General features: G+C 64.5%; 107 protein-coding genes, 1 tRNA gene and 1 riboswitch (2 of these 109 running past the window's edge). Of the genes, 52 read left to right on the top strand and 56 right to left on the bottom strand.

What is annotated here, in order from left to right; genetic code table 11:
• Positions 1-1,516 carry the 5' portion of an alkaline phosphatase family protein gene (locus NDK18_RS09455; RefSeq protein ID WP_250627599.1) on the bottom strand. Its footprint begins 419 nt before the window's first position, so the window shows 1,516 of its 1,935 coding nt (coding positions 1-1,516); it begins with the start codon at positions 1,514-1,516; its stop codon lies off the left edge, out of view.
• Positions 1,517-1,623: 107 nt separating this feature from the next.
• Between NDK18_RS09455 and NDK18_RS09450 the strand changes: the two genes are divergently transcribed.
• The 8 genes from NDK18_RS09450 to NDK18_RS09415 all read left to right on the top strand — a co-directional run bounded on the left by NDK18_RS09450 (position 1,624) and on the right by NDK18_RS09415 (position 10,394).
• The gene (locus NDK18_RS09450) at positions 1,624-3,393 is read left to right on the top strand and encodes an alkaline phosphatase family protein (RefSeq protein WP_250624524.1); all 1,770 of its coding nucleotides are present in this window, start codon (positions 1,624-1,626) and stop codon (positions 3,391-3,393) included.
• Between the two features lie 58 nt (positions 3,394-3,451).
• Complete coding sequence (locus tag NDK18_RS09445) at positions 3,452-4,507, top strand: glycerophosphodiester phosphodiesterase (RefSeq protein WP_250627598.1); 1,056 nt, start codon at positions 3,452-3,454, stop codon at positions 4,505-4,507.
• Entirely contained in the window at positions 4,504-5,745 is a 1,242-nt protein-coding gene (locus tag NDK18_RS09440; protein ID WP_250627597.1) for a sterol desaturase family protein, read from the top strand. Before NDK18_RS09445 ends, NDK18_RS09440 begins: the two co-directional genes overlap by 4 nt.
• A gap of 89 nt (positions 5,746-5,834) precedes the next feature.
• Positions 5,835-7,346: an amino acid permease gene (locus NDK18_RS09435; protein ID WP_250624528.1), complete on the top strand. Its 1,512-nt coding sequence runs from the start codon at positions 5,835-5,837 to the stop codon at positions 7,344-7,346.
• A gap of 264 nt (positions 7,347-7,610) precedes the next feature.
• Positions 7,611-9,497: a M61 family metallopeptidase gene (locus NDK18_RS09430; RefSeq protein WP_425600631.1), complete on the top strand. Its 1,887-nt coding sequence runs from the start codon at positions 7,611-7,613 to the stop codon at positions 9,495-9,497.
• Positions 9,498-9,622: 125 nt separating this feature from the next.
• Complete coding sequence (locus tag NDK18_RS09425; protein ID WP_250624529.1) at positions 9,623-9,964, top strand: type II toxin-antitoxin system RelE/ParE family toxin; 342 nt, start codon at positions 9,623-9,625, stop codon at positions 9,962-9,964.
• A gap of 16 nt (positions 9,965-9,980) precedes the next feature.
• Positions 9,981-10,280, top strand: coding sequence for a helix-turn-helix domain-containing transcriptional regulator (locus tag NDK18_RS09420; protein WP_250624530.1), 300 nt, complete (start codon positions 9,981-9,983; stop codon positions 10,278-10,280).
• Between the two features lie 37 nt (positions 10,281-10,317).
• A tRNA-Arg gene (locus tag NDK18_RS09415) sits at positions 10,318-10,394 on the top strand.
• Positions 10,395-10,449: 55 nt separating this feature from the next.
• Here the strand turns inward: NDK18_RS09415 and NDK18_RS09410 are convergent.
• From NDK18_RS09410 to NDK18_RS09390, 5 genes are all read right to left on the bottom strand, one after another.
• The gene (locus tag NDK18_RS09410; RefSeq protein WP_250627596.1) at positions 10,450-10,998 is read right to left on the bottom strand and encodes a DUF4142 domain-containing protein; all 549 of its coding nucleotides are present in this window, start codon (positions 10,996-10,998) and stop codon (positions 10,450-10,452) included.
• 175 nt (positions 10,999-11,173) lie between these two features.
• Entirely contained in the window at positions 11,174-11,347 is a 174-nt protein-coding gene (locus NDK18_RS09405; RefSeq protein ID WP_250624532.1) for a DUF1328 domain-containing protein, read from the bottom strand.
• A 253-nt stretch (positions 11,348-11,600) separates the two neighbouring features.
• The gene (locus tag NDK18_RS09400) at positions 11,601-12,179 is read right to left on the bottom strand and encodes a hypothetical protein (protein ID WP_250627595.1); all 579 of its coding nucleotides are present in this window, start codon (positions 12,177-12,179) and stop codon (positions 11,601-11,603) included.
• A 103-nt stretch (positions 12,180-12,282) separates the two neighbouring features.
• Entirely contained in the window at positions 12,283-13,101 is an 819-nt protein-coding gene (gene queF, locus NDK18_RS09395) for an NADPH-dependent 7-cyano-7-deazaguanine reductase QueF (protein WP_250624534.1), read from the bottom strand.
• 43 nt (positions 13,102-13,144) lie between these two features.
• Positions 13,145-14,137, bottom strand: a complete 993-nt coding sequence (locus tag NDK18_RS09390) for an aldo/keto reductase (protein ID WP_250624535.1) — start codon at positions 14,135-14,137, stop codon at positions 13,145-13,147.
• Positions 14,138-14,255: 118 nt separating this feature from the next.
• Between NDK18_RS09390 and NDK18_RS09385 the strand changes: the two genes are divergently transcribed.
• Entirely contained in the window at positions 14,256-14,783 is a 528-nt protein-coding gene (locus NDK18_RS09385) for a DUF2058 domain-containing protein (RefSeq protein WP_250624536.1), read from the top strand.
• A 12-nt stretch (positions 14,784-14,795) separates the two neighbouring features.
• On the opposite strand, the gene NDK18_RS09380 is transcribed toward NDK18_RS09385, so the two are convergent.
• From NDK18_RS09380 to NDK18_RS09355, 6 genes are all read right to left on the bottom strand, one after another.
• The gene (locus tag NDK18_RS09380; RefSeq protein ID WP_250627594.1) at positions 14,796-15,179 is read right to left on the bottom strand and encodes an acyl-CoA thioesterase; all 384 of its coding nucleotides are present in this window, start codon (positions 15,177-15,179) and stop codon (positions 14,796-14,798) included.
• Between the two features lie 34 nt (positions 15,180-15,213).
• Positions 15,214-16,242 carry a ribonucleotide-diphosphate reductase subunit beta gene (locus NDK18_RS09375; protein WP_250627593.1) on the bottom strand — a complete coding sequence of 343 codons (1,029 nt, stop codon included), beginning with the start codon at positions 16,240-16,242 and terminating at the stop codon, positions 15,214-15,216.
• Between the two features lie 11 nt (positions 16,243-16,253).
• Complete coding sequence (locus NDK18_RS09370) at positions 16,254-16,481, bottom strand: hypothetical protein (RefSeq protein ID WP_250624539.1); 228 nt, start codon at positions 16,479-16,481, stop codon at positions 16,254-16,256.
• A gap of 2 nt (positions 16,482-16,483) precedes the next feature.
• On the bottom strand, positions 16,484-19,003 hold the full coding sequence (locus tag NDK18_RS09365; protein ID WP_250627592.1) for a ribonucleoside-diphosphate reductase subunit alpha: 2,520 nt from the start codon (positions 19,001-19,003) through the stop codon (positions 16,484-16,486).
• 155 nt (positions 19,004-19,158) lie between these two features.
• A riboswitch (cobalamin riboswitch) is annotated at positions 19,159-19,368 on the bottom strand.
• 27 nt (positions 19,369-19,395) lie between these two features.
• Entirely contained in the window at positions 19,396-20,331 is a 936-nt protein-coding gene (locus NDK18_RS09360) for an alpha/beta hydrolase (RefSeq protein ID WP_250627591.1), read from the bottom strand.
• A 38-nt stretch (positions 20,332-20,369) separates the two neighbouring features.
• Positions 20,370-21,077, bottom strand: a complete 708-nt coding sequence (locus tag NDK18_RS09355) for an SDR family oxidoreductase (protein ID WP_250624542.1) — start codon at positions 21,075-21,077, stop codon at positions 20,370-20,372.
• A 132-nt stretch (positions 21,078-21,209) separates the two neighbouring features.
• Here NDK18_RS09355 and NDK18_RS09350 point away from each other — a divergent pair, with 132 nt between their 5' ends.
• Genes NDK18_RS09350 through NDK18_RS09340 form a run of 3 tightly spaced genes read left to right on the top strand, consistent with a single transcriptional unit; the run spans position 21,210 to position 25,220 of the window.
• Positions 21,210-21,791, top strand: a complete 582-nt coding sequence (locus NDK18_RS09350; RefSeq protein WP_250627590.1) for a TetR/AcrR family transcriptional regulator — start codon at positions 21,210-21,212, stop codon at positions 21,789-21,791.
• Positions 21,792-21,801: 10 nt separating this feature from the next.
• Complete coding sequence (gene mprF, locus NDK18_RS09345; protein WP_250627589.1) at positions 21,802-24,450, top strand: bifunctional lysylphosphatidylglycerol flippase/synthetase MprF; 2,649 nt, start codon at positions 21,802-21,804, stop codon at positions 24,448-24,450.
• Positions 24,447-25,220 carry a virulence factor gene (locus tag NDK18_RS09340; protein ID WP_250627588.1) on the top strand — a complete coding sequence of 258 codons (774 nt, stop codon included), beginning with the start codon at positions 24,447-24,449 and terminating at the stop codon, positions 25,218-25,220. The genes mprF and NDK18_RS09340 overlap by 4 nt, the downstream gene beginning before the upstream one ends.
• Here NDK18_RS09340 and NDK18_RS09335 read toward each other — a convergent pair whose 3' ends face one another.
• Entirely contained in the window at positions 25,221-25,751 is a 531-nt protein-coding gene (locus tag NDK18_RS09335; RefSeq protein ID WP_250624549.1) for a gluconokinase, read from the bottom strand.
• Between the two features lie 150 nt (positions 25,752-25,901).
• On the opposite strand from NDK18_RS09335, the gene ltaE reads away from it, so the two are divergent.
• Positions 25,902-26,921: a low-specificity L-threonine aldolase gene (ltaE, locus tag NDK18_RS09330; RefSeq protein WP_250627587.1), complete on the top strand. Its 1,020-nt coding sequence runs from the start codon at positions 25,902-25,904 to the stop codon at positions 26,919-26,921.
• Here ltaE and zapE read toward each other — a convergent pair.
• Complete coding sequence (zapE, locus tag NDK18_RS09325; protein ID WP_250627586.1) at positions 26,918-28,024, bottom strand: cell division protein ZapE; 1,107 nt, start codon at positions 28,022-28,024, stop codon at positions 26,918-26,920. The genes ltaE and zapE overlap by 4 nt on opposite strands.
• Positions 28,021-28,707 carry an alpha/beta hydrolase gene (locus NDK18_RS09320; RefSeq protein ID WP_250624554.1) on the bottom strand — a complete coding sequence of 229 codons (687 nt, stop codon included), beginning with the start codon at positions 28,705-28,707 and terminating at the stop codon, positions 28,021-28,023. The genes zapE and NDK18_RS09320 overlap by 4 nt, the downstream gene beginning before the upstream one ends.
• A gap of 51 nt (positions 28,708-28,758) precedes the next feature.
• Here NDK18_RS09320 and NDK18_RS09315 point away from each other — a divergent pair, with 51 nt between their 5' ends.
• Entirely contained in the window at positions 28,759-29,334 is a 576-nt protein-coding gene (locus NDK18_RS09315) for an acyl carrier protein phosphodiesterase (protein ID WP_250624555.1), read from the top strand.
• Positions 29,335-29,353: 19 nt separating this feature from the next.
• Here NDK18_RS09315 and aceA read toward each other — a convergent pair whose 3' ends face one another.
• Together aceA and aceB are read right to left on the bottom strand one after the other, a co-directional pair.
• The gene (gene aceA / locus NDK18_RS09310) at positions 29,354-30,646 is read right to left on the bottom strand and encodes an isocitrate lyase (RefSeq protein ID WP_250627585.1); all 1,293 of its coding nucleotides are present in this window, start codon (positions 30,644-30,646) and stop codon (positions 29,354-29,356) included.
• Between the two features lie 32 nt (positions 30,647-30,678).
• On the bottom strand, positions 30,679-32,277 hold the full coding sequence (gene aceB, locus NDK18_RS09305) for a malate synthase A (protein WP_250627584.1): 1,599 nt from the start codon (positions 32,275-32,277) through the stop codon (positions 30,679-30,681).
• A 111-nt stretch (positions 32,278-32,388) separates the two neighbouring features.
• Between aceB and NDK18_RS09300 the strand changes: the two genes are divergently transcribed.
• Complete coding sequence (locus tag NDK18_RS09300; protein ID WP_250624558.1) at positions 32,389-33,393, top strand: LysR family transcriptional regulator; 1,005 nt, start codon at positions 32,389-32,391, stop codon at positions 33,391-33,393.
• Positions 33,394-33,436: 43 nt separating this feature from the next.
• On the opposite strand, the gene NDK18_RS09295 is transcribed toward NDK18_RS09300, so the two are convergent.
• The 7 genes from NDK18_RS09295 to NDK18_RS09265 all read right to left on the bottom strand — a co-directional run bounded on the left by NDK18_RS09295 (position 33,437) and on the right by NDK18_RS09265 (position 38,195).
• Positions 33,437-34,024, bottom strand: coding sequence for a 1-acyl-sn-glycerol-3-phosphate acyltransferase (locus NDK18_RS09295; protein WP_250624559.1), 588 nt, complete (start codon positions 34,022-34,024; stop codon positions 33,437-33,439).
• A complete protein-coding gene (gene arfB, locus NDK18_RS09290; RefSeq protein ID WP_250624560.1) occupies positions 34,021-34,443 on the bottom strand; it encodes an alternative ribosome rescue aminoacyl-tRNA hydrolase ArfB in 423 nt (140 codons plus the stop codon). Before arfB ends, NDK18_RS09295 begins: the two co-directional genes overlap by 4 nt.
• 66 nt (positions 34,444-34,509) lie before the next feature.
• Positions 34,510-35,208: a pseudouridine synthase gene (locus NDK18_RS09285; protein ID WP_250627583.1), complete on the bottom strand. Its 699-nt coding sequence runs from the start codon at positions 35,206-35,208 to the stop codon at positions 34,510-34,512.
• Between the two features lie 4 nt (positions 35,209-35,212).
• The gene (gene ubiB / locus NDK18_RS09280) at positions 35,213-36,868 is read right to left on the bottom strand and encodes a ubiquinone biosynthesis regulatory protein kinase UbiB (protein WP_250624562.1); all 1,656 of its coding nucleotides are present in this window, start codon (positions 36,866-36,868) and stop codon (positions 35,213-35,215) included.
• Entirely contained in the window at positions 36,865-37,512 is a 648-nt protein-coding gene (locus tag NDK18_RS09275) for a ubiquinone biosynthesis accessory factor UbiJ (RefSeq protein WP_250624563.1), read from the bottom strand. Before NDK18_RS09275 ends, ubiB begins: the two co-directional genes overlap by 4 nt.
• A 22-nt stretch (positions 37,513-37,534) precedes the next feature.
• Positions 37,535-37,999, bottom strand: a complete 465-nt coding sequence (gene trmL, locus NDK18_RS09270; protein WP_250624565.1) for a tRNA (uridine(34)/cytosine(34)/5-carboxymethylaminomethyluridine(34)-2'-O)-methyltransferase TrmL — start codon at positions 37,997-37,999, stop codon at positions 37,535-37,537.
• Positions 38,000-38,006: 7 nt separating this feature from the next.
• The gene (locus NDK18_RS09265) at positions 38,007-38,195 is read right to left on the bottom strand and encodes a hypothetical protein (RefSeq protein ID WP_250624567.1); all 189 of its coding nucleotides are present in this window, start codon (positions 38,193-38,195) and stop codon (positions 38,007-38,009) included.
• 284 nt (positions 38,196-38,479) lie between these two features.
• On the opposite strand from NDK18_RS09265, the gene NDK18_RS09260 reads away from it, so the two are divergent.
• From NDK18_RS09260 to NDK18_RS09230, 7 genes are all read left to right on the top strand, one after another.
• Complete coding sequence (locus NDK18_RS09260; RefSeq protein ID WP_250624569.1) at positions 38,480-41,332, top strand: M16 family metallopeptidase; 2,853 nt, start codon at positions 38,480-38,482, stop codon at positions 41,330-41,332.
• Between the two features lie 47 nt (positions 41,333-41,379).
• On the top strand, positions 41,380-41,784 hold the full coding sequence (locus tag NDK18_RS09255) for a DUF4156 domain-containing protein (protein WP_250624571.1): 405 nt from the start codon (positions 41,380-41,382) through the stop codon (positions 41,782-41,784).
• A gap of 241 nt (positions 41,785-42,025) precedes the next feature.
• A complete protein-coding gene (locus tag NDK18_RS09250; RefSeq protein WP_250627582.1) occupies positions 42,026-43,522 on the top strand; it encodes a glycosyltransferase family 39 protein in 1,497 nt (498 codons plus the stop codon).
• Positions 43,523-43,631: 109 nt separating this feature from the next.
• Positions 43,632-44,126: a MarR family winged helix-turn-helix transcriptional regulator gene (locus tag NDK18_RS09245; protein WP_250624573.1), complete on the top strand. Its 495-nt coding sequence runs from the start codon at positions 43,632-43,634 to the stop codon at positions 44,124-44,126.
• Positions 44,127-44,142: 16 nt separating this feature from the next.
• Entirely contained in the window at positions 44,143-46,269 is a 2,127-nt protein-coding gene (locus tag NDK18_RS09240) for an FUSC family protein (protein ID WP_250627581.1), read from the top strand.
• A complete protein-coding gene (locus NDK18_RS09235; protein WP_250624575.1) occupies positions 46,259-46,456 on the top strand; it encodes a DUF1656 domain-containing protein in 198 nt (65 codons plus the stop codon). The genes NDK18_RS09240 and NDK18_RS09235 overlap by 11 nt, the downstream gene beginning before the upstream one ends.
• A gap of 11 nt (positions 46,457-46,467) precedes the next feature.
• Complete coding sequence (locus tag NDK18_RS09230; RefSeq protein ID WP_250624576.1) at positions 46,468-47,472, top strand: HlyD family secretion protein; 1,005 nt, start codon at positions 46,468-46,470, stop codon at positions 47,470-47,472.
• On the opposite strand, the gene NDK18_RS09225 is transcribed toward NDK18_RS09230, so the two are convergent.
• Both NDK18_RS09225 and NDK18_RS09220 read right to left on the bottom strand, forming a co-directional pair.
• Positions 47,444-48,058, bottom strand: a complete 615-nt coding sequence (locus NDK18_RS09225; RefSeq protein ID WP_425600630.1) for a GNAT family N-acetyltransferase — start codon at positions 48,056-48,058, stop codon at positions 47,444-47,446. The two genes, NDK18_RS09230 and NDK18_RS09225, sit on opposite strands and share 29 nt — an antisense overlap.
• Entirely contained in the window at positions 48,051-48,257 is a 207-nt protein-coding gene (locus NDK18_RS09220; RefSeq protein ID WP_250625864.1) for a YdcH family protein, read from the bottom strand. The genes NDK18_RS09225 and NDK18_RS09220 overlap by 8 nt, the downstream gene beginning before the upstream one ends.
• Before the next feature lie 111 nt (positions 48,258-48,368).
• On the opposite strand from NDK18_RS09220, the gene ttcA reads away from it, so the two are divergent.
• The 4 genes from ttcA to NDK18_RS09200 all read left to right on the top strand — a co-directional run bounded on the left by ttcA (position 48,369) and on the right by NDK18_RS09200 (position 52,342).
• The gene (ttcA, locus tag NDK18_RS09215) at positions 48,369-49,223 is read left to right on the top strand and encodes a tRNA 2-thiocytidine(32) synthetase TtcA (protein ID WP_250627579.1); all 855 of its coding nucleotides are present in this window, start codon (positions 48,369-48,371) and stop codon (positions 49,221-49,223) included.
• Positions 49,224-49,271: 48 nt separating this feature from the next.
• Positions 49,272-50,468: an amino acid aminotransferase gene (locus tag NDK18_RS09210; RefSeq protein WP_250624580.1), complete on the top strand. Its 1,197-nt coding sequence runs from the start codon at positions 49,272-49,274 to the stop codon at positions 50,466-50,468.
• Positions 50,469-50,576: 108 nt separating this feature from the next.
• On the top strand, positions 50,577-51,488 hold the full coding sequence (locus NDK18_RS09205) for a recombination-associated protein RdgC (protein WP_250624581.1): 912 nt from the start codon (positions 50,577-50,579) through the stop codon (positions 51,486-51,488).
• 89 nt (positions 51,489-51,577) lie between these two features.
• Entirely contained in the window at positions 51,578-52,342 is a 765-nt protein-coding gene (locus NDK18_RS09200; protein WP_250624582.1) for a M48 family metallopeptidase, read from the top strand.
• A 4-nt stretch (positions 52,343-52,346) separates the two neighbouring features.
• Here NDK18_RS09200 and NDK18_RS09195 read toward each other — a convergent pair whose 3' ends face one another.
• The 7 genes from NDK18_RS09195 to NDK18_RS09165 all read right to left on the bottom strand — a co-directional run bounded on the left by NDK18_RS09195 (position 52,347) and on the right by NDK18_RS09165 (position 60,335).
• On the bottom strand, positions 52,347-52,727 hold the full coding sequence (locus NDK18_RS09195; RefSeq protein WP_250627578.1) for a hypothetical protein: 381 nt from the start codon (positions 52,725-52,727) through the stop codon (positions 52,347-52,349).
• 105 nt (positions 52,728-52,832) lie between these two features.
• Positions 52,833-53,834 (bottom strand): alpha/beta fold hydrolase, encoded by a 1,002-nt coding sequence (locus NDK18_RS09190; protein WP_250624584.1) that lies wholly within the window; start codon positions 53,832-53,834, stop codon positions 52,833-52,835.
• Positions 53,835-53,836: 2 nt separating this feature from the next.
• Positions 53,837-55,702, bottom strand: coding sequence for a M1 family metallopeptidase (locus NDK18_RS09185; protein WP_250627577.1), 1,866 nt, complete (start codon positions 55,700-55,702; stop codon positions 53,837-53,839).
• Positions 55,703-55,760: 58 nt separating this feature from the next.
• The gene (locus tag NDK18_RS09180; protein WP_250624587.1) at positions 55,761-56,303 is read right to left on the bottom strand and encodes a hypothetical protein; all 543 of its coding nucleotides are present in this window, start codon (positions 56,301-56,303) and stop codon (positions 55,761-55,763) included.
• Between the two features lie 77 nt (positions 56,304-56,380).
• Positions 56,381-57,148, bottom strand: coding sequence for a bifunctional demethylmenaquinone methyltransferase/2-methoxy-6-polyprenyl-1,4-benzoquinol methylase UbiE (ubiE, locus tag NDK18_RS09175; protein WP_425502738.1), 768 nt, complete (start codon positions 57,146-57,148; stop codon positions 56,381-56,383).
• Positions 57,149-57,197: 49 nt separating this feature from the next.
• The gene (locus NDK18_RS09170) at positions 57,198-58,145 is read right to left on the bottom strand and encodes an aldo/keto reductase (protein WP_250624588.1); all 948 of its coding nucleotides are present in this window, start codon (positions 58,143-58,145) and stop codon (positions 57,198-57,200) included.
• A 66-nt stretch (positions 58,146-58,211) separates the two neighbouring features.
• On the bottom strand, positions 58,212-60,335 hold the full coding sequence (locus NDK18_RS09165) for a TonB-dependent receptor family protein (RefSeq protein ID WP_250627576.1): 2,124 nt from the start codon (positions 60,333-60,335) through the stop codon (positions 58,212-58,214).
• Between the two features lie 102 nt (positions 60,336-60,437).
• On the opposite strand from NDK18_RS09165, the gene NDK18_RS09160 reads away from it, so the two are divergent.
• Together NDK18_RS09160 and NDK18_RS09155 are read left to right on the top strand one after the other, a co-directional pair.
• Positions 60,438-61,280 carry a class I SAM-dependent methyltransferase gene (locus NDK18_RS09160; RefSeq protein ID WP_250624590.1) on the top strand — a complete coding sequence of 281 codons (843 nt, stop codon included), beginning with the start codon at positions 60,438-60,440 and terminating at the stop codon, positions 61,278-61,280.
• Between the two features lie 6 nt (positions 61,281-61,286).
• The gene (locus tag NDK18_RS09155; protein WP_250627575.1) at positions 61,287-61,823 is read left to right on the top strand and encodes a pseudouridine synthase; all 537 of its coding nucleotides are present in this window, start codon (positions 61,287-61,289) and stop codon (positions 61,821-61,823) included.
• Here the strand turns inward: NDK18_RS09155 and NDK18_RS09150 are convergent.
• On the bottom strand, positions 61,820-62,617 hold the full coding sequence (locus tag NDK18_RS09150; RefSeq protein WP_250624592.1) for a TatD family hydrolase: 798 nt from the start codon (positions 62,615-62,617) through the stop codon (positions 61,820-61,822). The two genes, NDK18_RS09155 and NDK18_RS09150, sit on opposite strands and share 4 nt — an antisense overlap.
• Positions 62,618-62,866: 249 nt before the next feature.
• On the opposite strand from NDK18_RS09150, the gene gspE reads away from it, so the two are divergent.
• From gspE to NDK18_RS09090, 12 genes are all read left to right on the top strand, one after another.
• Complete coding sequence (gene gspE / locus NDK18_RS09145; RefSeq protein ID WP_250624594.1) at positions 62,867-64,603, top strand: type II secretion system ATPase GspE; 1,737 nt, start codon at positions 62,867-62,869, stop codon at positions 64,601-64,603.
• A 16-nt stretch (positions 64,604-64,619) separates the two neighbouring features.
• A complete protein-coding gene (gene gspF, locus NDK18_RS09140) occupies positions 64,620-65,834 on the top strand; it encodes a type II secretion system inner membrane protein GspF (protein ID WP_250624595.1) in 1,215 nt (404 codons plus the stop codon).
• Positions 65,835-65,854: 20 nt separating this feature from the next.
• A complete protein-coding gene (gspG, locus tag NDK18_RS09135; RefSeq protein WP_250624596.1) occupies positions 65,855-66,280 on the top strand; it encodes a type II secretion system major pseudopilin GspG in 426 nt (141 codons plus the stop codon).
• Positions 66,281-66,289: 9 nt separating this feature from the next.
• Entirely contained in the window at positions 66,290-66,724 is a 435-nt protein-coding gene (locus NDK18_RS09130; protein WP_250624597.1) for a GspH/FimT family pseudopilin, read from the top strand.
• Positions 66,721-67,179, top strand: a complete 459-nt coding sequence (locus NDK18_RS09125) for a prepilin-type N-terminal cleavage/methylation domain-containing protein (protein ID WP_250624598.1) — start codon at positions 66,721-66,723, stop codon at positions 67,177-67,179. Before NDK18_RS09130 ends, NDK18_RS09125 begins: the two co-directional genes overlap by 4 nt.
• Positions 67,176-67,841, top strand: coding sequence for a prepilin-type N-terminal cleavage/methylation domain-containing protein (locus tag NDK18_RS09120; protein ID WP_250624599.1), 666 nt, complete (start codon positions 67,176-67,178; stop codon positions 67,839-67,841). The genes NDK18_RS09125 and NDK18_RS09120 overlap by 4 nt, the downstream gene beginning before the upstream one ends.
• A complete protein-coding gene (locus NDK18_RS09115; RefSeq protein ID WP_250624600.1) occupies positions 67,838-68,692 on the top strand; it encodes a type II secretion system minor pseudopilin in 855 nt (284 codons plus the stop codon). The genes NDK18_RS09120 and NDK18_RS09115 overlap by 4 nt, the downstream gene beginning before the upstream one ends.
• On the top strand, positions 68,689-69,870 hold the full coding sequence (locus NDK18_RS09110; RefSeq protein WP_250624603.1) for a PilN domain-containing protein: 1,182 nt from the start codon (positions 68,689-68,691) through the stop codon (positions 69,868-69,870). The genes NDK18_RS09115 and NDK18_RS09110 overlap by 4 nt, the downstream gene beginning before the upstream one ends.
• Positions 69,860-70,483, top strand: coding sequence for a type II secretion system protein GspM (gene gspM / locus NDK18_RS09105; protein WP_250624604.1), 624 nt, complete (start codon positions 69,860-69,862; stop codon positions 70,481-70,483). The genes NDK18_RS09110 and gspM overlap by 11 nt, the downstream gene beginning before the upstream one ends.
• Positions 70,480-71,226 carry a general secretion pathway protein GspN gene (locus NDK18_RS09100; RefSeq protein WP_250624605.1) on the top strand — a complete coding sequence of 249 codons (747 nt, stop codon included), beginning with the start codon at positions 70,480-70,482 and terminating at the stop codon, positions 71,224-71,226. Before gspM ends, NDK18_RS09100 begins: the two co-directional genes overlap by 4 nt.
• Positions 71,227-71,229: 3 nt before the next feature.
• Entirely contained in the window at positions 71,230-73,605 is a 2,376-nt protein-coding gene (gene gspD / locus NDK18_RS09095) for a type II secretion system secretin GspD (protein WP_250627574.1), read from the top strand.
• A 114-nt stretch (positions 73,606-73,719) separates the two neighbouring features.
• Positions 73,720-74,091, top strand: coding sequence for a cupin domain-containing protein (locus tag NDK18_RS09090; protein ID WP_250624607.1), 372 nt, complete (start codon positions 73,720-73,722; stop codon positions 74,089-74,091).
• A gap of 1,087 nt (positions 74,092-75,178) precedes the next feature.
• Here the strand turns inward: NDK18_RS09090 and ubiG are convergent.
• Together ubiG and NDK18_RS09080 are read right to left on the bottom strand one after the other, a co-directional pair.
• Positions 75,179-75,958 (bottom strand): bifunctional 2-polyprenyl-6-hydroxyphenol methylase/3-demethylubiquinol 3-O-methyltransferase UbiG, encoded by a 780-nt coding sequence (gene ubiG / locus NDK18_RS09085; RefSeq protein ID WP_250624608.1) that lies wholly within the window; start codon positions 75,956-75,958, stop codon positions 75,179-75,181.
• A gap of 16 nt (positions 75,959-75,974) precedes the next feature.
• Positions 75,975-76,298: a metalloregulator ArsR/SmtB family transcription factor gene (locus tag NDK18_RS09080; RefSeq protein WP_250624609.1), complete on the bottom strand. Its 324-nt coding sequence runs from the start codon at positions 76,296-76,298 to the stop codon at positions 75,975-75,977.
• An 81-nt stretch (positions 76,299-76,379) separates the two neighbouring features.
• Between NDK18_RS09080 and NDK18_RS09075 the strand changes: the two genes are divergently transcribed.
• On the top strand, positions 76,380-76,796 hold the full coding sequence (locus NDK18_RS09075; protein WP_250624610.1) for a DCC1-like thiol-disulfide oxidoreductase family protein: 417 nt from the start codon (positions 76,380-76,382) through the stop codon (positions 76,794-76,796).
• A gap of 6 nt (positions 76,797-76,802) precedes the next feature.
• On the top strand, positions 76,803-77,384 hold the full coding sequence (locus tag NDK18_RS09070; RefSeq protein ID WP_250627573.1) for a DUF4166 domain-containing protein: 582 nt from the start codon (positions 76,803-76,805) through the stop codon (positions 77,382-77,384).
• Between the two features lie 369 nt (positions 77,385-77,753).
• On the opposite strand, the gene NDK18_RS09065 is transcribed toward NDK18_RS09070, so the two are convergent.
• Positions 77,754-78,131: a VOC family protein gene (locus NDK18_RS09065; protein WP_250627572.1), complete on the bottom strand. Its 378-nt coding sequence runs from the start codon at positions 78,129-78,131 to the stop codon at positions 77,754-77,756.
• A 209-nt stretch (positions 78,132-78,340) separates the two neighbouring features.
• Between NDK18_RS09065 and NDK18_RS09060 the strand changes: the two genes are divergently transcribed.
• Entirely contained in the window at positions 78,341-78,643 is a 303-nt protein-coding gene (locus NDK18_RS09060; RefSeq protein WP_250627571.1) for a putative quinol monooxygenase, read from the top strand.
• Positions 78,644-78,647: 4 nt separating this feature from the next.
• On the opposite strand, the gene NDK18_RS09055 is transcribed toward NDK18_RS09060, so the two are convergent.
• From NDK18_RS09055 to NDK18_RS09040, 4 genes are all read right to left on the bottom strand, one after another.
• A complete protein-coding gene (locus NDK18_RS09055) occupies positions 78,648-79,862 on the bottom strand; it encodes a histidine-type phosphatase (protein WP_250627570.1) in 1,215 nt (404 codons plus the stop codon).
• A gap of 50 nt (positions 79,863-79,912) precedes the next feature.
• Positions 79,913-82,384: a TonB-dependent receptor gene (locus tag NDK18_RS09050; RefSeq protein ID WP_250627569.1), complete on the bottom strand. Its 2,472-nt coding sequence runs from the start codon at positions 82,382-82,384 to the stop codon at positions 79,913-79,915.
• 109 nt (positions 82,385-82,493) lie between these two features.
• On the bottom strand, positions 82,494-83,630 hold the full coding sequence (locus NDK18_RS09045) for a FecR family protein (protein ID WP_250624616.1): 1,137 nt from the start codon (positions 83,628-83,630) through the stop codon (positions 82,494-82,496).
• Positions 83,623-84,141: an RNA polymerase sigma factor gene (locus NDK18_RS09040; RefSeq protein WP_250624617.1), complete on the bottom strand. Its 519-nt coding sequence runs from the start codon at positions 84,139-84,141 to the stop codon at positions 83,623-83,625. The genes NDK18_RS09045 and NDK18_RS09040 overlap by 8 nt, the downstream gene beginning before the upstream one ends.
• A gap of 96 nt (positions 84,142-84,237) precedes the next feature.
• Between NDK18_RS09040 and hrpB the strand changes: the two genes are divergently transcribed.
• Positions 84,238-86,742 carry an ATP-dependent helicase HrpB gene (gene hrpB, locus NDK18_RS09035; RefSeq protein WP_250627669.1) on the top strand — a complete coding sequence of 835 codons (2,505 nt, stop codon included), beginning with the start codon at positions 84,238-84,240 and terminating at the stop codon, positions 86,740-86,742.
• A gap of 28 nt (positions 86,743-86,770) precedes the next feature.
• On the opposite strand, the gene NDK18_RS09030 is transcribed toward hrpB, so the two are convergent.
• The 6 genes from NDK18_RS09030 to NDK18_RS09005 form a co-directional block, all read right to left on the bottom strand.
• Positions 86,771-87,664, bottom strand: coding sequence for a DUF2167 domain-containing protein (locus tag NDK18_RS09030; protein ID WP_250624618.1), 894 nt, complete (start codon positions 87,662-87,664; stop codon positions 86,771-86,773).
• Between the two features lie 56 nt (positions 87,665-87,720).
• Positions 87,721-89,073, bottom strand: coding sequence for an ATP-dependent RNA helicase DbpA (dbpA, locus tag NDK18_RS09025; protein WP_250627568.1), 1,353 nt, complete (start codon positions 89,071-89,073; stop codon positions 87,721-87,723).
• A 45-nt stretch (positions 89,074-89,118) separates the two neighbouring features.
• The gene (locus tag NDK18_RS09020) at positions 89,119-89,574 is read right to left on the bottom strand and encodes a hypothetical protein (protein ID WP_250627567.1); all 456 of its coding nucleotides are present in this window, start codon (positions 89,572-89,574) and stop codon (positions 89,119-89,121) included.
• A 108-nt stretch (positions 89,575-89,682) separates the two neighbouring features.
• Complete coding sequence (locus NDK18_RS09015) at positions 89,683-90,402, bottom strand: pseudouridine synthase (RefSeq protein WP_250624621.1); 720 nt, start codon at positions 90,400-90,402, stop codon at positions 89,683-89,685.
• Positions 90,403-90,411: 9 nt separating this feature from the next.
• Entirely contained in the window at positions 90,412-91,185 is a 774-nt protein-coding gene (locus NDK18_RS09010; protein WP_250627566.1) for an ABC transporter permease, read from the bottom strand.
• Positions 91,182-92,114 (bottom strand): ABC transporter ATP-binding protein, encoded by a 933-nt coding sequence (locus tag NDK18_RS09005; RefSeq protein ID WP_250624623.1) that lies wholly within the window; start codon positions 92,112-92,114, stop codon positions 91,182-91,184. The genes NDK18_RS09010 and NDK18_RS09005 overlap by 4 nt, the downstream gene beginning before the upstream one ends.
• Positions 92,115-92,232: 118 nt before the next feature.
• Here NDK18_RS09005 and NDK18_RS09000 point away from each other — a divergent pair, with 118 nt between their 5' ends.
• Positions 92,233-92,979, top strand: coding sequence for an FAD-binding oxidoreductase (locus NDK18_RS09000; protein ID WP_250627565.1), 747 nt, complete (start codon positions 92,233-92,235; stop codon positions 92,977-92,979).
• Positions 92,980-92,993: 14 nt separating this feature from the next.
• On the opposite strand, the gene glk is transcribed toward NDK18_RS09000, so the two are convergent.
• Entirely contained in the window at positions 92,994-94,007 is a 1,014-nt protein-coding gene (glk, locus tag NDK18_RS08995; protein WP_250624625.1) for a glucokinase, read from the bottom strand.
• A gap of 148 nt (positions 94,008-94,155) precedes the next feature.
• On the opposite strand from glk, the gene NDK18_RS08990 reads away from it, so the two are divergent.
• The 3 genes from NDK18_RS08990 to NDK18_RS08980 all read left to right on the top strand — a co-directional run bounded on the left by NDK18_RS08990 (position 94,156) and on the right by NDK18_RS08980 (position 98,251).
• A complete protein-coding gene (locus tag NDK18_RS08990) occupies positions 94,156-95,268 on the top strand; it encodes an ABC transporter ATP-binding protein (protein ID WP_250624626.1) in 1,113 nt (370 codons plus the stop codon).
• Between the two features lie 112 nt (positions 95,269-95,380).
• Entirely contained in the window at positions 95,381-96,376 is a 996-nt protein-coding gene (hemB, locus tag NDK18_RS08985) for a porphobilinogen synthase (protein WP_250624627.1), read from the top strand.
• A 63-nt stretch (positions 96,377-96,439) separates the two neighbouring features.
• The gene (locus NDK18_RS08980) at positions 96,440-98,251 is read left to right on the top strand and encodes a monovalent cation:proton antiporter-2 (CPA2) family protein (RefSeq protein WP_250624628.1); all 1,812 of its coding nucleotides are present in this window, start codon (positions 96,440-96,442) and stop codon (positions 98,249-98,251) included.
• A gap of 41 nt (positions 98,252-98,292) precedes the next feature.
• Here NDK18_RS08980 and plsB read toward each other — a convergent pair whose 3' ends face one another.
• From plsB to NDK18_RS08965, 3 genes are all read right to left on the bottom strand, one after another.
• Complete coding sequence (gene plsB, locus NDK18_RS08975) at positions 98,293-100,917, bottom strand: glycerol-3-phosphate 1-O-acyltransferase PlsB (protein WP_250627564.1); 2,625 nt, start codon at positions 100,915-100,917, stop codon at positions 98,293-98,295.
• A gap of 9 nt (positions 100,918-100,926) precedes the next feature.
• Positions 100,927-101,820, bottom strand: a complete 894-nt coding sequence (locus NDK18_RS08970; RefSeq protein WP_250627563.1) for a hypothetical protein — start codon at positions 101,818-101,820, stop codon at positions 100,927-100,929.
• Positions 101,821-102,004: 184 nt separating this feature from the next.
• Positions 102,005-102,907: a 5'-nucleotidase, lipoprotein e(P4) family gene (locus NDK18_RS08965; protein ID WP_250627562.1), complete on the bottom strand. Its 903-nt coding sequence runs from the start codon at positions 102,905-102,907 to the stop codon at positions 102,005-102,007.
• A 136-nt stretch (positions 102,908-103,043) separates the two neighbouring features.
• Here NDK18_RS08965 and NDK18_RS08960 point away from each other — a divergent pair, with 136 nt between their 5' ends.
• The gene (locus NDK18_RS08960) at positions 103,044-104,063 is read left to right on the top strand and encodes an AI-2E family transporter (protein ID WP_250624632.1); all 1,020 of its coding nucleotides are present in this window, start codon (positions 103,044-103,046) and stop codon (positions 104,061-104,063) included.
• Here the strand turns inward: NDK18_RS08960 and NDK18_RS08955 are convergent.
• Complete coding sequence (locus NDK18_RS08955) at positions 104,060-106,057, bottom strand: UvrD-helicase domain-containing protein (protein ID WP_250624633.1); 1,998 nt, start codon at positions 106,055-106,057, stop codon at positions 104,060-104,062. The two genes, NDK18_RS08960 and NDK18_RS08955, sit on opposite strands and share 4 nt — an antisense overlap.
• Before the next feature lie 91 nt (positions 106,058-106,148).
• Here NDK18_RS08955 and NDK18_RS08950 point away from each other — a divergent pair, with 91 nt between their 5' ends.
• Genes NDK18_RS08950 through NDK18_RS08940 form a run of 3 tightly spaced genes read left to right on the top strand, consistent with a single transcriptional unit; the run spans position 106,149 to position 108,938 of the window.
• Positions 106,149-107,456, top strand: coding sequence for an NAD(P)/FAD-dependent oxidoreductase (locus NDK18_RS08950; RefSeq protein WP_250624634.1), 1,308 nt, complete (start codon positions 106,149-106,151; stop codon positions 107,454-107,456).
• Positions 107,457-107,516: 60 nt separating this feature from the next.
• Entirely contained in the window at positions 107,517-108,149 is a 633-nt protein-coding gene (locus tag NDK18_RS08945; RefSeq protein WP_250624635.1) for a thymidine kinase, read from the top strand.
• Between the two features lie 9 nt (positions 108,150-108,158).
• Complete coding sequence (locus NDK18_RS08940; protein WP_250624636.1) at positions 108,159-108,938, top strand: hypothetical protein; 780 nt, start codon at positions 108,159-108,161, stop codon at positions 108,936-108,938.
• A gap of 12 nt (positions 108,939-108,950) precedes the next feature.
• On the opposite strand, the gene mutM is transcribed toward NDK18_RS08940, so the two are convergent.
• The 4 genes from mutM to NDK18_RS08920 all read right to left on the bottom strand — a co-directional run.
• Positions 108,951-109,763 carry a bifunctional DNA-formamidopyrimidine glycosylase/DNA-(apurinic or apyrimidinic site) lyase gene (gene mutM / locus NDK18_RS08935; protein WP_250627561.1) on the bottom strand — a complete coding sequence of 271 codons (813 nt, stop codon included), beginning with the start codon at positions 109,761-109,763 and terminating at the stop codon, positions 108,951-108,953.
• Between the two features lie 8 nt (positions 109,764-109,771).
• A complete protein-coding gene (gene gndA / locus NDK18_RS08930) occupies positions 109,772-111,178 on the bottom strand; it encodes an NADP-dependent phosphogluconate dehydrogenase (RefSeq protein ID WP_250627560.1) in 1,407 nt (468 codons plus the stop codon).
• Positions 111,179-111,289: 111 nt separating this feature from the next.
• The gene (locus tag NDK18_RS08925; protein WP_250624639.1) at positions 111,290-111,772 is read right to left on the bottom strand and encodes a DUF4340 domain-containing protein; all 483 of its coding nucleotides are present in this window, start codon (positions 111,770-111,772) and stop codon (positions 111,290-111,292) included.
• A protein-coding gene (locus NDK18_RS08920; protein WP_250624640.1) for a GldG family protein crosses the window boundary here: on the bottom strand, positions 111,769-112,752 show its 3' portion. Its footprint extends 363 nt past the window's final position; the window shows 984 of its 1,347 coding nt (coding positions 364-1,347); its start codon lies beyond the right edge, outside the window; it ends in the stop codon at positions 111,769-111,771. Before NDK18_RS08920 ends, NDK18_RS08925 begins: the two co-directional genes overlap by 4 nt.

Below are 112,752 nucleotides of genomic sequence, written 5' to 3'. Positions count from 1 at the left end.
TGCCGGGGAAACCTTGAACCACGGCGTCGGCGTTGTAGTCGTAGCTCAGCACCACGTCGGGGCTGTCGCGCCCAGCCAGGTGCACCATGTCCAGCGGGAAGGTGCCGGGCAGGTGGCCGTAACGGCGGTCGACGAAGATCACACCGATCGGTTCCTGCGCCTGCAGGTAGCGTACGGCGCGCGCCACCACCGCCTTGTCGTGTGCGGGCTGGTAGAGATATTCGCTGCCGCCGTTGGGGGCCAGCACGAAAGCATCGCCCGGGAGTTTGGCGGGCATGCGGTAGGCCGGCGTGGTGTACGGGCCGGGCTTGCCGCAGATATGACCATCGTCGTCGTAGCGCGTGGGCTGGGCCTGGCTGCCATCGGCGCGGATGCCCGACTGCACCGGGGAATAAACGCAGCCGACGCCGTCGAAGGCCTTGAAGCCGCCGCGCGTGAGCAGATCCGCCATGCGCACGCCACCGGACACCGAGAACCCCCATTCCGGATCGATGCCGGCCATGCGTCCATCGTTGATGGCGCGCAGCGGAAAGAGGTCGGTGGGACCTGCGATATTGCTGTGGCCATGGTCGGACACCACGATCAGGTCGGTGTCCTCATCCATGTGCAATGACTTGAGCTTCTCCAGCAACTGGCCAAGCAAGGCGTCCTGCGCCTGCACGGCAAGGTGATAGTTGGGCGAGCCCGGTCCATAGATGTGCTCGGTGGAATCGGGGTTGCGCAGCCACACCACCGAGATGTCGGGCTTCTTCTGCGGAAGGATGTACTCCAGGTACACCTTCATAAGCCAGGCGTTCGATGTCGTCGGCGGTGCACCGGCGGCATCGGAGGCATCGCTGGACACGCCGTCTTTCAGCGTGACCGTGGGCAGCTGCGCGGTGGGCGTGCCATTGTCCGGCTCAAGCGCCAGTGCGCCGTCGTAGGCGTTGGGCGTGTTGACCGGCAGTGGGTAACCGGCTTTTTCCAGTTCGCGGGCGAACGTCAACGGCATCGCCACGTTTTCATCCAGCACCACGCCGCCATGGTGGACGTCCTGCAGGAAGGCAGGGCCGGATTTGCCCACGGCGGCCGTCGTCAGTCCGCGCTTGCGCGCCGCCTGCAATAGCGTCTGCACCGACATCACGGCGTGGCCGTCCCGGGCGTCCAGGTCGCTCAGGATGGCGTAGTCCTCGGTAAATACCGGGATCGAGAAATCCACCGGAGCGCCCTTGGCGTCGCGGCCCTTCGTATCGGGTGCCCAGAAGCGGTTGCCGTAGAAGCCGATCGTCCCGGGGAAGGCACCAGTGGCGAAGCTGGAGGCATTGACCATGGTGAAGGTGGGGTAGGTGGCGTGGTTGTCGCCGAAGAACGTGCCCTCCTTCACCAGTGCCGCCAGGTTCGGCGTGTCGCTTTGGGTGATGGCGTCGGGCCGCATGCCATCCCATACGAAGACGATGACCCGGTGGGCGGGAGCAGCATGCACGGTTCCGGCAGCGAGGGCGGCCAGGCAAAGGCAGCGGCGGAGAAGGCGGGTCATCGACGTCATGCGGTCTGGGCGTGGGAAGGGGAAGAGGACATCATCGCTCGCATTTGTTTCATTGTGCCAACGTTCTATCATCGCCTGTCCCTTGCCGTGGATGCGTTATGAAGCCGTCACCCCGCCTCGCCCGCCTGTCCCACGGCGCATTCGCCGTCGCCCTGGTGGCGATGGCTGGATGTGCGGCCACGCGGTCCGGCACCACGCCGACGGCGGACCCCAAGCCCCTGCCAGCCGGTTTGGCTTCCGCCATCGACGTTCCGGTGATTGCGCGCCCGGGTGGCGAGACACCGGCATGGTGGTTCCGCAATGGCGCCGCGGAGGCCGCGCGGATCGCCGCCCAGGCGCATTCGCAAGGCCAGCGCGCGAAGAACGTGATCGTGTTCCTCGGCGACGGCATGAGCATCCCCACCATCGCCGCGGCGCATGTGCTTGCTGGCCAGCAAAAGGGCGTGGACGGCGAAAGCTATCAACTGTCCTTCGAGAAATTCCCGTACTCGGCATTGAGCCGCACCTACGAAACCGACCAGCAGACACCCGATTCGGCCGGCACCATGACCGCCATCATGACCGGGGTGAAGACGCGCGCCGGCTACATCGGCATATCGCAGGTGCCGCGCCGCCAGGATTGCGCCGGCTCCCGCGGCCAGGAGCTCGTTACCGCCCTGGAACTCGCCGCCGCCGCAGGCATGGCCACCGGCGCGGTCACCACCACGCGCATCACCCACGCTACGCCTGCAGCCACCTATGGCCACCTGCCGGAACGCAACTGGGAAGTGGACAGCGAGATACCCACCGCGGAACGGGCCAAGGGTTGCAAGGATTTCGCCGCCCAGCTGGTGGACTTTCCCATAAGCCACGGACTTACCGTGGCCATGGGCGGTGGCCGTAGTGCCTTCATGCCCAAGTCCATGCCGGATCCGGAGTATCCGCAGAAGAGCGGCCAGCGCGCCGACGGCCGCGACCTCATCGCCGAGTGGAAGGCGCGCCATCCCGATGGGGCTTACGTCTGGAACGAAGCGCAGCTCAAGGCTCTGGACCTTTCCCGCACGCCGCGCGTGTTGGGCCTGTTCGAGCCTTCGCACATGAAATTCGAGCACGACCGGCCCAGCGACGTGGGCGGCGAGCCGAGCCTTGCCGAGATGACCTCCAGCGCGATCAAGGTGCTTTCGCAGAACCCGAACGGTTTCTTCCTGATGGTGGAAGGCGGCCGCATCGACCATGCCTTGCATGCCGGCAATGCCTACCGCGCGCTCACCGAGACCATCGCCATGGCCGATGCGGTGCAAGCGGCGCTGGACCATACCGACGCTGCCGACACGTTGATCATCGTCACCGCCGACCATAGCCATACCATGACCTTCGGTGGCTATCCCGCGCGCGGCAATCCGATGCTGGGCCTGGTCCGTGGCATGACCGACAGCTACGACGATGAAGCGGAGGCGGGCATCGCGCACGACGCCACCGGCAAGCCCTACACCACGCTCAACTTCGCCAATGGACCGGGTTACACCGGCGCCAGCAACGAGCAGCCTGAGGGCAGCAAGCGCTTCCCCCACAACCCGAAAACGATGATGCCGGCCACGAAGGGCCGGCCAGACCTCTCCACCGTCGATACCGGCCATCCTGACTACATGCAGGAAGCGCTGGTGCCGCTCAAGAGCGAAACCCATGGCGGCGAGGATGTCGCCATCTTCGCCAGCGGACCGGGCGCGGCCGCCTTCCACGGCGAGATCGAGGAAAACTCCATCTTCCACGTGATCGTGCAGCACGCACCCACCCTGCGCGCGGAGTTGTGCAAGCTCGGCAGCTGCGATGCCAACGGCGTGCCGGTGAATCGGCCAAGCTACCAGGACTGGCTGCACGAGGCCCCTTGAGATGCGCCTCTTTCCCGTTTTCATCGCTATGCTTGTGCTGAACCCGGGAGCCGTGAGCATGGCGTCGACCTTTCATCCTGGCCAGCCCATCGCCAGCCGCGTACTGGTGATCGGCCATCGTGGTGCCAGCGCGCTGCGGCCGGAGCACACGCTTGCCTCCTACGCCAAGGCGATCGCCGACGGTGCGGATTTCATCGAGCCGGACCTGGTAAGCACGCGCGATGGCTTCCTGGTGGCGCGGCACGAGAACGAAATCGGCGGCACCACGGACGTTGCCTCACATACTGAATTCGCTTCGAGAAAGACCACCAAGATTATCGACGGCAAGCCCGAGTCTGGCTGGTTCACCGAAGACTTCACCCTGGCCGAACTGAAAACCCTGCGCGCGCGCGAGCGCCTGCCAGAGCTGCGCGGTACCGCCTTCGACGGGCAGTTCCAGTTGGTCACCTTCGACGAGATCATCGATTTCGTCGCTGCGGAATCGGCCACGCTTGCCCGGCCCATCGGCATTATTCCCGAGATCAAGCATTCGACTTACTTCGCGCAGCTGAAGCTGCCGATGGAAGACAAGGTGCTTGCTGCGATCGATGCGCACGCGTACACGCGGTCGGCTCCCGTGGAGATCCAGAGCTTCGAGGTGGCGAACCTTCGGTATCTGCGTGGCAAGCTTGGGAAAACCCATCCCAACGTGCGCCTGCTGCAGCTGATGGATGCCGGCGACGAGAAACCGTGGGATGAGGCCGCGCGCGGCGGCAGCCTTACCTATGCGGGAATGATGACGCCGACGGGCCTTGCTGCGGTGCGCGAGTACGCTGATGCCATCGGTCCGTCCATCCGCAGCCTGATCCCCCTGGATGCCGACGGGAACCTGGGCATACCCACGGCGCTGATCGACGATGCGCATCGCGCGGGGCTTGAAGTCCATCCCTATACCTTCCGGCCGGAAAATCATTTCCTTCCGAAGGATCTGCGCGGCCCAGGCGCGGATGCCGCCCGTCACGACGAAGGCTCGATCACCGAAATGCGCAGGTTCCTGGCTGCCGGCATCGATGCCTTCTTCACCGACGACCCGGCGCTCGGGCGCAAGGCCGTGGACGGGCACACCACGCCATGAATACGCAAGAAGCCATCATCAGCTTGGCTACGCCGGTGTTCTTCCTGCTGATCGCCATCGAATGGCTGGTGGCGCGGCACCGGGGCGAGGTGGCCTATCGGGGCAACGATACCGTGGCCAGTCTCGGCCTCGGGGTGATGTCGCAGATCGTTGGTGTGTTCACCAAACTTTTTACCATTGGTGTTTACGCGTGGGTCTACCACCACGCCGCGTTGCTGCACCTGCCCGGCGACAACGTGCTGGTGTGGGTGGGAGCGTTGTTGGCCTATGACTTCCTCTACTACTGGCTGCATCGCGCCGGGCACGAAGTGAACATCCTGTGGGCCGCGCACGTGGTGCATCACCAGAGCGAGCAGTACAACCTGTCCACCGCGCTCAGGCAGACAGGCTCCGGCTTCCTGCTGGGCTGGCTGTTCTATCTGCCCCTGGCCATCGTGGGCGTGCCGGTGGAAGTGTTCGTGGTGGTGGCACTGATCGACCTGCTGTATCAGTTCTGGATCCATACCGGCCAGATCCGCAAGCTCGGCTGGTTCGACCGCGTGTTCGCCTCACCCTCCAACCACCGCGCCCACCACGCGGTGAACGACCGCTACCTGGATCGAAACTACGGCGGCATCCTGATCCTCTGGGACCGCATGTTCGGCAGCTTCGTCGAAGAAGACGACCGCGACCCGCCGGTGTACGGCACGCGCTCGCCGCTGCGCAGCTTCAATCCGCTGTGGGCGAATGCGGAGGTTTACTGGGCCACCGCGCAGGATGCCTGGCATGCCCGGCGCTGGCGGGACAAGCTGCAGGTATGGCTGCGGCCGCCCGGCTGGCGGCCGGCGGATGTAGCCGCGCGGTTCCCGAAGTCGGCGTTCGAGATCCGCCGTGAAGTCTACGATCCGCCGATCGAGCCCTACCTGGCCTGGTACGCGCTGGCCCAGTTCGCCGTGCTGCTGGGCCTGGCCGTGCATTTCCTGCAGCTGGCACCCACGGCATCGCTGGGCACGCTCGCCGGTTACGCCGCCTACCTGACGGCGAGCCTTTGTGTATTGGGCGCCCTGTTCGACGGCCATCGCATGGCGCCGTGGCTGGAAGGGCTGCGTCTGGCGGGCACCGCGGCCTTCGTGGTGGCGGTGCGGCGCTGGTTCGGGGTGGAGGCGTTGCCCATGCCCTGGGTGGCGGTGGCCTGCCTGGTGGCCGCGTCGAGTGCCGTGTGGCTTTTCCTGCCAAGGCGTCGTCCAAGCCTGTCGTAACGGTCGTAAAAAGCCGGCTTCCCCGTCGGATCCGGACGACAGCCGGCCGCCATTCGCTATGATCGCGGCCGGACCACCTGGAAGCGCCCATGACCCTGATGAACCGGATCCTCCGCCACAAGACGGTGGAGCAGCTGCAAGCGGAAGTTGGCCAGCGCCGAGATTTCCGCCGCGTCCTTGGCCTTTGGCAGCTCACCGCCATCGGCATCGGCGGCATCATCGGCGTGGGCATCTTCGTGCTGGCCGGCCAGCAGGCGGCCCTCAACGCCGGCCCCGCCGTGGCGCTGAGCTTCATCATCGCCGGCTTCGGCAGCGCCTGCGCCGCGCTGTGCTACGCGGAGTTCGCAGGGTTGATCCCGGTCACCGGCAGTGCCTACACCTACGGTTACGCGGTGCTTGGCGAGGGTGCGGCCTGGATCATCGGCTGGGACCTCCTGCTCGAATATGCCCTGGTGGTGGCCGTGGTGGCCATCGGCTGGTCCGGCTACGTGCAAGTACTGCTGCAGTCACTGTTCGGCGTGGTCCTGCCGGTATGGGCGCAGAAGAGCATGAGCGCCGACACCATGTCGTACTACGTGCAGCAGGCCATGGGCACGGTGGGCTGGCATAGCGCGCATCCGGTGGCAGGCCCCAGCGATGGCCACCGGTTCAACGTGATCGCCGCGGGCATCAGCCTGGCCGTGGCCGTGCTGCTGTCGGTACGCACCGAATGGGGCGCCCGCTTCAATACGGTCATCGTTGCCATCAAGGTGATCGGCGTGATGCTGGTGATCGGCGTGGGCGTGTTCTACATCAACACCGCCAACTGGCATCCCTTCGTGCCTGAGCGCGTGCTCGACGCCACCGGGGCAGGGCACTTTGGCTGGTCGGGCGTGCTCACCGGCGCATCGGTAGTGTTCTTCGCGGTCTTCGGTTACGACACGCTCACCACGGCCGCCGAAGAAGCCAAGAATCCGCAGCGCGACCTTCCGCGGGCGGTGCTGCTTTCGCTTGCCGTGGCGATGGCGCTGTACATCGCCGTGTCGCTGGTGCTGACGGGCGTGGTTCATTACTCGCAGCTCGGTGGCGAAGCCTCCGTGTCCGATGCCTTCAACGCCATCGGCCTGCACTGGTTGTCCAACGTGATCGCCTTCGCTGCGGTGGTTGGCGTGATCAGCGTGCTGTTCGCCTTCATGCTGGGCGCGGCGCGCATCTGGTTCGCGTTGTCCCGCGATGGCCTGCTGCCGGCATGGTTCGCCCATGTGCACCCGCGCTACGGCACGCCTGCCCGTCCCACCATGATCCTTGGCGTGTTCACTGCGATCGTCGCGGGCCTGCTGCCGATCGGCGAGGTGGCGGAACTAGTGAACATCGGCACCTTGAGTGCGTTCATCCTGATCTGCGCCTCGGTGATGGTGCTGCGCGTGCGCAAGCCCGATCTCAAGCGCAACTTCCGCACGCCGGCAGTGTGGGTCGTGGCGCCACTGGGCATTTTGTTTTCCCTGGCCTTGATCTATGGCCTGCCCTGGATCACCTTCGAGCGCTTCATCATCTGGATGGCGCTGGGCCTGATCGTGTATTTCGCCTACGGCATCAGGCATAGCAAGCTCAATCGCCGATAAGAAAACGGCCGCGAAAGCGGCCGTTTTCCCCATGTGCCTGGCTTGCCCCGCGACGCGGCGCGCTGGCGAATTTATGCGAACCGCGGCGGAATACTATCCACGACAAGCATTTCGGTCAGACACATGACCTCTGGCATGGGGCTGGGCTTGGCGCCGAGGCTAGGATCGAGGGGTTGCGACGGCGCCCGGGAAGCGCCGTCTGTCCTTTCCCCCCGATCTGGCCCATGGAACAAGGCCAGGTCGTCCCCTTGTCCGGAGATACGAGTGAAAGCCACACCCCTTGCTTCCGCCCTGCTTGTTGCCCTGGTTGGCCTGGGTGCCACGACTGCCAGCCATGCCGACGTCGCCCCGCCGCAGGACACCGCGTTCAACGGCACGATCAAGGTCGTTGTCGACGCCACCGATCTCGATCGCCGGATCTTCCGCGTCAAGGAAACCATCCCCGCCCAGCCCGGTCCGATGACCGTGCTGTTCCCGGAATGGCTGCCCGGCCATCACTCGCCCTCGGGCCCGATCGACCAGTTCGCCGGCCTCGTGGTCAAGGCCAACGGCCAGAAGGTGGAATGGACGCGCGATGTGTACAACGTCTACGCCTTCCACTTCGACGTACCCGCCGGCGCTTCCAGCGTGGAGCTTGAGTTCCAGCAGCTCACGCCGCAGTCCACCCGCCAGGGCCGCGTGCAGATGACGCCGGAAATCGTCAACGTGCAGTGGAACGGCGTCACCCTGTACCCGGCCGGTTACTACGCCAACCGCATCAACGTGGATGCCAGCGTCAAGCTGCCCACCGGCTGGCAGTTCGGTTCCGCGCTGGAAGTGGCCAGCAAGGATGGCGATACCGTCAATTTCAAGACGATCAACTACGACGACCTGGTCGACTCGCCGATCTTCGCCGGCAAGTATTTCAAGCGCGTTGACCTTGATCCGAACGGCCGCTCGCCGGTGCACCTGAACATCGTGGCGGACGATCCGCAGTCGCTGGAAATCAAGCCCGAGCAGCTGGAAATCCACCGCAACATCGTCAAGCAGATGGACCGCCTGTACGGCGCGCGCCATTTCGATCACTACGACTACCTGCTTGCCCTGACCGAGAAGCTCGGCGGCATCGGCCTTGAGCATCACCGCTCCAGCGAAAATTCAGGCTCGCCCGGATACTTCACCGAGTGGGAGAAGAACTGGCTCGGCCGCGACCTGCTGTCGCACGAATTCAACCACTCGTGGGATGGCAAGTTCCGCCGTGGCGCCGACCTTGCCACGCCGAACTTCAACGTGCCGATGGGCGACACCCTGCTGTGGGTGTACGAAGGCCAGACCCAGTTCTACGGCCAGGTGATCGCCGCGCGCTCGGGCCTGATGACTCAGGACCAGTCCAAGGACGTGTGGGCCATGGTCGCTGCCAGCTACGACCGCGGCCGCCCGGGCCTGGCCTGGCGCAATGTGCAGGACACCACCAACGACCCGACCATCGCCCAGCGCCGGCCGCTGTCGTACCGCAACTACCAGATGAGCGAGGATTATTACTCCGCCGGGCAGATGATCTGGCTGGACGTGGATACCCGCATCCGCGAGCTCACCAAGAACCACAAGTCCCTGGACGATTTCGCCAAGGCCTTCTACGGCATCGACGACGGCAGCTACAAGGTGGCCCCGTATACCTTCGACGACGTGGTCAAGACGCTCAATGGCGTGGTCGCCTACGACTGGGCGCCGTACCTGCGCGAACGTTTGGATGGCCACAAGGGCCCGATCGACGGTATCGCCCGTTCGGGCTGGAAGCTGGTCTACAACGACAAGCCGTCGGAAGCTGTGAAGGCCGCCGAAATGCGCCGGAAGTCCGTGGACCTTACCTACTCCGTCGGCCTGTCGCTGTCGGCCAAGGGCGAAATCGGTGACGTGCTGTGGGACAGCCCCGCCTTCAATGCAGGCATCTCCCCGGGCATGACGATCACCGCCGTGAACGGCAAGGAATTCTCAGGCGAAGCCATCAAGGACGCCGTGAAGGCCAAGCAGCCGTTGGACCTGCTGGTGAAGAACTTCGACAGCTACAAGACGATCCGCATCAACTACACCGGCGGTCTGGTGTACCCGCATCTGGAGCGTGATACCAGCCGGGCGGATTGGCTTAGTGAGTTGCTGAAAGCCAAGAAGTAAAAACACTACACGTTCGGCATCAAGGCCCCGGCATCTGCCGGGGCTTTTTTTATGCACGCTTTTCATTCGACGTGGCCAGGAGGGCGGCGTCCATACCCTTGACATGGATTCGTCAAAAAACGAATATGAAGACGCTAAGGATTGAGCACTACGTCAGCGCCGAGGATGGCTTCCAACCGTTTGGCGACTGGCTCGAACGATTGCGCGACAACAAGGGTCAGCTTGCCGTGATCCGTCGTATAGGGCGTATGCAACAAGGCAACTTCGGTGATTGGAAATATTGCCGCGACGGTGTGAGGGAGCTGCGCGTGGACGTGGGCCCGGGATACCGCATTTATTTTGGCGTAGCCCATGATTGCGTTGTTCTGTTGCTCTGCGGAGGCGACAAGCGATCACAGGCGTCTGATATCAATAAAGCAGTGCACCTTTGGGATGACTGGCAACGAAGGCAGGACAATGAAAAGTAAACCGCATGACGTTGCAATGGCCGAGCTCTACAGGAAGAAGCCTGACCTGGCCATCCAGGTAATCAACAGCATTCTGGAGGAAGGAGACCAGGGCGAACTACTCGTCGTGCTTCGGCAACTGACGCTGGCATTCGGGGGCGCGCAAGTGGTCGCGGCGCAGGCCGACCTCAATCCCACGCAGATCTACCGGACCCTGTCGCGTGAGGGCAATCCTGGGCTCAGTAGCTTGTCCGCGATACTCAAGGCGATGGGGCTGCGCCTTGCCATCGAACCTTTGCGGAAATCGGCGGCGCCACGCCTGGTTTCCCCGCCGTAGCTGGCCGGCCCCCGGATCGGCTACAATCGCCGGCCACGCGCCCGTAGCTCAGCCGGATAGAGTAGTGGCTTCCGAAGCCATTGGTCGGGGGTTCGAATCCCTCCGGGCGCACCACATTCCAGAAAAAAGCCCGCGAAAGCGGGCTTTTTTCGTGGCGTTGCGGATGGGTCTAGCCCTTCATCCCTGGTGTCAGCTTCGATGCCATGTCCGCGTGGTGCTCGATGGTGGGGAGGGTCTCGGCGGCGAAGGCCTTCAGTTCTGGATCCTGGCCGGAAGCGGCTTCCTTCTTGAACAGCTCGATCGCCTTGGCGTGGTCCTTCTTCATCAGCGAGATGTACTTGGCATCGAACTGGGTGCCCTGTGACTGCTTCAGGCTATTGGCGGCGGCGGCCTGGGCCTTCATCGGCTCGGTGGATACCGCGATGCCCTTGCCCTGGGCGATGGCGGCGAGCTTCTGGTTGGCGGCGGTGTGGTCGGTGATCATGGTGCCGGCGAAATTCTTCACGTCGTCGCTGCTGGCCTTCTCCGAAGCGATCTGGCTGAGGCCGATCTCGCCCAGGCCAGCGGCGCTGGCATCGCGCACGAACTCTGCATCGGCCGATGGCGCCTTCTGTGCACCTGGTTGTGCCTGCGGTTGTTGGGCCGCCGCCGGTAGCGCGACGGCGCCCAGGGCGGTGACGAGGGCGATGCTAAGGATGCTTTGTCGACGGAAGTTCATGTGCGGGGTTTCCCTTGTTTGCGATATCAACGTGGGTCGAGCATGGCGCCGCACGGGTCAACGCGGGGTGCAGTCACCGTGAGAACCTGCATAAAAGAAGAGCCCTGCGGCGGACGCAGGGCTCTCCTTCGTGGTGCAAGGGTGCACCGACGCGATAGTGGCGCGCTAACGCCAGCTAGATCCTGGGACCGCGGCGGAAGCCTCCGAAGATAAGCGACAGCACGAACAGGATGATGAAGACCACGAACAGGATCTTGGCGATGCTCGCGGCACCCGCGGCGATGCCGGTGAAACCGAACACGGCGGCAATCAACGCGATAACCAGGAATACGACGGCGTAATGAAGCATGGAGGGTCTCCTCGTTATGGGTAGGCCCGGCGTCAAGCCTGGCACGGGTGGTGTTATCCAGTCCGTTGGCTTGGCTGGCGTATGAATTAGCGCATTTGGGAATTGACGCCGATGTATGCGAGCGGTGAGGTAGCGGCTCACCGCGTCTTTGCACGCCGTACACAACGCTGCCGGAAACCCTTTATTTCCTTATGCCCATAAAAAAAGGGCGCCCGACGGGGCGCCCTTCATTCGAAACGGTAGCTAACCGCGGTTACTTCTTCTTGACCTCGAAGTCCTGCGTGGCGGCGGCCTTGCCGTCCACGGCCACCACGAGCTTGTACTTGCCTTCCGGCCATTCGCTGGGGTTCTGCACCTTGAAGGTGGTGACGGCCGGACCGTCGGTAGCCACCGTCTTGCTGGTGTCGCTCACCGCCGAGCCATCTTCAAACGTCCACTTGGCGCTCAGGTTGCTGCCCGGCGTGCTGCCGTCGGTGGCGACCGAGGCGTAGATGGCCTTGTCGGAAGGGGCGAAGGAGGTCTTGGCCTTCGATACCTTGTGATCGTTGCCGACCACCGAGCCCAGGGTCACCGTGTCGACCTTGAAGCCGGCGGCGGCAGGCGCAGCGGCAGCCGGGGCGGCGGGCGCAACTGCTGCGGCCGTGGTGCTGGCGGCGGCGGGTGCGCCGGCAGCCGGTGCCGGGGCGGTAGCCGCCGGAGCCGGGGTGGCCGGGGCGGTGCTGGCGCCGGCCGGGGCGGTCTGGCCCTCGTCCTGCTTACCGCAGGCGCTCAGGGCAAGGAGGGCGGCCATGGTGGCGGCGGGGAAAAGGAAGGTGCGGGCAGAAAGCGTCATGAGTGGTGTTCCGTGAATCGAAGGGGTTTAAGGCGCAGTGCGGCAGACTACAGGCCCTACAGGTAAAGGCAAGCGCCCTGAAGCCATGATGAAGATGTCAATTCTACTGCCTGGCGCCCCGAGGGTTGGTGGGGCTCGCCGGCTCACTGCTGCGGAAGGGATTGATGTCCAGGCCGCCCCGGCGGGTATACCGGCCGTAGACTGAAAGCCGCGTGGGCCGGCAGGTCCGCGCGATGTCCATCCAGATCCGCTCGACGCACTGCTCGTGGAATTCATTGTGGTTGCGGAACGACACGATGTATCGGAGCAGCCCTTCGCGGTCGATCGGTGCGCCGGCGTAGTCCACCTGCACGCTGCCCCAGTCGGGCTGGCCAGTGACCGGGCAGTTGGACTTCAGCAGATGGGACACCAGCGATTCCTCGACGCTGCCTTCGCCGGTGGCGAGGAACCCGGCCTTCGGCGGCCCGTAGTGGTCGATGGCCACCTCCAGCCCGTCGATCAACTCGCCCCGTGGTTCGGCAAGTTTCGATCCATCCAGTGCGCCAGGGGCCATCAGGACCACACTTACGCCTGCACCGGCAGCCGCCGAAAGGTCGCGTTGCAGCGTTTCGGCCAGCGCGGTTTCCTCGATGCGCTCGGCGGCAAAGCCATTTAGGTACAACTTGAACGATTTTGATTCGATGATGTTCGGCGAGGCCGCCGGCACGCGGAACTCGGCCACGGCCACGCGCGGTTTGCCGTTGGGCTCGAGCCAGGACAGCTCGTAGGCGTTCCATACGTCCACGCCGCAGAACGGCAGCTCGCCGGCCAGACCCAGTTCCGCGCGCTTGTCGGCACGCGGAATGGGAAATAGCAGGCTGGCATCGTAGCGATCGGCATAAACGGTGTGCTGGCCCAGCGGCGAGGCTTCGATGGAACCCATGGCGCGTCTCCCGGGAGGGAAAACGGCCATTGTAGCGCCGCCTTCAGACGTTGATCGCCTTCATCATGGCCTCGGCGTAGCGATCACCCGCGGCGGCATCGGCCGGGAATGCCTTGTCCAGCGCCTCAAGCTCGGACTTCTCCAGTTTCACTTCGATGGCGTGGGCATTCTCTTCGAGGTATTTGCGCCGCTTGGTGCCCGGGATCGGCAGGATGTCGTCGCCCTGCGCCAACACCCAGGCCAGCGCCAGTTGCGAAGGTGTGCAGCCCTTGTCGGCGGCGAGCTTGCGCACCTGTTCCACCAGCTTCAGGTTGCGGGTGAAATTCTCGCCCTGGAAACGCGGGTTGTTGCGGCGGTAGTCATCGGCGTCGAAATCATCGGGGCTCTTGATCGCTCCGGTAAGGAAGCCGCGTCCCAGCGGGCTGTAGGCCACCAGGGCGATGCCGAACTTGCGACAGGCATCGAGCGTCCCGGTGGTTTCCGGGTCGCGCGTCCACAGGGAATATTCCGCCTGTAGCGCCGCGATGGGGTGCACCTTGTGAGCGCGCTCGATGGTGGCTGCCGATGCCTCGGAAAGGCCAAGGTGACGCACCTTGCCGACCTTGACCAGGTCCGCCATGGCGCCGACCGTTTCCTCGATCGGCGTGTCGCGGTCCACCCGGTGCTGGTAGTAGAGGTCGATGTAGTCCACGCCCAGCCGTTTGAGGCTGTCGTCGCAGGACTTGCGCACGTACTCCGGACGGCCGTTCACGCCCCGCGCCTGGGGATTGGCCGGGTCGCGCACGATGCCGAACTTTGTGGCCAGGAAAACCTTGTCGCGCTTGCCGGCGATGGTCTTGCCCACCAGCACTTCGTTGGTGTGCGGGCCGTAGGCATCGGACGTATCGAGGAAGTTGATGCCCAGTTCCAGCGCGCGGTGGATGGTGGCGATGGACTCATTGTCGTCCAGGCCACCGTAGAACTCGCTCATGCCCATGCAGCCAAGGCCGATCGCGGAAATGGAGGGGCCGTTGCGGCCAAGCGTGCGGGTAAGCATCGAATGCTCCAATGCAAGGGGAGGGGATCCCCATGTTATTACCTGTCATGTATACAAATCGCATCGGCTAACGCAGCGCTACAATATCGGGCCGTATCCACCGACTTTCGGCAAGATCATGCGCAATCCACTGCAGGAACAACTGCTCAAGGCGGGCCTGGTAAAGAAGGCCAAGGTGGCCGAGGTCGTCCGCGAGCAGAACAAGCAGCGCCACGGCAAGGCCGCGCCGGCTCCTGTCGCCACGCAGGCCACGGACGCCCAGCGCGAGAAGGCCGAGCGTGACCGCGCCATCGCCGCGGAACGGAACGACAAGCAGCGCGCGGCCGAGCGCCAGGCCCAGGTGAAGCAGATCGTTGCCGAACACCGGCTGCCGCGAAAGGGCGAGATCAGCTATCGCTTCAGCGACGGCAATGCGATCGCCAGCTTCCTGGTCGATGAACCCATGCGCGCGCAGCTCGCCGCAGGTGCGCTGGTGGTGGTGCGTCACGGCGACGGCTACGAAGTATTGCCCCGCATTGCCGGGGAAAAAATCCGTGAACGCGACGCATCGCTTATCGTTGTCGACCATGCGCAGACAGGCACCGGCGAGAGTGCAGAAGACGAGTTCTACAGCAAGTTCAAGGTGCCCGACGACCTGATCTGGTAGCTCACCGTCCGATTACGCCGCGGGTAGCGGCTGCACGGGCGTCGGCTTGTAGTTGGCATCCAGCGCGATCATGGTGAAGGTGCCGCGCGTGCAAAGCTCGCGGGCACCGCTCAGAAGATCCTCGGCATACATGGCCACGTCGATCTTCATCGAGGTGCGGCCCACCGAAAGCACTGTGGCGATCAGTTCCACCATCTGCCCCTTGCGCACCGGCACGTGGAAATCCACCTGCTCCGAGCGTCCGGTAACGACGATCTGCCGGGAGTACCGCGACGCGGCCAGGAATGCCGCCTTATCCATCCAGGCCAGCGCCTGGCCGCCGAAAAGGGTACCCAGGTGATTGGTGTGGTCCGGGAACACGATCTCAAGCAGCCGGGCTTCAGTGGGATTGCTCATGGCGGATATTCCTTCGGCGAGGGGCAGCCCGCCTTTAGAACGAGGCGTCGAAGGTCACTTCGCCCTGCACACCCACCTGGTACGACGACACGCGGCGTTCGAAGAAGTTGGTGAGCTCTTGTACGTCCTGCAGGTCCATGAAGTCGAATGGATTGCGCGAGCCATACTTCTTCGGCATGTCCAGCTGCACCAGGCGCTGGTCGGCGCAGTACTCAAGGTATTGGCGCATGTCGGCCACCGAGAGACCCGCCACGCCGCCGGAGAGCACATCCTGGGCGAATTGCGTCTCGCAGGAAATGGCATCTTCAAGCATGGCTTCCACCTGCAGGCGCATCTCGTCGTCGAAGAGGTCGGGTTCTTCCTCGCGCACCTGGCGCACCACCTCGAAGGCGAAGGCCATGTGGCCGGATTCGTCGCGGAACACCCAGTTGGTTCCCGAGGCCAAGCCGTGCAGCAGGCCGCGCGAACGCAGGTAGTAAACGTAGGCGAAGGCGGCGAAGAAGAACAGGCCTTCGATGCAGGCTGCAAAGCAGATCAGGTTAAGCAGGAACTGACGGCGCTGCTCACGCGTTTCCAGGCGGTGCACGTCCTGGATGGAATCGATCCACTTGAAGCAGAACTCGGCCTTGTGGCGGATCGATGGAATCGTCTCGATGGCCGAGAACGCGCGGGCGCGCTCGTTCTGGTCGGGAATGTAGGTGTCGAGCAGGGTCAGGTAGAACTGGACATGCAGTGCTTCTTCGTACAGCTGGCGCGAAAGGAACATGCGCGCCTCGGGCGAGTTAACGTGCTGGTACAGGTTCAGCACCAGGTTGTTCGACACGATGGTATCGCCGGTGGCGAAGAACGCCACCAGGCGATGGATCAGGTGCCGGTCGGCATCGGACATCTTCTTGTTGAGGTCGGTGGTGTCCAGCGAGAAGTCCACTTCCTCCACGGTCCAGGTGTTGCGGATCGCCGCGCGATACATTTCGTAGAACTGCGGGTACTTCATCGGGCGAAGCGTGAGCTCGAAGCCAGGGTCGAGCAGTCGGGAGTCGCGGGATACGGGTTGGCTGGACATTCTTTTCCTGGTCAGTCGAGGCGCGCGGCGAAGCGCTCGCGCACGTGCTGGTTGATGTACGTGGCAAGGCCGCGTCCGGCGCGGGCGAGGCCTTGCATGGCGGCGACGTCATCGGCGCCTGGCGTGGTGCTGTCGTAGCGGTAGGTTCCGCCCTCGATGAAACGAACATCGATGAAACCGTCGCCGACTGTGAAGGCGGCGACGCCTGAGTTGCCATCGAGGTTGCGGTAGCGCTGCACGGCTACTGGCAGGCCTCGCAGTACTCGGGGTTTTCCAGCGAGCAGAACACCGCGGCGGTGGCTTCGTCCTGCGACGGTGCCGCGACCGGCGCCGAGGCGCGCGAGGCGGTGACCGTGGTCTTGGCGATGCGCGTGGCCGGCCGCGAACGCAGGTAGTAGGTAGTCTTGATCCCCGATTTCCATGCGTACATGTACATCGACGACAACTGGCCGATGTTCGGATTCTCCATGAACAGGTTCAGCGACTGGCTCTGGTCGATATAGGCGCCACGCGCGGCGGCAAGGTCGATCAACGCCTTCTGCGGCAGTTCCCAGGTGGTGCGATAGACCGCGCGAAGCTCCGCGGGGATGGCGGCGATATCCTGCACCGAGCCTTCGGCCAGCTTGATCGCATCGCGGATGTCCGCCGTCCACAGGCCAAGCGTCTTCAATTCCTCGCACAGGTAGCGGTTCACCACCAGGAAGTCGCCCGAGAGCGTCTCGCGCTTGAAGAGGTTCGACACCTGCGGCTCGATGCACTCGTAGCAGCCGGCGATGGAAGCGATGGTGGCCGTGGGCGCAATGGCGATCAGCAGCGAATTGCGCAGGCCGTGTGCCTTGATGGCCTGGCGCAGCTCCGCCCAGCGACCGTCGACATCCGACGGCGTGGCCTGTGGCCAGTAGTCGAACTGCAGTTCACCATTGGCCGCGCGCGTCTCTGCGAAACCCGGATGGGCACCGTGCTGCTCGGCCAACTCGTTGGAGGTCACCAGCGCATGGAAGTAGATCTCCTCGGCAATGCGGGTGGAGAGCTTCTTCGCTTCTTCTGAATCGAACGGCAGGCGCAGCTTGAAGAACACGTCCTGCAGGCCCATCACGCCCAGGCCCACCGGGCGCCACTTCATGTTGGCGGTTTTCGCGGTGGCGATCGGGTAGAAGTTGAGGTCGATCACGCGATCGAGCTGGCGTACGGCGGTACGCACGGTGGATGCAAGCTTGCCGTAGTCGAGGGCGCCATCCACCACGTGGCGGGACAGGTTGATCGAGCCTAAGTTGCATACGGCCGTTTCGTCCTGGGAGGTCACTTCCAGGATTTCCGTGCACAGGTTGGAAAGGTGGATCACGTTCTTCGGATTGGCCGTCTGGTTGCTGGTGGCGTTGGAACGGTCCTTGAAGGTCATCCAGCCGTTGCCGGTCTGCGCCAGCGAACGCAGCATGCGGGCGTAGAGCTCTCGAGCCTTCACCTTCTTCGCCGCCAGGCCTTCGCTTTCAGCCTGGGCATAGGCTTCGTCGAAGGCAGGGCCCCAGGTGTCGACGAAATGCGGGACGATCTTCGGATCGAAGAGTGACCAGTCGGCATCGGCCTCCACCCGGCGCATGAAGAGGTCGGGTACCCAGTTGGCGAGGTTCAAGTTGTGCGTACGGCGCGCGTCGTCGCCGGTATTCTCGCGCAGCTCGAGGAATTCCTCGATGTCCGCATGCCAGGGTTCAAGGTAGACGCAGGCGGCGCCCTTACGCTTGCCGCCCTGGTTGACCGCCGCCACCGAGGCGTCGAGCGTCTTCAGCCAAGGAACAAGCCCATTGGAATGGCCATTGGTACCGCGGATCAGCGAGCCGCGCGAACGGATGCGGGAATAGGCAAGGCCAATGCCGCCGGCGAACTTCGACAACTGGGCCACGTCGCCGTACTTCTGGTAGATCGATTCGAGCGCATCCTGCGGTGAATCAAGCAGGAAACACGAGGAAAGCTGCTCGTGCGAGGTGCCGGCGTTGAACAAGGTGGGCGAGCTTGCCAGGTATTCCAGCGCCGAGAGCATGCGATAAAGCTCCAGCGTCTCGGCGATGTCGTTGCCGCCCAGCGAACAGGCAATGCGCATGAAGAAATGCTGCGGGGTTTCGATCACCAGGCGCTTCTGCGGATGGCGCAGCAGGTATCTGTCGTACACCGTGCGCAGGCCGAAGTATTCAAATCGGCGGGAAGCGGAAGCATCGATGGCATCGTTGAGCTTGCGTGCATTGGTGGCCACGAAGCTGCGCAGCCGGTCGTTCAATATGCCCAGTTCCGTGCCGTGCGCGATCGACTGGGAGAAGCTCTGGATTTCCTGGCCCGACACTTCCTTGTCGATGAAGGCCGACAGCAGGCGCGCGGCGAGCTGGCCGTACTCGGGCTCTTCCGCAGTGAGCGCAGCGGAAGTGCGAATGGAAAGCTGGTCGAGCTCCTGGGTGGTGGCGCCGTCATACAGGCCGCCGATGGTCTTCAGGGCCACACGCATCGGGTCAACGCCAAACAGGCCCTCGGCGCTGCGGGTGACCGCGCGCACGATCTTGTTCACGTCCACGCTTTCCGTGCCGCCATTGCGCTTGGTCACGCGCATCTGGCCGGGGCTGTGGGGAGGGGTCAGGCTGAAATCGGGCGGCGTGGCCCCGGCCGGTGCCGGGCTCCGATAGGGCGCGGCTGGCGCGCGATCGGTAACGGAGGTGGCGCTGGCGACGACAACGGGGTCGGCCGCGCTTTCGCGCGAGGAGAGATCAAGTGGCTGCATGGCAATGCCCTGGCAAGACGTTCGATTGCCTGCTCCCGCGCGCAGGGACCGCAAGTGGCGGCGGCAAAGGCGGAGGAGACGCGCAAGGGCCAAGGCAACGGTGCCCGCCTCGCAACGTGCTTCCCCGCGGAAGCCGTCACCACGAACCATCGCCGCTCTGGCGCTGGTTGCTGGCAGGTCTTCGGACTCGTGGCAGGCCCCCGGAGGGGTTTTCCTAGCCGTCGCTTCCCGATCCGATGGCGGACCAGTGCTTGTGACGGGTTCGTTTCCACTTACCGCTGCGGGGCAGTCCCGGATTTACACCGGATTCCCTTTTAAGCCGTGGCCAAAAAACCGGACAGGGCACCAACGGAACACAAGATATAGGCCGACGCCCGTGGGGTCAACACAAGTTATGGTGTTATCGCGCTACGGGCTGGAGGTGTCTGATGGATAAAGGAAACCACGTCGTCGAGCACCGGTTTCTTCCCCTGCAGGGGCGTCGACAGGGCAAACACGAGGCCGGAGTGTCCCATTCCGGGATACAACTTCAAGGTCACAGGCTCGGCATGGGCCTTCACGGCGTCGGCAAGCGAGGTGGAGTTGTGCACCCCCACTTCCTTGTCGGACAGGCCATGCAGGAGAAGCATCGGCGGTTCGTCGCCGTCGACGAAATCGATCGGCTGGGCGCGGTGCTGCTCCGATGGCGAATGGCCGAACATGCCCAGCATGTCCTTCTCGTTCGGCGCGATGGGGACGAAGTCGTAGACGCCGGCCATGCCGATGAAGCCGGCCAGTTCCCGCGTGGTCATGCCCTGCGCCTGCAACCAGCGCCCATCGGTGGCGAGCAACCCGGCGATGTGACCGCCCGATGAGTGGCCCATGATGAACAGGTGCGAGGCATCGCCGCCGAATTCCGTGGCATGGGCGTGCGCCCATGCCACGGCGCTTGCCGCGTCCGCCATGAATCCGTCCATCTTCACCTGGGGATATTTCCGGTAGTCGGGAATCACCGCGACGATGCCGCGCGAAGCCAGCGCCGTGCCGACGAAGCGATACCACTGCCGCTTGCCACTGGTCCAGCTTCCGCCATGGAAGAACACCACTACCGGTGCGTCGATGGTGGCGGCGGGACGATAGACGTCCAGCTTCAGGCCCGTGGACGGATCGAAGACGACCCCTCGAGTGGACTCGATGCCATGGCGGTGGTCGGTGGTGTTGAGCCCGGCGAAGAGCGTTGCCCGGCAACCGCCCAGGCTGGCGAGCAACACCAGGCCCACGCAAAGACGCAAGAAAATGCCGCTTGCGCGGGAATACCAGGGCAGTACGTCACGCGCGATCGGCTTCATCCACCGAGCATGCCCGGTCGCGCGTGAACCATGCAATGTCAGCTAAGTTTTTCGCCCAAATACGCCGGACGCGGCGCATTGAAACCAGCTTTTACCTGACGGGCCGTGTCGTCGACCAGCACTTCTTCCTCGCCGGCTTCCAGTGCCTTGAGCACGGCGTCCACCACCACCTGTGGATGCGTCTTCGGTGCGGTGACGTTCTTCACCATGTCGGTGTCGATGTAGCCCACGTGCACCCCCAATACCTGCACGCCGTCGGCGTGCAACTCGGTGCGCAGGCCATTGGTCAGTGCCCAGGCCGCGGCCTTGGTGATCGAATAGATCAGCGAAGTTGGCAGCGAAATCCAGCTAAGCGCCGAAAGCACGTTGACCACGGCGCCGTGGCGCTTGCGCAGCGACGGAGCGAAGGCCTGGCTTACCGACAGCACGCCGAACAGGTTGGTGGCCAACTGCGTATCCAGCGCCGTCCGGGCGCCGTCGTCGAGCAGGCTCACCTTCGGCTCGGAGATGCCGGCGTTGTTGATTACGATGTCCACGTCCGGGTGAGCGCGGGCGGCCTCGGCGATGGTGGCGGGGTCGCTGACGTCCAGCCGTACCGGGATGGCGCCGGGCAGATCCACCGTGGAGGGGTCGCGCGCGCCCGCATAGACCTTGGCGGCGCCCAGGTTCAGCAGGGTCTGGGCGAATGTGCGGCCGAGGCCGCGGTTGGCGCCGGTGACCAGGACGTTCTTGCCTTTGATTTGCATGGTGGCTCCTTCATTTGAATGATGACCATCATTTAATAGGGCGCCCTGCCGGTTCTTCAAGCCCCATCGCCGCTATTGTTTCACCCCCGTCATGCCATCATATGTCAGGTGTCATCCAACAGGCCGCCCGCCATGCGTTACGAGAACGGACATAAGGAAGCCACCCGGGAGAAGATCCTGGTGGAAGCCGCACGCCGCTTCCGCGAGGAGGGCATCGACGCGGTGGGCGTGGCCAACCTGATGGGCGGCATCGGCCTTACCCAGGGCGGCTTCTACAACCATTTTGCCTCCAAGGACGCCCTGGCCCGCGAGGCCATGACCAACGCCCTTGAGGCCACCAAGGCCCGCTTCGAGAAAGATGGCTCGGTGGTGGCCCTGGTCGAGCGCTATCTTTCCACCGCCCACCGGGACCACCCGGGCAGGGGTTGTCCGGCGGTTACCCTGTCGCAGGAAATTGCGCGCGCCTCGGACGAGGTGCGCGAGGGCTTCACCGATGAGCTGGAGAAGATCCTGGCCACCATCCGGGGCGACTTGCCCGCTGACATGTCCGCCCGGCAGAAAAAGGCAACGGCGATGGCCGCCTTCAGCGCCATGGTGGGCAGCATGACGCTGGCCCGGGCCGTGAACGATCAGGCTTTGTCCGACGATATCCTCGCCGCGGGGAAGAAGGCGGTACTCGCCATGCTGCAGACCCCGTCCCGACCCACATCGTGACGCTATTGGCATGGCGCCTGTGGCACCCTATCGGGTGAGCGAAGGGTTCGGGAGCAATTGCCAGGTGGTGGAGCAGGTCGGGCAGGACGCATTGGTGGTGCGTTCTAGTCATTTCATGGCGGTGATGCGCCGTCTGGCGGGGCCGCTGTTGTCGGCGGTGTTGTTGTGCCTGGCACTGTGGGCTTTGCATAGCCTGGCCAGCGAAGTCAGCTACAGCGAAGTCTCGCACTACGTGCACGACCTGCAGGGCTGGCAGATCGTGGTGGCCATGGCGCTCACCGCGGCCGGCTACATGGTGATGACGCTCTACGACTGGTATGGCCTGAAGTCGGTGGACTTCGCCTTGCCCCGGCGCGAGGTGTCGCTGATCTCGTTCATCAGCTACGCCTTCAGCAACGTGCTGGGCATGTCGCTGTTGATTTCCGGTTCCATCCGCTACCGGTATTACATCCAGGCGGGCCTCACCAATACGCAGATCGCCCGCGTGGTGCTGTATTGCACCGGCGCCTTCTGGCTTGGCCTGTGCGCACTGACCGGCGTCACCCTGCTGTTGGTGCCGTTGCCGGAGGAACTCCCCTTTGCCGGCCTGCGCATCCCGGTGGCGATCGTGCTGACGCTGGTGCCGCTGACGTGGGTCTTCGGCAGCCGGATCATCCGGCGCCCGATCAAGCTCTGGCGCTGGCACGCGGTCTTGCCCAAGCCTGGGCCGGCCTTCCGCCAGGTGGCCATCGGCGCGGTGGACTGGTGGCTGGCGGCGAGCGTGCTCTACGTACTTATGCCCGATGACGCGAATTCCGGCTTCGGGCATTTCCTGGCGGTGTTCGTGCTGGCGCAGATGGCAGGCCTGATCAGCCACGTGCCCGGTGGCCTGGGCGTGTTCGAGGCGGTGATGCTGGCGGGCTTCGGCGCCGCCGGCAACGAAGGCCTGGAAGCGCCGATCCTTGGCGCGCTGGCCGCCTTCCGCGTGGTCTATTACCTGCTGCCGTTATGCGCCGCCACCTTGATGGTGCTGCTGCGGGAAGCGCGGACGCTGACCAAGAAAAGCATGGTGCCGCCGTGGTTCGCGGGACTTCTGCCGCCGTTCTTCGCCGGCCTCACGCTGGTATCCGGCGCGGTGCTGCTGTTCTCCGGCGTAACCTCCGCCTCGCCCGGGCGCATGGACATGTTGCGCGGCGTATTGCCGTTGCCGGTCCTGGAGGCCTCGCATTTCCTCTCCAGCGTGATCGGCATGATGTTGCTGATTTTGGCCCGCGGCCTGCAGCGGCGCCTGGACGCGGCCTACGTGCTCACCCTGGTGCTGCTGGTGATCGGCGCGGTGCTGTCGGTGCTCAAGGGCGTGGCATACGCCGAAGCGGCGCTGCTGAGCCTGCTGGCCCTGGCCCTGGCGCCGGCGCACCGGCATTTCTACCGCCGTGCATCGCTCTTCACCAGTACGTTCTCGGTGGGCTGGATCCTCGCCATCATCGCGGTGCTGGGCTGCACCACGTGGCTTGTGGTATTCAGCCTCAAGCACGTGGAATACAACAGCAGCCTGTGGTGGGAATTCTCCTTCCGCCACGGCAACGCGCCGCGCGCCCTGCGCGCACTGGTAGGCGCGGCGGCGGCCGGACTGTTGTTCGCCCTGGCCAAGCTGATCCGCCCGATGCGCACGCGGCCGCTGCCACCCAGCAACGCCGACATCCAGCGCGCCCTGCCGCTGGTGAAGTCGTTTAATTCCTCCCAGGCCCACCTGGCCCTGATGGGCGACAAAACGCTGCTGTTCGCGCCGGGCGACAAGGCGTTCGTGATGTACGACATCGAAGGCCGCAGCTGGGTAGCCATGGGCGATCCGGTGGGCGAGGACGAAGCCGCCCGCCGCGAGATCGTCTGGAGCTTCCGCGAACTGTGCGAACAGGCCGGTGGCTGGCCGTTGTTCTACCAGGTGCGGCCCGACGACCTGGACCTGTACCTGGACATGGGCATGCACCTGATGAAGATAGGCGAAGAAGCGCGGGTAAAGCTCGCCGACTTCAACCTCGATGGAAAATCCCGCAAGAGCCTGCGCAACATCGTCAACAAGCTGCACCGCGATGGCCTGACCCTTCAGATCGTGCCGCCGGAGGACGTCGCCGCGCTGCTGCCGATCTTGAAACCCGTGTCCGATGCGTGGCTGCACGACAAGCACGTACGCGAGAAGGGATTTTCCTTAGGTGGCTTCGACGAACGCTATCTCGTCCGCACGCCGATGGCCGTGGCCTGGCTCGACGGCAACCCCGTTGCCTTCGCCAACCTGCTCTTGACCGACAGCAAGGAAGAGGCGTCGGTGGACCTCATGCGCCATCTTCCCGACGGACCGGCCGGCATCATGGATTACCTCTTCATTGAACTGATGATGTGGGCGCGTGGCGAAGGCTACCGCTGGTTCAATCTCGGCATGGCGCCGCTGTCGGGCCTGCGTAACCGGCGCATGGCGCCGTTGTGGAACCGCTTCGGCGCCATGGTGTTCGGCCGCGGCGAGCGCTTCTACAACTTCCGCGGCCTGCACCAGTACAAGGATAAATTCGGGCCCGAGTGGGAGCCACGGTACCTGGCGGTATCCGGCGGCATCGGCCTGCCGGTGGCGCTGACCAACGTGGCGAGCCTGATTTCAGGCGGCTTGACCGGCGTGGTGCGTCGATGAGGCGAAGTGCCCGTTGGGGCCTGGGCGTTGTCGTGCTCATCGTTATTGCAGGCATCTTGTGGTGGCAGCCGTGGAAGCACGTATCGCTCGACGAGGCGGCGGTCGTACTGGACGGTGCGCGCGGCGTTGCGCCACCGCCGGAGCTGGCCGATGTGATGGTGGTGTTCTACAGCGGCGATGGCGGCTGGTCGGACCTCGACAAGGGCCTGGGCAAGGCCATGGTCGATCGCGGCGTGCCGGTGCTTGGCATCAATTCCTTCAAGTATTTCTGGCGCAACAAGCCGGTGGATGTGGCAGGACCGGAACTTGATGCCGCGGTGAAGCAGTACCTGGCGCACTGGCACAAAAAACGCGTGCTGCTGATGGGGTTTTCCTTCGGTGCGGACGTGGCGCCGTCCATCCTTGAACAGGCTTCGCCAGAAACGCGCGCGGCCGTGGCGCAGATCATCCTGCTGTCGGGAAGTCGCGACGTGAACTGGGAGATCGAGATGGAGGGCTACATGGTCGCCAATTGGTTCACCACCCAGGCGCGCATCGTTACCCAATGGCTGAACCCGATCCCGCACACCCCGGCCATCCCACCCATCGCTGCATTGGACGGCAAGCCGCCCGTGGCGTGTTATTGGGGCGCGGACGATTTCGACGACTCGATCTGCACCGACAAGGCGTTGCCGAAGTGGGTGGTAGTGCATCCGATGCCCGGCACGCATCACTTCGACCAGAATTACCCGGCCCTGGCCACGCGCATCGTCAACGACTTCCCGAAGTAGTCACGCGGGCCGATGGGCCAGCCAGGTAAGGAAACCATCGACGATGTGCATGGGCGTCTGGTCGATTTCCGCGCGGTAGATATCGTCGCCGTGCGGTTCTTCCAGCGTCGCCAGCTGGCTGTCGAGCAGATGCGGATCGAAGAAATGGCCTTTGCGGGCGGCCAGCCGTTCGCGCAGCAAGGCCGGCGTGCCATGCAGGAACATGAACACCGTTCCCGGGCCCGCGAGGCGCTCTCGATAGATGCCCTTCAGCGCCGAGGCTGCCAGTACCAGGCCGCGCCCGGTGTCCCGGTGCCGGTTGATCACGCCTTCGATGGCTTCCAGCCAGGGCTCGCGGTCGTCGTCGGTAAGGGGGATGCCTTCCCGCATCTTCGCCACGCTTTCGGGCGTGTGCAGCTGGTCGGAATCGACGAAGTCGCGCTCCATCCGCGTGGCCAGCAACTGGCCGATGGTGGTCTTGCCGGAGCCTGACACGCCCATCACCACGACGATGGGCGCACCGTTGTTGCCGCTGGATGGGTCTGTCGTCATCGGAAGCGTCCCTTGAGAGGCCCCTTCAACGTACACCCTAACCATTTCGCCGGGCACGATAAATAACCCAGGGCGTGACGGCCGTTTACGTTGTGCCGGGTGGTGGCCGGCCGTACCATCGGATGTTTTAAGGATCCGGGAAGGGCCGCCATGGCAATCATCGACCTGCGTAGCGACACCGTTACCCGGCCCACCCGGGCCATGCGCGAAGCCATGCTCGATGCGCCGGTAGGCGACGATGTTTATGGCGAGGATCCCACCGTCAACGCCTTGCAGGAGCAGCTGGCCGCGGAACTGGGTTTCCAGGCGGGGCTGTTCGTGCCCAGCGGTACGCAAAGCAACCTGATTGGGCTGATGGCGCATTGCGAGCGGGGCGATGAATACCTGGTGGGCGCCGATGCCCATACCTATAAGTTCGAAGGCGGTGGCGCGGCGGTGCTCGGTTCGATCCAGCCGCAACCGATTGCCCACCAATCCGACGGATCGCTGGCCATCGCGGATCTGGAAGCCGCAGTGAAGCCGGTGGATCCGCACTTTGCCCGCACCCGCCTGCTGGCGCTGGAGAACACCTGGCATGGCCGCGCGCTGCCGCGCCAATACTTGCAGGAGGCGCGGGCTTTTGCGCGTCGCCGCGGGCTTGCCTTTCATCTGGATGGTGCGCGGCTGTTCAATGCCGCCACTGCCTACGGCGTGTCGGCACGCGAGGCAGCAGCCGGCTTCGACAGCGTATCGGTGTGCTTCTCCAAGGGCCTGGGTGCACCGGTGGGCTCGGTATTGCTCGGTTCCACCGCCCTTATCGATCGTGCCCGCCGTTGGCGCAAAGTTACCGGTGGTGGCTGGCGCCAGGCGGGCATGCTGGCTGCCGCGTGCATCCATGCGCTGGATCATCATGTGGCGCGATTGGCAGACGACCACGCACGCGCGGTGCGCCTGGCCGAAGGCTTGAGTTCCCTCCGCGGCATGACGGTGGATGCGCAGCACACCAACATGGTATTCGTCCGCGTGCCGGTGGATCGCCTGCAGGCACTCGATGCCCACCTTCGTGCCGCCGACGTGCGGGTGAGTATCGGCTACCTGCCGACCGTGCGCATGGTTACCCACCTGGACATCGACGACGACGGCATTGAACGCGCCGTCGCCGCTTTCGGCAGTTTCTTCGGCAGCAATTAAGCCGGCCGATGCTCGCGGGCGAGGTATTCCTCGCTCTGCATTTCTATCAGGCGCGACTCGGTGCGGGCGAACTCCGCGCGCACGCGCTCACCGTCGTAGAGCTCGGTAATGGGCGCCGCAGCCGACAGCACCAGCTTCACCTGGCGATCGTAGAACTCATCCACCATCAGCACGAAGCGCTTGGCCTCGTTCTCGGTGTACACGGTGAACTGCGGCACGTTGGACACCATCACCATCGGGTAGCGGCGCGCCAGTTCGATGTAGTCGGCCACACCGCGCGGCCCTTCGCAGAGGTCGGCGAACTCGAACCAGGCGATGTTCGCCGCACGCTTGCGCACGGGAATCTGGCGGGCGTGGATCTCAAGGGCGCCGCTATCGACGACATCGCCCGTGGCCTGGGCACCGAAAATGCGTGCGAGCGAACGTTCGGCCTCGGCGCCCGGGGGCACCAGGTACACGGGCGCCTGGGCGAGGGCGCGCAAACGCCAGTCGCGCGGGGAAACCATTTCATGCACCTTGCAGTGCTTCTCGATCAGGGCGATGGCCGGCAGGAAGCGTGCGCGTTGCAAGCCGCCCTGGTACAGGTTCCCGGGTGGCGTGTTGGAAGTGGTGACTAGCGATACGCCGCGCTCGAACAGTGCTTCGAGCAGATTTGCCAGGATCATCGCATCGCCGATGTCGTTGACCAGGAACTCGTCCAGGCACAGCACGCGCGCCTTCGCCGCGATGCCGGCGGCCACCTCCACCAGCGGATCGGCGCGCTCGCCCAGCGCCCGCATGGCCTGGTGGGTTTCGGCCATGAAGTGATGGAAATGCCGCCGCAGCACCAAGCCCCGGGGCAGGCTCGCTACGAACATGTCCATCAGGAAGGTCTTGCCGCGGCCGACATTGCCCCAGAGATAAAGGCCCTGTACCGGTTCGCGGGTTTCCCCGAGCAGCGTCTTTATCTTGCCGAAGAAGCCGTTGTCCTGCTTCTGGCAAAGCGCCGCATGCATGCGGTCGAATTCGGGCAGCACGCCCAACTGCGCGGGATCGGATTCCCAGCGGTGGCCAGTCACGCCCTCGCGGTAGCGAAGGCTGGGCGTTACGTCATCGCAACTCATCCCTGGCGCACTGGCGGCAGCCAGTCCTTTACCCCGTGCTTCACCGCGCCGCGCAGGTCCATCAGGCGGCGGTGGAAGAAATGGCTGGTCTCGGGCATGCGCACCAGCACGGGCTCGGCATCGAGGCTGTCGAGCCAGTCGTAGACGGTTTGCGGATCGACGACTTCGTCTTCCTCGCCCTGAACGATCAGCCAGGGGCAGGTGGGCGTGCGCAGGCTGGAGAAATCCCAGCGGCCGGCGGGCGGCGCGATGCTGACCAGGGCGTCCGCCTGCAGGCGCACCGCGTTCGAGATTGAAACGAAGCTGCCGAAGGAAAACCCCGCCAGCCACAGGGCATCGCCAGGATGCACGCGGCGCGCCCATTCGACCACGGCGGCGAGGTCGTCGCCCTCGCCCAGGCCGTTATCGAACTCCCCTTCCGAAGCGCCCACGCCGCGGAAGTTGAAGCGCACGGTGTCCAGGCCCGATTCGCGCAGCGAGCGCTCGAGCATGGTGACCACCTTGTTGTGCATGGTGCCGCCCTGCAGCGGATGCGGGTGGCAGATCACCGCGGTGCCACGGCGGGCTTCGGCCCGGTCCGCGGCATCGGTAGTCACTTCGAGCTTGCCGGCAGGCCCGGCGAGGGCGAAGCTGAAGGCTTCGGCCGGGAAACTATCCGGTGCATCCACGAGAGGTTCGTTCATGGAGGGCATTCTACTAGCTGCGGCCGGATCCTTCTGGCGGGCTGCGACACCATGAACATCCTTGCCCACGCCTTCCTTGGCGGCGCCGACGACGACCTGCGCCTGGGCGGGATGATGGGCGATTTCGTGCGGGGCGCACCCGATCCGTCGCTTCCGGAAGGCGTGCGGCGCGGGATCGTGCTGCACCGGGCGATCGACACCTTTACCGACCGCCACCCGGCGGTGGTCCAGGCGCGGGGGTTGTTCCAGGCGCCGTTCCGGCGTTATGCCGGGATACTGCTGGACATGTGGTTCGACCATTGCCTGGCGCGGGATTTCGCCGCGTGGAGCGATATTCCGCTGGAAGAGTATTCCGACGGCGTTCGCCAATTGCTTCGGCAGCGTCGTGCCCTCGTCCCCGAGCGCATGCACGGGTTTATCCAGTACATGGAACGGGAAGGCCTGCCCGCCACCTACGCCGACCGAGGCACCCTGGGCCGCGCCTTCATCGGCATGTCGCATCGCCTCAGCCGGGAGAATCCGCTGGCTGAGGCGATGCCGGTGCTGCTGGCATTGGAAGAAGAGCTATGGCGGTGTTTCCGTGCCTTCTTCCCTGAACTGCTTGCCTTTGCCAAAGGCCATTGGTGACGGTGTTTCCAGGATTTCCTCAAGCCGCCGAAGCATGCGGGTGGAACTGCTCTTCCTCGGTGGATCCACTGAGCGCCGAGAGTGAACTCAAGCCACCGGCGATCACCTGGTTCACCTGGTCGAAGTAGCCCGTGCCCACTTCGCGCTGGTGCTTGGCGGCGGTATAGCCGTCCTTCTCGGCGGCGAATTCAGCCTCTTGCAACTCCACGTAGGCTTCCATCTGGCGATCGCGATACCCGCGGGCCAGCTGGAACATCGAATGATTCAGCGCGTGGAAGCCGGCCAGGGTGATGAACTGGAAGGTGTAGCCCAGGGCGGCCAGGTCCTTCTGGAAACTCACGATGGTGTCGTGGTCGAGGTTCTTCTTCCAGTTGAAGCTGGGTGAACAGTTGTAGGCCAGCATCTTGCCGGGGAATTTGGCCCGGATGGCTTCGGCGAACTCGCGTGCTTGCGCCAGGTCCGGCGTTCCGGTCTCGCACCAGATGAGGTCCGCGTAGGGTGCATAGGCTAGGCCACGGGCGATGGCTTGGCTTATGCCCTGCGTGCTTTCGTAGAAGCCTTCCACGGTGCGCTTGCCGGTGAGGAACGGCTTGTCGTGGTCGTCGATGTCACTGGTCACGAGCCCCGCGCCCATGGCATCGGTGCGGGCCACGATCAGCGTGGGCACGCCGGCCACGTCCGCCGCCAGGCGCGCAGCGACCAGCTTCTGCACCGCTTCCTGCGTGGGCACCAGCACCTTGCCGCCCATGTGGCCGCACTTCTTGGCGCTGGCGAGCTGGTCTTCGAAATGCACGCCCGCGGCGCCCGCCTCGATCATGTGCGACATCAGTTCATACGCATTGAGCACGCCGCCGAAACCCGCCTCGGCATCGGCCACGATGGGCAGCATCCAGTCGATCTCGTCCTTGCCTTCGGCGTGGTGGATCTGGTCGGCACGAAGCAGCGTCTTGTTGATCTTGCGCACCACGTTGGGCACCGAATCCACCGGGTACAGCGATTGATCCGGATACATGGTGCCGGCCGTGTTGGCGTCGGCGGCCACCTGCCAGCCGGACAGATAGATCGCCTTCAGTCCCGCCTTGGCCTGCTGCATGGCCTGGTTGCCGGTGAGTGCGCCCAGCGCATTGACGAACGGCTCGGTCTTCAGGCTCTGCCACAGGCGTTCGGCGCCGCGGCGGGCGAGCGTGTGTTCCACCAGCACATTGCCGCGCAGGCGCAGCACGTCTTCGGCGCCATAGGGGCGTGACACGCCTTCCCAGCGGGAGTCCTGGTTCCAGGCCTGGTTGATCTCGGCGGCGGTATTGGTCTTCATGGTGTGCTCCGGTAAAGAGTGTGCGACGGTCATCAGGCGAGCTGGTCGTAAGCGGGCAGGGTGAGGAAGTCCGCCAGGGTGTCGGCGTGGGTGAGGCGGCCAATCAGTTCGGCGGCTTCCATGGCGTATTCGTGGCCCGGGTCGCGGCTGTTGGCCAGCAGGTGCGCGTGGCGGCTTAAGGCCTGGTCGAACAGGGCGAAGTCGATCACTGCGTGGTCGGAGAATTCCACCGGACCGCGATGCAGCCATTGCCACAACTGCGCGCGCGCGATCTCGGCGGTGGCGGCGTCTTCCATCAGGTGATGGATGGGCACGCAGCCATTGCCGCCCAGCCAGTTCGCCGTATAGCGCAGGCAAACCTCCACGTTGTTGTCGAAGCCCGCGCGGGTCACCGTGCCGATCGCAGGCACGATCAGCTGATCGCGGGTGACTTCGACGTCGTTACGCAATACATGCACCTGGTTGGGCATCGGCATGTGGGTGTCGAAGATCGCTTTCGCCACCGGCACCAGCGCCGGATGCGCCACCCATGTGCCGTCGTGGCCCGCGGTCACTTCGCGAAGCTTGTCGGCACGCACCTTGGCCATCGCCGCTTCGTTGGCGACATCGTCGTTGCGGATGGGAATTTGCGCCGCCATGCCGCCCATGGCGAACGCGCCGCGGCGATGGCAGGTGCGGATCAACAGCTCTGAATAACTTTTCAGGAACGGCACCGTCATCACCACCTGGCCGCGCTCGGGAAGCAGGCGATCGCGGTGGTCACGAAAAGTTTTCAGGTACGAAAAAATATAATCCCAGCGGCCGCAATTCAGGCCGACGATGCGCGTGCGCAGCGCATGCAGGATTTCATCCATCTGGAACACGGCCGGCAGCGTTTCGATCAGCACCGTGGTCTTCATGCTGCCGCGCGGCAGTTCCAGTTCGCCTTCGGCCAGGTCCATCACGGCGTTCCACAGTGCAGCTTCTTCCATCGATTGCAGTTTCGGCAGGTAGAAGTAGGGGCCGCGGTCTCGTGCATGCAGGGCACGGGCGTTGTGGAAGGCAAACAGGCCGAAGTCGAACAATGCGCCGGCGATGGCCGTGCCATCGATCACCAGGCTGCGCTCGGGCAGGTGCCAGCCGCGGGGGCGGACGATCAGCACGGCGGGGTTCGGGCCCACCTGATAGAGCTTGCCCTCGGGGCTGGTGAATTCGATGCTGCCATTGACCGCATCGCGCAGGTTCGCCTGGCCGCGCACCTGGTTGTCCCAGGTGGGTGAGCTGGAATCCTCGAAGTCGGCCATGAACACTTTCGCGCCGGAATTGAGCGCGTTGATGATCATTTTCCGCTCCACCGGCCCCGTAATTTCCACGCGGCGGTCCTGCAGGGCGGCGGGAATCGGCGCCACCGACCAGGCGCCCTCGCGGATTGCCCTGGTGTCGTCACGGAAGTCGGGCAGCTGGCCTGCGTCGAAGCTGGCTTGGCGGCGGATGCGCTCGGCCAGCAATTCCCGGCGGCGCCCGTCGAAACGGCGGTGCAGGGTGGCCAGGAAGGCCAGGGCGTCGGGGGTGAGGATCGCTTCGAAGCCCGCCTGCGTCGTGCCCTTCAGCTGGATCGATTCGTTGGCGAGGTATTCGGCTGCTGCGGCCATGGCTCTTGGTTCCGTATCGTTGCGTTGACTGGCAAGCTACGGCCAAAAGGGCTAAGTTGACAAAGCAAATGTTTCAATTCGTTACATTGGTTTTGTTAAAGTAATAGGTAAATGCCCGAATCAAAAAGAAAAAAAGTCACCAGATCGCGCCTGAACAAGCCTGCGGAGGACGTTGAACGCCTCTATTACAAGGGCAATCGGCAGAAACAGCTACGTGCTTTCGTGGCGACGGTGAAGCTGGGAACCTTAAGCCGCGCGGCTGAGTCGCTGTTCCTGTCCCAGCCCTCGATCAGCCTGCAGATCAAGGCGCTGGAGCGGGAACTGGGCACCCGGCTGCTTGAGCGAACCCGCCGGCGCATCACGGTCACCGATGCCGGGGAAATCCTCTACGGCCTGGCCCGGCCGCTGATCGAGGGCATGGATACGCTCGACCGGGATTTCCACGCCCGCACCCGTGGCGTACAGGCGGGCAAGCTGACGGTGGCGGCAGGTACGTCCACCATCCATTACCTGTTGCCCGACATCGTGCACGCCTATCGCCAGCAGTACCCGGCCGTGCAATTGCAGCTGGCCAACGTCACCGGCCGCGACGGCCTGGCCATGCTTCGCGCGGACGAGGCGGACTTTGCCATCGGCTCAATGCTGGATGTGCCCAACGACATCGCCTGGGCACCGGTGTACCACTACGACCCGATGTTGATCATGCCGCTCGATCACCCGCTGGCGGCGAAGGAAAGCATCCGCCTGGAGGATCTCTCACCCTATGGCCTGATCCTGCCGCCACAACGGCTCACCACCCACCGCATGGTCGACATGGTGTTCCAGCAGCGCCAGGTGCCTTACACGGTGGCGATGGAAGTGGGTGGATGGGACGTGATCAAGCAATACGTGGCCAAGGGCATGGGTATCTCCATCGTTACCAGCATCTGCCTGTCCGATGCCGACAAGGCGAGCCTCGCCATTCGCAACATGCGCCAATTCTTCCCGCAGCGAAGCTATGGCGTGGTCATGCGCAAGGGGAAATACCTGAGCGCCGAGGCCCGCGCCTTCATCGACCTGATCCGCCCGGGGCTGCTCAACCGCGACTACGACGAGCCTGGCCACTCGCAACGATGACCAACACCGAGGTCAGAGTAATCACTCTGCCCCCCAACTTAAGTCACTCGGTGTTGCGGTGCTTGCCGACGTACGGGCGGAATAGGGCGCGGATGGCGGTCATATCGGCCTCCTGGTTGCCCGTGGGGTAGAAGGGCTCGCCCAGCGTGAAACTCTTCGACGGATAGTCGATGAACAGCGGAAGCAACGGCACGTTGGCGGCCTCCGCGATGCGCAGGAATCCGGACTTCCAGTGGACGACCTTCTTGCGCGTACCCTCCGGCGTGATGCCCAGCCACATGCGGTCGCGCGAACGGAAGCGTTCCTTCATCTGGTCCACGATATTGGTCGCGGCGGAGCGGTCGATCGGCACCGCTCCCAGTGGACGCAGGATCACGCCAAGGGGTCCGTCCACCACTTCGCGCTTGATCATGATGCCGATGTCGATGCCGTGATACACCTTCAGCAGCACGCCCCACACGCCGTCCCAGTAGGACGAATGCGGCGCGCCGATCACGATCATTTTCGGCAGGTTGGGGAACGTGCCCTTGAGCTGCCAGCCGCTGATCGACAATACGAAGCCGCACACCCGGCGCCAGAAGTTGCTGCGGATTCGCGGCACGCTCGCAGGCACAATGGGCAGGGGCTTCATTCGTCGCCCTTGGGCCGCGATCGGCCGGCTTTGACCTGCCCACGCTGCTGCTTGCCGGCAAGCCGGCGTTCTTTCGAAGCACGCGTCGGCCGCGTGGCCAGGCGTTTCTTCGGCACGATCGTGGCGAAACGGATCACCTCGGCCAGCCGCTCGCGCACATCGTCGCGATTGCGCGCCTGGTCACGGAACCGGCGCGCCTGGATCACCAGCACACCGTCGGTGGTAAGCCGACGGTCGGCCCGCGCCAGCAGGCGCTCGCGAACGTCGTCGGGAAGGCTGGGCGAATTGACCACGTCAAAGCGCAGTTCCACCGCACTCTCGGTGCGATTGACATGCTGCCCGCCAGGGCCGTCGGCACGCAGGAAGCGTTCGACCAGCTCCGGTTCGGGAATAGCGATGGAACGCGTGACGGTCAACATGGGGCGGGATTCTAGCAGGGCAATGCTGGGGGTGCCTTCCGGCAGCTTGCGCTGAATCGAGGCTTCCTAGCCTGGCAGCGGCCACCCAAACCGTTCCATCAGCGCCATCCACGTCCCATCCAGACCCGCCTTCACCACCATCCTTTTCCCACTCAGCGGATGGTTGAACTCCAGCTCAAGTGCGTGCAACAACAACCTGTGGCTTGCGAAATATTGCTTGAACAGCCGGTTGTGATCGCCCCTTCCATGCTGGCTGTCGCCGATGATCGGGTGATGGATATGCGCGAAGTGCTTTCGAATCTGCCGGAATCGTCCCGTGCGGGGCGAGGCCAGCACCAGCGAATAGCGCTGGCTTTCATAGCGGCCGAGCGTGATCGGTACTTCGACCGCGCCAAGCCGCTGGTAGTCGGTGACAGCATCCTTCCGCGGCCCGGTATCGCGTGAGCCGGGCAGGGCGTAATCGATGCTGCCTTGCTCAGGATCCGGCCAGCCCCGCACCACGGCCAGGTACCGCTTCTGCACGCTGCGCCCCATGAACTGCTCGCCCAGCGCGCCGGCGACTTCCTTGCTGCGCGCTGACAACAGCACACCACTGGTGGCGCGATCCAGCCGATGCGCCAGGTACACATCGCCACCGACCTGCTCACGCAGCATGTCGATCAGGAACGCATCATCGGGCCCCACGAATTTGGACCGATGCACGGCCAGGTTCGCGGGCTTGTTGACGGCGACGATCTCGTCGTCCTGGTACAGGATCTCAAGCACCGCTTCAGCGCCGCCGGCGCGGCCAGCCCACCACGAAGGCGAGCACACCGGCCAAGGCTGCGACCGCAGCAGGCCAGCCGCCGTTCTGCGGTTTCAGGCCGAAGGCGAGCGTGGCGCACACCAGCAACACACCGCCCAGCAGGCAGAAGGCCATGCTGCGCCGCGTGCGCTGGGCATCTTCGGCGCGCAGGGCCAGTTCTGCAGGGTCGGCCACCACGCGGTGCGTGCCGCGGCCGCCCTCGCGCAGGAACGCATGGACGAGCTCGGGAAGTTCCGGGGCGGTATGCAACCACTGCGGCGCACGGCGGCGAAGCTGTTTCAACGTGTTTCGCAGGCTGTAGCGCTCGCGAAGGATGCGCTTCAACACCGGGTGCGCCACGGCCCAGATGTCGATGTCCGGATCGAGCGTGCGGCCCACGCCCTCGATGTTCAGCAGGGTTTTCTGCAGCAGGATCAGCTGCGGCTGCAGGGTGAGCTCGTACTGCCGTGCCGTCTGGAACAGTTTCACCACCAGCTCGGCAATCGAGATCTGCGACAACGGCCGCGTGAAATAAGGCTCACAGACGGTGCGCACGGCGGCTTCCAACTCATCCAGGCGCACGGTGGAAGGCATCCAGCCGGCTTCCACGTGCAACGAGGCGATGCGCGCGTAATCGCGTTCGAACAGGGCGATGAAATTCTCGGCCAGCCAGTACTGGTCGGCTTCGGGCAGCGAACCCATGATGCCGAAGTCCAGCGCGATGAAGCGTGGCTCAGCCACCCGCGATGTATCCACCCAGATATTCCCCGGATGGGCATCGGCGTGGAAGAAGTTGTCGCGGAACACCTGTTCGTAGAACAGCCGCACGCCTTTCTCGGCCAGGCGCTTGCGGTCGATGCCGGCAGCGTCGATGGCGGCGACGTCGTCGGCGCTTACGCCGTAAACGCGTTCGAGCGTAAGCACGCCCTGGGTGGTGAATTCCCAGTGCACCTCGGGCACGTAGAGATCGTCGCCAACGATGAAATTGCGGCGAAGCAGGCTGGCGCTGGCGCCTTCGCGCTGCAGGTCCAGCTCGTTCGCCAGCATCTTCTCTACTTCCGCCACCACGTCCAGCGGACGAATCTTGTCCGCGTTCGGGTGCCAGCGCTGGGCCAGTTCCCCCAAGGCGCGAATAAGGCTGACGTCACGGGCAATGCGCTTCTCGATGCCTGGGCGCAAGACCTTCACCACCACGGCGCGACCGTCGTGCAAGGTGGCGGCATGTACCTGCGCGATCGATGCCGAAGCCAGTGCGGATTCATCGAAGGATGAAAACGCCTGCGTCACCGGCATGCGCAGTTCGCGCTCGACGATGGCGCGGGCCTCGGATCCGGGGAAGGACGGCACCTGGTCCTGCAGCAGCGACAGGGCGTCGGCGATGTCAGGTGGGATCAGGTCCCGCCGGGTGGACAGCACCTGACCGGCCTTGACGAAGATCGGCCCCAGTTCGGTCATGGCCAGGCGCATGCGTGTGCCGCGGTCCATGTTTTCGATGCCGGCCGGTGGCTTCCCCGCGAACGGGCGTAACCAGCGCAGCGGAGCGAGCATGCGGTCGCTGCCACCGCCGACATCATCCAGTCGATAGCGGAACAGCACGGCGATGACACGAAGCAGGCCCGGTGCCAGGCGCACCGGCATCATGCGGCGGGCTTCCCGTGGCTGCGTTCGAAGCGGGCCAGGCGCGCTTCCAGGCGATCGCTGCGCTCGCGCAGGGCATCCACGCCGTCGAGAAATTCATCCAGCTCGCCCGGCGCCACGGCCACACGGGTTTCATCGCGCAGCCACGCGGCGGTGTCGTCGGCGAATTGCGCCGCGCGCTCGCGGCCGTGCGCAAAGGCAGCGCGGAAGGCCCGTGCCACCTGCACCCCGATGACATCGCCGAATACGCCGGTGAAGGCTTCTTCCACGTCCGGGGAATAACCGCCGACGAGTTTCTCCAGCCGCCGGGCGAGGTCGGCGTCGCCGGCGATGTCCACCTTGCCTGGCGCCACGCCGTCGTCGTTCTTTCGCATGGCCATGGCCAACAGGCTGCCGGGGCTTGCCGAAACGCGAAGAGAAGATGTTTCCTCGCCCGGTCCCACCACCAGCGCGCCATCGGCCACGGTAATGCGGACGGTGAGTTCGGGCCCCGCCAGGTGTACCTGCACGCTGCGGCCTTCCAGCGCACGCAGGCGCAGGCCGGTTTCAGGATCCAGCGATACGGCGCGGTTCAATGCGCGCTGCAGGGCGATTCCAGCGAGCTTGCGCAGCGGCCGGGGCAGGAAGGTCGGGGCGGCATCGGTCATGCCTTCGATTGTAGCGCGGCAGCTAGCTTGAACCGGCAAAGCCCAGCTGGCGCCAGGCCTCATACACGGCCACCGCCACGGTGTTGGACAGATTCAGGCTGCGGCTGTGCGGCTGCATGGGCAGGCGCAGGCGGCGCTCTGGGGCAATACCTTCAAGTACTTCGGCGGGGAGGCCGGCCGTTTCGCATCCGAACAGCAGGGCGTCGCCTTCCGCGTAGCGGGCATCCACGTGGCGCACGGTGCCGCGGGTGGAGAAGGCAAAGACGCGATTCGCGTCGATCTGGGTAAGGCAATGGTCCAGGTTGTCATGGACCTGCATGCGGGCGTACTCGTGGTAGTCCAACCCGGCGCGGCGCATGCGCTTGTCGTCGAGCTCGAAACCGAGCGGTCGGATCAGGTGCAGCGTCGCGCCGGTGTTGGCGCACAGCCGGATGGCATTGCCAGTGTTCGGTGCGATTTCGGGGCGGAAGAGGATGACATGCAGCATCCGTCCATTATGAACGGACTTGCGGGCAAATCAGGCCATCAGCCGGCAACACGCAAGCGGACTGGACGGTGGCGACGGCGGTACCGGCGACACCACTGGCAACCGGGTGCGAGAACAGCATGGAGCCGAGGATCAGGCCACTGGCCATCAGGCAGGCGGCGAACAGGCCACGCAGAAGGAGCATTTCGTATTTCATGAGCTTTAGCCTTTTTGGAAGTTGTCCCGGCTTTCTTCCCCGGGCATGACTACCAATGCATTCGCCGTGCCAGCCTCGTGATCATCTTCAACATATTGAAAATATTAAATAAAAATCGATGCCATGACATGCAAGTAGCTGTCCGCGGACAACCCCTGTAGCGACCGGACATGGTCCGGACGCCACACATGCAACACGGACACTTGCCGGCCATCAGGCATTTGCTTCCCCAACCCCGCGCGGGCTAACGTCGCAGGGGTTCACAAGGACAGGAAGTACCCTCCATGAAGAAATCCGTTGCCCTGCTTGCCGCCGGGCTGCTCGGGCTTGGCGCCGTCGCCAGCCCCACCGTCTTTTCCGCACCAGCCACCCAGGCCGTGCCGGATATTCCCTTCCAGCGCTTCACCCTGCCCAATGGGCTGACGGTCGTCGTGCATGAAGACCACAAGGCCCCGGTGGTGGCGGTGAGCATCTGGTACCACGTGGGCTCCGGCGACGAGCCGGCCAGGAAGACGGGTTTCGCGCACCTCTTCGAACACCTGATGTTCTCAGGCTCGGAGAACCACAAGGGCACCTACTTCACGCCCTTTGAGCTTGCAGGATCCACCGACCAGAACGGCACCACCTGGTTCGACCGCACCAACTACTTCGAGACCGTGCCCACGACCGCGCTGGACATGGCGCTGTGGATGGAATCGGACCGCATGGGGCACCTGCTTGGCGCCATCGGCCAGAAAGAGCTCGATACCCAGCGCGGCGTGGTGCAGAACGAAAAGCGCCAGGGCGAGAACCGTCCCTACGGCCGCACGGATGAAAACATCCTGCTCAACACGTACCCGGCGAACCATCCCTACCATCACGACACCATCGGCTCGATGGCGGACCTCGACGCCGCCTCGCTCGCCGACGTGAAGCAGTGGTTCCACGATTACTATGGCGCTGCCAACACCACCCTGGTGCTGGCCGGCGACATCACCCCGGCCCAGGCCCGCGCCAAGGCCGAGGAATATTTTGGCGACATTCCCGCAGGTCCCCCGGTGCCGCGCCAGCAGCCGTGGATCACCCCGCTGACCAAGAGCACGCGCGGCGTACAGCACGACCACGTGCCGCAGACCCGCATCATCCGTACCTGGGTGGTGCCGCAGCTGGGTACCGACGACACCGTGCAGCTGGACCTCGCCTCCACCGTGCTTGGCAGTGGCAAGACATCGCGCCTGTACCAGCGCCTGGTCTACAAGGACAACCTCGCCGACGACGTCTCGGTGTCCATCGCGCCCTTCGCGCTGGCCAGCCAGTTCCAGCTCACCGTCGACGTGAAGGACGGCGTGGATCCGGCGAAGGTGGAAGCCGCTGTTGCCGACGAATGGAAGCGCTTCCTGGCCGATGGCCCCACCGCCGATGAACTCGAGCGCGCCAAGGTCGGCAGCCGTGCCGGCTTCATCCGCGGCCTTGAGAAAGTGGGCGGCTTTGCCGGCAAGGCCGTGATCCTGGCCGAGGGCCAGGTCTATCGCGGCGATCCGGCTGCCTACAAGAAGGACTTCGCCCGCATGGAGGCGGCGACCCCCGCCAGCGTCAAGGCCGCCGCCGACAAGTGGACATCGAAGGGGAGCTACACGCTCACCGTGCTTCCCGCCGGCAAGGATTTCGATCCGGCCGTGGAAGACAAGGCGGTTGTCGGCCTTGCTGACGCCCCGGGCCGTCCGAAGGCCGTGATGCCACCGGCCGGGACCTACACCGTGGCCAAGTCCGTGGTGGACCGCGCCAAGGGCGTGCCCGAGGTCAACACCTTCCCTGACTTGAGCTTCCCCAAGGTGCAGCGCGGGAAACTGAAGAACGGCATCGAAGTGGTACTGGCCGAGCGCCATACCATTCCGGTCACCCTGGTGAACCTGCAGTTCAACGCCGGTTTCGCCGCCGATCAGGGCCGTAAGCTGGGTACCGCAAGCTTCACCGCTGCGCTGATGAACGAGAGCACCAAGTCGCTCGATTCGGTGGAAGTGGCCCAGCGCAAGCAACGCCTTGGTGCGTCGCTTGGGCTGGCCTGCGGCATGGACGCGTGTTCGGCGGGCCTGGATGCGCTCAACAGTGAGCTCAAGCCGTCGCTCGAACTCCTGGCCGACGTCGTGCGCAACCCCGCCTTCAGCAGCGCCGACATCGAGCGCGTACGTGGCCAGTGGCTGGCCGGCATTGCCCAGGAGAAATCCCAGCCGGTAGGCCTTGCCCTGCGCACCTTGCCGCCGCTGCTGTATGGCAAGGACCACGCCTATGGCATCCCCGCTACCGGCACCGGTACCGAGGCGTCGATCAAGTCGCTGACGGCGGCCGACCTTGCCAACTTCCAGAAGGATTTCATCCGTCCGGACAATCTGCGCATCCTGGTTGCCGGCGATACCACGCTGGCGGAGATCATCCCGCAGCTGGATGCCGTGTTCGGCGATTGGCAGGCACCGTCCTCGGCCATTCCGGCGCGGAACCTCGCCCACGTGGCGGCGCAAGCGAAGCCACGGGTGTTCCTGATCAACCGTCCCGATGCCCCGCAGTCGCTGATCCTGGCGGGCCTGCTGGCGCCCTCGTCCAAGGCCGCCGACTACATCGACCTTGACGTTGCCAACGGTGCCTTCGGCGGCAGCTTCACCTCGCGCCTGAACATGAATCTGCGCGAGGACAAGCGTTGGGCCTACGGTGCCGGCAGCTTCATGCGCGATACCATCGGCCAGCGCCCCTTCCTGATGTACGCGCCGGTGCAGACCGACAAGACGGCCGAGTCGGCCGCCGAGATGCAAAAGGAAGTGGACGCGGTGGTGGGTGCGAAGCCGCTGACTCAAGCGGAGATCGACAAGATCAAGGCCTCGAACGTGCGCAGCCTGCCGGGCAGCTTCGAGACCTCCGACGCCGTGCTTGGCGCCTTGACCGAGATCGTCCGCTATGGCCGTCCGGATGACTACGTGCAGACGCTCAAGGCAAAGACCGACCAGGTAAGCCAGGCGGCCGCCGAGAAAGCCATCAAGGAAGTCATCGTGCCCAAGGCGCTGACCTGGGTGATCGTAGGCGACTTCCGCCAGATCGAGAAACCCGTGCGCGCGCTGAACCTGGGCGAGGTGCACGTGATCGATGCCGACGGGAATCCGGTGAAATGACCGACGGAAGGATTAACATCTCCAACAGCCACCACCGGAGTTCCGCCATGCGCCACGCCCTTGTCTTCGTCCCCGTGTTGCTGCTCGCCGGCTGCACCTGGGGCATCAACCTCGACGAGGGGGCGAAGAACGTACGCACCGCGTGGAACGGCGATGTCTCCAGTTGCCAGAACGTGGGCAAGATGACGGTGTCCGTGCAGAGCCGCGTCGGACCGATCGACCGCAACGACATCAAGGTGCGCGACGAGCTGGAAGTGCTCGCCCGCAACCAGGCGGCGGAGCTGCACGCCGATACCATCAAGCCGCTGGGCGAGCCCTCCGATGGCAATCAGCCCTGGGGCGCCTACAAGTGCGGCAGCGGTCCGTTGCCCTCGTCCGGCCAGCGCGACGCCCCGCGGCAGGACAACCCGCCGCCGGCCAATGGCGTGGAGACCTTCCCGACCAAAGGTTAGTGCTTCGAAGGTCGGGGATCCTCCAGGAAAACCAGAAAGGGCGCCCCGTGGCGCCCTTTTTCTTGCTGCCGCACCCCTCGAGTCGGCCACAGCTCGTCCCTGTCAGCCTGCCTTTCGTCCCCGGGCCATGGCGATCCAACCCCATCCACTTGGCCCGTTAGCCACTGATTGGGCATGGTTTGGGTTCAATCATGCTGGGGGGGCTCCAAACGTGCACAGTCGGGATTTGCTCAAGGCGCCAATGGCCGCTCGTCGACCAGAGGTGAGCGTCATACCTGTGGTCGTCATTGCCGCTCTCTTCGGCATAGCCCACATGTTGACCAACGGGCAGTACGGCTTTCATCGGGATGAACTGCAATTCTTGAGTGATGCCCAGCATATGGATTGGGGCTTTGTGCCTTACCCCCCGCTGACGGCTGCATTGGAACATCTGGGCCTGCAGATGTTCGGCCTGTCGCTCATAGGACTGCGGCTGTTTTCGGTGCTGGCCCAGGTTACGGTGATTGTTGTCAGCGGCCTCATGGTGCGTGACCTCGGCGGCGGCCGTCTGGCACAGGTCTTTACTGCAATCGCGGTCGCCCTGTCGCCCGCGCCGATGGCCGATGCGACCGAATTTCAGTACTCCTCCTTCGATTTCCTGTGGTGGGTGCTTATCGCCTGGAGTGTGATTCGTCTGCTGCGCGACGATGAGCCGCGCTGGTGGGTGGCCATTGGCCTGTTTGCCGGCCTGGGCCTGCAGACAAAGTACTCAATCGCCTTTTTTCTTACCGGCGTACTGGTTGGCGTGCTGCTTACCGATGCACGGCGATATGTCACCAGTGGCTGGTTCTGGGCCGGCGGCGCCATCGCGCTACTTGTGTTTGCGCCAAACCTGGCATGGCTTATCAAGCACGACTTCATTTCCTACCACTTCCTGCAAGGTATCCACGCGCGCGACGTCAACGAGGGGCGCGCGGACGGTTTCCTGCGCGATCAGTTCCGCATCAATGCCAACCTGTTTGCCGCGCCTGTCTGGCTCGCAGGTGTGTTCGCGTACTTCAGCAACCGTCGCTATCGCATGCTTGCCTGGATGTATGCGGTGCCCCTGCTGCTGTTCCTGTTCGCGCAGGGCCGCTTCTATTACATCAGCGGTGCGTATCCCATGCTGCTGGCCATGGGATCAGTCGTCGGAGAGCGGTGGTTGCACAGCATGCGTCCGGCATGGCGCGTTGGGATTGCCACGCTGCTATTCACCGGCGTTTCCGCTATTGGCCTTTATGCGGCGCTTTGCATTGTGCCATTCGCATCAAGTGGTCCACTGCGAGACTTCGCGCTTCGTAGGAACAACGACCTGCGCGAGGAGGTTGGCTGGAATGAACTTGTGACGCAGGTTGCTGCCATTCGTGATGCCTTGCCGGCCGAGCAGCAAGACCATCTGGGCATCGTGGTGGGCAACTATGGCGAGTACGGCGCCATTGCCCTGCTCGGGCAGAAGTACCACCTGCCCCGGCCAATCACTGCCATCAATACCGGATGGCTACGTGGATATCCGCAAACACCGCCCAGCACCGTTATCGTGCTGGGAAGTTCCCATAAGCGTGCCGACGAGCTTTTCTCCGATTGCCGCCTTGCGGGTCATTCGGTCAACGCCTGGGGCGTGGTCAATGAAGAAAGCCAGTATCACCCCGATATTTTCGTATGCGGCCCGCTGCGCAAGTCATGGAGTGAGGTTTGGGGCTACGGGCCTGAATTTGGGTGACACACCACATAAGCTGATAGCCGAGGACATGCAGGCCCAAATCAGAAGTTCTTTACAAATGGAAATTACATAAATAAACTACATCGGTCAGCCCATCAGGCCCGCACCGATGAATTCCAGTTTCGCCCCGACCGAACGCCGCCTTGCCGTCACCTGCGAGCGCCATCCGGCGTTTCCCCGCGAACCGGCCGTGCTGGTGCGCCTGATCAAGCACATCTACAAGGTCGTCCACGACGACGCCAACGCCGTGCTCAAGCCCTTCGGCCTGAACCACCCGGAGTACAACCTCCTGATGATGATGTACGGCACTCCGAGCGGCGAGATGACACCCTCGGACCTGGCCGATGCCGCCGGTGAGAAGTCGGCCAACATCACGCGGCTTACCAACCAGCTGTGCGAGAAGGGCTTGATCCACCGCAAGGGGAGCAACGACGATCGCCGCAAGGTGGTACTCACTCTCACCCCGGGAGGGGAAGCGCTGATTGAAAGCTTCCTGCCGGAGATCTGCGGATTGCTTGGCCGGCAGACGGGCAAGCTTGGCGCCGACGACCAGCGCCAGCTCGAGCGGCTGCTGAAGAAAATGCTCGACGGCTTGACCGACTGAACGGGACGCGTGGCCAATGTCGATGACCGATACAGGCACGCCGTTGCCGGCTTCTCGCAGGGTGGTGGTCGACACCCTGCATGAGGAAGCCGGCACGTGGCTGTTCGTCTTCAAGACCTTGCTTGCGTTCTACATCACCGGCTGGTTGGCCATGCGGTTGAGCCTGCCGGCACCCACCAGCGCCATGCTCACCACCATCATCGTGGCCAGCCGGCAGACGGGCATGGTGCTGGCGAAGAGTTTCTACCGCGCCATCGGCACGCTGGGCGGCGCTCTTGTAGCTGTGCTTATCGTCGCGGCGTTTCCCCAGGAGCGGGAATGGTTCCTGGTGGCGATGTCGCTGTGGCTGGGCATCTGCGCTGGCGGTGCCACCTTCTTCCGTAACTTCAAGGCGTACGCGTTCGTTCTTGGTGGTTACACCGCGGCGATCGTCGGCTTGCCGGTGATCGACCATCCGCCAGCCATCTTCGATTCGGCGGTGGCACGCCTGAGCGAAGTGTTGCTGGGCCTGCTGGTGAGCGGGGTGGTGAGCGATGTGGTGTTCCCGTCGAAAATGCGCGACGTGCTTCGCCGCACGGCACGCGACCAGTTCGCGCACTTCATTACCTTCGTGCAGGGCGCCACCGGCGGCAGCATCCCCCGCGAGCAGCTCGAACGCGCGCACCTGCGTTTCGTGCGCGATGCCGTGGCGCTGGAAGACCTGCGCAGCTCGGTGATCTTCGAAGATGCCGAGGCCCGGGCGCGAAGCGGCCACATGGAGCTCTATAACCAGCGCTTCATGGCGTCGTCGACCACGTTCCAGTCGCTTCACCATTTGATCAACCGACTGGCGAGGGCCGGCCGCAAGGCGTCGGCCCAGGCGCTGATCCAGCTTTATGCACCCATCGGCACCGCCCTGGCCGCGCCGATCGAGGCAGGCACCGCGGCGAAGATATTCCTGCCGCGACTGGTGCAGGCGCGAAAAGCCATGCAGGCGAACGCACCGGTGTTGCGTGAGTCGATGGCCGATACCACCGACCGCCGTGATTTCGACACGGGTGCCGCGCTGCAGCTGCGTTTCATCGATGAGCTCTACGACTTCGTCGATGCCGCCGCCGCATTGCAGGCGCCGCAACTGACGGGCGGTGTCGCCGAGCGCATGCGTTTCGTGCGTGGCAACGACGTCGCCGGCGCCCTGCTGGCCACGACGCGTACTACCGTCACCATGCTGCTGCTGGGCGTGTTCTGGATTGAATCGGCATGGCCGGTGGGCTCCGGCGCCATGCTGCTGGCCACGGTGTTCGCTGCCCTGTTCGCGGTCACGCCCAACGCTGCCAGCGTCACGTCTTCTGTATTGCTGGGCTATGTCCTGGGCGTGGCCATGGGTTTTGCCTGCGTATTCTTCGTGCTTACCAGGATGGACGGTTACGGCCTGCTGGTGGCGGGGACTGCGCCGTTCATGATCGTTTGCGTGGTGATGATGATACGGCCATCACTTGCAAGCTCGGGCTTGGGTGCCGCCATTGGATTCGTGAACGTGGTGGGCCTGCAGAACCCGATGGTGTTCGACCCGGTGTCATTGATCAACAACGGCATGGCGCAGATCGTGGGCGTGGGTGCCGCCGCGGTGGCCTTCCTTTTGGTACCGCCGGCTATCGGCAGCATATGGTTGCGCCGGCGCCAGCTCGAACGCCTGCGCCGACAGGTGGCACTGGCCGCCGAAGCGCCGCTGCCGGGTCTCCGCCAGCGCTTCGAAAGCGTCAACCACGATCTCTTCAGCCAGGTGGTTGCACAAACGCAGCAGGGCAGTGCGGATTCCCGCGCGCTGATCGCCTGGGCATTGGCCGTGCACGAAACCGGCCGCGCGATGATTGAACTACGCCTTGCCATGTCGGGCCTGGACATGACAATCAGCACGCAACGCATCATGGACGACGCCGTACAGGCCCTGGCGCGCTTCTACGAACAGCCCGACGCCAAACGCTATCTCCTGGCCCGCGACGCAGTGGCGACCGCCATCGCCGCGACCAGCGAGGCCGAACATACCTGCGTGCTGCTGGACAACCTGCACCTGATCCGCCTGGCCCTCCTGGACGGCGAATCCGTGCTGGCCGCCTACATGCCGCAGATGCCCAACCCGGAGGAGATCGCCCATGCCCCGTGAAATCGCCCTCGGCGACGCGCTGGTCCCTGGCCTGCTGCTGGTATTCATCGGTTCCATGCTGCTGTTGTGGGGGCTGGACTGGCTGGCCGGCCGCTACGGGCTGTACCGGTATGTATGGCATCCGTCGCTCGTCCGTATCGCCGCCTTCATCTGTGTCTTCGGCAGCCTCGGGCTGCTCCTCTTCTAGGTCACGCCGCCATGAAACTCGCAAGTCTCGCTCGCCTGGTCGTCACCGTACTGGTGGTGTTGCTGGCTGTGCTCATCGGCCATGCGCTGTGGAAGCACTACATGTATTCGCCGTGGACGCGCGACGGCCGCGTGCGCGCCGAGGTGGTGCGTATTGCCCCGGACGTCGCGGGCCTGGTATCCGAAGTGAAAGTGTTGGACAACCAGGTAGTGAAGAAGGGCGACCTATTGTTCGTGATCGATCGCGCGCGCTATCTCAATGCCGTGGCGCAGGCCGAAGCGAACCTCGCTGCCGCCGAGGCCTCCGCGCGCGCCGCTGGCGCCAGCATCAACGCCGCATCGGCCGGCGCCAACCAGACCAAGGTCAACTACGACAATTACGCGGCGCAGTCCGAGCGCCGGCAGAAGCTGATCAACAACGTGATCTCGGCCGAAGACCGCGCCAACGCGCAGGCCGCCGCCAACGCCGCGCACGCCGCATGGCAGCAGGCCCAGGCCAGCACCCGCCAAGCCGGTGCCGGCCAGCAACAGGCGCTCGCCGCCGTGACCCAGGCACAGGTAGAGCTGGCCGCCGCGCAGTTGAACCTTGATCGCACCGAGGTACGCGCGCCCGTGGATGGCTACGTGACCAACCTGGACATCCGCGTGGGCGACTACGCCAGCACCGGCACGCCACGCCTGGCCCTGATCGACAGCCATAGCTACTGGATCTACGGCTACTTCGAGGAGACGAAGCTTCCCACCGTACGCGTGGGCGACAAGGTGGACATTCGCCTGCTGGCCGGCGGTGCGCGCCTTACCGGCACCGTGGAAAGCATTGCCCGCGGCATCACCGATGCCGACAACCCAACGGGCGCGGATTTGCTATCGGACGTGAACCCGACCTTCAACTGGGTGCGCCTGGCCCAGCGCGTGCCGGTCCGGGTGAAGATCGACGCCGATCACCTGCCCGCGGGTACGGTACTGGCCGCCGGCATGACGGCCACGCTTATCGTGCACCCTGCACCGGCGCGGTAAGCCGCTCCAACCGAAGATCGAGCGAGCGTTTCACGCCCTCCCATTCGGTGGCCAGGATGCTGAAGCACACGGTATCGCGCACCGTGCCGTTGGGCCGCTTCTGGTGTGAGCGCAGGATGCCTTCCTGCGTGGCACCCAGGCGCGCTATGGCGCGCTGGGAGTTCACGTTGTAGATGTCCGTATGGAATTGGACGGAGGCAGCGCCGACGGTTTCGAAGGCATGCTGCAGCAGCAGCCGTTTGCAGCAGGTGTTGAGGTGGGTTTTCTGCCAGCTCTGGGCATACCAGGTGTAGCCGATGGCCATGCGCGGCACCGTGTCCTCGATGTCGTAGAAGCGCGTGCTGCCGACGATCTGGCCGCTGGTGGCCTCGCGGATGGCGAAGGGCTGCATGCGGCCTTCCGCCTGGGCGGCAAGGGCTTTCTCCACGTACGCGTGCATCTGGCCCGGCGGCGGCACGGAGGTGAACCACAGGTTCCACAGTTCACCATCGAGCGCCGCGGCTTCCAGGCCGGGGATGTGGTCGATGGCGAGCGGCTCGAGAGCGACGTGTTCGTCGCGCAGGGTCACGGGCATGATTTCAGGCATCCAGGTCGGGGATGAGGCGGCTTTCGAGCCGGGAAATCGCATCCTTCAATGCCAGCCTGCGCTTCTTCATGCGCGTCAGCTGCAGTTCGTCGCCCGCACGGGCGGCGATCAGCTGGTCGATGGCCGAGTCGAGGTCGCGATGCTCGCTGCGGAGTTCGGCCAGTCGACGGGCGGTCTCGGCGGGATCCTGAACCTGCATGCGAACCACGGCGGCTACGGGGGAAGCGTCGAGTGTAGTCCGCTGAACGTGGCACGGGGAAGCATCGGCGAAGGCCCTGTTACAATGCATCGTCCAGCCCGCGCCGCACCCATGCCAGCCCCCGTCCCCGACTCCCGCAAAGAAGCCTACGAGGTCACCAAACTGGCAAGGCGGCTGCGTCGCCAGGTGGGGCAGGCGATCGCTGATTTTTCCATGGTGGAAGCCGGCGACAAGCTGATGGTGTGCCTGTCCGGCGGTAAGGATTCCTACACCCTGCTCGATATCCTGATCCAGCTGAAAGCCAAGGCCCCGGTGCCGTTCGAGCTGGTGGCGGTGAACCTGGACCAGAAGCAGCCGGGTTTTCCCGCACACGTGCTGCCCGGCTACCTGCAATCGCTCGGCGTTGCGTACCACGTGATCGAGCAGGACACCTATTCGGTGGTCACCCGCGTGATCCCGGCTGGCAAGACCATGTGCAGCCTGTGCTCGCGCATGCGCCGCGGCGCGCTGTACAAGTGGGCAGGCGAGAACGGCGTGACCAAGATCGCCCTGGGCCATCACCGCGACGACATCCTGGGCACCTTCTTCCTGAACCTGTTCTATCAGGGAAGCCTCAAAGCCATGCCGCCGAAGCTTCGTTCAGATGACGGTGCGCACACGGTGATCCGGCCCCTGGCTTATTGCCGCGAAGACGACATCGCGGCCTACGCCGCGGATCGTGGCTTCCCTATCATCCCGTGCAACCTGTGCGGTTCGCAGGAAAACCTGCAGCGCAAGGCTGTCAGGCGCATGCTGGACGACTGGGAACGCCAGTTCCCCGGGCGCGCGGAAACGATCTTCCGCGCGCTGGGCAACGTGGCACCCTCGCAACTGGCCGACCGCTCGCTGTTCGATTTCTCATTTGGCGCCATGGCCGGCGTCGACACCCATGCCTGGCTTGCCGGGCAGGGCGATGACACGGAATAAACCAAGCGTTTCCCATTTCCCGTTCCAGCTGCCGAAGGCTTTGATTCCATGACCCCGTTCACCCATGTCGAAATGGCCCCCCGCGATCCCATCCTGGGGCTCAATGAGGCCTATGGCAGCGATACGCGCGAGCACAAGGTGAACCTTGGTGTAGGCGTTTACTACGATGCCGACGGCCATGTGCCGCTGCTGCGCGCCGTGCGTGCGGCCGAAGAGGCCCGCCTGGGACATCTCACGCCCCGGGGATACCTGCCGATCGACGGCATTGCCGCCTACGACGCGGCGGTGCAACGCCTGCTGTTCGGCGCGGAGTCACCGCTGATTGCCGAGCGACGCGTGGTGACCGCGCAAGGCCTGGGCGGCACCGGCGCGCTGACGGTAGGCGCGGATTTCCTCAAGCACCTCAACCCCGCCGCACCCGTTGCCATCAGCAGCCCCAGCTGGGAAAACCACCGCGCCTTGTTCGAGGCGGCCGGCTTCCAGGTAGTGAACTATCCCTACTACGACGCTGCCAGCCACGGCCTGGATTTCGCCGGCATGCTGTCGTCGCTGTCGGGGCTGCCGCGTGGCGCCGTCGTCGTGCTGCACGCCTGCTGCCATAACCCCACGGGCGTGGACCTGGACACCGCGCAGTGGCGCCAGGTGGTGGACGTGGTGCGTGACAAGGGCTTGTTGCCCTTCCTCGACATCGCCTACCAGGGCTTTGGCGATGGCATCGAGGAGGACGCCGTGGCGGTACGCCTGTTCGCCGACGCCGGCGTGCCGATGCTGGTGGCAAGCTCGTTCTCCAAATCGTTTTCGCTCTATGGCGAACGCGTGGGCGCGCTTTCCATCGTGGCGGCGAGCCACGAAGAAGCCCTGCGCGTGCAGTCGCAGGTCAAGCGCGTGATCCGCAGCAATTACTCCAACCCGCCCACCCACGGCGCCTCGGTGGTGTCGGCGGTGCTGCATTCAGATGAACTGCGCGCCATGTGGCACGAGGAACTGGGCCAGATGCGCGGTCGCATCCGCGCCATGCGGCTGGGCTTGGTCGAGCGCCTGAAGGCCGCCGGGGTGCAGGCGGATTTCGACTTCATCGTGCGCCAGCGCGGCATGTTTTCGTATTCGGGGCTTTCCGCAGCCCAGGTCGACCGCCTGCGCGAGGAATTCGCCATCTACGCGGTGGGTACCGGGCGTATCTGCGTAGCCGCGCTCAACGACCGCAACATCGACGCGGTAGCCCAGGCCATCGCCGCGGTGTCCTGAGGCGGCACGCAAACCCTCAAGCATCCCAGTCTCTTCCCGCGCGAGACCCGCGGGAGGCAGCGGGTCGGTATCATTCGTCGTTTGCCCACGACGCAATCCAAGGCATCCATGTTCTTTCGTAACCTGACGCTGTTCCGCTTCTCCGCCACTGTTGCCAACGACCTGGAAAAACTCGACGAAGCCCTGGCCGAACACCGCCTTCGGCCGGTAGGTCCGCTGGAGATGTCCACCCGGGGCTTTGTCTCCCCGCTGGGCCGTAACGAGGAAGCCCTGACCCACGTGGTGAAGGCCTCCACCCTGGTGATGGTGGGCAGCGAGGACAAGCTGCTGCCGTCTTCCGTGGTCAATGACGAACTGCACAACCGCGTGCAGAAGATCGCCGAGGAAGAAGGCCGCAAGGTGAACGGCCGTGAGCGCAAGCGGATCAAGGACGACGTCCTGAACGAACTGCTGCCGCGGGCCTTCGTCCGCAGCTCCCGCCTGGCCGTCTACGCCGATCGCAAGCACGGCTGGCTGGTGATCGATAGTTCCAGTCGCAAGTCGGCCGAGAACGGCGTGACCCAGATCCGCGAGGCCCTGGGTAGTTTCCCGGCCGTGCCGCTGGCCCCTGAGGAATCCCCCCGGGCCCTGATGACCGACTGGCTGGCCACCGGCAACCTCCCGGGGGGCCTGACCCTCGGCGACGAGGTGGAGCTCAGGGACCCTGCCACGGCCACCGGCGCCATTGCCCGCTGCCGCCGTCAGGACCTGGAGTCGGAGGAAGTCCGCGAACACTTGCGAAACGGCAAGCAGGTGTTCCTGCTGGGCCTGACCTTCGATGACCGGATGACCTTCGTCCTGGGTGAAGACCTGGTAGTCAGGAAGCTGAAGTTCCTCGACGTGGTACTGGACGAAATGGGCGATAGCCCCCACGATTCACCTGCGGCCGAGATGGATGCCCGCTTTGCCCTGCTGACGCTGGAGCTGGAGCGCCTGTTGGGCAAGCTCGACGAATGGTTCAAGCTGCCCCGCCCGGATTGATCGGGCGGCAGGGAACTTCAGTCGCAGCATCCGCGACGGCCGTGGTCGAAACTTATCGGCTCCACGGTGGCAACGGGTAGACAACGGCGATGTTCGAACAGGGCGACTGGCTTGAATTGCCTACCTCCGGGGGGGCAACGATCCGCGTGCTGAAATCGGTGCATCCGCGTGCCCGTCGATTGCGCCTCACCGTTACTTCCAAGGGCGCGCGCATCACCTGCCCGCGCGGCACGCATCCTTCGCAGGTCAGCGCCTTCCTGCGCACCAATGTCGACTGGCTCGAACGCAAGCTCGACGAACTCAACCTCGATGCCGAACGGCTGCCGGCGCTGCGCGTGGGCGTGCCCACCACGTTCCCGTTGCGCGGACAGGAAACCGACCTCTTCTGGGCCGATGGCCCTTATCCCCGCATCGAGCACGCGGGTGAATCACTCACCCTGGTACTACCGCGGCCGGGCAGCCGCGCCTTGCCAGTAGCGCGGGGACTCATCGCCTCGTTCCTTGAAGCACAGATCCGGCGCGACGTCTCGCGTTGGCTCGCAACGCTGGTGCCGCTGGTCGGTGCCGCGCCCACGGGGCTGCGCATACGTCCGCTGAAGAGCCTGTGGGGAAGCCTGGACGCACGCGACCGGGTGAACCTTGACCTTTCGCTGGCGCTGGCGCCACCTGCGGCGCTGCGCTACGTGCTGGTGCACGAGCTGTGTCACCTTCGCCAGCGCAACCACTCGCGCAAATTCTGGGCCTGGGTGGAATCCATCACTCCCGACTGGCGCGAACAGCGCGACTGGCTGCGTGCGCATGGTTCGGGGTTGAAGGCCGAGCTCGAACGGCTGGTGGCGGACGTCGCCGATTGATGCGCTAGAAAGGCCAGTCCCAAGGCCGGTGCCATGGATACGAGGTATCTGAGCGGGCGACGGCCGTAGCGGTGTGCATCGTCAAAGCGCGTTGATCTTCAAGGCACAGGTTGGATCCTCGTTCGAAACCTTCGTGGTAAGCATCCGAGGTTACCCGGTCGATGTAGTTGCGGACGATGATTATCAGGGTGCCAATGCCTACCAAATCAATAGCCAGATGGCGAAGAATGTTCATGCCGCTCCGTGCATGGTTGCGAACATTCTGGATGTTGTAGGCATGCGTCGGTTGGTCAGCCCCGTTGACCCAACTGTCGTTCGCCGTCGGATGCGGAACTGTCGTTATATAAACCGTGCTGTCGACGTCGGCCGCGAAAGTGATTGGCATCTTGATCCCAAGGTTGCACCGGAAGGCTCGAGGCTTGTGCCCTCTCCGAAGAGCAACATCGTATCGGGCGGGTGACGGTGGCGCTTGCAGCCACCGCCCACCCACTTAATGCGCCATCACGAATCCCGTGATCACCTTGGCGAAATCATCCGCCTTCTCAATCTGCGGCATGTGGTTGCAGCCGTTCAAGATCGTAGTGCTGATCGCCTTGGCGTTGGTCAGTCCGTTGCGCAGGGTATCCAGTGCCGAGATGTCGATCACCTTGTCCTCGTGGCACCACAGGCCCAGCACCGGCACGGTGAGTTTGGGTAGCCGTGAATCCAGCGCCAGCGATTGCGACTCGGGCTTCAACTCATCGAACGTGTGCTCGATGAAAACGCGGTTGTCCTTGTTCTGTTGCACCAGGGCATCGGCGATGCGGCCGGGTACCTTCGGCGGGTTCAGGAACACCAGTTTCAGCATCGCCTCGAAACCCGCCCGGTCGTCGAACACGAACGGATCCTTGCCGTTGAGCGCCGCCTTGGAGAAGTCGTTGGGTTTGAAGGTCAGGCCCAAGGCATCCATCAGCACCAGGTTCGACACGCGTCCCGGATGATCCGCGGTATAGGCGCCGGCAATCGCACCGCCCATCGAATGCCCGACCAGGGTGAAGCCGCGCAGGCCCATGCGATCGAAGAACGTATCCAGCCGTGCCACCTGGCTGTCCACGTCGTACCGGCCGCCTTCCACGCGAGAGGAATCACCCCAGCCGGGAAGATCCGGGGCGATCACGTGGAAATTCTTGGTCAGTTCCTTGGCCGAATCCAGCCACACATCCTTGTTGGCGGCAAAGCCATGCAACAGCACCAGGGTGGGGCCGTTGCCGCCTTCGTAATACGACCATTTCGTGTCGCCGGCCTCGATGCTGTGCGTGTCGAGGTTGGCCGCCATCGCCTTGCGCATCATGTCCATGCGCAATAGCCATTGCGGCTCGAACAGATAGGCGAAGGTGAAGCTCAGCGCCAGTACGCCGACGATGCCACCGATGAACTTCAGGCGGCGATAGAGCAGGCGCTTCCATAGCGGTCGCGGATCGTTGGAAACAGGACGGGGACGAAGACGTGACATGGTCAGGTGGCCTTGCCCGGGTGGGCTTTCGCCTTGGCGAAGATGCCTTCCACCGCTTTCTGCGTCATCGGGTGGTAAGCGGGCTTGGCCTTGGCATAGATGCCTTCGGCGAAGGCGAGTCCATCGGGCGTGGCGGCGAAGGCACGGTACACGGGGGTGGTCAGGTACAGACGGCCGATACGCTGCATATGCTCGCCTGCGGCGTTCCACACGGCCTTGTCGCCCGCGGCAATGGCGTGGGCATACCAGCGCATGCCGATCTCGGCGTTGGGTGTGCCGGTGAGATGCCAGGCGGTGTCGAGTTCCTGCATCTTGGTCAGCGGCGGTGCGTCGGGCAGGCGGTCGAGGAAGTACATCCACTCCTGGGTATTCCAGGTCTTCGCATCGAGCTTGTCGGCGCCCAGGGTGCCATCAAGGAAAGCGGTGCGTTCTGCGTCGATGTTGTCGAAGCGCGCCACGGTGGGCAGCGGGGCATCCTTGGGGACGCCGGGTTCGTAGACCCAGGCGCGCACTTCGGCCACGCTCATCTTGCCGGGGTACTTATCCAGCAGGTTTGTCTTCATGTAGGCGAGCATCGTTTCGGTATCGATGCTCTGGAAGGCGAAGTGCGCGAAGTAGCCCTTGAGGTAGGCATCGAAGTTGTCGCGGCCGAAGCGCTGCTCGAGTGTGTGCAGGAACCACGAGCCCTTGTCGTAGGCCACGTCCGTGAGTGCGTCGTCGGCACCGACAGCGCGTGGCGAGGGAGTCAGCTTCTGTGCGTTCACTGGCATCTTGGCCAGGCCTTTTTCCAGCGCCCGTGCAGACAGCAGGGCTTCTTCGTCGGCCTGCGTCTTGCCATACACCGCCTCGGTGATGCGGCCCTGCACGTAGGTAGTGAAGCCCTCGTTCAACCAGATGTCCCGCCAGGATGCGCTGGTCACCAGGTTTCCCGACCACGAATGCGCAAGTTCATGCGATACCAGCGACACCAGGCTCTTGTCGCCCACCAGCACCGTGGGCGTGGCGAAGGTCATGTTGGGGTTTTCCATGCCGCCGAACGGAAAGGAAGGCGGCAGTACCAGGATGTCGTAGCGCGTCCAGGCATAGGGACCGTAGAGCTTCTCGGTGGCTGCGATCAGCTTCTCGGTATCCTCGAACTCGTGTGCGGCCTTGGCGACCACGCCAGGCTCGGCATACACGGCGCTGCGCGGGCCCGTCTCGCGAACGTCCAGGCCGCCGGCGGCGATGGCCAGCAGGTACGACGGGATCGGATGCGGCTGGTCGAAGGTGAAATCGCCATCGAGCGGGTGTTTGGCGTCGTTGATGGCGCTCATCAGCACGCGCACGCCCTTCGGCGCGGTGATGTGCGCGTCGTAGGTGAAGCGGATGGCCGGGGAATCCTGCAGCGGCACCCACGAGCGCGCATGGATGGACTCCGACTGCGAGAACATCAGCGCCTGCTTCTTGTCGGCGGTCTGCTCAGGTGTGAGCCACTGCAGGCCCGAGGCGGTGGGCACGGTGGCGTAGGTGATGCGTACTTCAGCCGGGTGCTTTGGCGCCGCGATGGTGAGTTTCTCGCCCAATTCCTTGTCGCTGGCCGCCAGGGTGAATTTAAGCGGCGAGACGGCGCCGCCGGCGCCCAGCGCCTCGACCTTGGCGATTTTCAGGTCGCGGGTGTCCAGTACCAGCTCCGGCGCCTGGGGGTCCTTCCAGTCGAGCTTCAGCGTCGCGGTGCCGGCCAGGGCCTTCTGGTCGAAGTCGACCCCGAGGTCCAGGTCCAGGTGGGTGACGCGGACCACCGACGGCTGGGCGTAGGAATAGGGATCCGCGGCAAAAGCCGACAGCGGCAGCGCGAACGCGGCAAGCGCGACGGCGGGCAGGTAACGCATGGTGAGGCTCCGGGGATGGGGCTGAAACCCGGAGTATGCCACCACGCGCTGGGGCGGTTCAGGTGCCGGAGGGCCCGCCCCGGTTGCCAAGCCGCCGAGACAGGGACTGCATCAGGTCTGTGCTCGCGCCATGTTGAGAAGCACTTCCCGCGACCCGCACTATGCGCCGCCGCAGTTCCTCCCTGCACACTTCCGGCCGGTGACCAAGCCCTGCTTCCGAAATCGGCCGCTTCGTCCGGTCACGGTTCAAAGGCATGGAGTCTTGCGCGATGAGTGCGGCCGCACCGTCTGGTGTCGACACGAGCGTATCCATATCGAGGTAAGTCGACCGCCCGAAGTCGATAGCGTCGCCAAGAAGCTTCAGCGCTTCGCGTTCGTCAGGACCAAGCTCTCTGTCTGTTAAGGAATCACGATGCTTGCGTCCGAGAGGTGACGTCTCATCCTTGTCCAGGTAAAGCCACCCAGTTCGCGTATCGGCGTCGTTGTTGGTCACCGATATGGGTGTCTGTGGCATCGGTGTGCAAGGTTGGTCACCCGCCACCGCCTTGAGATCGGCAAGGGTGATTGGCGGCAGGGGGATTTGCGTTGGAGTCTTGATCACGACGATGTTCCGATGCGAAGAAGGCGCATCGTCACCCGAGCCCCGCACGCGTGCTTTCAGCTATCGCGCAACCGTGTCTAGAACTTGTAGGCCCGATGGATCGCCACGATGCCGTTGGACAGGTTGCGTACTTCCACGCGGCCGAAACCCGCGCGTTCCATCATCGCCTTGAGCGTTTCCTGGTCGGGATGCTTGCGGATCGATTCGGCCAGGTATTGATAGCTGTCGGCGTCGCCGGCGAACAGCTGGCCGAGTTTCGGCAGCACCTTGAAGGAATGGAAATCGTAGAGCTTGCTGAAGAGCTCGCTCTTGACCTTGGAGAATTCCAGTACCAGTGCGCGGCCGCCGGGTTTGAGGATGCGGCACATGTCGGCCAGTGCCTTGTCCTTGTCGGTGACATTGCGCAGGCCGAAGGCGATGGTGACGGCATCGAAGCTATTGTCCGGGAAGGGCAGGGCTTCGGCGTTCATCTGCGCCCAGCGCAAGCCGGCCACCAGCCCCCGATCGGTAAGGCGGTCGCGGCCCACGCCGAGCATGGCGGCGTTGATGTCGCCCACCACCACTTCACCCTCATCGCCGACCACGGGCTTGAGCAGCGCGGCAATATCGCCCGTGCCGCCAGCCAGGTCCAGTACGCGGTCGCCACGGCGCACGCCGCTCACGGCCACGAAGTGGCGTTTCCACAGGCGATGGATGCCGAACGACATGAGGTCGTTCATCAGGTCGTAGCTGCGCGCGACCGAGGTAAACACCTGCCCGACAAGGGCCTGTTTCTCGCCGACGGGAACGTCGCGGAAGCCGAAATGGGTGGTCGGGGGCGGGGTCGGATCGGTCATGGCGAGCATGGTAACCGATCCGGCCCTTTGGGCCCCGGGATTGACGCCTGCGATGGCCCTAGCTGGCACTGGCCTGGTCGAGCAGGCTGATGTCTTCCCCAGACAGGTTCAGCTCCGCTGCTCGGGCGATCTCGCCCAGTTGCTCCACGGTCGTCGCGCTGGCGATCGGTGCAGTGATTCCCGGGCGGGCCATCAGCCAGGCCAGGGCCACCTGTGCCGGCTTGCCGTTGTGCCGGCCGGCGACTTCGTCGAGGGCGTCCAATACCTTCCTGCCGCGGGCGCCGAGGTATTTCTTCACCCCGCCACCGCGTGCGGCGCTCTTGGCCAGATCCGCTTCGCTTCGGTACTTGCCGGTCAGGAAACCGCTAGCCAGCGAGTAGTAACTGATGACCCCGACGCGCTCTTTCAGGATCACCGGCTCGATATGCCCCTCGTAAGCCTTGCGATCCATCAGGTTGTATTCCGGCTGCATCGACTCGTAGCGCGGCAAGCCTTCGGACTGAGACGTTTTCAGTGCATCGGCGAAGCGCTCGGCGCTGTAGTTGGAGGCACCGATCACGCGCACCTTGCCCTTCTGGATCAAACCGGCGAAGGCGTGCAGGGTCTCGGCCAGCGGGGTCTTCGGATCATCCTCGTGGGCCTGGTACAGGTCGATGTGGTCCACGCCCAGGCGGCGCAGGGAATCGTCCGCTGCCTCGTTGATATTGATCGGCGAAAGCCCCGGATGCTGCTGCCACTTGGCCACCTTGGTGGCGATCAGAACCTTGTCGCGTTTGCCGCTGGCCTTGAGCCACTTGCCGATGATGGTTTCCGATTCGCCACCCTTGTTGCCCGGCACCCAGGCCGAATAGGCGTCGGCTGTGTCGATCAGGTTGAAGCCGTGGTCGACGAAGGCGTCGAGCAGGGCGAACGACTGCTTTTCATCCGCGCTCCAGCCGAATACGTTGCCGCCGAAGGCGAGCGGGGCGACTTCCAGGATGGACTGGCCGAGCTTGCGCTTGTTCATGGAATGTCCCTCGCACATGGCAAAAACGGAAGCTTGCCATGCGCGAGGTCGAAGCGGCGTGTGCGTTCAATCACGCCAGCGCAGATCCACGCCGACGAGGAACGTGCGACCCGGCGCGGGCTCGTAGTAACGGCCATTGCCGTCGTTGACGATCACCGAGCCTACATAGGTGCGGTCGAAGGCATTGTCCACGCGCGCGAAGCCATGGATGCGCCAGTGCTCACGGTCGATCACATAGCCGCCGGATACGCCTACCGTCGTATAGGCCGGTGCGTACTCGCTATTAGTGTCATTCACCGGCGTCTTGTCGTTATAGGTGGCGTCCGCGCCGAACTGCCAGCCGGTATCGGCGCCCCACGCCAGGGCGGCATAGGCGTAACTTCCCGGCACACCAGGAATCCCCGTCCCCGCGGCCACCGGCGTATCCGGACGTGAACAGCCGGCGACGACGCAGGTCAGGAAGGGTGAGCGGAACGTCGCCTGCACGCGCGTATAGGCCAGGCTGAGCTTCAGGCGATCCGCCAACTGGGTGGAGAGCGATGCCTCGAAGCCCTGGCGGCGCGAGCGGTCGATGTTCTGGTAGGTGGTGCGTCCGCCCAGGTTGGTGGCCACCGCCAACTCGTCCTGGCTGTCGGAGCGGAACACGGTGAATTCCGCACGCGTGCTGTCGGAGGGCCGCAGCTTGATGCCCACTTCGGTGCTTCGGGTGTGTACCGGCTGCAGATTGAAGGCCAGTCCCGGGCCACCGTCGTTACGGTATCCGAGCTCGGAGAATGTCGGAGTCTCGAAGCCCTTGCCGTAGTTGGCGTAAAGATGCACCGACGGGCTTGCACTGAACATCACGCCTGCCACCGGCGTGGTCGCGCTGTAATCCTTCGAGCCGCTGTCGTCAGGATTGCCAGCAGTTATGTAGCGGTCGTCGGAATTGAATTTCACCTGCGAGTGGCGAACGCCGCCCATCACCGTCCAGCGGTCGGCCAGCTTCCAGGTGGCCTGGACGTACTGGTCGAAGTCGAACACGCGGTCGATCTCGTCGCGGCGCAAATCGCCACGCACGCCGAGGATGTCGCCCACGTAGTCGTTGTAGCCGGTGCGGTGCTGATGCTGGTTGTCGTAGGTGGCGCCTGCAGCAAGCTCGAAGGGCCGATCGGCGAAGTCGCCCGACCACGTCCAGCGAGCGTCACCGCCGCCGTACTGATTTGAAAGATCCACCACGCCGCCCGAGTTCCCCGGCTGGCTGGCCTGCGTGGCCTTGGGTATCGACAGGTACTGCAACACGTTGCGGTCGCCGTAATAGCCCATCACCCGCAGGCTGTTGTGTTCGTCGATCGAATCGTCGAACACCAGGCCGCCCTGGGTCTGGTTGACGGTCTTGCGCGTGTTGTAGGTGTCCGCCACCGAGGTGGCCTGGCTGGGGTCGGCCTTCCACTGGCTTCGGGTGAGCCCGAGCGGATCCTGCGCGAAAGGAACATCCAGCGTATTGAGCACCAGGGTCAGGCGCTTGCCGTCGTCGATCTGCCAGCCAAGCTTGGCATTGCCCGATTCGCGCCGCGCAGCACTATGGTCGCGGTAACCGTCGGTGCGGAAATGGGTGTAGTCGATGTTGTAGTCGAACGTGCCGTTCTTGCCGCGGGCTCCGACGTCGGCGCGCAGCATGCCGTTGCTGCCACCAGCCAGGCCCGCGCGCAGTTCGTCCGGTTGCCCACCGTCGGCGGTGAACAGTTGCACCACGCCGCCCGAAGCATTGCCGTACAGCGCGGAGAACGGACCGCGCAGCACTTCCACCCGGTCGGCCGAGCCTAAGTTGAAATGGGAAACCTGGCCCTGGCCATCGGGCATGCTGGCCGGGATGCCGTCGGTGTACAGGCGCACACCGCGGATGCCGAAGGTCGATCGCGCGCCGAAGCCACGGATGGAGAGCTGCTCGTCCTGGGCGTAGTTCTGGCGATCGCGGGCAAGGATGCCGGGCACGCTGGCAAGCATCTCGGACAGGTTCACGTTGAGCGCGCCATCGGGCGGCGCCGGGACCACGTTGATGGTGGCCGCCACGTCATAGGGGGACTGCGCACTGCGTGTGGCAGTGACCACCACCGGTTCCAGGCGCTGGGGCGGCGGAATAGTGTCGTCGGCATGGACAATGCCGGCGATGCCGCAGGCCACCAGGGCCGCGTGAATCGTGATGCGCTTCAAGGAAGGTAATCCTGCCCCGGGGGAAGACCGATTATGATGCCTTTGCCCACGATGGCCCACCCTGCCGGCCGGCCGTCGTCCCACCCCCACCGATGGATCGCCATGAAGACTCTCGCCGCCGTTTTCGCCGCCTGCGCGCTCGCCGCCGCGCCGCAGGTTTTTGCGCAGCCGGAAGACCAACCGGCCACCGCCGTACCGCCGACCTCTGCCGGGCAATTCACCACCGGCCAACTCGATACCGTGCTCGCCGGCAGCTGGCGCTCGCCAGCCAACAAGGCGCGCGACACTTACCGCCATCCAAAGGAAACCCTCTCCTTCTTCGGCCTGCGCCCCGACATGACGGTGATCGAGATCGCCCCGGGCGGCGGCTGGTACACCGAGGTCCTCGCCCCGCTGCTTCATGACAACGGTCATTACATTGCCGCGGTGATCGGGCAGGGTGAAGGCAAGGAGATGTCATCGCTCAAGGCACGCGTGACCAGCGATCCCGCCCATTTCGGCAATGCCCAGGTGGAAAGCATCGATCCGAAGGCGCCCAAGCTAGGCGCGCCAGGCTCCGCCGACATGGTGCTGACCTTCCGCAACGTGCATAACTGGACCGACGACGGCACGGCGCCGGCGATGTTCAAGGCGTTCTTCGACGTGCTCGCCCCGGGTGGCGTGCTGGGCGTGGAAGACCACCGTGCCGCCGACGGCGCCGACCTTGCCAAGCTAAAGGACTCAGGCTACCTGCCCACGGCCTACGTCGTGAAGCTCGCCACCGACGCCGGCTTCAAGCTGGCCGGCTCCAGTGAAATCAACGCCAACCCGAAGGACAGCAAGGACTACCCGAAGGGTGTGTGGACCTTGCCGCCCACCTATGCGCTGAAAGACCAGGACCGCGCCAAGTACCAGGCCATTGGCGAGTCCGACCGCATGACCCTGCGCTTCGTCAAACCGCGCTAAAGGCCCATGCTGCTGGCACTGAACAAGCCTTATGGCGTGCTGTGCCAATTCGTCGACCGCGAGGGTCGCCCGACCCTCGCGGACTTCGTCAGGCAGAAGGATATCTATCCTGCAGGACGGCTGGACCACGACAGCGAAGGCCTGCTGCTGCTTACCGACGACGGTGCCCTGGCCCACCGGTTGACCGATCCGAAGCACAAGGAAGCCAAGACCTACCTGGTGCAGGTGGAAGGCCTGGCTACCGACGATGCGCTTGAACCTTTGCGCCGCGGCATCACGCTCAACGACGGCCCCACGCTGCCGGCAGGTGCCGAAGTGATCGACGAGCCTGCATGGCTTTGGCCGCGCGATCCGCCGGTGCGATTCCGCAAAACGATCCCCACCAGCTGGGTGGCGATCACCCTCCGCGAGGGGCGCAACCGCCAGGTCCGCCGGATGACGGCCGCTGTGGGACTACCCACCCTGCGCTTGGTGCGCGAATCGATTGGACCTTACCGGCTGGATGGCCTGGGCCTGGGCCAGACACGGGTATTGAAGGGTTAACCCAGGCGTTCGAGCCCGAAGAACAGCTCGGCCGTCCGCGTGCTAGCCGCGGCGACGGCGAGGGCATCCTCGCCACGATCACGCGCCACTTCCTCGCAGATGTGCTTCAAGAACATCGGTTCATTGCGGCGGTGTGACGGCGCCGGTTTCACCGTGCGCGGCAACAGGTAGGGCGAATCGGTCTCCAGCATCAGCCTGTCGGCGGGGATCAGCTTCACCAGCTCGCGCAGGTGGGTGCCGCGCCGTTCGTCGCAGATCCATCCGGTCATGCCGATATGGCAGTCCAGGTCCAGGTAATGGCGGAGTGCAACGCCATCGTCGGTGAAGCAATGCACCACCGCGGCCGGAAGCCGGTCGCGCACGGTACGCAGCAGGGCGATGAAGTCGTCGTGGGCATCGCGCTGGTGCAGGAACACCGGCATGTGCAGGTCCACCGCGATGGCGAGCTGGCGCTCGAACACAGCCAGCTGTACGTCGCGCGGTGAATAGTTTCGATGGTAGTCCAGCCCGGTTTCGCCGACGGCGACCACCTCGGCCTGGGTGGCCAGCTCCCGGAGTTGCAGATCGGTCGCGTCGTCGTAATCCACGGCATGATGCGGATGCACGCCTGCGGTGGCATAAAGCACCCCGGGACGTCCGCGGGCCAGTGCCAGGGCATCGATGCTGCCCTGCAGCGAGGCGCCGGTCACCACCAGCCGGGACACGCCCTGGTGGGAGGCCCGCAGCAGCATGTCGTCGAAATCGTGGCGGAACGACTCGTGGGTAAGGTTGGCGCCGATGTCGATCAGGTTCATGCGGATTTCGTGCTGCGCTGCGACAGGGCCGGCCATTATTCCACGTCGGGGTACGGCCGGCATTCATGTAGGCGGCGCGTTTCGCAATTTCGGAAAGCCTGTTTCGCAATTCGCTGGCGGAACTCCCGGAGTCTGAACGCGGTCACATTCAGTCACAAAGCTTTCCGATTTCTCGCCATCATCGGGTAGCTTGGGCCGGGTTATGCTAGATCGTTAACCCCTAAAGACGCGGCAGGGACGGAAAAAACCATGGCGGCAGCAAGTGGAGCCACACGCGCGGAGCGCCCGGGCAAGACACCCTCGCTCAGCGAGGCCGATGTCTGCGCGACATTGGTGGCGCGTGGCCGCCTGAAGGATGCCGACCTTGCCCGTGCCCGCCGCCTGCACGAGGAATCCCCCGAGGGCACGCTCACCTCGCTGATGGCCCGCCTGGGCCTGGTGTCCGAGCGCGACCTGGCCGAAGGCTGGGCCGAGTTGCTCGACGCCCCCCTGATGTCCGCCCGCGATGCCCCGGATATGCCCCCGGCCGAAGTGGAACTGTCGCTGCGGTTCCTGAAGCAATACCACGTGGTGCCCGTGCGCGATGGCGACGACGGCCTGGCCCTGATCGTGGCGGACCCTGCCGATACCTTCCCGCTGGAGGCCGCGCGGCTGGCCACCGGCCGTCCCATAGGCCTGCGCATCGGCGTGCGCTCGGAAATCGACGACCTGATCGAGCGCTACTACGGCCAGGGCCGCTCGGCCATGGGCAGCATCGTGGAAAACCTCGATGGCACCGCCGCCGAGGAAGAAGACGTCGAACACCTGCGTGACCTCGCCTCCGAGGCACCGGTGATCCGCCTGGTGAACCTGATCCTGCAGCGTGCGGTCGAGCAACGCGCATCCGACGTACACATCGAGCCGTTCGAAAGCCGGCTGAAGGTGCGCTACCGCATCGACGGCGTCTTGCATGAAGTGGAAGCCCCGCCGGCCAGTTCCACCGCCGCGGTGATCTCCCGCGTGAAGATCATGGCGCGGTTGAACATCGCCGAACGCCGCCTGCCGCAGGATGGCCGCATCCAGTTGCGCGTGCAGGGCAAGGAGCTGGACCTTCGCGTGTCCACCGTGCCCACCAGCTTCGGCGAATCGGTGGTGATGCGTATCCTGGATCGCGAGTCGGTGGTGTTCGACTTCGCATCCTTAGGGTTTACCGACAACTTCCAGCAACGCTTCATCGAGGTACTGGAGCGCCCGCACGGCATCCTGCTGGTGACCGGCCCCACGGGTTCGGGCAAAACCACCACGCTCTATACCGCGCTGTCGAAGATCAACACGCCCGACGTCAAGATCATCACGGTCGAGGATCCCGTCGAATACCAGATCGAGGGCATCAACCAGATCCAGGTGAAGCCGCAGATCGGCCTGGATTTCTCCGGCGCCCTGCGTTCGATCGTGCGCCAGGATCCAGACGTGATCATGATCGGCGAAATGCGCGACCTGGAAACCTGCCGCATTGCCATCCAGTCCGCGCTCACCGGCCATCTGGTGCTTTCCACGCTGCATACCAACAGCGCCTCGGGCGGTATCACCCGCCTGCTGGACATGGGCGTGGAAGACTACCTCCTCGGGTCCACCGTCAACGGCATCCTGGCCCAGCGCCTGGTGCGCCGCCTGGACCCGGAAACCGCCACGCCCTACGAGGCCCTGCCCGAGGTGGTGGAGCAGTTCGAGCTGCACAAGTACACCGACGAGCGTCCCATCCGTTTATGGAAGCCTGGCACGAGCACCACCAATCCCACCGGATACCGCGGGCGCCGCGCCATCATGGAGTTTCTGGTGATGAGCGATCCCTTGCGACGCCTGGTGATGCAACGCGCCGATGCCGGCGAGATCGAGCGACTGGCCCGCTCCGAGGGCATGCGCACGATGTACGAGGACGGCCTGGCCAAGGCCGTCCAGGGCATCACCACCATCGAAGAAGTCCTGCGCGTGACGCAGGAATCCTGACCGGCCGCCTTCAATCATGTCGCAGTTCAGCTATCGCGCCGTCGCTGCCTCTGGCGAAGTGCTCCAGGGCCATATGGAAGCGGCCAGCGTCGATGACGTCATCGCCCGCCTGCAGGACCAGGGACACACGCCCCTGGACGCCCGCGAGGCCAACGCCGCCGGTGGCGGTGGCATCGGCGGGATGTTCCGCCGCGGGCCCTTCAGCGGCGACCAGTTGGCGCTGTTCACTCATCAGTTGGCCACCTTGCTTGGTGCCGGCCAGCCGCTCGATCGCGCGCTGGGCATCCTGCTTGACCTTCCCGACAGCGAGCGGGCGAAGAAACTGGTCGAACGCGTGCGCGATCGCGTGCGTGGCGGCAACACGTTGTCCTATGCGCTGGATGAAGAACATGGCGTGTTCCCGCGGCTGTATATCTCGCTGGTGCGTGCAGGCGAAGCCGGCGGTTCGCTGGAAGAAACCTTGCGTCGCCTCGCCGACTACCTCGAGCGCGCCCAGGCCCTGCGCGGCAGCATCATCAACGCGCTGATCTACCCCGCCTTCCTGATGGTGGGCGTGTTCGGTTCGCTGATCCTGCTCCTTGCCTATGTGGTGCCGCAGTTCGTGCCGATCTTCCAGGACATGCAGGTACCGGTGCCGTGGATCACCAGCGCCGTGCTGGCGCTGGGTGAGTTCATCAGCAACTGGTGGTTGGTCGTGGTGGTGGTGATTGTCGTGGGCGTGTTCTTCCTGCGCATGCGCCTGCGCGATCCGGCCACCCGCCTTGCCTTCCACGGCAAGTTGCTGGAATTGAAAGTATCCGGGCCGCTGCTCTTGAAGGTGGAAACCGCGCGCATTGCACGCACGCTGGGCACCTTGCTGAAGAATGGTGTGCCGCTGTTGTCGTCGCTCACCATCGCCCGCCAGGTTACCGGCAACCGCGCGCTGGACGAGGCCCTCGGCAAGGCCGCCGAGCAGGTCAAGGGTGGCGCTGGGCTAGGCACTGCACTGGCCGCCACGCAGCGGTTTCCCCGCCTGGCATTGCAGATGATCCAGGTGGGCGAAGAGGCCGGCGCGCTCGATACCCTCCTGCTGAAGGTCGCCGACACTTTCGACGTCGAGGCCAAGCGCGCCATCGACCGCCTGCTCGCCGCCCTGGTACCGGCGCTTACCATCGTCATGACGGTGCTCGTGGCGATCATCATGTCCGCCATCCTGCTTCCGTTGCTCAGCCTGACGAGCAACATCCAATGATTGCATCACGAGGTTCAAGCATGATCCAGCGTCGCTCACTCCCCGCCCACGCGCAGCGTGGCTTCACCCTCCTTGAAATGCTCGCCGTGATCGTGCTGATCGGCATCGTCGGCGCGATCGTGGTCAACCAGGTGGTGAAAAACCTGGACAAGGGCAAGTACGGCGCCGGCAAGGCGCAGGTAATCACCCTGGGCCAGAAGGTCGAAAACTACGCCCTGGACAACGGCTCGCCGCCGCCCAGCCTCGACGACCTGGTGGTCAAGCCCGCCAACGCCACCAACTGGCAGGGGCCTTACGCCAAGCCGTCAGACCTGAAGGACCCGTGGGGTCACCCGTTCGGTTACCAGGCGCCGGGTGAGCATGGCAGCTACGACATCGTGTTCTACGGCCAGGACGGCAAGCCCGGCGGCGATGGCTATAGCGCCGATTACGGCAACTGGCAGTAAAGAACCCCCATGCGGCCGCGCGGCTTCACGCTTTTCGAAATGCTCGCGGTCATCCTGCTGCTGGGCCTGGCGGCGGCTGCGGTATCCATCCCGGTAAGCCAGGGCCTGGCCTCGGCGCGGGTGAATGCCGCGTCTGGGGAGCTTGCCAGCGCCCTGCGCTACACCCGCATGCAGGCGATCGTGCAGGGCAAGGAACAGAAATTCCTGGTGGATGTTTCCGGACCGACCTACCAGTCGCCCGGCCGCGATGTGCAGCACTTGCCTGAAGGGATGAAGCTGGCAGTGAACAGCGCCAAGGCCGATCAATCGAACACGCAAGCTGCCATCCGTTTCTTCCCGGACGGCAGTTCCACCGGTGGGCGCATCACGCTCAGCCGCGGCACGCGCGAGTGGCGGGTGAACGTGGCATGGCTTACCGGCGCCATCAGCGTGGACCGCGAATGACACGGGACCTACGGCGTACCCAGCGCGGATTCACCCTGCTGGAGGTGATCGCCGCCATCGCCGTGCTCGCCGTGGCCTTTGGCGCGCTGATGCAGGTGGCCGGTTCCTCGTTGCGCCTGACAGCCAAGGCCGGCGACCGCAGCATCGCGGCGTTGCACGCGCGGGCGTTGCTCGACGGCGCCTACGTCGTGGACCCCTTGCAGCCTGGTATCACCCAAGGCAAGTTCGACGACAACTACGGCTGGCGGCTCGCCGTGTCGCCGTGGCAACCGGCTGGCCAGCAGACCTCGCCGCTGCAGCTTCAGGCAGCCAACCAGAATCTGTCCGCACCCCGGCTGTTCCGCCTGGACCTGGACATCACCTGGGGTAACCAGTCGGCCCGCTTTTCCACCTTGCGCCTGGCGCCTCCGCCAGGGGCCACGGGCGTCGGCAACGCGATCTCGGGCATGCCATGAAACACGAGCGCGGCTTCACCCTGATTGAAGTGCTCGCGGCCATCGTGCTGCTGAGTCTGATCCTGCTGGGGGTGTATTCGGGCATCCGCACGGCCACGCACATCGTTCACGGTGGCGAAGAACGCATCGGGCGCATGGATGAAGTCCGCTCCACCCAGCAATTCGTCCAGCGCGAAGTGGCCCAGATATTGGCGTTGCCGTTCGCCGTCACCGACGATGGCGATGGCATTGTCTTCGACGGGCAACCCGATACCGCGCGTTTCGTCGCCCCGTTGCCGGGTTATCTCGGCAAGGCTGGCGCCCAGATCATGACCTTGCAGCTGGTGCGCGACAACAACAGTAACAGGCTGCAGGTGACCTTCACCCTGCTTCCTCCCGACGGCTCGGCACCGCCAGCGCCGGGTGATCCGGAAATCCTCCTGACTGGGGTGAACAGCGGCTCGTTCGCCTACCGGGGTTATGACGACCAGGGCAATCCCGGCCCATGGGTGGACCGCTGGCCCGATGGCCGCCGCCTTCCTGCGATGATTGCCCTGCGCATGAAGCTGGCCGGCGGGGTGGGCTCGCCCGAGATCATCGCCCCGTTGCGCATCGACCCGACCTCCGTGAACGGGCGCAATCCGCTTGGCAACCTGCCGCGCGCCCCGGGGGCATTGCGATGATCGCGCATACCCGCCAGCGCGGCGTGGCCATGCTGATCGTGCTGTGGGCGTGCACCTTGCTTGCGATCCTGTTGGGCGGCTTCGCCGTGATGTCGCGTACCGAAGGCTTGCAGGCGCGCTATCAGTTCGCCCAGGCGCAGGCCCACTACGCGGCCGAGGCCGGGCTGGTGCAGACCATCAACGGTTTGATGTCGCAGGATCCGCAGCAGCGTCCGATCCCCGATGGCCGACCCTATCCAATCACCTTCGATGACGCCAAGGTGATCGTCACCGTGGTCGACGAGGACGGCAAGGTCGACCTCAACAGTGCCGGCGGCGCCGTGCTGCAGGCGCTGTTCCAGGCGGCCGGTGCACCGCAACAACGTGCGATCTCCCTAGCCGCCGCCGTGCAGGATTGGCGCTCGTTCGGCATAGCGGGACTACCGAACGGTGCCAAGGCGCCGGCCTACAAAGCCGCGGGCTTACCTTACGGGCCGCGTAACGGACCCTTCGCCACCATCGAGGAACTGCAACAGGTCCTTGGTATGGATAACGACCTTTATGAAGTGGTGGCGCCCGTGGTGACGATCTGGTCCGGACGTGAAAGGCCCAACCCGGTGCATGCGCCGGCGCTGGCGCTGGCCGCGATTCCCGGCATGACCCCGGACCAGGCCAATGCCCTGCTGGCCTCGCGACAAGACCCGAATGCTTCGGTGGCGGGCGCCAATGGAGTAACGCATAGTATCCGGTCCGAGGCGACGCTGGCGGACGGCACCCGTGCGGTGCTGCGCGCCGTGGTTCGATTGCGTGGGGCGCAGGCGGGGAGCCAGCCCTATGCAGTGTTGCGATGGCAGGAAGGAGATTCCGAATGACGGCGTGGCAGGAAGCACTGCACGAACCCATGCGCCAGGTGCGCCAGGCCTGGCGCGACTCGCCCATGCCCGCGTTCTTCACTTGGTGGTCGGGTGAACTGTCGGGCTTGCTTCCCGCGCGCCTGCGCTCGGCCGTCGCGGCCGGCCCCAACTGGTACCTGCTCGCTGCCGAGCCCAAGGGATGGTCGGTGCGCGCCGCCGGCGGGGGCGAGATCCACTTCATCGATGGCGAACTCGACGGCCACGCCCAGCTGGCCGCGTTCCGCCGCGCCACGGCGTCGGTGGCGCCAGGCGATCTTCGCGTCGCCCTGGTGCTGCCGTCGGGCCAGGTGTTGCGGCGTCAGCTGTCACTGCCTGCCGCTGCGCGTTCGAACCTGCGCCAGGTGGCTGGTTACGAAATCGACCGGCAAACACCGTTCCGTCCGGAACAAGTTCACTTCGGCGTGCGCGAGCTTCGCGACGTTGCCGCGCCCGCGGGCAAGGTGATGGTGGAAATGGCAGCCACGCCACGCGGCGCGGTTGATCCACTGCTTGATGGCCTGGCGACCGCCGGCATCGCCATCGATGCAGTGGACACGTTGCAGGACGATCGCCGCGCCGGCTTCAACCTGCTTTCGCCCGAGCGGCGCGCGCAGCGCGTGGACCGCCGGCGCCGCATGAACCTGGCCCTGGCCGCCGGTGCGTTGGTGCTGGTCATCGCCGCGATGGTCACTTGGGTGCACAACCGGCAGTCCGCACTCGATGCCATGGAATCGGAAGTGGAGGGCATGCGTGCCGACGCGCAGAAGGTATCGGCCTTGCGCCAGCGCCTGAGCGAGAGTGCCGGTGCCGCGGGTTTCCTGGCCCAACGCAAGGCCAGCACGGTATCGGTGCTGTCCGTGCTCGATGAACTCACCCGCCGCCTGCCCGACGACACATGGCTTGAGCGCCTGACCATCAGCAACACCGGCGACTTGGGCTTTCAAGGGCAAAGCCCGCAGGCGGCCAAGCTGGTCGATGCACTCAAGGGTGCCAAGCTGATCGGCGAACCGAGCTTCCAGGGCACCATCGCCACCGATCCATCTTCGGGCAAGGAGCGCTTCTACATGGTGGCCAAGGTAAGACCGCCGGCGGATGCCGCAGCTCCCGCGCAACCGAACCCCGTGCCTGCCCGTACCGGAGGCAAGCGTGCGCCTTGATCCCGCCCCGTCCCGCCTGCTCGCCGTGCTGCTGTTCGTGGTGGTGCTGGCCATCGCCTATTTCGTGCTGGTGCACTGGTGGTTCGTGGCGCCGCAGCTGCGCATCGCCGACGACATGGCCGATGTGCGCGACACGCACAGCCGCTTCGCCGCGGCCATTGCCGAACGCCCCGCACTGGAAAAGCGCATCGCCCAGTTGTCGCAGAACCAGGTACAGAGCGACGCGTTCCTCCCTGACGACGACGCCAACACCGCCGCCGCCAACCTGATGCAGCGCGTGGTGACGGTGGCCGAATCGCACAAGGACGCCGGCCCCTGCGACGTGGTGCAGAAGATGCCGGTGCCGACCGCCGGCAAGGCCGGCGAGCCTTACACCCGGGTTACGGTGAACATCAGCCTGCGTTGCGGCGTGCAGCCGTTGGCCGCCGTGCTGCACGACCTTGAAGACGGCGTGCCGTACCTGTTCGTGGACGACTTCAGCGCCTATCGAAACCCCGTGGCTGCCAAGGCGACCAATGCCGCGCCGCTGGAAACCCAGTTCACGCTGTCAGGCTATATCCGGCGTGCCTCCGGCACCGCCACCACCGCCAATGCCAACGGAGGCCAGCGATGAACGCCGTTGGCCATCAACGCCTGGCTCCGTGGCTGGTGGGTGCGTGCGCCGTCACCGGTGCGGCCCTGCTGGTGTTCCTGGCAGGCGTCGGCCGTCATGTCACCTGGAACGACGTGCCGGTTGCACCGGAGGAAGCCGCCCATGCCGCGCGCGCGGCGGTGATGCCCCAGACGATGCCGCTGGCGAGTTTCGCCGAGGTCTGGCAACGGCCGTTGTTCGCCGCCGACCGCAAGCCGGGTGCGGTGGCCGCCAGCACCGATTCGATCAGCCTGGGTGATCTGCAGCTTACCGGCATCATCCTTACCCCGACCCTGAAGATGGCCCTTTTCCGCAGTACGTCGGGCGACAAGCAGGTGCGTGTGAAGGAAGGTGCGGCGTTGCCCGATGGCCGATGGACATTGGCCACGCTCGGTCCGCGCAGCGCCACCTTCGACAACGGCGGGGAGCGCAAGGAACTGACCTTGGTTACCGCGCGGCCCGACGCCCTGGCCAAGGCACCGGAGAATGCCGCCGCCGACGGCCAGCAGCCGCCGATTGCGGGACAACCGCCAGCGAACGTGCAGGCTGGCCCTGACAACCGTGTCATCGAGAATCCGCCGCAGCCACCCCCGCCGAATGACGACCCCGGCAGCGAAGCCGCACAACGCCGCGCCCGCATCGACGCCCTGAGGGCGGCGGTGCAACGTCGGCGTGCAGAACAACAAGCCACGCAGCAACAGCAGGTCCCTGAAGGAGTACGTTGACGCATGTTTGCCATCCGACCGATCACGGCCGCCACTCTCGCCATCCTGCTGGCGAGCTGCGCCTTGCCGCAACCGCGCGACGACTCCCTTCAGCGCGAGGCTGTAGCCGGGGCAGGTGCCCCGCCACCCGCGCCACTGGCCCTTCATCAGGACGCCGCCCCGCCACCCGTGGTGGAAAAGCCCGAGCTCACCCGCGGTAGCGGCGAGTACGTGCATCCGCAGAACCTGGCCACGCCCCGCAAGCAGGCTGCCGGCGACGGGGCGGTGACCTTCAATTTCGAAAACCAGCCGGTGGAGGCCGTGGTCAAGGCCATCCTGGGCGACCTCCTGCACGCCAACTACAGCATCGTGCCGGGCGTGCAAGGCAACATCTCGTTCTCCACCTCGCAGCCGGTGTCCAGCAACGACGCCCTGCCCATCCTTGAGATGCTGCTGTCGTGGACGGGCAACGCCCTGGTCAACCAGAACGGCCGTTACGTGGTCATGCCGGTCAAGGAAGCCGTTGCCGGCAACATCGTGCCCAGCCTCGGCGCCGGTGCACCTCGCGGTGGCTTGCAGGCGCGGCTGTATCCGCTGCGCTTCATCAGCGCCACCGAGATGGTCAAGCTGATCAAGCCGTTCACCCGCAACGACGCCATCCTGCTGGCCGATCCGAACCGCAATGTCATCATCCTGTCGGGCACCGGCGATGAACTGTCCAATTACCAGCGCACGGTCAACATCTTCGACGTCGACTGGCTGAAGAACACCTCCATCGGTGTGTTCAACCTCGAGCGCGCGGATGTTCGCGAACTGATCCCGCAGCTCAACGGCATGTTCGGTCCCAAGGGCGACACGCCGCTGGCGGGCCTCTTGCGTTTCATCCCGATCGAGCGCACCAACTCGCTGGTGGTGATCAGCCAGCAGCCGCGCTACCTGGACGAAGTAAAAGACTGGCTGGACCGCATCGACAAGGGCAGCGGCAACGAGCCGCAGCTGTATGTCTATGACGTACGCAACGTGCAGGCCTCGGACCTTGCCCAGTACCTGGGCAACATCTACGGCGGCGGTAGCGGCAACGGCAGCAGTGGCAGCAGCAACGGCAACAACGGCCGTGTCGGCCAGGGCCTGTCCGGCGGTTCGCTCGGCACCGGTGGTGGCGGCGCCTTTGGCAGCAATGCCGGCGGTTTTGGTAATTCTTCCAGCTACGGCAGCACCTCCGGCTACGGCGGTGGCGCGGGCGGCCTGGGTGGCACCGGCGGCGCGGGTGGAGGCTTTGGTGGCGGTGGCTTTGGCGGCGGCGGTGGAGGTTTCGGCGGTGGTGGTGGTGGCCGTCTGGGCCAGAACAACAACAGCAATAACGCCAACAATTCAGGCCAATCCAACGCCTCACTCACTACTGACGATGGCGTGCGCATTTCGGCGGTGGATAACAACAACCAGATCCTGGTGCGTGCCCGGCCATCGCAGTGGCATGAGATCGAAGGCGTGATCCGGCGCCTGGACGCCGTGCCGCTGCAGGTGCAGATCGAAACGCGCATCCTGGAAGTGACACTCACCGGCCAGTTCTCCTTCGGCGTGCAGTGGTACCTCGAAGGCCTGACAGGCAGCACCGACGGCAACGTTACCCAGCCCGGCAACAAGCAACAGTGGGCCCTGGGGGGAGGAGGCTTCAGTTTCAACAAGCCATCCGGTTCAAGCCTGGGCGATGCGTTCTACTACTCCTTCGCCAACAACAATCTCTCCGCCGCCATCCACGCGGTGGAGCAGAGCGGCAACGCCAAGGTCCTTTCCGCGCCCTCGCTGGTGGTGTTGAACAACCAGGATGCCGCGATCAACGTGGGCGACCAGATCCCGGTAACCACTACCTCGGTGGATACCAGCACTTCTGCGGCCAACACAGTCAGTAGCAATACTTACATCTCCACCGGCGTCACTTTGCAGGTGCGTCCGCGCGTAAATCCCGGCGGCCTGGTGTACATGCAGATCGACCAGCAGGTGAGTTCGCCCAACCCCACGCTGCAACTTAGCGGCAATGCCAGCGGCAACACGCCCATCAGCACCCGCGAGGTTGCCACCCAGGTGGCCGTGCAAAGCGGCCAGACGGTACTGCTGGGTGGTTTGATCAAGCAGGACGAAGCCAGCACCGACACCGGCATCCCGGGCCTGAACCGCATCCCCATCCTTGGCCGCCTGTTCGGCAGCACCAGCCGCAACCGCAACCGCACGGAGTTGATTGTCTTGATCACCCCGCGCGTGATCCAGAGCGCCGAGGATGCGCGGGACATCACGGACGAGTATCAGAAGAAGTTCGAGTCGCTGGCGCCGATTCGCAATGACACGTCGCCGGTGGGCAAGAGCGTGGTGGCGCCGGTAACGACGACGCCGCTGAAAAATTGATGATGTCCACGCGGTCGGAGTAGGTATCCGCACTCCGACCGGCACTGGCGGTCACTAGGGGTCAGAGTCAATACTCTGACCCCTACACGACAACCGACCCGACCAGCCCAAGCCATGAATGACGTCGTCTCCCCCGCCAGAATCGCCGCCGCCCTGACCGAACACTGGTCACCTCGCGTGGTCGGCGAAGTGGACGATGCCTACATCAAGGTCGCCAAGGTCAAGGGCACGCTTGCCTGGCACAGCCACGAGCACGAGGACGAACTCTTCCTCGTGCTTAGTGGACATCTTCGTATCGAGATGGAAGACCGCACGGTGGAACTTGGCCAGGGCGAGATGTTCATCGTCCCCAAGGGCGTGCGGCATAACCCAGTGGCGGATGATGAGTGCGAGATCATGCTGATCGAGCGGAAGTCGACGTTGCATACGGGTGACGTGGTGGTCGAAGCGACGCGATCGGTGGACGAGCAGCTGCGGCCCGTTTGACTGCGGTGCTGCGTGCTTAAGGCGATTAGGGGTCAGAGTGAATACTCTGATTCCTACAACAGGTGACCTCTGCACGAATGTCAGAGCCTGAGCATCGTTCGATGTGCACGCGCGCCCAACTTTGAGACCATTCGCATTTACGCGCGTCGTGCGATCGTGGATCATTTATTCGTTGTCGCTGACCCGGCAACCGGGTGTGAGAACCCGATGTAAACGATCGCCCGCCGCAGGAGTGCCTGCGGCGGGCGAGGTTTCCCGCTTCTTTGGCGGGCAGCCAGGCGGGCCATGCCCGACCGTTCGTTTACCGGTTCTCACCCTGGCTCGCCCGCCACCCGGTCCTAGGAACCGGTGGCGATTCCCCTCCGAGCCATGGTGGGGTGGATGAACGCACTGGGACGCGGCGGGAGTCGTCCCCGGCAGCGCCGATGGCCTCGTCCATCCAGGCTGCATCCGTCGGGAGTCGAAACCCGTGGCGTTCATCTGCCCGCATTCGTTATCTGCATTCTGCAGTGGGTTATTGCCAGCCGATTCCGAAATCCCGCGATCGCGTGGCAGACTTGTGCGTACCCTTACGTGTGCGGCACCTTTATGTAGGGAGACAAGGTATGTGCGCTTTGATGATAAGAGAGCCATGGTGAGGAACTTGGCTTTCTCTCCTGTCAGATTTGCTCTGACAACGATAATAATTGCTGGGTCGATGCTGCTGATCGGCGTCGCTGGCGTGCGGGTCATCAAGTTCTATTTACTAATAGATCAGTTCACGGTCAGGAGCTCCCATCTCGTCTGCGAGCAGCCCCTAAACAATAGATGCGTAATGCATTACACAATTGATCGAACAAAGAGCGGCAATGATGACTTTGTGCCCTTTGGAGGTCAATTTACGTCTTACCCGTTAAAAGTTGGACTCACGTTTGAAAAGGTTCGATACGGCTTTTCTTACAAATTAGACGGTCACTTCGAGCAATGGCCAGGTCTTTGGGCGCAGCTGCGAAGAGTTGCTTTTGGATTCCTGGGGGTATTCATTTGGTTTGCTATAGGCGGCGTTCCTGTTCTCAGGAGCTGGCTGAAGCTGCCCTTTCGTTCCATTTCAGGTTAACTGAGCAAATCCCATATAGGAGATTGCCAGGTTCCTGCTTTCTCCAAGAGTGATTCGTGCACCAAGTTCAGCAAACGACATCCGCCCCAGTTTGTTGCGCGCTAATGCCAGCAGCGTGGTGAGGGGATTCCCTTTGGGTGACAGCCCCGCGAACGCGTGATCCGACAAGCCATGTTCACGCAGCATGCGTGCCAGTTCCGCGGGCCGGATGAATTTCTCCCAGACGTGCACGTCTTTCGGAACGATGCGGGTGAGGCGACAGTCCTGCGCCAGCTTGATCGCCACCAACTTGCTGGCGAGCGTGCGGTTGATCGTGTCGAAGAAGAACACGCCACCGGGCTTGAGTACCCGTGCGATCTCGCCGATCACGGCGGCGGGATCGTCCACGTGCTCCAGTACGTCGCAGCAACAGACCACGTCGAAGCTGCGGTCTGCAAAGGGCAGCGCGCCGGCGTCGCCTAGCCGATAGTCGATGGACAACCTGGACGCCTGGGCATGGCGCGAGGCAGCGTCGAGCGTGGGCAGGGATTGATCGATGCCAGTAACCTCGCAGCCCATCGCGGCGAAAGGCTCCGACAGCAGGCCCCCACCGCAGCCGACGTCCAACACTCGCAGGCCGTGGGGATCCCTTCTAAGCGTCTCCAGCAGCACCTTTCGGAAATAGGCCATGCGGGGAGGATTCACCGACGTCCGCAACAGGGCCATGAAGCCATCCTGGTCCCACCAGGTGTCTGAAACACGATCGTAAATCCCGTTGTCGATCGCCTGCATGGTGATTCCCCTCGGGTCAGGTGGCCTTGCGCCGCGCCCTCGCGATGGCCGCGCCCTCGCGCTTGAGCGGGCCGCCAACGGGGCAGAAGGTAGTAAGGAAACTGTGCAGCGTAGCCAGCATGTTCTGGTCGGCCAGGCTGTAATGGACGAATTGACCCTTCTTCTCGCTCTTCACCATGCCGGCGTTCTCCAGCACCTTCAGGTGCTTGGAAAGGGCGGGCTTGCTCATGTCGAAGCGCTCGGCGATCTCCCCTGCGGTAAGGGAGGTCTCCGAGAGGTAGGCAAGGATCTTCCGGCGAGGGGTGGACCCCAGGGCGTCGAAGACGGTATCGATCTTCATAACTAATTAGCTATTTAGTTAACTAGTGTGTAGGCTATCGCATCGAGCGGGGTCTTTCAATCCCCGGACGAGGCAATAGCCATGGGCGCACCAAGTGGCGGCGGGGATGTCTGGCTTGTCTACGACGGGGAGTGCCCGGTGTGCACGACCTGGTGCACCCACGCGCGCATCCGCGAGGCCGCCGGGCGATTGCACCTGGTCGACGCCAGGAAACCTGGGGCGTTGATGGATGAGATCACCGCCGCGGGCCTGGACATCGACCAGGGCATGGTGGTGAAGGTGGACGGCGTGATGTATTACGGACCCGAAGCCATGCGCGTCATGACCCTGCTGAGCACTCGCTCGGGCCTGTTCAACCGGCTCAACTACTGGTTTTTCGGCGGCACCCGGCGAGCCCGCGCGTTCTATCCCCTGGGCAAAGCCTTCCGCAATCTGGTGCTGAAGGTGATGGGCATCCGGTACATCGACAACCTCGGCGCCCACGCAAGGAAGGCCTAGTTGCCCATGCCATCCAAGGACGAAGGCAATCCCATCATCGCCTGGTTCGGCGACGCGTTCGGCGCGCTTCATCCCCAGCTACAGGAATTGCACCGCCACGGCGGCACGCTCGAAGGCGAAGTCACTTTGCGCCTGGGCAAGGGCCTGGCAGGCTTGATCGGCCAACGACTGGCGCGGCAGCTCGGGCTGCCGGAAAACGCCGGCACGCACCGGCTGCGCGTGGACATCCACCACGACGCCGGGACGCTGCACTGGAACCGATGCTTCGATGGTACGCACTGGCTGAAGTCGAGCTTCAGCCCTTACGGAACATGGCCCGACGGTCATTGGACCGAGACCACGGGTCCTGTTCGCATGGCCCTGCGAGTGGACGTACTGGAGGGCGGCTGGCATTGGCGCGTTTGCGGCATGCGCATCGGCGGCATCCCGATACCACTCTGGCTGATGCCGCGAAGCACGGCGTACAAGACCATCAAGGACGGCAAGTATCGGTTCGAAGTGGGGTTTGCCTTCCCGCGCCTGGAAGAAGTGCTGGGATACGGCGGGCTCCTGCTCGCCACTTCCCCGCCTAGGTATCCCGGTAGCTGATCTGCACGGACGTCGAAACGTGGTAAGACCTCGGTTGCCTGGCGTATCGCCACTGCCTGACTGCGGCAAGTACGGCTTCGTCATATCCCACGGGGTGCCCGCGGGTGCGGCCGATTGGCCTGAGGTTGTTCGCGTGGACGTGGACGTCGCGAGTGCGTCCGTCAACACCGACGATGAATCGCACGTTGTAGCTGCCCTCGAACTCGTTGTGGAGAGTGGTGGGAAACTTTGGCGCGACCGCGTGCTGGGGAACATTCGTCGCGCAAATCGGTGGAGTGCCTGCAGCTGCATGCGCCGGTAACGCAAAGTTCGCCAGGCAAGCCATCAAAAGCAAGCGGGCCACGCGCTCTAGCGCAACGATGCTGGCATTCATTCATACGTCCTTATTTCGACGAGATGCTTATTGGGGTCGAAGAAATAGAGCGTCGGTGCCCGGCCTCGCGCTCCGGATTCTTCCCCAGGACCCGTGTTCGTACCGACGTTGTGGAAGGCCGGTCCGAAATCGAGGCCTGCGGCTTTGACTCGCTCGAAAATGGCGTCGAACTCATCCCTGGATACGGCAAAGGCATAGTGGTCGGCGCCTTCCGTGCCCCACTCGGCCAGCTGCAACTGGAACCCTGGGTTCACGCGCATTATGGCGAACGGTCCGTCGCGTCCTTCGTCAACGAAGCCCATGATGCCCGTATAGAACCTGACGCTGGCGGCCAGGTCGTTGACCTTGACGATGATGTGGTCGATCGATGCCATGGGTGGGGCCTCGGCATAGTATTCCAGTGGGGCGGCGCCCCTCCGGCCGCCCGAGAGTGTAGGCCGTCCGCTGGCGTCCCGTCACCGGCATTACTCAGGTTGCTTGGACCGAACCGCATCATTTTGCGTTGACGCCGTCGTAGCACAGCCTCGGGCAACCTTGTAATCCCGCCCGGTTCGACCGAGCCACTACTACCCGGAGTACTCGTATGACAAGCAAGACCCTCTTCGTTGAACTGCATGCCAAAAGCGGGCGCGAAGAAGACGTCGCGGCATTCCTCAAGAGCGCGCAGTCGTTGGTCGAAGCCGAGGCCCGCACGGTGGCCTGGTTTGCCGTTCGTTTCGACAAGAGCACCTTTGCCATCTTCGACGCCTTCGATGGCGATGAAGGGCGCGATGCGCATCTCAATGGCAAGGTCGCGGCGGCCTTGATGGCGAATGCTGCCGAACTTCTCGCCAGCACGCCGCAGATACGTAAGGCGGACGTGCTGGCGGATAAGCTTCCTCGTTAAAGCGTCACGGTGCACCCTGTGACTGGGGCGTCATCGCAGGTAGGGCAGGCATGACGCGAGAGGTGTCGATCGATTTCCCGACTGCAGCGGCGAAAACCGCCAACGGACATGCATCGTGCCCGCCGCATCCGCTTATACGCAGCTTGGCCGGCCTCATATCGTCGAACCGGTTGCCCCGAAGGTCATCCATCGACGGCATCAGCGCGCTTACCTTCACTACGTACTGGTTGCCGCGCTTGAAGAGGTCGAACACCAGGCCACCGCCGGGCGGATAGTCGTCCGGACGGTTCGTGTCGTGCCAATCCAGTCCGAAGACCCCGGCGATATTCGCCAGGTTCGTGTCGTGACCGATCAACACAAAGGTGCCACGGCCCTGAGACGAGAACGCGGCCGTCGTCGTGGATTCGCCAGCAGCGGTCTGCAACGTAGCCAGGATGTGCGCTGCCAGGTTCGACCCTGCCTGAGTAGCGGCGGGCATGCTCTTCTTGTCGCGGGCGAAAGCGTCGTTGTGCAGTACGATCACCTTTCCCAGCAGCGCCGCATCGGCGCGTCCCCAAGCCACCTCGTTGGCCGGCTTGCCCTCGGCGTAGGCCAGCATCAGGTTTTCGCTGAAGGTACCCGACAGCTTGCCGGCCTTGGGAGTGGGCTTATCGTCTTCGACCAGAAGCGTCTTGCCCGACGCCGACGCCGCTTTCAGGCAGGCCTTGTCGTTACAGCCGAGCAAGATGGCCTGGAGCTCCGCGAGGGCAGGCGAGATTTCTGTAGGCGAAGGACTGGCCGCGTCGTCGTCCTTGTCGCCCTTGACGTAGTGGAACAGGGGATTGTTGTCGTCGCCGGGCATGGCCAGGAAAGAAACATGACAGCCGGGAACCAGGCCATCGATGACGGCCTGGGCGCTCTCCTTGTTGCGCGGCGTGGTGTCGGCGATCACCTGCAGCTGATCGGCGGTGGGGCAGGCCTTGCCGAGGTTGCCGCTGGCGATCAACCGCTGACGGTAGAAGGCGCCCAGCGCTTGCATGCCGGCATGCCCGTGCGGGGTCAGGATGCCTGGCGCCACCGGCCACGACGGCCACGGCTGGCTGGCGTAGCTTGCATGTGCATCCGGTGCGCTCGTGGGCGAACGCACACCATGGCGAAGCAGCACGATCTCCGCCACGGGCGTCTCGCCGCGGGATGCCGGCGCAGCCACGGTATCCGCACCGCCGACAGCAGCGATCACAAGCAACGTCCATCCAGCCGGACGAATCCAACCCTTTCGCATGGCCAACCTCACAGCTTCACCGACACATCAAGGAAGATACCGCGCCCGGGCAGGCCGAAGTACAGCGGATCGCCACTGACGGCCTGGGTCCCGGCGTAACCGGTGAATTTCTTCACATTGAAGAGGTTGTTCACGTCCACGCTGACAGAGAAACCCTTGGTGCCCCAGGGGCCGGTTTCGGTGCGGTAGCCCGCTGCGGCATCGACCGTCAGGTAGCCGGCGATACGCTGGTCGTTCTTGAACACCAGGTTGCCGTCGTCGTCCGTAGTGTTGTCCAGACCGTACTGGTGGCCCAGGAACTTGCCCATCAGCGACCCGAAGTAACCGTTGCTGCCGCTATAGAGAAGACCCAGCGCGGCAGTGACCTTCGGCGTGCCGGCCACCTGTACGCTGCTGTTCTTGTACGTGGCCTTGTTGTAGCTGGCGTTGCCGTAAAGGCTAAGCGCATGCGTAAGGGCCCAGGTGCCTTCCACTTCGGCACCCTTGTAGATCGCGCCCCCACCGTTGACGAACGTCTCCTCGTTGCCGTTGCCGGTATTAACTTCCGTCTGGGTAATGAAGTTTGAGAAATTGACGTAGTACACGTCCGCGCCAAAGGTGAATTCGCGCGAGGCGTAAGCCGTGCCGATCTGGTAGTTCTTGGTCAGTTCAGGATCAAGGCTGTGCGATCCGTTCACCTGGATCACGTCGATCGGCGGAGCGAGGAAACCCTTGGCCGCCTGCGCATACGCCGTCCACGAATCACTGAGCTTGTCGTGCACGCTGATCGACGGGAGCGTGGCGTGATAGGTGGCCTCGGCGTTGAGTGGCACCGGCGGCGACACCTTGTTCAGCGGCGCGTCGAGCGAGCGCGTCACTTCCGAATAGCGCACACCAGGGCTCACCGTGATCGCGTCGCTCACCTTCCAGTCGTACTGCACATAGGGCTGCACGGTGTCGGTGCGGTCGTCGAGCAGGTAGTTGTCGACGGGCCCGTACTTGGTACCAGTCTTGGCGCCGGTGGTGAGATCCAGCGGGTACTGGTAGCGCGCATCCAGGTTGCGTTCGAGCCAGATGCCGGTAAGGAAGGTACCTGGGCCGAGGTCGTGGCCCAGTCGCAGCACGTTGCCGAAGGCGCGGAAACCGGAGTCGGCAAGCTTGCCCGGAAGGTCAGTCTTCGACGTGGACACCTTCTTGCCGGCAGCGTTGTAGAACGTCACACCGTTGTCAGCCGGATCGATGTCGGAGGCATCGGCCGCCTTGCGAGCCCAGTGGTCGAAGCTGTTGTAGTACACCTTGTCGTCCAGATCCCAACCGGCGAACTGCGTGGCGACGCCAAGATAGGTGAAGCTGGAGTAATACGCCGCGTTGTTGGCGCCCTTGTAATTCTGCACGGTGGGATCATCGCCCAGGCCAAAGCGCCAGCCATACTGGTCGATCTCCGCCTTGGTGGCGCCCTGCACGGTGTTCTGGTGTTCGCGGTTGTAGCTGCTCAAGAAAGTGAGCGTGGTGACATCGCCCAGCGTGCTGATGGTCTTGATGAAGGCGTGGTCGCGCTTGTCGTCGGTTCCCTTCAGGAACGTCTCGCTGGATTCCTTCGAAAGGTCGGCGAAGATCTTCGTATTGCCCACCGTTTCATCGGCCGTCACGCCACCGGCGTGGGTGTCCCAGCTACCCACGGTGAGGTAGGCGGTGATCCCGGGTTCGTCCGACGGTTCGCGCGAACGCAGGGCCACCGTGCCGCCAAAGGTGGCATTGCCGATGGTGGTGCCGCCGCCCGGGCCACGGTCGATCTCGGCTTGCCCCAGCACATGGTTGTTGAAGTACGCCGACGTCGTGTGGTGCAGGTCGCTGGCGTCGCCGAAGGGAATGCCATCGAAGGTGATGTTGAACTGGCCGTCCTGGAAGCCGCGGATGCTGATGCCTTCGTTCTTGCCCAGGCCCGGGCCCTCGGGCGAAGTCACCGTCACGCTGGGGGCGTACTTGATGATGTCGTCGAAGTTGGCGTTGAAGCGCAGGCCGTCGCGGATGAATCGCTCGTCGATCACCGAAGTCGGCTGGCTGGCTTCCAGCGGCGCTGCGCTGGGGGCAAGCGTATCCACCGCATTGGCGTGAACGCTTACCGGTGCGAGGTCACGCGCCTGGTCACGGCTGTCGATCGCCGGGATGTTCGTGCTTGCCGGCGCCGAGCCGGCCCCGACGTTTCCCGGGATGATGGTCACCGTGGTGGGAGTGACGAAACGATAGGTCATGCCCGTGCCGCGAAGCATGGCGTCGAGTTGCTGGGTGGGTTTGAGGCCTGCCGTGGTGGCATTGCTGCGAACGCCGTCGGCGATCTCGGTGCCGTAGACCACCTGCAGGCCTGCATCTTGAGCAAAGCGGTCCAGCGCCTGCGCCAGCGGCATGGACGGAATGGCTTGCGCGGCCGGAGCGGCCACAAGGGGAGTGGTAGCAAGGCTGGCAAAGGCCAGGGCGATGCAAAGAGCGAGCGGCTTACGCATGGAGACAAATACCCGGAGGGAGGAAATCGGCGCGGTGTTATCCGCTTAGGTCCCCAGTTAAGAGTGGCCGGGCGTGCAAGTGGGTACCGCCAATTCGATGAATTTTTTCTTACAGCTTCGTTGCTGTTTTGCGCTTGTCGCCGACTACCGTTACGTGCACATCCGTCGTCGTGCGCTCCACGCGCACATCCGGAAGGGTGGCAAGGTAGGCCACGAAGGCGTCCGCGTCGTGGGCCTTGAAGACACCGCTGATGCGCTTGGCGGCCAACGCCTTGTCGTCGACCACCAGCGGCCGCCCAACGTAGGCATTGAAGCGCTGCGCAACTTGCGCCACTGGCATGTCGTGGAAACGGATCTCCGTGGGAAGCCATGCCGTGGCGTGGGCGATGTCCGTGCTGCCGTGGTCAAGCAGTCGGCCGTCGCTTGCCACGCGCGCCGATTCACCGCCGCCCAGTTCAACCACCGGCGACACGGGCACCTCGCCACTGGCCAGCCTTGGGGCCACGCGGTCAATCCAGCGCGGGGTGCGTTCGGCCACGGCGACGCGGCCGCTGATCACGGCGACATCCGTGGCGTCGCTACCCGCACGTACCGTGAACACGGTGCCTATATCGTTAAGCACCTGGGTGCCGACGTGGATCGTCATCGGGCGGCCGGGATCCTTGCCCAGGTTGAACAATGCCGCGCCGCGGACCAGTTCGATCGAGCGTGTCCCGGTGTCGAAGCGCACCACCATCGCACTGTCGCGGTCCAGTTCCACCACGCTGCCGTCCTCGAGCGGCACCGTGCGGGGCGCCGAGGCGTCCGACGCATACGCGAGGCCCGGCACAACCGGCATCGGTTGCATGGCCATGCGAATGCCTCCGCCAAACACCAGGAGCACGCCCGCCGCGACCGCCAGCCAGCGAAGAGTGCGTGGACGCGAGGCAAGGCTTGCTCGTGCTCGCGGCATGGACGGCACCGGCTGTACCGGCATCGGTTTGATGCGGAAGGGAACCACCGACGGCTCGCTGGCGGCCAGAGCCTTCAGTTGCGCGTGCGCTGCCTTCTCGGCGGCGGCAGCAGCGGGAAGATCGTTATGCAGCCCCGCGATGGCCAGGTATTCGGCCACATGCTGCGGCGAGCGTTGCAGCCAGGCCAGGAATCGCGCATTGGTCCGGCGGTCGCCGCCGCCGCGCAATTCCAGGTACCAGGTGGCCGCTTCTTCGGTCAGGCGCCGTGAAGCCCTGCTGTTGGCATCAGTCATAACGCGCCATCCCTTGCCGGCACAGGGCCAGTCCCTTGACGATGTATTTCTTCACCATGTTCGGCGAGATGGAAAGCGCCTCGCCGATGTCCTTGTAAGGCATCTCGTCGCGGTAATGCATCACCATCACCGCACGGCACTTGGGCGACAACCGCCCCATGAGATCGGCCAGGCGTTGCCGCCGCAGTTCCTGGTCCAGGTCGTTACCCGCCTGGCAGGGCGTGGCCAGCCGCTCGAGCACTTCGGGAAGGCCCTCGGTGCTCACCGGCGCGCGCCGTCGCATCTGCGCATGCTCCTTCACCAGATTTCCCGCCACGGTGAATAGGTACGCCTCGGGATTGCGGATCGCGGCCACATCACCATCCCCCGAGCCCAGCAGGCGCAGGTAGACCTCCTGGACCAGGTCCTGGGCATCCCAGCGGTGCGCTACGCGGCGCAGGAAATAGTTGGCGAGCGCGGGACCCTTGTCGGACAACAACCGGGCCCAGCCCTGCAGGTTGTCGGCGGACACGTGAGCTCCCGGGTGGAACGACCAGCCTAGGGAGCGATCGTGACGGTTATGTTGCGCTGGGGAAGGGGCGCGACGGCCATCCATTACCATGGCCGTATGACCGATTTCCCCATCGGGGAGGTACTCCCCGACATCCTGGCCTCCCTGGCCGCGCATCCGCGCCTGGTGCTGGAAGCACCGCCGGGCGCAGGCAAGACCACCCAGGTGCCCCTGGCGCTGCTTGACGCGCCGTGGCTGGAAGGCCGCAGCATCGTGGTGCTGGAACCGCGACGCATCGCCGCGCGGGCGGCGGCGTCGTTCATGGCGCGCCAGTTGGGCGAAGAAGTAGGGGCGCGGGTGGGCTATCGCATCCGCTTCGAATCGCGCATCAGCGCGGCGACGCGGATCGAGGTGGTGACCGAGGGCATCCTTACCCGGATGCTGCAGGACGATCCCGAGCTCGCCCATGTGGGCGCGATCCTCTTCGACGAATTCCATGAACGCCACCTCGCGGGCGACCTGGGCGCGGCACTGGCCCTGGATGTGCAGGCGGCGATGCGGCCGGATCTTCGCCTGGTGGTGATGTCCGCCACGCTCGACGGCGAGCGCGTGGCCCGGTGGTTCGATTGCCCGCGCATCAGCAGCCCCGGGCGCAGTTTTCCGGTGACGGTGGAATATCCGCCCGCCCGCACGCAGGAGACCATCGAGCAGCATCTGGCCCGTACCGTGGTGCAGGCATTGCGCGACAACGAGGGCGACGTGCTGGCCTTCCTGCCGGGACGGCGGGAGATCGACCGGGCGCGCGGCATGCTGGAAACCATGACCGGCGATGAGGTCGAAGTGCTGCCCCTGCATGGCGAACTGTCGCTGATCGACCAGCAATCGGCGCTGGCGCCGGCAGAACCCGGCGCGAGGCGCGTGGTGCTGGCAACCAACGTGGCCGAGTCCAGCGTGACCCTGCCGGGTATCCGCGCGGTGGTGGATTCAGGCCTGGCGCGCGAGCCCCGCTTCGATCCGAACTCCGGTTTCACCCGCCTTGCGACGGTGAATATTTCCCAGGCCTCGGCCGACCAGCGTGCCGGTCGTGCGGGGCGAGTGGAGGCAGGAAGGGCGTATCGCCTGTGGGCGCAGAGCCGGCGGCTGGAGCCGTCGCGCACGGCGGAAATAGCCCAGGCCGAGTTGTCGGGCCTGGCGCTGGAGTTGGCGACCTGGGGCAGCGATGATTTGCCGTGGCTCGATGCGCCACCCGCCGGTGCCATGGCCCAGGCGCGCGACCTGTTGCTGCGGCTGGGCGCGCTGGATGATGGCGGGCGACTTACGCAGATCGGGCGAGGCATGGCTGCACTGGGCGCCACGCCGCGACTGGCCGCTGCCGCGCTGCGTGCGCCGGAGACCTTGCGCCCCCTGGTGGCGGACCTGCTTGCCCTGATGGATGCGCGCTCGCCCCTGCGAGGCGAACTGTCGCGCAGCGACGACTTCCGTGCCCGGCTATCCGCGCTGCACCTGTGGCGTGACGGCGGGGCACGACGCGTTCGGGACGCCGATGTCGGTGCGCTGGCCGCGATCGAGAAAGCAGCCATGGGCTGGCGACGCCGGCTGGGCGTGCGCCACGGTGCGACCGGCGTGCCTGACGCCCGTACCGTGGGCGATCTGATGCTGCACGCCTTTCCCGATCGTGTCGCACGGCGTGACGACGGCAATCCCTTGCGTTACACCCTGGCCAACGGCCGCGGCGCGCGCCTGCACGAGGCCTCGGCGCTTTACGGCGAGCCGTGGCTGGTGGTGATTGAACTGCGCCACGAGTCGCCCGATAGCTTCATCGTGGCCGGCGCACCCTTCGACCCGGACTCACTCGAGCGGGAATACCCAACGCAGTTCGTCCAGGAGCGCAGCCTGCGCTGGAACGACGAGCGCGATGCGGTGGAAGCATTCCTCGAGCGGCGCTACGAAGCCATCGTGCTTGAGCGTCGCAGCGTGCCGGTGACGGCGGAAGATGCCTTGCCGGCGCTGATGGCCGTGGTGCGCCAGCGCGGCCTGGGCGCATTGCCGTGGAGTGACCACGCGCGCAACCTGCGTGCGCGCATCCAGGCGTTGCGCACATGGCGCCCCGAGCTTGAACTTCCTGATGTAGGTGATGAGGCCCTGCTCAGCTCGCTCGATGCGTGGCTTGCGCCACACCTTGCGGGAAAGCGCCGCCTGGATGCCATTGCCTCCGCCGACCTCTCGCAGGCGATGGCCGGCATGCTCGATTACCAGCAGCGCGTCGCCCTGGATGCCCAGGCCCCGGAGAGCCTGCGCGTGCCCAGCGGCATGACGCGGGCGCTTGCCTACGGCGTGCAGGAAGACGACGCGGCGGCGCCGCCGGTGCTGGCGGTGAAGCTCCAGGAATTGTTCGGCATGGCCGATACGCCCCGCGTGGCCGATGGCCGCGTGCCGGTGATGCTGCACTTGCTGTCACCCGGCGGACGTCCCGTGCAGGTGACGCAGGACCTGAAAGGCTTCTGGGACCGTACCTACCCTGAGGTGAAGAAGGAAATGAAGGGACGTTACCCGCGCCACCCGTGGCCCGACGACCCGTGGGCTGCCACGCCCACGCACCGTGCCAAGCCTCGCGGCACTTGAAAGCGCCGCAAGGGTTCGCGTTTTAAAGTCAGGCCTGCTTGCGGTTGAAGAACTTCTTGATCGCAGCGCCAATCGCGGCAACGCCGATGATCAGGAATTTCTTAAGACCCAGCAGCAACAAGCCAAGCTTGGCGAAGAGGCCTGCCTTCGCGGCAATGCCGCCGGCCACGAGCGCTGCAATGCCATAGGCCGCCACCTTGTCGGTACCGGGGCTGAAATCGGTATAGCGCACGCCCGGATCGAACTCGGTCATGGCCAGCACCTTGGGCATATCCGCTTCCACCTTGGGCAGCAGGGTAAGCGGCGCCACGGCGGACAGTTGCAGATAGCCATGGCGGCCAAGCACGCGAATGTCGTAGTTGAGCGACCGGCCGCTATGGCCATCCTTGGTGAACTTCAGGTCGCGTGCCCAGTACAGCTTGTGCGTGGCGGCATCGTAATGCGGTGGCGTGGCCCATCCCACCAGCTCGATCGCCGGGTAACCCTGTTTTACGCGCTCGGCACTCGATTCGGCGGTGCCTTTCTTCATGTCCTTGAGCAGGTCGTCGTAGTCGATGCTGCTGGCGTCGTCGTCCTTCACGTGTCCATCGTCGGAATACGTGACTATCACCGCCCAAGTATTTTCATCGACCAGCACCGAGGACGTTTCGCCCGGCACGATCATGCCCAGTACTTCCTTGTCCGGCGGATTGCCCCAGAGGTCGGTCAGCACTTTTTGTGCGTCCCCGGCCGACAGGAAGGAATAGCCCGGCTGCAGCGCCAGCGTGGCGTGCGCGGCGGGTACCGGCACCGTGCCGGTCTGCAGTTTGAGTGAATCAAGCAAGGCCCGTTCCTGGGTGCCTTCATCCGCGAAGGCATGGAACGGCGCGGCAAGGAGCGCCGCAAGCATGGCCATGCGGGCCATGCCGGACATGATCGTCATCGAAAGTCCCCTGGTTTAGCGGGCACGCCCCGGTGCCCGGCGGACAGTGTAAAGAACTAGCCCAGCGGGCGCACGCGCAAGTTCCGGCCTTTTATCTTGCCGGCGCGCAGGCGTTCCAGCGCCTTGTTGGCGACATCGCGCTGGATGGCCACATAAGAGCGCGTAGCGTAGACGTCGATCTTGCCTACGGCCGTGGCTGGCAGGCCGGCATCGCCGGTGAGCGCGCCCAGGATATCGCCCGGGCGGACTTTTTCCTTGCGGCCGCTATCGACGACCAGGGTTTTCATCGGCGCCAGCTGCAAGCGCTTTTTGGCCGGGGCGGCACGCAGTGGTTCCATCTCGAAATCGCCCATGGCCTTGACCTTGGCGTTCTCCCGCGAAGTGACCAGGGTGATCGCAAGGCCCGCCTCGCCCGCACGGCCCGTGCGGCCAATGCGGTGCGTGTGGGTGTCCGCGTCGTGGGCCACGTCGTAGCTCACCACCAGTGACAGGCCGACGATATCCAGGCCGCGGGCGGCGACATCGGTCGCTACAAGCACGTTACAGCTGCGATTGGCGAAGCGGACCAGCACCTCGTCGCGATCGCGCTGTTCAAGGTCGCCGTGCAGCGCCAGTGCGGAGAAGCCGAGCTTGTCCAACGCCTCGGCGACGACTTCCGTGTCTTTGCGCATATTGCAGAACACCAGGGCACTTTGCGAATCCACGCCAAGCACGCGGGCGAGCGCGTCGACCTTGTCTCCATCCACGCTCACGAAGCGCTGGCTGATGGTGGTTTCCAGTGGCGCCGATTCGATGGTGACCTCGACCGGGTTCTTCTGCAGGCGCTTGCTCTGTTGGCGGATCTCGTCGGGATACGTGGCCGAGAACAGTAGCGTCTGGTGGTGCTTGGAGATTCGGCCGACGATGTCGTCGATGGCTTCGCCAAAGCCCATGTCCAGCATGCGATCGGCCTCATCCAGCACCAGCACCTTGATGCCGCCGCCGTGCAGGCTACCCTTCTTCAGGTGTTCCTGGATGCGGCCAGGCGTACCCACCACGATGTGCGGGTCGTGTTCCAGCGAGGCCAGCTGCGGACCCAGCGGCATGCCACCGCACAGGGTAAGCAGTTTTACGTTGGGAATATTGGCAGCCAGCTTGCGGATGGATTTGGAGACCTGGTCGGCCAGTTCGCGCGTGGGGCACAGCACCAGGGCTTGCAGGCGGATGGTGGACTCGTCCAGCGACTGCAACAGCCCCAGGCCGAAGGCGGCCGTCTTGCCGCTGCCAGTACGGGCCTGGGCGATCACGTCGCGGCCCAGCAGGATGGGCGGAACGCTATGTTCCTGCACCGGGGTCATTTCCGTATACCCCAGGGCCTCGACGCTGGCGGTGAGTTCGGGGCGGAGGGCGAGGGCGTTGAACGTGGTCATGCCGCCATGATCGCATCTCCGGCCGGTGGCCGTATCGTCAGCTGGTCAGAGCTTTACGGCTTGCAGGATCTCGGCGAGGACCGAATACCCGGCGATCCGCAACATCACGATGAGAAAAGCGACCGTGCCGCCGAGCAAAGCGGTCAGGCCGGTGAGCCCCCACAGGGCTACCTGGAGTTTCGTGGGCACCGCTCCGAAGCGGGCATCCACGGATTCGAGCCGCGTATTCAGCGAATCGGTAAACGCGCTCATGCGCATGTCGGTCTGTGTATTCACCGAATCGATAAACGCGCTCATGCGCATGTCGGTCTGTGTATTCACCGAATCGATAAACGCGCTCATGCGCATGTCGGTCTTGTCGACATTGCTGGAAACTATGGATACTTGTTTTACAAGATCTGCTATCGACTCGCGAATGGACCGTATATCGACAGAATGAGTGTCGCTGTCCCTGCGTAGGCCCACAACTTCCACCTCCAGTTTTGCTACCCGCTGCTCCATGATCGCAAACCCGGTTCTTCCTTGAGCTGAGAGAAGGCTACGACAAACCGTTACATGGTGTATGTAGGATTCAGTCGTGCAAAGCGTGGGGCATCCGACGAAGTCGCCTCACCACTGCTTACGCGAAGGCAGCAATCCCTTCAGCTCTGCCTCGGTGAGATTTCGCCACTGCCCCACCTTCAACTTCCCCAGCCGGACATTGACGATACGCACGCGCCTTAGCTGCGTCACCCGATAACCGAATTCCGCTGCCATCAGGCGAATCTGCCGGTTCAGGCCCTGGGTAAGCACGATGGAAAAGCCGAATTTTGCAATGCGTCGGGTGCGGCAGGGTTTGGTCATCTGGCCGCGGATGCGCACGCCGCGCGCCATGCCGCTCAAGAATTCATCCGTCACCGGCTTGTTCACCGCCACGAGGTATTCCTTCTCGTGGTTGTTCTCCGAGCGGAGGATCTCGTTGACGATGTCGCCATTGCTGGTGAGCAGGATCAGGCCTTCGGAATCCTTGTCCAGGCGTCCGATGGGGAAAATGCGCTGCGGGTGATCGACGAAGTCGACGATGTTTCCATCCACGCCGTGTTCGGTAGTGCAGGTGATGCCGACCGGCTTGTTGAGCGCGATGTACACCGCCTTGCGCGCGGTCGGCGTGGTGGCCATCGTACGCGCCACCACCACATCGCCATCCACGCGCACTTCGTCGCCGTCGAGCGCCTTGGCGCCCATGCCGACGGTTTCGCCATTGATGGTGACGCGGCCCGCCTGCAGCCACTCGTCGGCCTCGCGACGCGAGCACAGGCCCGCTTCGCTGATGTACTTGTTGACGCGCACGGTAAGCCTTTAGGAGCGCAGGCCGGCGCCGCGGCGCAGCAGCACCAGGGCGATCACGGTGAGGCCCACCACGAAGGCCAGCATGACGGCGAAAGCGGTGACGACGTCGACATCGGACACGCCAAGCACCCCGTAGCGGAAGGCATTGACCATGTACAGGATCGGATTCACCTGCGACATGGTGTGCCACGGCTCGCCCAGCAGGTCGATGGAATAGAACACGCCGCCCAGGTAGGTAAGCGGGGTGAGCACGAAGGTCGGTACCAGTGCGATGTCGTCGAACTTCTTGGCGAACATCGCATTGACGAAGCCGGCCAGCGAGAACACCGTGGCGCCCAGCAGCACCGAGAAGAAGGTGATGGCCCAATGCGTGATGTGAAGGTCGGTGAAGAACAGGGCGATCACAAGCACCAGCGCGCCCACCACCACGCCGCGCACGACCGCGCCAATCACGTAGCCGGACAGCATCACCCAGTTGGGCATCGGCGACACCAGCATTTCCTCCACGAAGCGCTGGAACTTGGCGCCGAAGAAGGAGCTGGAGATATTGCCGTAGCTGTTGGTGATAATGCTCATCATCACCAGGCCCGGCACGATGTACTGCATATAGGTGAAGCCGTGCATGGTGCCGATGCGCGAACCCACGAGCTTGCCGAAGATGACGAAATACAGCGTCATCGTGATGGCAGGGGGGATAAGCGTTTGTGTCCAGATGCGCGTGATGCGCGACACTTCCCGGCGCACGATGGTGCCCAGGGCCACCATGTTGATCGAGGCGCTCATGCCGCCACCTCCCGGCCGTGTTCCACCAGTCGCACGAAGAGTTCCTCCAGGCGGTTGGTCTTGTTGCGCATGGAGGTGACCACCACGCCGCGCTGGGTAAGTACCCCGAACAGGGAATTCAGGTCGTGCGAGCGGGCCATCTCGGCCTCGAGGGTATGGTCGTCGACGCGACGCAGGGTGACGCCTTCGATCGTCGGCAATTCGGCCGGCATGGAAGCTACGTCAAGGACGAACGATTCGACATCGAGCTTCGAGAGCAGATTTTTCATCGAGGTGTTTTCAACGATCTTGCCGTGGTCGATGATGGCGATGTTGCGGCACAGCTGCTCAGCCTCTTCCAGGTAGTGCGTGGTGAGGATCACCGTGGTGCCCGCAGCGTTGATGGCGCTGACGAACTGCCACATCGAACGGCGGATCTCGATGTCCACGCCGGCGGTGGGCTCATCCAGGATCAGCAGCCTCGGCTCGTTCATCATGGCGCGGGCGATCATCAACCGGCGCTTCATGCCGCCGGATAGCGTGCGCGCCTGCATATGGGCCTTGTCCCACAGGCGCAGTTCCTTGAGGTATTTCTCGGCGCGTTCGGTAGCTGTCTTGCGCCCGATGCCGTAGAAGCCTGCCTGGTTCACGCAGATGTCGATGGGCTTCTCGAACTGGTTGAAATTCAGCTCCTGGGGAACCAGGCCGATCAGTTGCATGGCGGCCGAGCGGTTGCGGTGCACCGAGACACCGAAGATCTCCGCCTCGCCGCCGGTGGCGTTCACCAGGGACGACAGGATGCCGATCAGGGTGGACTTGCCGGCGCCATTGGGGCCGAGCAGGGCGAAGAAGTCGCCCGGTTGCACGGTAAGCGAGATGCCCTTCAGGGCTTCGACGCCATTGCCGTAGGTCTTGCGCAGGTCGTTGACCTGCAAGGCGGGTGCGGACATGGGGGAGGGGAGCTTCTTGAAGACGTAAGGCCTTCATTATAAAGCAGCTGTGCCCGCGCTGCTGGCCTCCCGGGGGCCCAATCACCGACAATGGGGGGATCGAACACGAGTAACCCGCATGGCCGAGCAGTTCCAGCTACGCCTCGTCGACAGCTTCATGCTGGCCCCGACGGTGCGCCATCTTTCCTTCGAGCGCGCCGACGGCGCCCCGCTGGCGTTCATTCCTGGTCAGTTCCTCCAGGTGCACTTCCAGTACGACGACGGCAAGCCGACCAAGCGCAGCTACTCGGTGGGCACGGTGGGCGATGGTGCCTCGCCGGTGCAGCGGGTGGAGATCGCCGTGAGTTACGTGGAGGGCGGCGCGGCCACCAAACTCCTGGGCGAGCTCGCCCACGAGGGCAGCGTCGATGCCAGCGGTCCCTATGGCCGCTTCTGCCTGATGGAGGCCGACGCCAACAAGCGTTACATCCTGATCGCCACCGGCACGGGCGTCACGCCCTACCGCGCCATGTTGCCGCAGATGGCCAAGCTGATGGAAACGCGCGGGGTGAAGGTGGTGCTGTTGTACGGCGCCCGCAACGAAACCGAGTTGCTCTACGGCGAGGAATTCGAAGCCTTTGCCCGCACGCACCCGAACTTCACCTTCCACGCCTGCCTTAGCCGCGGCGCACGTCCGGAACCGCGCCCGCATGATCGCCTGGGATACGTGCAGACGGTGCTGGCGGAACTTCAGCCCGATGCAGAAGGCGATATCGCCTACCTGTGCGGCAACCCGAACATGGTCGACGCCTCGTTTGCGGCGCTTAAAGAACATGGCCTGCCGGTGCAGCACATCCGTCGCGAGAAATATATTTCCTCGCGATAGGGCTTGGGCCGTTCTTAGCGATTGAGCAGCGGCAACCCGGCGTCGATCACCGCCAGCGCGGCGGCGCCGAGCAGGCCCGGGTCGTGGTGGATGATGCCCACCGTCGGCACGTTCTGCATGGTGGCCTTGAAGCGGCCCTTTTCTTCGAAGCGCTTGCGGAAGGATCCCTTCTCCATCCACGGCAGCATGATCGGCAGCAGGCCGCCGGCGATGTACACGCCGTCCCAAGCGCCCAGCGTAAGCACCAGGTCGCCCGCGACCGAGCCCAGGATGCCGGCGAAACGTTCGGCCGTCTTCACGCACATCGGGTCGCTGCCGTCCTCGGCACGCTGGGTGACGTCCTCGGGCTTGAGGTCTTCCGGCGTGTGGCCGGCAATGTCGCAAAGAGCCCCGTAGAGGTTCACCAGGCCCTGGCCGCAGATCAGGCGCTCGTTGGACACGCGGCCGTACTTCTCGTTGAGCCGTCGCAGGATCTTGATGTCTTCGGTCGTGTGCGCGGCAAAGCCGGCATGGCCGCCTTCGGTTTCCAGCACGCTGCAATGGCCGTTGCGGATCAGCAGCGCGCCCACCCCCAGGCCCGTGCCCGGGCCGATCACGGCGAAGGTTTGCGCGTGCGTGGCGCCAAGCGTGGGGCAGGGCACGTCGCCGATCACCACGCAGTCCTCAGGCTCCAGCAGCGGCACGCCCATCGACAGCGCGGCGAAATCGTTCACCAGGTGTACCGAATCGAGGCCCAGCTCACGTTCCAGGCGTGCGGCGGAGATCTCCCAGGGGTTGTTGGTGATCTTCACCTCCGCATCGGCGACGCGACCGGCGGCGTCGACGATGGCGCGGTGCGCCTCAAGGCCGGTTTCCTGGAAGTAGCGCTTGCCCGCGTCACTCATGTTGGGGAAGTCCGCCACGTGATACCGGCGCACGGTGTCGGCGCGGAAGGGGGACCTTTGCGTGGGGTCGGCCATCGCGAAGCGGATATTGGTGCCACCGACGTCGGCAAGGAGGGTCGGTTGCAGCGCGCTGTGATGAGCCATGGAGAAAGAACCCGTCGAAATCCGTAAAGCCTGCCTGTGCGGCGCCATGAATGTCCAGCCCGCCTCATGCTGCATCGCAACAATAAAGCCGGACTTTGATGTAAACGATTACGTGGGCAGAATACCCCATCGCATCGTGGAGAACAGTATGGCCGGTGTCCGCCTGGACAAGATCCGCAAGGTGTATCCCAACGGCCACGTCGCGGTTTCGGAAGCCAGCTTCGACATCGCCGACGGCGAGCTGCTGGTGCTGGTAGGGCCTTCCGGCTGCGGCAAGACCACATTGCTCCGGATGATCGCGGGCCTGGAGGACATCAGCGGCGGTGAGCTGTGGATCGGCGACCGCGTGGTGAACGACGTCGCGCCAAAAGATCGCGACATCGCCATGGTCTTCCAGAACTACGCGTTGTATCCCCACATGACGGTGGCCGAAAATCTGGGCTTCGGATTGCGCTTGCGCGGACAGCCGAAGGCAGAGATCGACCGGCGCGTGGCCGAATCCGCCGCCAAGCTTGGCCTTAGCGAAAGGCTCTCTTCCCGGCCGGCGGCGCTATCGGGCGGGCAACGTCAGCGCGTGGCGCTTGGCCGTGCCCTGGTGCGCGATCCGGCGGTGTTCCTGCTGGACGAACCGTTGTCGAACCTCGACGCGAAACTGCGGTTGTCCATGCGCGTGGAGATCGGACGCCTGCATCGCGAACTCGGCGCCACGATGATCTATGTCACCCACGACCAGATCGAGGCGATGACGCTGGGCCAGCGCATCGTGGTGTTGAACGGCGGTGAGATCCAGCAGATCGACACGCCGATGAATCTCTACGACAGACCGGCCAATTTGTTCGTGGCCGGGTTCCTGGGCAGTCCCGCGATGAACCTGTGGACGGGGACCCTCGAGCAATCGGATGGGTTTACCCTGCGCACACCCTCCGCCTTGTTGCCACTGGGGCCGCTCGCTCCCGCCGGCGCGTTGGCCAGCCATCTCGGCCAGCAGGTGGTGATGGGCATACGCCCGGAAGACCTGCAGCCGGTTGCCACCGGCACGCCCGCGGCGTTCCCGCGCCTGAAGGCCTTCGTCGACGTGGTGGAGCCAGTGGGGAACGAGGTGTTCCTGAACATGCGTGGCGCCGAGGGTGAACTGGTGTCGCGCGCGCCGCCCCAGGCCGCGTCCCACCCGGGTGGCGAAATCGAGCTGGCCTTCGATCCGGCGCGTGCGCACTACTTCGACGCCGCCACCACCCTTCGCATCGGAGCGGGGTCAGGGTAATTACCCTGACTCCAACCCAGGGCCGCCGCCGGTCCGGGACAACTTGCCGCGCCAGCCCCCGCCACCCGCGGCGTAGAATGACCGCCTGGCTTAAAGACCGCAGGCCCCGCCCATGAATTTCCCCGCCGTCCGCATGCGCCGCATGCGCCGCGATGCCTTCTCCCGCAACCTCATGCGCGAGACCACCCTTACCGCCCACGACCTGATCATGGTTGCCTTTCTCATCGAGGGTGAGGGCCAGCGCGAGGCGGTGCCCTCGATGCCGGGCGTGGAACGGATGTCGATCGATGAACTGGTAAAGCTCGGCGGCGAATGCGTGGCCCTTGGCATCCCGGCACTGGCACTGTTCCCATCGGTGGGCGCGGACGCCAAGAGCGAAGACGGTGCCGAGGCCTGGAACCCGCAGGGCTTGTTCCAGCGCGCCGCGCGCGCGCTGAAGAAGGCGTGGCCCCAGCTTGGCCTGATCGGTGACGTTGCGCTGGACCCCTATACCACCCACGGCCAGGACGGCCTGATCGACGCCGACGGCTATGTGATGAACGAGCCGACGGTCCAGGCACTGGTGAAGATGTCGCTGGCCCAGGCCGAGGCCGGTATCGATTTCATCGCGCCCTCGGACATGATGGACGGCCGCATCGGCAGCATCCGCGAAGCGCTGGAGGCCCATGGCTTCATCCATACGCGGATCCTGTCGTATGCGGCCAAGTATGCCTCCAGCTTCTATGGCCCGTTCCGTGATGCGGTGGGTTCGTCCGCGAGCCTGGGCAAGGCCGACAAGCACACCTACCAGATGGATGTCGGCAACAGCGACGAAGCCCTGCGCGAGGTCGAGCTCGACCTTGCCGAAGGCGCCGACGTGGTGATGGTGAAGCCGGGCCTGCCGTACCTGGACATCGTGCGCCGGGTGAAGGACACCTTCGGTGTGCCCACCTTCGTGTACCAGGTGAGCGGCGAGTACGCGATGATCAAGGCTGCCGCGCAGAACGGCTGGCTGGACGAGAAAAAAACGGTGCTCGAATCGCTGGTATCGATCAAGCGCGCCGGCGCCGATGCCATCCTCACCTATTTCGCCATCGATGTGGCGCGCTGGTTGCGCGAAGACAGGTAAAACCCGGGCTGAGCCGCGCATCGTCCATGCCATAATTCGGATCACCGATCCGGGGTAGAGGCCATGGAAAACCATCAGTTCCTGCAATCGGCGGTCATCTTCCTGCTCGCTACCGTGGTGGCGGTGCCCATTTCCAAGCGATTCAAGCTCGGGGCGGTGCTGGGCTACCTGATCGCGGGCCTGGCCATCGGGCCTTCCGGCTTTGGCCTGATTCGCGACACGGCCGGTGTCGCCGCGATCTCCGAGTTTGGCGTGGTGCTGATGCTGTTCGTCATCGGCCTTGAGCTTTCGCCGCAGCGTCTTTGGGTGATGCGGCACGCCGTGTTCGGCAGCGGCCTGGCCCAGGTGCTGCTGACGATGCTGGTGATTGGCGGCGTGGCCTTCCTGGCGTTCGGCATGGCGTCGAAATCAGCCGTCATTGTTGGTGGTGCGCTCGCGCTGTCATCCACCGCTTTCGGCCTGCAGATCCTGGCCGAGCGCAAGGAAGCGAATTCCGCCTACGGCCGGCAGGGCTTTGCCATCCTTCTGTTCCAGGATCTGGCGGCCATTCCTCTGATTGCCGCCATACCGCTCCTGGGCGGATCCATGGAACACGGAACGCACCCGCCGGAGCTCTCCAGGATCGCCACCGTGGTCGGTGGCATCATCGTGGTGGTGCTCGGTGGTCGGCTCCTGCTGCGCCCGGTGTTCCGTTTCGTCGCGCGCGCAGGCAGCGTGGAGGTATCCACGGCCACCGCGCTGCTGGTGGTGATGGGCACGGCGCTGGTGATGGAACTGATCGGCGTGTCGGTGACGCTTGGCGCCTTCCTCGCCGGCGTACTGCTGGCCGATTCGGAATACCGCCACGAACTTGAGTCGAACATCGAACCCTTCAAAGGCCTGCTGCTGGGTTTGTTCTTCATCAGCGTGGGCATGTCGGTGGATCTGTCCCTGTTGATCCACCAGCCGCTGTTGATCCTGGGCCTGGTGGGTTTGCTGCTGGTGACCAAGTCGCTGGTGCTGTGGCCGCTGGGCCTGTCGGCGGGCCGGCTTGGCATGCCCGACTCGCTGCGCCTTACCGCGCTGCTTGCCTGCGGCGGTGAATTCGCCTTCGTGGTGCTGAACCTGGCGCAGTCCAACCATTTGATCACCGACGTGCAGCGCAACGTATTGGTGCTGGTAATCACCTTGTCGATGGCGTTGACGCCGCTGCTGGTGATCACGGTGGCCGCCATGTTGAACGTCAAGGCACGCAAGCCTGATCGCGAGTTCGAAACGCCTGACGTTGCCAGCCCCCGGGTGATCATCGCCGGCTTCGGCCGTGTCGGCCAAATCGTCTCGCGCCTGCTGCGCGCGCACGATATCCCCTTCGTGGCCCTGGAAAATTCCGTCGAGCAGGTGGAATTCTCGCGCCGCTTCGGCGGCACCTCGCTGTTCTTCGGCGACCCGGCGCGACCGGAACTGCTGCGCGCGGCACAGGCACAGACGGCTGAGGTATTCGTGCTGGGCACGGACGATCCGGACATGAACCTGCGTACCGCGCGGCTGGTGCGTCGCCAGTTTCCCCATCTGAAGATCGTCGCCCGCGCGCGCAACCGGCAGCATGCGTTCCGCCTGATGGATCTTGGCATCGAGGAACCGGTGCGCGAGACCTTCCATTCCTCGTTGAAGATGGCCCGCCTGGTGCTGCAGGCGCTGGGCATGCCCCAGGAGCTGGCCGAGGCCCGCGTCGAGCGCTTCCGCAAGCACGACGAACAGCTGCTGGCCCGGCAGTACCTGGTGTACGACGACGACGCGGCGCTTCGCGAGACTTCCATGGATGCCCTGGGCGACCTGCAAAGGCTCTTCGAGGCCGATACTGCCGACGACGGCCTGCATCGGGAAGAGAACGTCTGAAGGTGGCTTGCGGCCGGGAATAACACCGGCCGCGGGCGATCTTAAGGAAGGTGGGTCGGGTGGTGCCGTTCTTCCTCGTTCACCACGTGCCGCTGGTGCAGGTCTGAAGCCACGTCCTGGACGGGTGCTTCCTTCAGTGCAGGTGGCGGCGGATCGCGCGGCTCGGCGCCGCCCGGGGTGATCTTCAGGATCGAGTGGCGCACTTCACGGGCCAGGATCAGCCGCGCATCGTCGACCATGCCTTCCAGGGCCTGGGCGAAATCGAGCTTGCCCTCATCGTCGGTCCATACCACTTTGCGCTCGCGCAACTTCTGGATGAAGCCGCGGAACAGGGCCTTGTCGAAGAATTCAGGGGCCGACAGTTCGTTGAGCATGCCTAGGCGTTGCGCGGTGAGCGTGCAGGCGTTCTCAAGCTCCCCCGCCGTGAGCGTGTGCGGTCCATTCTTCACCAACGCAGCGATGGCGATGTAATAGCGCTCGAAGGCCTGCAGCAGGCTGCGTGCGATCACGCGCAGCTGGTAGGCGCCATCGTCCTGGCCCGGGCCACGCTCAAGCAGGCGGCCTTCGCCAGAGGTTTCCAGCAGGCCGCGGGCCACGAAGAAGTCGATGGTGGCCTGCATCTGCCCGGTGAAGCCCTCTTCGTCCCACGGCAGGAACAACTCGCCCTGGATGAACGGGTAGACGATGCGGCCCAGGCGGATCACCGACGAGCGCGACATGCGGCGGTTGTTGAGGAAGCAGCAGGCCACCCACGCAGCCGTGGCATTCAAGTGCAGCACGTTGTTGCGGAAGTACGAAAGCAGTACCGCCTGCTCACCCTCGGCCATCAGCACGTCGCCCAGTGGGTGGCGCACACGACGGATCCAGCCCATCTGTTCGCCGTAGGCGATGATGCCGGCCGGCGGGCTTGGGGTAACGGTAACGCGATCGGAATAGGGCAGGTCCGTGATCAGGGCCTTGGTCAGTTCCAGCTGCGCCAGCAGGTCGCTCTCGGCCATGGCGTGCTTGGGCGTGGCAAGCAATGCCAGCGCCAGCAGGTTGATCGGGTTGACGTCGGCGGCGCGGTTGATGTTCACCTGGATGCGTTCGGCCAGGTTGTCCACCATGCCGGACAGCCACTCGGGCTTGGCGTCGGGCACGGCCGTGGTCTGGCGCCAGGCGGGCTCGGCGGCATCGAGCAGCGGTTCCAGTGCGATCGGTTCACCGAAGTTCAAGGTGACATGCCCGTAGCGCTGGCGCAGCACTTTCAGGCCCCGCAACAGGCCCAGCAGCGATTCCTTCTCTTTCGGTTTGCCGGTCAATTCGCCGATGTAGGATTTTCCTTCCATCAGTTTCTCGTAGCCGATGTACACCGGCTGGAACAGCACCGGGCGGCGCGGCGCGCGCAGGAACGCACGCACCGTCATCACCAGCATGCCGGCGCGCGGCGCCAGCAGTCGGCCGGTGCGCGAGCGGCCACCTTCGATGAAATACTCCAGCGGCACGCCGCGGTCGACCAACTGCGCGAGGTATTCGTTGAACACCACCGAATACAGCGCGTTGCCGCGGAAGCTGCGGCGCAGGAAGAAGGCGCCGCCGCGACGCAGGATCGGGCCGATCACCGGCAGGTTCAGGTTGACACCGGCGGCGATGTGCGGCGGCACCACGCCGGACTGGTGCAACTGGTAAGACAACAGCAGGTAGTCGGTATGGCTGCGATGGCATGGCACATACACCACTTCGTGACCGGGCGCCGCGGCGCGTGCCTTGTCGAAATGGTGCATGGCAATGCCGTCGTAAAGCTTGTTCCAGAAGTTCGACAGCAGGAAAGACGTGGAACGCACCACCGGGTGGGAATAGTCGGCCGAGATTTCCATGGCCATGTCGTGGGCGCGGCGCCAAGCCTTGGCGTAGGGGATCTTCTCCTTGGCCGACGTCGCGGCCACGGCCTCGCGTACCGGTTCGGCATTGAGCACCGCGTCGACCACGGTGCGCCGATGGGAGAGGTCAGGGCCGACCACCGCGGCACGGATGCGGCGGAAATGCGTTCGCAGCACGCGGGCGATCTTGCGCGTCAGGCGTTCGGCGCGGATGTCGCCGGCGTCATCGATTACCTGGCGCAGCGACACGGGCGCTGCGAAATGCACCACGGTGTCGCGGCCATTCAACAGCACGGCCAGCAGGCGCCGGAAACGGCCCACCACCACCCAGTTTTCCGAGAACAGCACGCGGAACCAGCCGCTCTCGCGGCCAGGGGCGCGGCCGACGTAGATCGACACCGGTACAAGTTGGACATCCTGGTGCGGCATGGCTTCCAGTGCATGCACCAGCCGGTTCAAGGGCTCCTTGGGCAAGGCAGCCTGGCGCCGGCCGAAGCCCCAGCCTTCGCGGCGGGCCAGGGCGAACATGGCGCGGCGCCGGCGCACCGGGATGTTCGGTACCGGCTGCATGGGGCTGGGCAGGCCCGCTTCGCGGCAGGCGCGCTCAAGGATCAGCGCATCGGACACGCCATCGCGCTCGATCACGTAGCAGACCGGTATATCGGCCCTGAGCAGGGTGGAGGGCTCGGCCGGATCGCGCTTGATACGCACCCACGGTTCGAGCACGCGGCTCAGCAGTGCGAACCACCAGGGGCCTCGCGGGCGGGTGCGGGCAGGATTGACGGAATAGGTGGAAGGATCAGCCATCGGGCTAGTTTAGCGTGCGCTTGTTAAGGGCGCGGCGGGGACGTCGGTGCCGATCCCGTGGACGATGTCGTCGTGGGTGGAACGCACCGACTCGAGCAGATCGCGGTCATACCAGTGGCCGTCTTCACGCACCATGGCGATTTCGATCGAAAGCGGGCGGTCCACCAGCGTATAGAGCAGGCGCACGCGTGCACTGGCCTCGGTATTCTCCAGCACCTGGGTATGCGCCGAGGCGAACATGGCATCCAGATCCAGGTTGTAGAGGTGGGCCATGTCCACCACGGCATTGAAGGCCAGTTGCTGGTTACGCATGGATGTATCGAAGTCCGCAGGTCGCCCGTCGGCGGGATATTGCAGGTCCTTGCCCGCTGCCACCGCGATGTCGATCGCCTTGTGCGCGGCGGCGACATCCCCCCATGGCGCGGCCTGCGCCCATGGACCCAAGGCCAGCACCGCCTCGCGGGCCAGCGCCTTTTGCGCGGTGGTGAGCGAACGGGCGCTGCCGATGCCGGTCATGGCGATGGACTGGAAGACGCCGATGGTCAGCGGCATCTGCTCGCGGTAGTCGCGCTCGAAGTGAAGCACGAAGGGTGATATGCCGGTCCATAGCTTCTTGTCGGCGCCATCGCGGCCGAGCCCGGCCAGGGCTGCGTCCAGACGGCGCCGGTCGGCGTCGTCGAGCGCGCCGGGGCGGCGCTGCCAATCGGCCTTGAGGTTGGCTAAATCCGCCGGGGGCAGGGCGTGCTGCCAGAAGCCGGCAAAGTCTCCCCGGCCCAGCAGGTCCACCGAGGCTTTCAGTGCCGCCTCGGGCGGAGTCACGGCCACGGGCACGGGCGCGGGCGCGTCGTCCTGGTGGCAGGCAACGAGCAGGCACAGGGCGAGGGCTAGGAGCAGGCGGTGCATGGTGCCCAGCATAAAAAAGAAAACCCCGCGGGTCTGGCCTGCGGGGCTTGCCGGCTCGAGGCCGGAAAGGGAAATGGCCTTGCCCGCTTCGCTTTGGCGGCTTGCGGTGTCGGCGCGGCTATCTTAATTGCGCGTTAAAATTAAGGCAATAGGTAAGATAGGCTTCTTAACTTATTGAATTTATTTACTTATCGCGCAATGCATCGATTTTCAGCTTGCGTCGCTCCTCGCGGGGTAGCGTGTAGTCGTTGTTGAACACCGCCGGCTCCCATGATCCATAGGTCGGATTGGGGAATACGAACCAGCGCTCGCCGACCCACGCACGATACGGTGCAATGGCTTTCTCGCGGCCTTCAGGAGTGTTGGCAAGCACGGTGACAAAGTCGCCCACCTGGTCGCCGAACTGCATCAGCACACGGTATTTGCTGGCGATCAATTGCCGGCGGCAGCCCTTCTCGGTGCCCGCCTGGTCGCAATCGGGGACGAATGTTCCCAGGCCCAGGAAGGCCTCGGGACCCGAGACCGGCAGGCCGGCCTGGCGCAGGTTGCGCAGGGTCGGCTCGTCCAGGTCCTTGGCGCGGTTGGATACGTAGATCACGGCGATGCCGTGGCTGGCGGCCCATTGGGTGAAGGCCACCGCACCGGGCATGGCGCGGGCCACGGCTTCCTTGCACCAGGCAGCCCAGTCCGCTTCGTTGAATTCACCGCCCCCGCGAATAACGCGCACCTGGTAGGGCGAGTTGTCCAGCACGGTTTCGTCGATGTCCAGCACCACGGCGGGTTTGAGCTTCCTGCTTATCGGGGTGGTGCGGTCGTCCTTGGGCAGCGCATCCCAGGTGGGGTCCTTCAGCGCGGTGGCGAGTTTTGCCTGCGCGTCGCGGAACACCTCTTCGTAGATCATGTCGTGCTCGACCGCCCGCTGGCTCCACAAGGCAGCGTTGAGGTTGTCGTCGGCGGGGACGGCGGCCGCCACCGCGGGCTGGGCCGCCTGGGCGGGTGCCGGGGCACCCTTGGGCTGGGGGGCCACGGTGGCGCAGGCTGAAAGGGCCAGTGCACAGCCGAGTACCAGCGGTCGAATCAATGACATGCGTTGGGCGTCCTGCTTGAAGGGCGGGTGATGATCGGGAAAGTTTACGACAGCCGGGTGACGCCTGGCCTGCGCCACGGCCGCAACACCCGGCCATCGTATAAAGTCACGAACTGGCCCCACCGCTCGGACCTGCATGGACAACCTCACGCGCTCGACCCTGCCCATCCGCATCGCCAGCTACACCCTGGCTGCCTTGGCGCTACTGCTGGTGATGGCACTGAGGCTGTTGCCGGCGCTGCTGGCGGGCCTGCTGGTCTACGAGGTGGTGTTTTCCACTGCCCCGCTGTTGGGCAACCGCCTGGCGGGCACGCGCGCCCGTGCCCTGGTGGTGGCGATCCTGGCGGTGGTCGTGGTCGGTTTGCTGATCCTGGCTATTTTTGGCGCGGTCGGCTTCCTGCGCAGTGAGCTGGGCAATCCCGAGGTGCTCTGGCAGACCCAGTTGATGCCGCTGGTGGACAAGGCACGCGAACAACTGCCCACCGTGATCGTGGACCATCTGCCGGACAGCGTGGAAGAACTGCGCCTGGTCCTTACCGGGTTTGCCAAGACGCATGCCGTTACCCTGCAGCTGGCCGGCAAGGAGGCTGCGCGCGTCACCGTGCACATCCTGATCGGCCTGGTGCTGGGCGGTATCGTTGCCTTGTCTCGCACGCGTCCGCCCCATCAGGTGGGTCCGCTGGCGGCGGCCCTGGGCCTGCGTTGCGCGCGATTGTCCAAGGCGTTCCACGACATCGTGTTTGCCCAGATCAAGATTTCGCTGGTGAACACCGTGCTTACCGCGATCTTCCTGCTCGGCGTGTTGCCGCTGATGGGCATCCACGTGCCCCTGGCCAAGACGCTGGTGCTGTTCACGTTCATCGTTGGCCTGATGCCGGTGATCGGGAATTTGATCAGCAACACCGCCGTTACCATCGCCGCGCTGTCGATATCGCTTTATGTGGGCATGGCCGCGCTCGGCTTCCTGATCGTGATCCACAAGCTTGAGTATTTCCTCAACGCGCGCATCGTCGGTACGCAGATTCGCGCGCGGGCCTGGGAGCTGCTGGTGGCCATGCTTCTGTTCGAGGCGGCGTTCGGCCTGGCCGGCGTGGTCGCGGCGCCGATCTTCTATGCCTATCTGAAGCAGGAACTGGAAGCGGAGCGGCTTATCTAGCGCTTGTTGGCAGCCAGCATGGCGGCGATCTTCGCCATGTGTGATTGCGCCGTTTCGCGAGTGACCAGGGCATCGGCCTCGAGGTCCTTGCCTTCCCAGTGCAGGTCGGCTTCGGGCAGTTCCTTCAGGAAGCGGCTGGGCTGGTTGGAAAGGATCTCGCCGTACTTCTTCGTGCGGGCCGAATAGCTCAGGGTGAGCAATTCCTTGGCCCGGGTAATGCCCACGTACATCAGGCGGCGTTCCTCGTCGATGCGGCCTTCGTCCAGCGCCCCTTCGTGGGGAAGGGTGCCGTCTTCGCAGCCGGCGATGAAGACGAAACGAAACTCCAGGCCCTTGGCCGAATGCAGGGTCATCATGCGCAGCGCATTGCCCGGGTCATCGCGGTCGGCATGGCTGAGCAAAGCCAGCTGTGCGGCGAGATCGCCGGCGCCGCCGCCATCCTTCTGCATGGCGGCGAACCACTCGGTGAGCTCGCGCAGGTTGCCCAGCTTGCGGTCGCGGGTGATCTGGTCGGGCGTGGTTGAAGCGATCTGCGCGGCGTAGCCGGTCTTCTGCAACAGCATCTCGACCAATTCAGCGGCGCTGTGGTGGATCGCGGCACTGCGCAGTTCGTCCATCAGGCGGGTGAACGAGGCCAGCTGCGACGCCGGACGCGCTGAAAGGGTCTTCAGCACGCTGTCGCTGCGCGCGGCGTCAAGCATCGAAGCGCCGCGGGAGGCGGCCACCTGGCCGAGCTTCTCGAGCGTGGTGGCGCCGATCTCACGCTTGGGCACGTTCACCACGCGCAGGAAGGCCGCGTCGTCGGTGGGGTTGGCAAGCAGCCGCAGGTAACAAAGGACGTCCTTCACCTCGGCGCGGTCCAGGAAACTCAGGGCGCCGGACAGGTGATAGGGCACGCGCGCCAGGCGCAGGGCTTTCTCCAGCGGACGGGCCTGGAAATTCCCGCGGTAGAGGATGGCGAAGTCGCTCCAGCGGCAGCCCTTGTCCTTGTATTTCTCGTACAGGTGCGAGGCGATGGCGGCGATCTTTTCCGCTTCGTGCTCGCTTTCCTTGCACTCGAGCACTCGGATCAGCGGGCCTTCCAGGTGGTCGCTCCACAGGCGCTTTTCGTGCACATGGGGATTGTTGGCGATCAGCTTGTTGGCCGCGCGCAGGATGCGCTTGGCGCAGCGGTAGTTCTGCTCGAGCTTGATCACCTGTAACTGGGGGAAATCGCGGCCGAGCTGGTCGATGTTCTCCGGGTTGGCGCCGCGCCAGGCGTAGATGCTCTGGTCGTCGTCGCCCACGCAGGTAAAGCGGGCCTTGTCGCCCGATAGCGCCTTGAGCAGGCGGTACTGGGCGTCGTTGGTGTCCTGGTATTCGTCCACCAGCAGGTAGCGCAGGCGCTCGCGCCAGGCCATGCGGCAGTCGTCGTCGGCTTCCAGGATGCGCAGCGGCAGGCGGATCAGGTCGTCGAAGTCCACCGCATTGAAGGCCGACAGGCGCTGCTGGTAGAGGTCGTAGATGGTGGCCGCCTCGATCTCGCGCGGGCTGCGCGCGGCGGCCATGGCTTCGTCGGGGGTGAGGGCCGAATTCTTCGCCCGGCTCACCAGGTTCCGAAGCCCATTCAGTACCTCCGGCTTCACGCCCTTGGGCGAGAGTTCCTTGATGATCGCGTCGGTGTCGTCGGCGTCCAGCACCGAGAACCCGCGTCGCAGGCCCGCGCGTTCATGTTCGATCTGCAGGAATTTCAGGCCCAGGGCATGGAAGGTGCAGACGGTGAGCGCCGCCGCGGCCTCGGCCGGGATGATCTTCGACACGCGCTCGCGCATCTCGCGCGCGGCCTTGTTGGTGAAGGTGATCGCTGCAATCTTTTCCGGCGCAAGCTTGCGGCGGCCGATCAGATGGGCGATCTTCTCGGTGATGACGCGCGTCTTGCCTGAGCCGGCACCGGCCAGGACCAGCAGGGGGCCGTCGCAATATTCGACCGCCGCGTGTTGTTGCGGATTGAGCATGGACGAAAGGTTTCACGGCAGGATGTGGTGCGAGGGGCCATGGTAGCAGACGCAAGGCCCCCGCCTTCGATGGCGGACAATGGAGCGGACGATGGCTGTTGCACAGATGGAAAACGACGTGCAGTGCGATATTGCCGTGATCGGCGGCGGTCCGGGCGGCAGTACGGCCGCGGCCCTGCTGACCAGGCGCGGCTACCGCGTGGTGGTCCTGGAGAAAGCGCACCATCCCCGCTTCCACATCGGTGAGTCGCTGTTGCCGATGAACCTGCCGCTGTTCGAACGGCTTGGCGTTCTGGACAAGGTACGCGCCATCGGCGTACACAAGCGCGGAGCGGATTTCGAATCCGACACGCCGGCCGGCTACAGCACGTTCGCTTTTGACCGCGCCCTGGGGTCCAGTCCGCCGCATGCCTACCAGGTATACCGCCAGGACTTCGACAAGATGCTCTTCGAGCATGCCCGCCAGTGCGGCGCCGATGCCCGCGAAGGCGTGGAAGTATTTGCCGTCGACCAGGCAGGCCCGCGGGACAGCACGCTCAGCGTGCGGACGGACGATGGCGGTAGCTATACCGTGCGCGCGAAGTACGTGGTAGATGCCAGCGGCCGCGATGGGTTCATGGCATCGAAAAAGAAGCTTCGGCGGCGCAATCGTGAGCACCAGAGCGCGGCGATCTTCGGTCATTTTTCTGGTGCGGAACACCGCCCGGGGGACGACGCCGGAAACATCAGCATCTATCGCTTCGAGCACGGCTGGATGTGGATGATCCCGCTACCGGGCGGGGTGATGAGCGTGGGTGCAGTATGCCGGCCGGATTACCTGAAAACACGGCGCGGCCAGAACGTGGATTTCCTCATGGCCACCCTCAACGGCAACGTCCAGCTGGCGCAACGCCTGGCCGGCGCCACGCTTATCGATAACGAGGTGCGCGTTACCGGCAATTACGCCTATGACGCCTCGGCGATGGCAGGTCCTGGCTGGATCCTCATCGGCGACGCCTACGCGTTCCTCGACCCGGTGTTTTCATCCGGTGTTTACCTGGCGATGAACGGCGCCGAGCAAGCCGTGGACGTAGTGGACCGCGCCTTGCGCGAGCCCAGGTCCGAGGCCGCCGCGCAACGGAGCATGCAGCGGCGCGTACGAAAGGGCATGCGTCGTTTCGCCTTTTTCATCTACCGCTTCAACGGCCCGGTCATGACCAAGCTATTCCGCAACCCCCGGAACGCCCTGCAACTGGAGCAGGGGGTGATTTCCATGCTGGCCGGCGACGTCTACGATTCAAGGCCGGTCTGGTTGCGGCTGCAGATGTTCAAGATGGTCTATGGCGTGGGCGTGGCGCTGGACCTGCGCCGCTGGTGGGCCGAGCGCAAGTTGCGGCTTTCCCAAGCCGCCGCTGACTGAAATTTCCCCGCAGGCCGGGGAGGCTGCCGGTAGCACGTCGCAAAACGGTAATATGGCGCGATGGCGAAGCTCTACTTCTATTATTCGGCGATGAATGCCGGCAAGACCACCACCTTGCTGCAGAGCGCCCACAACTACCATGAACGCGGGATGCGCACGCTTATCCTTACGCCTGCGCTGGACAATCGCTATGGCGAAGGCGTGGTGGCCTCGCGCATCGGCCTGAAGGCCGCAGGAAGGCGGTTTTCCTCCGAGGAGGATTTGCTGGCCATGACGCAGGGCGATATAGCCGAGCGTGGCGCGCTGCACTGCGTCCTGGTAGATGAAGCCCAGTTCTTGAGCCGTGCCCAGGTGTGGCAACTCTCAGACGTAGTGGATCGCCTTGGCATACCCGTGCTGGCTTACGGGTTGCGCACGGACTTCCGCGGGGAGTTGTTCGAAGGCAGCAAGTACCTGCTGGCCTGGGCGGACAACCTCGACGAAATCAAGACGATCTGCCATACCGGCCGCAAGGCAACCATGGTGGTACGCGTGGATGAACAGGGCCACGCCGTGACCCAGGGCCCGCAGGTTGAGATCGGCGGCAACGACCGCTATGTCTCGGTCAGTCGCGCCGAGTTCAAGAAGATCACCGCCGGTGACGGCCGCATCGAGTTGCAGCAATCCGTGCTGCCGCTGGGCAACAATGCATAGGAAACGCTCGTGACCGATACCCCGCTCAACACTTGGCCACGGCCGTACTTCCAGCAAGCCGGTGGCAAGTCGATGCTGCTGTTCTTCATCTTCGGCAGCTTCGCCGAGGAGATCGTCATACCGGCGCGCAAGTACGACAGTGCCGGTCTCCCGCCCGGCGTCGAGCTTCAGCGCTACCAGAACGCCGTGCTGTCGCGCTGGGAGGGCTATCCACTCTCAGGCGTGCTGGGCGAGATCCTGAAGGAAGATAATCCCTCCGGTTTCGAACGCGCTCTCCAGGCGCCGCATGTGCTGGCGGTGCGAGGTGAAGTGGACGACTCATCGAGCCTGGACTACCTGCGCGACACGCTCGGCGTGGTTGCGGCGCTGCTCGATGCCGGTGGTTCGGTGGTGGTGGATCCGCAAGTGATGTCGCTGTACGAGGCCACCCAGTGGCGCCGCCACTACCTGGTGGAGGGCGGTGCACCGCCGCGCAACCACGTGTTGATCCTGTGCAGCGAGGATGAACACAACCCAGGTCGCCAGTGGATCCACACCCGCGGCATGCGCAAGTTCGCCCGGCCGGACATCAGCCTGCGCAATGTGCCCACGGACGATGCCGGTCGCGCAGGCACCCTGGCCGAGAAGATGGTGGAGATGCAGGTCCTTGGCGCGCACTTCGTCGATGGACAGGGCATGGATATCGAAGGCGTGGGCGAAGACGTCACCGTCTACGTCGGCGGCTCGCAGGACGACCCTGCCTTCAACAATACCCACGCCGAACTGATCTGGCCTGACGCCCGAAGCTGACATCTGCGCGTGTCACGACTGGCAGCGCGGACAGTAGAACGTCGAGCGCTGCCCTAGCGTGATATTCCGGATGCCCGTGCCGCACACCTTGCATGGCTCGCCTTCCCGGCCATACACAAAGAGTTCCTGGAAGAAGTAACCCGGTGCACCGTCCGGCGCGAGGAAATCGCGCAGGGTGGTCCCGCCGCGTTCGATGGCATGGGCCAGGATGCGTTTGACCTCCGTGGCAAGCCTTGCATACCGGGCGCGGGAGATCGTTCCGGCCTTGCGCCGAGGGTCGATCTTTGCCGCGAACAGCGCTTCGCTGGCGTAGATATTGCCCACGCCCACCACCACGGCGTTGTCCATCAGCAGGGTCTTCACAGCCGCACTGCGGCTGCGTGAGGCGTTCCAGAGCGTATCGCCGTCGAAGTCGTCGGTGAGGGGCTCCGGTCCCAGGTTCTTCAGCAGTTCATGCGTCTCGAACGGTCCTTGCCATAGCAGGCTGCCAAAGCGGCGCGGGTCGGTGAAGCGAAGCATGTCGCCCGAGTCGAGCACGATGTCCACGTGGTCGTGTTTGTTTGGCGGAGTGTCGTCGGGCAACACGCGAAGGACGCCGGTCATGCCCAGGTGCACGATGGCGGTGCCGGCCTGGCTCTGGATCAACAGATACTTCGCCCGCCGTTCCACCGCGTCTATGCGTTGTCCGGGAAGGAGCGCGGCCACGGCCGTGGGGATCGGCCAACGCAGGTCCGCGCGCCGCAACACGACACGATCCACCTTGCGGCCCACGATGTGCGGCGCGATCCCGCGCCGCGTGGTTTCCACTTCGGGAAGTTCAGGCACGGTGCGGCTCAGCTCCAGTCGGCATGGAAACTGCCCTTGTCATCGATACGCTCGAACGTATGCGCACCGAAGAGGTCACGCTGGGCCTGGATCAGGTTCGCAGGCAATGTTTCAGTGCGATAGCCATCGAAATAGGCAATGGCCGAGGAGAAGCACGGCACCGGCACGCCTGCCTGCACGGCGGCCACCACCACTTCGCGCAGGGCATCCTGGTACTTCTCCGCGATGTCGGAAAAATAGGGCGCCATCAGCAGGTTGGTGAGGTCCGCTTCCTTCGCATAGGCATCGGTGATCTTCTGCAGGAAGCGGGCGCGGATGATGCAGCCGGCACGGAATACCTTGGCGATCTCGCCGTAATTGAGGTTCCATTGGTACTCGGCCGAGGCAGCCCGCAACTGGGCGAAGCCCTGCGCATAGGACACGATCTTGCTGAAGTACAGCGCCTTGCGCACTGATTCCACCAGTGCTTCCCGATCGCGAGGCGGAGTGGCCGTGGGGCCGGTCAGTTTCTTGCTGGCGGCAACGCGCTCATCCTTCATCGATGATAGCACGCGCGCGAACACCGCTTCGGTGATCAGCTGCAGCGGTACGCCCAAGTCCAGCGCACTCTGGCTGGTCCATTTGCCGGTGCCTTTCTGGGCGGCGCGGTCGAGGATCACATCGACGAGGTCTTTACCCGTCCTGTCATCCTTCTTGGCAAAAATGCGCGAGGTGATCTCGATCAGGTAACTGTCGAGCTCGCCTTTGTTCCACTCGGTGTACACCTTGGCCAGTTCGTCGTTGGAGAGTCCCAGCACGCCCTTGAGTACGGCATAGCTCTCGGCGATCAGCTGCATGTCGCCGTACTCGATACCGTTGTGGACCATCTTGACGTAGTGGCCGGCGCCGCCGGGCCCCATGTACGACACGCAGGGCTCGCCGTCGGGCGCGCGCGCTGCGATTTCGGTAAGGATCGGCGCCACCAGGTCGTAGGCTTCCTTCTGGCCACCGGGCATGATCGACGGACCATGCAGCGCGCCTTCCTCGCCACCGGATACACCCGTGCCGATGAAATGGATGCCGTGCGCGGCCAATTCCTCGTTGCGGCGAATGGTGTCCTTGAAGAAGGTATTGCCGCCGTCGATCAACACGTCGCCCTTGTCCAGCAGCGGAAGGAGTTCGGCGATGGTGTCATCGGTGGCACCACCTGCCTTCACCATCAACAGGATGCGGCGCGGCTTTTCCAGCGACTGGACGAATTCCTCCGGTGAATAAGTGCCCACCAGCTTCTTGCCGGGGAAGGACTTCAGCATATCGTCGGTGCGTTCCCGGCTGCGGTTGAACACCGACACGGCATGACCGCGGCTTTCGATGTTGAGCGCCAGGTTGCGGCCCATCACGGCCAGTCCGACCACGCCGATGGCTTGCTTGCTCATGGGATTTAAGCTCCGGGAAGGAATAGGGGGACCGGTTCGATATAGGCTCGGCCCGGTGGATGGCAAGGCCGTCCATCATCGCTCCATGCCTGTCATCAGAACGTTGCGTTGCTAGTGCGTGGCTTTGTCCGGCCGGGGCAGGGCCTGCAGGGGGATCAGCGCGATGCGCTCGCCCACGCGGGCGTAGCGGAGCTGGCCGATGGCCGCCGGTTCGCCGAATTCCAGCGTGGTGTCGTCCAGCCGCAGAGTGGCCAGGGGCGGTGCCAGGCCGAGCTTGGTGACGTCGAAATCGCTTACCGGCCGCCAACTGGCCACGGGCGCCACGGCCAGGTTGACCAGATCCTCAAGGCGCCCCTGGTCCACGGCGGTGCCCGGGGAGCCATCCAGCCTCCAGGTACCGTCGCGCCGGGTCCAGGATGTCCGCGGTCCGCCGCGGAAGGCCAGCTCGACATGCGTGATGTTGGCCTCGTCCAGCGCCGAGAGCATCTGCTGTTGCGCGCGGCTGTTGTCGCGGTGCACCTGCAGCCACATCGCCGCGGCCAGGAAGGCGACCACGGTGACCATGGTCAGGCGCCGAAGCGTCTGCCGCTTCACCGGCGCCGCCGCCGCCACGCGATGAATCCGCCCATGGCAGCCAAAAACACGGGCAACCCCACGAGGAAGACCAGGGTCAACACATCCAGGCGCGCCTGCGTCAGTTCCAGGACGCGATCGGGAGCGCCGCGCGGCGGCAAAGCCACCAGTGCGTCGTCGCCCAGCAGCCAGTCGAAGATGCGTTCGCCCAGGGCCCGGTTGCCGCCGTTGCCGACGAAGGTATTGGCAAGGAAATCGCCGTCACCCACCACCACCACGCGCTGCTCGTTCTTCTCAGGGCTGGGCGACAGGCGCGTTTGTGCAAAGCCGAAATCCAGGGGGCCGCGAAGTTCGCCCGCCGCGGCGTCGTAGCGGATGGTGGACGGCTGGTCGTTGGCGATGCCGTGGAAGGCCGTCCAGCTTTGCTCGCCGGTGCGAAGGAAAGCGGCCACCGTCCAGTCGGTGCCCGACACCTTGGCCAGGCCCGCCGCCTGCGGGAACAGCGTGGTGAGGGTGAAGCCATGCGTGATCGGGTGCGGCGGGTAACTCACCTGCACGATCTGCCGCGGGTCGGTCAGATTCAAGCTGGCGCCCTGGCCATCCACCAGCACACCCGGCAGCAGGCGCACGCCCAGGGCATCGGCCAGCGGTTTCACGCCCAGGTCCAGGTCGCCCGGCTCGGCGAGCCATAGCAGGTTGCCGCCGTTGCCGACGTAGTCCACCAGCGCCTGTACCGCGGCGGGCGATAGCGGCGCGGAGGGGCTGGCAAGCACCACCAGGTCCGTATGCTCGGGCACGGCCTGGACCTGGCCGAAATTCAGCGGCACCGAGCGCAGGCCCCGTGCCTCGAACTGCGTCATGAACGTGCCCAAGTCTGCATTGGCCTTACCGCCGGGCAGGCGCTCGCCATCGCCGGTGACGAAGCCGACGATGCGCTCGCCGCCGCGCGCCAGCCGCTCCAGGGCATTGCTCATGGAGCGTTCGGTGAGCGAGTCGTCCAG

The sequence above is a fragment of the Pinirhizobacter soli genome (assembly GCF_015905305.1).
GTDB classification, from domain to species: domain Bacteria; phylum Pseudomonadota; class Gammaproteobacteria; order Xanthomonadales; family Rhodanobacteraceae; genus Pinirhizobacter; species Pinirhizobacter soli.
The sequence above is the reverse complement of the archived record's forward strand: the minus strand, read 5'-3'. Positions and strand labels throughout refer to the sequence as shown.

Coding starts and splice junctions, on each gene's coding strand:
- NDK18_RS09450 (WP_250624524.1), top strand. CDS start 1,624: ATGAAGCCGTCACCCCGCCTCGCCCGCCTGTCCCACGGCGCATTCGCC.
- NDK18_RS09445 (WP_250627598.1), top strand. CDS start 3,452: ATGGCGTCGACCTTTCATCCTGGCCAGCCCATCGCCAGCCGCGTACTG.
- NDK18_RS09440 (WP_250627597.1), top strand. CDS start 4,504: ATGAATACGCAAGAAGCCATCATCAGCTTGGCTACGCCGGTGTTCTTC.
- NDK18_RS09435 (WP_250624528.1), top strand. CDS start 5,835: ATGACCCTGATGAACCGGATCCTCCGCCACAAGACGGTGGAGCAGCTG.
- NDK18_RS09425 (WP_250624529.1), top strand. CDS start 9,623: ATGAAGACGCTAAGGATTGAGCACTACGTCAGCGCCGAGGATGGCTTC.
- NDK18_RS09420 (WP_250624530.1), top strand. CDS start 9,981: ATGGCCGAGCTCTACAGGAAGAAGCCTGACCTGGCCATCCAGGTAATC.
- NDK18_RS09410 (WP_250627596.1), bottom strand. CDS start 10,998: ATGAACTTCCGTCGACAAAGCATCCTTAGCATCGCCCTCGTCACCGCC.
- NDK18_RS09405 (WP_250624532.1), bottom strand. CDS start 11,347: ATGCTTCATTACGCCGTCGTATTCCTGGTTATCGCGTTGATTGCCGCC.
- NDK18_RS09400 (WP_250627595.1), bottom strand. CDS start 12,179: ATGACGCTTTCTGCCCGCACCTTCCTTTTCCCCGCCGCCACCATGGCC.
- queF (WP_250624534.1), bottom strand. CDS start 13,101: ATGGGTTCCATCGAAGCCTCGCCGCTGGGCCAGCACACCGTTTATGCC.
- NDK18_RS09390 (WP_250624535.1), bottom strand. CDS start 14,137: ATGCTTACCCGCACGCTTGGCCGCAACGGCCCCTCCATTTCCGCGATC.
- NDK18_RS09385 (WP_250624536.1), top strand. CDS start 14,256: ATGCGCAATCCACTGCAGGAACAACTGCTCAAGGCGGGCCTGGTAAAG.
- NDK18_RS09380 (WP_250627594.1), bottom strand. CDS start 15,179: ATGAGCAATCCCACTGAAGCCCGGCTGCTTGAGATCGTGTTCCCGGAC.
- NDK18_RS09375 (WP_250627593.1), bottom strand. CDS start 16,242: ATGTCCAGCCAACCCGTATCCCGCGACTCCCGACTGCTCGACCCTGGC.
- NDK18_RS09365 (WP_250627592.1), bottom strand. CDS start 19,003: ATGCAGCCACTTGATCTCTCCTCGCGCGAAAGCGCGGCCGACCCCGTT.
- NDK18_RS09360 (WP_250627591.1), bottom strand. CDS start 20,331: ATGAAGCCGATCGCGCGTGACGTACTGCCCTGGTATTCCCGCGCAAGC.
- NDK18_RS09355 (WP_250624542.1), bottom strand. CDS start 21,077: ATGCAAATCAAAGGCAAGAACGTCCTGGTCACCGGCGCCAACCGCGGC.
- NDK18_RS09350 (WP_250627590.1), top strand. CDS start 21,210: ATGCGTTACGAGAACGGACATAAGGAAGCCACCCGGGAGAAGATCCTG.
- mprF (WP_250627589.1), top strand. CDS start 21,802: ATGGCGCCTGTGGCACCCTATCGGGTGAGCGAAGGGTTCGGGAGCAAT.
- NDK18_RS09340 (WP_250627588.1), top strand. CDS start 24,447: ATGAGGCGAAGTGCCCGTTGGGGCCTGGGCGTTGTCGTGCTCATCGTT.
- NDK18_RS09335 (WP_250624549.1), bottom strand. CDS start 25,751: ATGACGACAGACCCATCCAGCGGCAACAACGGTGCGCCCATCGTCGTG.
- ltaE (WP_250627587.1), top strand. CDS start 25,902: ATGGCAATCATCGACCTGCGTAGCGACACCGTTACCCGGCCCACCCGG.
- zapE (WP_250627586.1), bottom strand. CDS start 28,024: ATGAGTTGCGATGACGTAACGCCCAGCCTTCGCTACCGCGAGGGCGTG.
- NDK18_RS09320 (WP_250624554.1), bottom strand. CDS start 28,707: ATGAACGAACCTCTCGTGGATGCACCGGATAGTTTCCCGGCCGAAGCC.
- NDK18_RS09315 (WP_250624555.1), top strand. CDS start 28,759: ATGAACATCCTTGCCCACGCCTTCCTTGGCGGCGCCGACGACGACCTG.
- aceA (WP_250627585.1), bottom strand. CDS start 30,646: ATGAAGACCAATACCGCCGCCGAGATCAACCAGGCCTGGAACCAGGAC.
- aceB (WP_250627584.1), bottom strand. CDS start 32,277: ATGGCCGCAGCAGCCGAATACCTCGCCAACGAATCGATCCAGCTGAAG.
- NDK18_RS09300 (WP_250624558.1), top strand. CDS start 32,389: ATGCCCGAATCAAAAAGAAAAAAAGTCACCAGATCGCGCCTGAACAAG.
- NDK18_RS09295 (WP_250624559.1), bottom strand. CDS start 34,024: ATGAAGCCCCTGCCCATTGTGCCTGCGAGCGTGCCGCGAATCCGCAGC.
- arfB (WP_250624560.1), bottom strand. CDS start 34,443: ATGTTGACCGTCACGCGTTCCATCGCTATTCCCGAACCGGAGCTGGTC.
- ubiB (WP_250624562.1), bottom strand. CDS start 36,868: ATGATGCCGGTGCGCCTGGCACCGGGCCTGCTTCGTGTCATCGCCGTG.
- NDK18_RS09275 (WP_250624563.1), bottom strand. CDS start 37,512: ATGACCGATGCCGCCCCGACCTTCCTGCCCCGGCCGCTGCGCAAGCTC.
- trmL (WP_250624565.1), bottom strand. CDS start 37,999: ATGCTGCATGTCATCCTCTTCCGCCCCGAAATCGCACCGAACACTGGC.
- NDK18_RS09265 (WP_250624567.1), bottom strand. CDS start 38,195: ATGAAATACGAAATGCTCCTTCTGCGTGGCCTGTTCGCCGCCTGCCTG.
- NDK18_RS09260 (WP_250624569.1), top strand. CDS start 38,480: ATGAAGAAATCCGTTGCCCTGCTTGCCGCCGGGCTGCTCGGGCTTGGC.
- NDK18_RS09255 (WP_250624571.1), top strand. CDS start 41,380: ATGCGCCACGCCCTTGTCTTCGTCCCCGTGTTGCTGCTCGCCGGCTGC.
- NDK18_RS09250 (WP_250627582.1), top strand. CDS start 42,026: ATGGCCGCTCGTCGACCAGAGGTGAGCGTCATACCTGTGGTCGTCATT.
- NDK18_RS09245 (WP_250624573.1), top strand. CDS start 43,632: ATGAATTCCAGTTTCGCCCCGACCGAACGCCGCCTTGCCGTCACCTGC.
- NDK18_RS09240 (WP_250627581.1), top strand. CDS start 44,143: ATGTCGATGACCGATACAGGCACGCCGTTGCCGGCTTCTCGCAGGGTG.
- NDK18_RS09235 (WP_250624575.1), top strand. CDS start 46,259: ATGCCCCGTGAAATCGCCCTCGGCGACGCGCTGGTCCCTGGCCTGCTG.
- NDK18_RS09230 (WP_250624576.1), top strand. CDS start 46,468: ATGAAACTCGCAAGTCTCGCTCGCCTGGTCGTCACCGTACTGGTGGTG.
- NDK18_RS09225 (WP_425600630.1), bottom strand. CDS start 48,058: ATGCCTGAAATCATGCCCGTGACCCTGCGCGACGAACACGTCGCTCTC.
- NDK18_RS09220 (WP_250625864.1), bottom strand. CDS start 48,257: ATGCAGGTTCAGGATCCCGCCGAGACCGCCCGTCGACTGGCCGAACTC.
- ttcA (WP_250627579.1), top strand. CDS start 48,369: ATGCCAGCCCCCGTCCCCGACTCCCGCAAAGAAGCCTACGAGGTCACC.
- NDK18_RS09210 (WP_250624580.1), top strand. CDS start 49,272: ATGACCCCGTTCACCCATGTCGAAATGGCCCCCCGCGATCCCATCCTG.
- NDK18_RS09205 (WP_250624581.1), top strand. CDS start 50,577: ATGTTCTTTCGTAACCTGACGCTGTTCCGCTTCTCCGCCACTGTTGCC.
- NDK18_RS09200 (WP_250624582.1), top strand. CDS start 51,578: ATGTTCGAACAGGGCGACTGGCTTGAATTGCCTACCTCCGGGGGGGCA.
- NDK18_RS09195 (WP_250627578.1), bottom strand. CDS start 52,727: ATGCCAATCACTTTCGCGGCCGACGTCGACAGCACGGTTTATATAACG.
- NDK18_RS09190 (WP_250624584.1), bottom strand. CDS start 53,834: ATGTCACGTCTTCGTCCCCGTCCTGTTTCCAACGATCCGCGACCGCTA.
- NDK18_RS09185 (WP_250627577.1), bottom strand. CDS start 55,702: ATGCGTTACCTGCCCGCCGTCGCGCTTGCCGCGTTCGCGCTGCCGCTG.
- ubiE (WP_425502738.1), bottom strand. CDS start 57,148: ATGCTCGCCATGACCGATCCGACCCCGCCCCCGACCACCCATTTCGGC.
- NDK18_RS09170 (WP_250624588.1), bottom strand. CDS start 58,145: ATGAACAAGCGCAAGCTCGGCCAGTCCATCCTGGAAGTCGCCCCGCTC.
- NDK18_RS09160 (WP_250624590.1), top strand. CDS start 60,438: ATGAAGACTCTCGCCGCCGTTTTCGCCGCCTGCGCGCTCGCCGCCGCG.
- NDK18_RS09155 (WP_250627575.1), top strand. CDS start 61,287: ATGCTGCTGGCACTGAACAAGCCTTATGGCGTGCTGTGCCAATTCGTC.
- NDK18_RS09150 (WP_250624592.1), bottom strand. CDS start 62,617: ATGAACCTGATCGACATCGGCGCCAACCTTACCCACGAGTCGTTCCGC.
- gspE (WP_250624594.1), top strand. CDS start 62,867: ATGGCGGCAGCAAGTGGAGCCACACGCGCGGAGCGCCCGGGCAAGACA.
- gspF (WP_250624595.1), top strand. CDS start 64,620: ATGTCGCAGTTCAGCTATCGCGCCGTCGCTGCCTCTGGCGAAGTGCTC.
- gspG (WP_250624596.1), top strand. CDS start 65,855: ATGATCCAGCGTCGCTCACTCCCCGCCCACGCGCAGCGTGGCTTCACC.
- NDK18_RS09130 (WP_250624597.1), top strand. CDS start 66,290: ATGCGGCCGCGCGGCTTCACGCTTTTCGAAATGCTCGCGGTCATCCTG.
- NDK18_RS09125 (WP_250624598.1), top strand. CDS start 66,721: ATGACACGGGACCTACGGCGTACCCAGCGCGGATTCACCCTGCTGGAG.
- NDK18_RS09120 (WP_250624599.1), top strand. CDS start 67,176: ATGAAACACGAGCGCGGCTTCACCCTGATTGAAGTGCTCGCGGCCATC.
- NDK18_RS09115 (WP_250624600.1), top strand. CDS start 67,838: ATGATCGCGCATACCCGCCAGCGCGGCGTGGCCATGCTGATCGTGCTG.
- NDK18_RS09110 (WP_250624603.1), top strand. CDS start 68,689: ATGACGGCGTGGCAGGAAGCACTGCACGAACCCATGCGCCAGGTGCGC.
- NDK18_RS09100 (WP_250624605.1), top strand. CDS start 70,480: ATGAACGCCGTTGGCCATCAACGCCTGGCTCCGTGGCTGGTGGGTGCG.
- gspD (WP_250627574.1), top strand. CDS start 71,230: ATGTTTGCCATCCGACCGATCACGGCCGCCACTCTCGCCATCCTGCTG.
- NDK18_RS09090 (WP_250624607.1), top strand. CDS start 73,720: ATGAATGACGTCGTCTCCCCCGCCAGAATCGCCGCCGCCCTGACCGAA.
- ubiG (WP_250624608.1), bottom strand. CDS start 75,958: ATGCAGGCGATCGACAACGGGATTTACGATCGTGTTTCAGACACCTGG.
- NDK18_RS09080 (WP_250624609.1), bottom strand. CDS start 76,298: ATGAAGATCGATACCGTCTTCGACGCCCTGGGGTCCACCCCTCGCCGG.
- NDK18_RS09075 (WP_250624610.1), top strand. CDS start 76,380: ATGGGCGCACCAAGTGGCGGCGGGGATGTCTGGCTTGTCTACGACGGG.
- NDK18_RS09070 (WP_250627573.1), top strand. CDS start 76,803: ATGCCATCCAAGGACGAAGGCAATCCCATCATCGCCTGGTTCGGCGAC.
- NDK18_RS09065 (WP_250627572.1), bottom strand. CDS start 78,131: ATGGCATCGATCGACCACATCATCGTCAAGGTCAACGACCTGGCCGCC.
- NDK18_RS09060 (WP_250627571.1), top strand. CDS start 78,341: ATGACAAGCAAGACCCTCTTCGTTGAACTGCATGCCAAAAGCGGGCGC.
- NDK18_RS09050 (WP_250627569.1), bottom strand. CDS start 82,384: ATGCGTAAGCCGCTCGCTCTTTGCATCGCCCTGGCCTTTGCCAGCCTT.
- NDK18_RS09045 (WP_250624616.1), bottom strand. CDS start 83,630: ATGACTGATGCCAACAGCAGGGCTTCACGGCGCCTGACCGAAGAAGCG.
- hrpB (WP_250627669.1), top strand. CDS start 84,238: ATGACCGATTTCCCCATCGGGGAGGTACTCCCCGACATCCTGGCCTCC.
- NDK18_RS09030 (WP_250624618.1), bottom strand. CDS start 87,664: ATGACGATCATGTCCGGCATGGCCCGCATGGCCATGCTTGCGGCGCTC.
- dbpA (WP_250627568.1), bottom strand. CDS start 89,073: ATGACCACGTTCAACGCCCTCGCCCTCCGCCCCGAACTCACCGCCAGC.
- NDK18_RS09020 (WP_250627567.1), bottom strand. CDS start 89,574: ATGGAGCAGCGGGTAGCAAAACTGGAGGTGGAAGTTGTGGGCCTACGC.
- NDK18_RS09010 (WP_250627566.1), bottom strand. CDS start 91,185: ATGAGCGCCTCGATCAACATGGTGGCCCTGGGCACCATCGTGCGCCGG.
- NDK18_RS09005 (WP_250624623.1), bottom strand. CDS start 92,114: ATGTCCGCACCCGCCTTGCAGGTCAACGACCTGCGCAAGACCTACGGC.
- NDK18_RS09000 (WP_250627565.1), top strand. CDS start 92,233: ATGGCCGAGCAGTTCCAGCTACGCCTCGTCGACAGCTTCATGCTGGCC.
- glk (WP_250624625.1), bottom strand. CDS start 94,007: ATGGCTCATCACAGCGCGCTGCAACCGACCCTCCTTGCCGACGTCGGT.
- NDK18_RS08990 (WP_250624626.1), top strand. CDS start 94,156: ATGGCCGGTGTCCGCCTGGACAAGATCCGCAAGGTGTATCCCAACGGC.
- hemB (WP_250624627.1), top strand. CDS start 95,381: ATGAATTTCCCCGCCGTCCGCATGCGCCGCATGCGCCGCGATGCCTTC.
- NDK18_RS08980 (WP_250624628.1), top strand. CDS start 96,440: ATGGAAAACCATCAGTTCCTGCAATCGGCGGTCATCTTCCTGCTCGCT.
- plsB (WP_250627564.1), bottom strand. CDS start 100,917: ATGGCTGATCCTTCCACCTATTCCGTCAATCCTGCCCGCACCCGCCCG.
- NDK18_RS08970 (WP_250627563.1), bottom strand. CDS start 101,820: ATGCACCGCCTGCTCCTAGCCCTCGCCCTGTGCCTGCTCGTTGCCTGC.
- NDK18_RS08965 (WP_250627562.1), bottom strand. CDS start 102,907: ATGTCATTGATTCGACCGCTGGTACTCGGCTGTGCACTGGCCCTTTCA.
- NDK18_RS08960 (WP_250624632.1), top strand. CDS start 103,044: ATGGACAACCTCACGCGCTCGACCCTGCCCATCCGCATCGCCAGCTAC.
- NDK18_RS08955 (WP_250624633.1), bottom strand. CDS start 106,057: ATGCTCAATCCGCAACAACACGCGGCGGTCGAATATTGCGACGGCCCC.
- NDK18_RS08950 (WP_250624634.1), top strand. CDS start 106,149: ATGGCTGTTGCACAGATGGAAAACGACGTGCAGTGCGATATTGCCGTG.
- NDK18_RS08945 (WP_250624635.1), top strand. CDS start 107,517: ATGGCGAAGCTCTACTTCTATTATTCGGCGATGAATGCCGGCAAGACC.
- gndA (WP_250627560.1), bottom strand. CDS start 111,178: ATGAGCAAGCAAGCCATCGGCGTGGTCGGACTGGCCGTGATGGGCCGC.